The sequence below is a fragment of the Microbacterium sp. Ru50 genome (genome assembly GCF_002920555.1).
GTDB lineage: Bacteria > Actinomycetota > Actinomycetes > Actinomycetales > Microbacteriaceae > Microbacterium > Microbacterium arborescens.
Map to the genome: position 1 here is coordinate 1,760,370 of NZ_PQSV01000001.1, position 114,540 is coordinate 1,874,909.

Here is a 114,540-nt window from a genome sequence, read left to right on the forward strand (position 1 = left end):
GTGGCGGAGCCGTCGAGCGACACGCGACCCTGCACGAGTGCCCCGAGCATTGTGAAGAACCGGCGGCCGGGGCTGGGGATGTCGGAGCTGTAGGTGCCGTCGGGCGCGACGTCGCCGTAGCGATTGAGCAGGTTCGTGCGCGGGATGCGCACGTGGTCGAAGTGCAGCCGGCCGTTGTCGATGCCGTTGAGCCCGCCCTTGACGCCGTCGTCCTCACCACCGACCCCGGGCAGGAAGTTGCCCTCGTCGTCGCGGAGCGGCACGAAGAAGCAGTGGACGCCGTAGTTCACGCCACCCGTGATGAGCTGAGCGAACAGGGTCGCCGCCTTGCCGTGGACGGCGGCGTTGCCCAGGTAGTCCTTCCACGCGCCGCGGAACGGCGTGTGGATCACGAACTCCTCGGTCTCGGGGTCGTACGTGGCCGTCGTGCCGATGGCCGCGACATCCGATCCGTGCCCGGTCTCGGTCATCGCGAACGCGCCCGGCAGGCGCATCTCCATCGCATCGCGCAGCCACGCGTCGTGATGCGGCTTCGTGCCCAGCTGGTGGATGGCGGAGCCGAAGAGACCCCACTGGACACCCGACTTGATCTGCAGGCTGGGGTCGGCCAGGACGAGCTCCTGGAAACCGGCGAGGTTCGCGCCGTTGTCGCCGTCGCCGCCGTACTCCTTCGGGTAGCCACGGCCTGAGGCGCCGCGCTCGACGAGCAGGTGGAGCTGCTTGAGCACGCGTTCACGGTGCTCGGCCATCGGCTCGCCCGGGATCTGCCAGAACACCGGGTCCTTGATCATCTCGCGCGCCTCGCGACGCGTCGCCGCCCACGTTCCGAGCAGCATGTCGGTGACCGCGTCGATGTCGATGCGGGGCTCATGCGCCTCCGCCGCGGTGTGGGGCGCGGTCGGGGCGCCCCCGGCCGGGGTGCGGTCGGCGGTTGCGGGCTTGTGGGGACGAACAGCGGCGTCGGTCATCGCGTGCCTTTCGACGTCGGAAGGATCGGAGTCGATACTCACGGTAGGACTTCCACAACACCTCACCAAGCGGGTTGGTCGATCACCACAACGGGATGCCGGTACGTCGGCGACCCGCATTGTGCGACCGCGACATCCGGTCGTCGGTGGGATGTGCGTCAGTGCGATGCCACGACGGCGAGCACCGCGTCGCCGTAGGCCTCGCGCTTCTTCGCCCCGATGCCGGTGATGCCCTCGAGGTCGGCCGACGTGCGGGGGCGGCGATCGGCGAGAGCGCGCAACGTCGCGTCGCCGAACACGATGTATGCCGGCACGCCCTGCTCGCGAGCCTGCTCGGCCCGCCACGCCCGCAGGGCCTCGAAGAGGTCGCGGTCGCCCTCGGCGACCTGCTCGGCCGCGGCCGCCTTGCGGACGCGAGAGCCGCCGCTGTTCTGCCCCCGTCCGAGCACGTCGCGCCGAAGGGGAACGCCGACCTCGCCCTTGAGCACCGGTGCGCCGGCGTCGCCGACCGCGAGCACGCCGTACTCACCGCGGGCGACGAGGATCCCGCGGGCGAGCAGCTGCCGGATGACGCTGCGCCAGTCCTGGTCGGACAGGTCGGCCCCGAGGCCGTACGTCGCCAGCTCGTCATGACGCTGCTGGCGGATGCGCTCGGTGGAGGCCCCGCGCAGGATGTCGACGAGGTGGCCGGCGCCGAACGACTGGTTGCGCTCGCGCTGCAGCCGCACGATCGTCGAGAGCAGTTTCTGCGCCGGGATCAGTCCGTCCCAGGTGTCGGGCGGGGTGAGGCAGGTGTCGCAGTTGCCGCACGGCTCGGAGTCCTGGCCGAAGTAGCCGAGCAGGTTCTGGCGGCGGCAGGCGACCGTCTCGCACAGGGCGAGCATCGCGTCGAGGTGCTGCCCCATGCGCATCTTGAACGTGCGGTCGCCGGGGCTCTGATCGATGAGGCGCCGCTGCTGCACGACATCCCCCAGGCCGTAGGCCATCCAGGCGATCGACGCTTCGCCGTCGCGTCCCGCGCGTCCGGTCTCCTGGTAGTAGCCCTCGACGGACTTCGGCAGATCGATATGGGCGACGAATCGCACGTCGGGCTTGTCGATGCCCATCCCGAAAGCGATCGTCGCGACCATGACGACACCGTCTTCGCGGAGGAACCGCGACTGGTGCTTCGCCCGCATCTCGGCCGGCAGCCCGGCGTGATACGGCAGCGCGTCGAGCCCCTGCGCGGCGAGGTAGTCGGCGGTCTGCTCGACCGACTTGCGGCTGAGCGCGTACACGATGCCGGCCGACCCCTCGGGCATCGAGCGGATGAACGTGACGAGCTGCCGCCGCGGGTCGACCTTCGGCTCGATGCGGTACTGGATGTTGGGCCGGTCGAAGCTCGCGACGAAGTGACGCGCCTGCGGCAGGCGCAGCCGCTCGGTGAGTTCCTGGTGGGTCGCGCGGGTCGCGGTGGCGGTGAGCGCCATCCGCGGCACCCCGGGGAACCGCTCGTCGAGGTCGCCGAGGGCGAGGTAGTCGGGGCGGAAGTCATGGCCCCACTGCGAGACGCAGTGCGCTTCGTCGATCGCGATGACGCTCAGGGCGCCTCGCTGGAGCAGCTGCGTCGTCTGCGGCACGCTCAGCCGCTCGGGGGCGACGTAGAGCAGGTCGAGCTCGCCCGCGAGATAGGCCTGCTCGACGCCCGCGCGCTCGCCCGGAGACTGCGTGGAGTTCAGATAGGCCGCCCGCACGCCGTTGGCGATCAGGGCATCGACCTGATCGTGCATGAGCGCGATGAGCGGGCTGACGACGAGTCCGGTTCCGGGACGCACGAGCGCGGGAACCTGGTAGGTGATCGACTTGCCGCCGCCGGTGGGCATGAGCACGACGGCATCCCCGCCGCCGGTGACGTGCGAGACGATGTCGCCCTGGTCGCCGCGGAAGTCGTCGTAGCCGAAGACCTCCTTGAGCACGGCGCGGGGGTCGGCGCCGGCGAAGTCGCGGCGCGCGAGGGAGAGGACGGCGGCGGGGGCCGCCGTCGGAGGCGCGGCTGCGGTGCGGGCCGGGCTCACGGTGCTGCGGGCCGAGGTCGCGAAGGCGCTCGACGCCGGGGCGGCGGCGCGGTCGCGGGTGGCGCGGGCGACGGCAGCGCCGTAACCGTCGAACTCGGGCGGCGGCGGTGCGTCGAAATCCTCGGGCGGAGCGAACTCGTCGGGGTTCCAGTCGAGGTCGGCGTAGGGATCGGCATCCCAGGACTGCTGCTCTCGACTCACCCGATTCACGATAGCCGCGGCATCCGACATCCTGCTCCGCGCGTTCACAGGCGGAGTCGTCGCGTCTGTCGTCAGCACCATCGTTCGGCGAGTGTCGCGACGACGTTGAGGTTGCGGTTGGTCGCGACGCCGAGGAGTTTCGCCGCGCCGAGCGGATCGACGGTGCCGTCCTGGTATCCGGGCTCGAGCAGCGCGTGGACGGCGCGGCCGCGCACGAGCATGCGCCCGGCGGCAGTCGCGAGGGACGCGACCCGGGCGGCGGTGTCGGGGTCGAGCTCGTCCTTGAGCAGGTACACGTAATGGCGGGCCAGGCCCGGGTTCGCCTCGCTCACGGCGAGCGCCTCGGCGGCGAGCGCGGCGAACTCGTCGGCTCGGAACGTGATCGTCGGGACGTCGAAGCCCCGATCGGCCGCGTAAGCCCGCTCGAGGGTCTGCTCGAGCTTCGCGCGGGATCGCATGCGCGTGTCGAAGCGGATGTTGCCGGTGTTGATGTGCGTGACGACCTTCTCGAAGCCGGCGGCCTCGGTGACCCGGCGGATGTCGTCCTTCGGGAAGACGCGCGTCGCGCCGAGGTTGATCGCCCGCAGGAACCCGAGATGTGTGGCCACGCCCTCATCATGCCCGGGGCCTGCGACATCCGGTCACGGCGCGGCCGGGCCGAGCTCAGAGGCGGATGACCTCGGCCACGCGCACGACGGCCGTGCCGGCTTCGACGGACTGCTCGAGGTCGACCTCGGCCCGGATGCGCCAATCGTGGTCTCCGGCGGGGTCGTCGATGATCTGCTCGACGCGCCAGATGCCGTCGCGGGCCGCGGACTCGTCGATGACGCAGAGCGACGGCGAGCGCGCGGCACCACCGGTGAGGATCTCGTCGTGCTCGTCGTAGTACCGGTCGAGCACCTCCGGCCAGTCGACTTCGGCGTCGAGGGCTTCGAGCGCTTCATCGTCCTGCAGCGCGGCGAGCTGAACCCGGCGGAACATCTCGTTGCGCACCAGCACCGTGAACGCGCGCCGGTTCGTCAGCACCGAGGGCGGCGCGGGCGGCACGACGGGAGCGTCGGGGTCGTCGGTCGGGTGCGCGAGCGACTCCCACTCGTCGACGAGGCTGGAGTCGACCTGCCGCACGAGCTCCCCCAGCCACTCGATGAGGTCCATCAGGTCGTCGGTCCGCGCCTCGGCCGGCACGGTCTGGCGGATCGCGCGGTACGCGTCGCTGAGGTAGCGCAGCACGAGGCCCTCGCTGCGCCCCAGTTGGTAGAACGACACGAACTCGCCGAACGACATCGCCCGCTCGAACATGTCGCGCACGACCGACTTCGGCGACAGCTCGAAGTCGCGCACCCACGGCTGGCTCGACGCGAAGGTCTCGAACGCCTGGGCGAGGAGGTCGGCGAGGGGCTTGGGCCAGGTGATCTCCTCGAGCAGCGCCATCCGCTCGTCGTACTCGATGCCGTCGCGCTTCATCGCGCCGACCGCCTCGCCGCGCGCCTTGTACTCCTGCTGTGACAGGATCGCGCGCGGGTCGTCGAGCGTCGCCTCGATCACGCTCACGACATCGAGCGCATAGTGGCCGGTGCCGGTCTCGGCGTCATCCGGGGACAGCAGCTCGATCGCCGCGAGCGCGAACGGCGACAGCGGCTGGTTGAGCGCGAAGTTGGGCTGTAGATCGACCGTGAGTCTGATTGTCGACTCGCCAGAAACCGCGGATGCCGCACGCCTCGCATCCGCATTCTGTGGCGAGTCGACGGCAAGAGCCACCGACGCGGGGCGCACGACCTCGACGATGCCGGCGGCCACCAGGGTGCGGAAGATCGCCAGGGCCCGGCGGGCCAGGGCGTACTGCCGGGCGCGGGGTTCGTGGTTGTCGAAGACGAGCGAGCGGACGTTGCCGAACACGTCGCCCCCGCGACCGATGACGTTGAGCAGCATCGCGGCCGACAGCTGCAGCTGCGGCGTGAGCGGCTCGGGCAGCGCCTCGACGAGCCGCTCGAACGAGCCCTCGCCCCAGTTGACGACGCCGGTCGGAGCCTTCTTGCGCACGATCTTCTTGCGCTTGGCGGGGTCGTCTCCGGCCTTCGCGAGGGCGACGGCGTTCTCGATTTCCCACTCCGGCGCCATGACGACGACGTTCCCGTGCGGGTCGAAGCCGGCGCGTCCCGCACGCCCCGCGACCTGATGGAACTCGCGGGCGGTGAGCTGCCGCATCCGGGTCCCGTCGTACTTCGACAGCGCCGTGATCACGACGGTGCGGATCGGGACGTTGATGCCCACCCCGAGCGTGTCGGTGCCGCAGATGACCTTGAGCAGCCCGCGCTGGGCGAGCGTCTCGACGAGACGCCGGTACCGCGGCAGCATCCCGGCGTGGTGCACGCCGATGCCCGCCCGCACGAGGCGCGACAGGGTCTTGCCGAAGCCGGTCGTGAAGCGGAATCCGCCGATCGCCTCGGCGATGGCATCCCGCTGCTCGCGCGTCGTGATCTTCACGCTCGACAGCGCCTGCGCGCGCTCGAGCGCGGCGGCCTGCGAGAAGTGCACGATGTAGACCGGGGTCTCGCGCTCCTCCAGCAGCCGCTCGAGCACGTCGTGCACGGGGCGCCGCTCGTACGAGAAGTGCAGCGGCACCGGACGCTCGACACCGGTGACCAGGGCCGTCCGCCGGCCCGTGCGACGCGAGAGGTCGTCGGCGAGGTCGGTGACGTCGCCGAGCGTGGCCGACATGAGCAGGAACTGCGCGCGCGGCAGGGTCAGCAGCGGCACCTGCCACGCCCAGCCGCGATCGGGGTCGCCGTAGAAGTGGAACTCGTCCATGACCACCTGGTCGACGTCGGCGTCGGCGCCCTCGCGCAACGCGAGGTTGGCGAGGATCTCGGCCGTGCAGCAGATGATCGGCGCCTCGGGGTTGACCGACGAGTCGCCCGTCACCATGCCGACTCGCTCGGCCCCGAAGATCTCGACGAGGGCGAAGAACTTCTCGCTCACGAGCGCCTTGATCGGAGCCGTGTAGTACGTGCGCCCGCCGCGGGAGACGGATGCCGCGTGCGCGGCCACCGCGACGAGCGACTTGCCCGTGCCGGTGGGCGTGGCCAGCACCACGTTGGCCCCCGAGACGAGCTCGATGACCGCCTCGTCCTGTGCCGGATAGAGCGTGAGCCCACGTCCCTCCGCCCAGGAGGTGAAGGCGTCGTAGATCGCGTCGTCGGAGGGATCCGGGCCGATGAGGTCGAGCAGCGGCGCGGAGGTCATCCCTCGAGTCTGCCCTACGCCCGCGGAACGGCGGCCGCCGCGTCGACCTCTCGCACGGATGCCCGGACACGCAGCGGCATCGGCAGAAGCGACGGCGCGACCGCCGCGTCGCCCGCACCGGTGTCATCCTTCGCCGCCTCGACCCGGTCGATGAGAAGCTCGACGGCTCGCTTGCCCATCGCACGGTGGGGCAGCGCGAAGGTCGTGAGCCCCGGACGCAGCCACTGGGCGAACGAGACGTCGTCGAACGAGACGACCGACACGTCGTCGGGCACCGCGAGGCCTCGCTCGCCGAGCGCCTGATACGCGCCCATCGCCAGGCGGTCGTTGAAGCAGATCAGCGCCTGCGGCACGACTCCCCCGTCGAGCAGCTGCGAGGTCAGCCGGAAGCCCTCGGGCGGCAGCCACTGGATGACGGGACTTCCGGATGCCGGCTCGAGTCCGGCATCCCGCAGCGCGTCGAGGATGCCGTGCAGTCGCTGCTGCGCGCCGAGGGAGAACGGCGGCGCGTCGTCTTCTGTCGGCCCGGCACCGATCAGGTGGATGTCGCGGAGCCCGCGCTCGAGCAGGTGACCGACCGCCTCGCGACCGGCGGCGTACTCGTCGGGAAGCACCCGCGGAACATCCGTCGCGCCGTCGACCTCGAGGTTGAGCAGAACGGCGGGAGTGCGTGTCGCCTCGGGAGGCAGCGCCCGGCGGTGGGTGATCATCGAAGCCAGGACCAGGCCGTCGACCTGCCGGTCGAACATGGCGTTGAGCAGCTGCCGCTCGAGCTGGACGTCGCCGCCGGTCTCGCCGACGAACACGAGGAAACCGCGGGCACGGGCGGCGTCGATGGCGCCCTTGATCATCTCTCCGGCCAGTCGCGACGAGGCGACCGAGTCGGAGATGAAGGCGAGGGTGCGGGTGCTGCCCGTGCGGAGCCCGACCGAGACGGCGTTGGGACGGTACCCCAGCCGCTCGGCGGCCTCTCGCACCCGCTCCTGGAGCGCCTGCGAGAGGCGCAGCTCGCTGCCGCGTCCGGCGAGGACGAGGGATGCCGTCGATGCCGCGACCCCGGCCTCCGCGGCGACCTGTGCCAGCGTGACGCGCTTGCGGTTCATCTCTCCCCCTCTCGCTCCGGTGCAGCTTCAGTATGCCGCGATTGCGAAGAACCGCCACTGGCTAGTACGTTTTAGCCCAGGTGCTATTTCGTGTTAGCAGCACCTGCCCCTCCACCACCCACAGAAGGTAGACGATGATGTCGACACGAATGCGACGACGTGTTCTCACCACCGCGGCGACCGGCTTCGCCGTCGCGGTCACCCTTTCGGCCTGTGCTCCGCCGAGCGCCGCCCCCGCCGGCGAAGGCGCGGCATCCGGCGGTCCGATCCAGACGACCTGCGGAACGGAGGACGTCACCCTCGACGCTTACGTCGAGACGGGCTTCCCGGTCTTCAGCGACCTCGCCACCGAGTTCGAGAAGCAGTTCCCGAACGTCACGGTGAACCTGCGCGAAGACCAGTTCGCCGTCATCACACAGAACGCGCCCCGTGTGCTGGTCGACTCCCCGCCGGACATCATGCGTCTCCCCACGATCGTCGACCTGGTCGACAGCGACCTGCTCTACGACCTCGATCCCTACGCCGAGGCCTACGGCTGGGACCAGTGGCCCTCCTCGCAGCTCGAGCAGCTGCGCGTCGACGAGAACGGACAGCGCGGCGACGGGCCGCTGTACGGCATGGGCATCAACTACTCGGTGACGGGTGTCTTCTACAACAAGACCCTCGCTGCGCAGGCCGGCATGACCGAGCCGCCCGCGACCCTCGCCGAGCTCGACGGCTACCTGCAGGCGGCCAAGGATGCCGGGCTCACGCCCGTCGCGCAGTTCAACGGCGGCGCGACCGGCGGCCTCGCCTTCCCGCTGCAGGCGCTCATGGCCTCGTACGGTGAGCCCAGCAAGATCAACGACTGGATCTTCCTCAAGGACGACGCCACGATCGACACCCCCGAGAACCTCGAGGCGGCCGAGCACCTGAAAGGCTGGATCGACGCCGGCTACTTCGCTCCCGACATCAACTCGATGGACTACTCGCAGATGATGAGCCGCTTCATCGGCGGCGAGAGCGTCTTCATCTTCAACGGCGACTGGGAGTCGGGCAACCTCGACGCGCAGATGCCCGACAACGTCGGCTTCTTCCTCATGCCCCCGGTCGAGGCCGGCGGCCAGGTCGGCGCGATGTCGGCGCCGACGACGTACGGCGTCTCGGCCTACGCCGACGAGCCCGACTGCGCGGCTTTCTTCTTCGACTGGGTCGCGACCAACGAGACGGCACGCACCATCGCCGTCGAGTCCGGCGGTTCGCACCCCATGGGCCCGGCCGACGCCTTCATGCCCGAGATCGCCGAGGGCAGCGTCACCGCCGAGACCCTCGCCGCCGGCGCCGACCTCTCGGCGAACAACGGCTCGATGGACTTCATCGCCAACGCGACCGGGTCGATCTACGCCAAGACGCTGACGCCGAACCTCCAGGAGCTGTTCGCCGGGAAGCAGACCGCCGACGGCCTGCTGACCAAGGTGCAGTCCGACTACCTCAGCCAGAAGAAGGAGTAGGCCGTCCCGATGACCGTCACCGGACAGCTCGGCGATCGCCGGGCAAACCGGGACTCGTCGGCCTCTCGGCCGCGCAGGCGCCGCGTCACCACGCGGCGTCTGCGCGAGAGGTCGATCGGTCTCGCCCTGATCGCCCCCGCGCTCATCGCCTACGCGATGTTCGTACTCATCCCCCTCGGCTCGACCGTCCAGTACTCGTTCTACGACTGGGACGGCATCACCACCGCGACGTGGGCGGGCTTCGACAACTACATCCGGATCTTCACCGATTCGACGCTGCTCGTGCCGATCGTCAACGCGCTGAAGCTCATCCTGTACTTCTCGATCGTGCCGGTCATTCTCGGACTCGTCTCGGCCGCCCTGATCCGCAGGCTCGGCGGCAGCCGTCTGGCCGGCATCTCGCGCACCGTCCTGTTCCTGCCGCAGGTGATCCCCCTCGTCGCGGCCGGCATCATGTGGACCTGGCTGCTCGCCGCCGACGGCCTGGTCAACCAGGCCCTGCGCCTGGTGGGATTGGGCGGCGTCACGCGCGCGTGGCTCGGCGACTTCGACACCGCCCTCCCCGCCGTCGGCGTCATCGGAGCGTGGGTCTCGCTCGGGCTCTGCATGCTTCTCATGCTGTCGGGCATGACCAAGATCGACCCGGCGCTCTACGAAGCCGTCCGCATCGACGGTGCGGGTCCGATCCGCGAGTTCTTCACCGTGACGCTGCCCGCGGTGCGCCAGGAGCTCGGCGTCGCGATCCTCATCACGGTGATCAACGCCCTCCGCAGCTTCGACATCATCTACATCTCCACGCAGGGCGGTCCCGGCGGCTCGACCACCGTGCCCGGTCTCGAGATCTACTACCTCGCGTTCTTCCAGCGCGAGGTCGGACAGGCGTCGGCCCTCGCCGTCGTGCTGACGGTGCTCGTCCTGGTGATCGTCCTGCCCCTGAACCGCATCACGCGCGGAAGCGAGAAAGACGCATGAGAACCTCCGCCGTCGAGGCCTGGACGGGCCGCATCGTCCTCATCGTGGTGATGGCGTTCACGATCATCCCGTTCATCACCCTCTTCGTCACCGCACTCCACGAGCCCGGCACCTACCCCAAGGGCCTGTCGTGGCCCGAGACCCCGCACTGGGACAACTTCGCGCTCGCGTTCCAGTCGGCCGACATGCTCAAGATGCTCGGGTCGAGCGCCCTCATCGAGCTCGGCGTCGTGCCGATCTCGCTCGTCATCGCGACGCTGGCCGGGTTCGCCCTGGGCCACCTGCGCGTGCCGTTCGCCCGTGCGATCTTCGTGCTGTTCGTCCTCGGCCTGACGCTGCCCTTCGAGGGCATCATCGTGCCGATCTACTACCAGATGAAGGGATACGGCCTCCTCAACACCCAGCTGGCGATCGTGCTGCCGCTGATCGGCCTGTTCATGCCGTTCGCCGTGATGTGGATGCGGGCGCACTTCGTGAACATGCCGCACGAGCTCACCGAGGCGGCGCGCATCGACGGCGCCACGACGTGGCAGCTGTTCTGGCGCATCCACGTCCCCCTGTCGGGCCCGGCGATCTCATCGCTGGCGATCCTGCTGTTCTTGTGGACCTGGAACCAGTTCCTGCTCGCGATCGTCCTCGTCGACGACCCGACCAAGCGCACGATGGCCGGCGCGCTCGGCGCGTTCCAGGGTCAGTGGGGCACCGACATCCCGCTGCTGTGCGCCGGGTCGATCCTGATCCTGCTGCCGACGCTCCTGGTGTTCCTCATCTTCCAGCGTCAGTTCGTGGCGGCTCTGCTGCAGGGGGCGGTGAAGGGATGACGGATGTCGCACGGCCGCCCTTCGACGACGCCGTCGCCCGCGCTCTCGCCGAGTTCGACGACCTCGTGGTCGTGTCGATGAGCAGCGACGAGATCCCGCGCGTGCGCGCGTCCGGGGTCGCGGCTCCGCTCGCCGAGCTCACCGCGCACGGCGCCTTCGAGCGCGACGAGCTGCTCGTCCCCGGGTGGCGTGAGGACGACCCGCCGGTGGGCGTCGTCGTCTACACGCCCGCCGTCGTGCGCCGTCCGGCGCCCGTCATCCTGCACCTGCACGGAGGCGGGCTGATCGCGGGGAACGCCGACTCGGACATGCCGGCCACGGCCGAGCTCGCCGAGCGCACCGGCTGCGCGATCGTCTCGGTGGAGTACCGGCTCGCCCCCGAGCACCCGTACCCCGCAGCGCTCGAGGATGCCGCTGCCGCTCTCCGCTGGCTGGCCGGGCCAGACGCCCCCGCCGCCCTGGACGGCGACCGCATCATCGTCGCGGGGGTCAGCGCCGGGGGCGGCCTCGCCGCGGCGACGGCCCTGTTCGCTCGCGATCACGGCGGTCCGCGTATCGCGGGGCTCGTGCTGCTGTGCCCCATGCTCGACCACCGCTCCGACTCGGAATCGGCACGGCAGATGGCGGGCCACGGTTCGTGGGACCGCGACGCCAACGCGACCGCCTGGGCCGCCTATCTGGCCGATGTCGAGGGCGGCGTCCCGCCGTACGCGTCGCCGGCCGTGGCCGACTCGCTCGCGGGGCTGCCGCCGACCTTCATCGACGTCGGCTCGGCAGAGACGTTCCGCGACGAGTGCGTCGCCTTCGCGCGACGGATGTGGGCCGACGGCGGCGACGCCGAGCTGCACGTCTGGCCCGGCGGAGCGCACGCGTTCGACTTCCTCGCGCCGTGGACCGTCCTCGCGCGCGACGCCCGACGTGCCCGCGAAGAGTGGCTGCGCCGCCTGCTCCACCGCATCTGACCCCTCGGAAGAACCCCCAGAACCCATGAACCCCGATTCCCCCCAGCTCATCACCTACGTCGACCGTCTCGGCGGCACCGTCACCGGCATCCGCGATCTGCTCGCGACCCGGCTGTCCGGCGCCTTCGGCGGCGTGCACCTGCTGCCCTACTTCACCCCGTTCGACGGTGCAGACGCCGGCTTCGATCCGGTCGACCACGCCTCCATCGATCCGCGTCTGGGCACGTGGGACGACGTCCGCGCGCTGAGCGAGACCCACACGGTCATGAGCGACCTCATCGTCAACCACGTCTCGGCCGACTCGGCGGCCTTCGCCGACGTCCGCCGACGCGGCGACGCATCGCCGTTCGCGCCGATGTTCCTCACGCTCGACTCCGTCTTCCCGGACGGCGTCACCGAGGCCGACCTCACCCGCATCTACCGCCCCCGCCCGGGGCTCCCCTTCACCGCCATCGTCCTCGGCGACCGCTTGCGGCTGGTGTGGACGACGTTCACGTCGGAGCAGATCGACATCGATCTCCGCACCGACGCCGCCTGGGAGTACCTGACGGCGGTCATCGACGCGCTCGTCGCGGGCGGCACCTCGATGCTCCGGCTCGACGCCGTCGGCTACACGGGCAAGGAGGCCGGCACCAGCTGCTTCATGACGGCGGCGACCGAGCGCTACACGCAGCGCATCCTCGAGCTCGCCCACGATCGAGGCGCCCAGGTGCTGCTCGAGATCCACGGCCACCACACGCAGCAGATCGCGATCGCGCGGACGGTCGACTACGTCTACGACTTCGCGCTGCCGCCCCTCGTGCTGCACGCGCTCCACGCGCACGACGCGCGCCCGCTCGCGCGCTGGCTCGAGATCCGTCCCGCGAACTCGATCACGGTCCTCGACACCCACGACGGCATCGGCATCATCGACGTCGGTGTGAGCGACCTCGCCCCCGGCGAACCCGGCCTGCTCGAGCCCGAGCAGATCGACGCCCTCGTCGAGGCGATCCACGACGCGAGCGGCGGCACCAGTCGGCAGGCGACCGGGGCGGCGGCATCGAACCTGGATCTGTACCAGGTCAACTGCACGTTCTACGATGCTCTCGGGCGCGACGACCGGCGCTACGCGCTCGCGCGGCTGCTGCAGATCATGACCCCGGGCATCCCGCAGGTGTATTACGTCGGGCTCCTCGCCGGCGAGAACGACATGGATCTGCTGAAGGCGACCGGCGTCGGCCGCGACGTCAACCGGCACCACTACACCCCCGACGAGATCGATGCCGCGCTCGCGCGACCGGTCGTCGGACTCCAGCTCGACGCGCTTCGCCTGCGCGCGACCCACCCCGCCTTCGCCGGGACGTTCTCGCACGACCTGCGAGACACGCGCGGTGAGCTGCGGTGGGATGCCGCCGACGCGTCGGTCACGCTCGGCTTCGACCTGGGCGACGCGTCGTTCCAGCTGACGGCGGCCGAAGGCTCGGCGACGAGCACCTGGTCGCACGCGCGTCTCACCGGGAACTGAGCCGAGGCGGGTGGGGCGGGCGACCGCCTCACCCGCAGCATCAGCCGGCCGTGCCGGCATCCTTCGCGGCCAGCACTCGGCCGCACGACTCGTCGACGCGCTCGGCGAAGGCCGCGTCGGACTCGGCCCGCGAGAGCACCGCGTCGTACATCGCGGGGAGCACCGTCGGATCGGCCGACGCGAGCACGATGTCGACCCCCGCCGACAGCGCCTCGACGGCCCGATCGCCGGGGGCGACGATCTCCGCGGCGGCCGCGGCCGACAGATCGTCGGTGATGACGACACCGTCGAAGCCGACCCGATCGCGCAGCAGGTCGAGCACCGCCGAAGAGAACGCGGCCGGGTGGTCGGGATCGATGTTCTGGTACCGCGCGGTGCCGACCATCACGATCGACGGACCGGATGCCGTGAGCGCCCGGTACACGTCGACATCCGGCGATTCCGCCGAGACCACCGTGTCGAGAACCTCGGCGGTGTAATCGGTGTTGGCATCCACCCGCCCGAGCCCCGGGAAGTGCTTGAAGGTCGGCAGCACGCCCGATGCGCGCATCCCGTCGGCGAATGCCCCGGCGCCCGCGGCGACGGTCTGCTCGTCGTAGCCGTACTGCCGTCCGAGCGCTCCGATGGGCGGGTTGTCCAATCGGGTGTCGGCGCTCGTGACGATGTCGGCGACGGGGGCGAGATTGACATCGATGCCCGCTGCCGCCAGCTGAGCGCCCCACGTGGTGGCCGCGGCGCGGAGCGCGTCGGGGCCGAGATCGGCCTGCCGGACGGCGTAGGGCATCTCGTCGAATCCGGGTCCGCTCAGCACCTGCACCTCGCCGCCCTCCTGATCGGTCGCGACCCAGAGCTTCGGCGAGCCCTCCGGCGCAAGGTCGCGGAACTGCGCGACGAGAGCCGCCGTGGCCTCGACGCCCGAGCTCGAGCGGCCATGGAGGAACAGTCCGCCGACGCCGCGGTCGCGGATCGCCGCTGCGGCATCCGACGAGACCGTGTCGACGGGCGTCCCCACCATGAGCACCTGCCCGACGCAGCCCTCCAGCCCGAGGGCCGCCGCCCGGCCAGGCGAGGCTGTGGGTGTCGGGGGTGCCGGACCCGTTGCGGTCGGGCTCGGGGCGGACGCCGTCGGGTCGGCCGGTCCGGGCTCGGGGGCGCAGCCGGCGGCGAACGCCAGCACCCCGACCAGGGCGGCGGCGAACGCAGAACGGGCGGCGCGCGAGGAGGAGGGAGTGCGGGTCACCCTTCCATGGTCACCCGGTCAGCAGCAGCGCGCACCGGGGTTGCGGTCCTGGTCGTCCATGCGCTGGCGCCAGAACTGCCGCTCGGTGAGGGGTTGGGTGTCGGGGTGCGTCCGGCGCTGGTGCGCCAGGTACGTCGCGTAGGCGTTGTCGCCCATGAGCGAGGTGACGTACCAGTGCACCGCGCGGGCGACGCGGAGGACGGCCCGACCGGCGCTCTGCACCATCGGTCAGTGCCCCCGGCGCGCGGTCTCGGCCCGCTCCTCGGCGAGCAGCGGCTCCCACTCCTTCTCGAGCTCGCGCTCGGGGCCGGTGGGGATGAAGCCGGCAGGCGCGAAGCGGCGGGACGGGACGGCGGGGTCCTCGGTCTCGTCTCCCCCACCCCGCACGATCGCCCGGACGGCGACGACGACGGCCGAGACGATCACGATGATCGCGAGGACCACGAAGACGATCGACAGCGTGCCCTGCACACCGGTGTTGCGGATGACCGCCTCCACCGTCGCCACCGGCCCCAGGCTCTCGTCTCCTGAGGCGAGGGCGTCGCGGTAGCGGAAGTGGTTCGCCCAGTAGCCGATCGCGGGCACCGGCGAGAAGATCTTGTACGCCGAAGCGGTGATCGTCACGACCGCGGTGAAGGCGAGCGGCACGGCGATGATCCAGATCCACTTCACGTACGAGCGTCCGCGCTTCGCGACGATCGCGAGCACGACGGCGAGCGCGATCGCCGCGAGCAGCTGGTTGGCGATGCCGAACAGCGGGAAGAAGGTGTTGATGCCGCCGAGCGGGTCGGTGACGCCGAGGATCAGGATGGCGCCCCACCCGGCGACCATGATCGCCGTCGTGATCCACACGCCCGGACGCCACGACACGTCGCGGAATCGCGGGATCCAGGCGCCGATGGAGTCCTGCAGCATGAAGCGGGCGACGCGGGTTCCGGCATCCACCGCGGTGAGGATGAACAGCGCCTCGAACATGATCGCGAAGTGGTACCAGAACGACATCATGGCCTGGCCGCCGAGGGCCTGCTGCATGATGTGCGCGAGCCCGAGGGCGAGGGTCGGCGCGCCGCCGGTGCGCGAGACGATCGACTCCTCGCCGACGTCGGCCGCGGTCGAGATCAGCAGATCGGGCGTGATCTCGACCCCGGTGAGACCGAGCGAGTTGACGAAGGCGACCGCGCCCTCGACGGTGCCCCCGGTCGCCGCCGAGGGCGCGTTCATCGCGAAGTAGATGCCCTGGTCGATCGAGATCGCGGCAACGAGCGCCATGATCGCGACGAACGACTCCATGAGCATGCCGCCGTATCCGATGAAGCGCGTCTGGCGCTCCTTCTCGACGAGCTTCGGTGTCGTACCCGAAGCGATGAGCGCGTGGAAGCCCGAGAGCGCGCCGCAGGCGATCGTGACGAACAGGAACGGGAAGAGCGGGCCGGCGAACACCGGGCCGAGTCCGTTCTCACCGAAGATCGTGACCGCCGGCACCGAGATCTCGGGTCGGACGAGCACGATCGCCCCGGCGAGCATGACGATCACGCCGATCTTCATGAAGGTCGACAGGTAGTCGCGGGGAGCGAGCAGCAGCCACACCGGCAGCACCGCGGCGACGAAGCCGTAGATGATGATGCCCCACGCGATGACGGTGCGGTCGAGGTGGAAGATCTCCTGACCCCAGGCCGTGTCGGCGACCCAGCCTCCGGCGATGATCGCGCCCATCAGCAGCACGAACCCGATGATCGAGACCTCGGTGACCTTGCCGGGCCGGAGGTAGCGCAGATAGACGCCCATGAAGAGGGCGATCGGGATCGTCATCGACACCGAGAAGACGCCCCACGGGCTCTCGCCGAGCGCGTTCACGACGACGAGCGCGAGGATCGCGACGATGATCAGCATGATGAGCAGGGATGCCACGATCGCGGCGGTGCCGCCGATGCGCCCGAGCTCCTGCCGGGCCATCTGACCGATCGTCCGGCCACCGCGGCGCATCGAGAAGAAGAGCACGGTGTAGTCCTGCACGGCGCCCGCGACGACGACGCCGACGATGATCCAGATCGTCCCGGGGAGGAACCCCATCTGTGCTGCGAGCACCGGGCCGACGAGCGGACCGGCCCCGGCGATGGCCGCGAAGTGGTGGCCGTAGAGCACACGGCGGTCGGTGGGGACGTAGTCCTTGCCGTCCTGCTTGACCTCGGCCGGGGTCGCGCGCCGGTCGTCGGGGCGCAGCAGGTAGCGCTCGATCACCTTGGAGTAGAAGCGGTACCCGATGAGGTAGGTGCAGACGGCGGCGAACACGAACCAGATCGCATTGACCGTCTCGCCGCGGACGACGGCGAGCATGACCCAGGCGAGTCCGCCGAGCAGGGCGATCGCGATCCAGATCACGACCTTCAACGGCGTCCAGCGCGCGGCGGCGCGGTGCTGCTCGTCGGAGACGGCGACCGGCGGCAGTTTCGGATCGGTGACGATGTCGGACGAGGATCGAGGCATCGGTTCTCCTGGGGGAAGGCGCTTCATTGCGTTTTCCCAGCTTAGGCGGATGCTCCGAGGCATTCCCGGTATTCGGTCGTAATGGTCTCGACCGGCCTTACCGTGGAGGTGATCGAGAGGAGATCACCATGACCGACGAGACCCCCACCGTGATCCGCAACGACGAGCAGGACCGCTACGACCTCCACGTCGGCGACGTGGCCGCCGGTTTCGCCGCTTTCCGGCGCGACGACGAGGGACGCCTGGTGTTCGATCACACCGAGGTCGACAAGGCCTTCGGCGGGCGCGGCCTCGGCAAGGCGCTGGCCGCCGATGCGCTCGCCGACGTCGCGCGACGTGGCGAGACCGTCGTTCCCGAGTGCCCGTTCATCGTGAAGTTCCTTCGTGAGAACGAGGTTCCCGGCCTGAAGATCGCGTGGCGCGACGAGGATGCCGTCGACGCCGCTGCCCCGGCGGAACCGTCGGCGTGACCCGCTTCGACGCCGAGACGGCGCCCGTCGACGAAGACCCGGGGGCGGGATCGCCGGGTCCCCGGCGCGCGCTGCTCGAGGCGCGCGAGGTTCCGCTCGGAGGCGTGCGCGCGATGTCGGTGCACCGCTTCCTGCCGCAGCGCGATCTGCCGCTCGTCGGCGCCTGGTGCTTTCTCGACCGGTTCGGCCCGCAGCGCACGCGCATGCGCGTCGAGCCGCATCCGCACATCGGACTGCAGACCGTCACCTGGCCGCTCGCCGGTGAGGTGCACCACCGCGACACCCTCGGCAGCGACGTCGTCATCGAGCGCGGCGCGCTGAACATCATGACCAGCGGTGCCGGCATCGCCCACTCCGAGTACTCGGTCGGCGACGAGCCGATCCCGCTCGACGCGCTGCAGCTGTGGGTGGCCCTCCCCGAGGAGCGCCGCCACGGCGCTCCCGACTTCGAGCGTCACGACGACCTGCCCGAGCTCGACCTCGGCGGCGGGGCCACGGCGACCGTCGTCGTGGGTGAGCTCGCCGGCGCCGTCTCGCCCGCGACGATGCATACGCCGATCGTCGGCGCGGAGCTCCGACTGCCCGCCGGGGCGATCGTCGACCTGCCCCTCGAGACCGCGTGGGAGTACGCCGTCGTGCCGGTCTTCGGATCGGTTCGTGTGGAGGGGACGGATGAGGCGGCCGAGGCAGGCGCGGACGCCGAGACGCAGGATGCCGTCGCACCCGGCGCCCTGCTCTACCTCGGTGACGGTCGTCGCGGCACCCGCCTGACCGCCGGCGACGAGGATGCGACGGTCTTCCTCCTGGGCGGCGAGCCCTTCGGCGACGAGATCGTCATGTGGTGGAACTTCGTCGGCCGCAGCCACGACGAGATCGAGGCCGCCCGCGAGGAGTGGGAAGCGGCATCCGATCGATTCGGCCACGTCACGGGCCACGGCGACGAGCGCATCCCCGCGCCGCCGCTCCCGCACGTGCGGCTGACGCCCCGCCGCCGCCGGCTCTGACCCATCCGCTGATGGAGGCGTGGCCCGGTTCGAGCCACGCCCCCGACCCGACGTGGCCCGTCAGACGCGTTCGGTGTGAAGGAGCGTCTGCAGCAGCGACCTCGCTCTCGCGTGTCGACTGCGAACCGTGGCGGCATTCATTCCCAGGTGCCGCGCGGCCTCCACCAGCGTGAATCCATCCCAGTAGACGAGGCGGATGATCTCCTGATCGATCACCTGGAGCTGGGTGATCGCAGCGCGCACATCGGCGGCATGATCCTGCTCCTCGGTCCGGGGCAACTCCGCGAGGTGTCGTGCGAGCTTGTTCGCGAGCGCATGCCGACGTGCATGCGACCGCCGGCCTTGAGAAAGAACGCGGCGAGCGATACCGAACATCCACATCCGGGCTTCGACGGCCTCGGAGGGGACCGACCGCGCCTTACGCCACACGACGACGAGGGTTTCTCCCAAGAGGTCTGCGGCATCTTCGCGATCGGGCACACGCCGGACGAAGTAGTCCAGGAGCGCACCGGCGTGATCCTTCACGAGCTGGGCGACGCGCTGGTCGTTCGTCGGCGCGGGCTCAGATGCGCCCGTCAATGCAGCTGTCCCGTGCAGTCGGTGTCTCGGCCGAGCCCGCCGTCGCCCGGAAGGATGTAGTCGTCAACCCCGGCGAAGATCACATCGTCCGCCGCTCCGAACCACGGCGAGAAAAGACCAGCGGCATCGCGCTCCAAAGCCCTCTCGTAGATCTTCTGTCCGACACCATCCCAGTTCTGAGCCGCGATGTACTCGACGGCCTCGGTGTTCGTTTCGACGTAGTCGAGTTCGCCGTTGAAGAGCTCGATCGAGCAAGAGATCTCACGACCGGTGTCGGTGACGTACGAGACGGGAATCTCGAAGTCGGGAATCATTCGCGGATCGGTGCCGGCTGTGGACGCGAGTGCGATTCCCGGCAAGGCGAGCACCGGCAAAGCGACCCACGACAGCCGGCGGACACGCCGCCGGCGCACGGCATGAACGCGCGCTGCGATCCCGACGCGATCTACTTCAGCTGCAACCATTCCGTCCGTTGATACGCGGCGCGGGGCACTTGCCCGCAACAGGTCATCAATCGATGTGTCCATGGAGTCCTCCTCGGTGCTCACCACGTACATGGCCGGACCTCGGCCGAACGTTGCACGACAGCGAGAGGTCGTGAAGGAGCCGCGTGGTCAGCCTCGCTCATCACCCCGTCCGCGGAACATCGCGATAGGCGCGACCTGAGACCATCCGAGGCTCTCGTAAAGCTTGCGTCCGTCGGCGCTCGCCACGAGGATTCCCGTCGTCGCCCGCTGCTCGGCCGCCCAGGCGGCGAGGCCGGTCATGATCAGGCGCCCGAGCCCTCGGCGTTGAAATGCCGACATCGTCCTGATGCGATCGAACACCGCGTCGCTGGCAGCCACGGCGACCTGCCCGTGAGCGGCCAGCTCGCCGTCCATATGGATCCGGGCGTAAGCCACCGGCCCGTCCTGCTCGATTTCGACCTCGGTCGGCACGATGCCCGGCTGGATACGCGCGCTCATCATGCATTCGCTCGTGTTCGCGGGATCGAGAACAGCGACAGCGTCATGCATCGACGCGTCGAGTTCGCCGATGAGAGTCGGCCTCACATCGGGCTCGCTCGTCACGGCGACCAGGCGGTCGATCTCTGTCAGCGACGCCGTCGACGCGACGCGTTCCTGGGAACGGCCGTCTGCCCCGACCTCCACGAGCCAGCTGTCGCCATCGCGGCATCGTTGCATCTGCCGCGAATTGCACCACCCCGTGACCCATCGGTCTACCCAGGCACTCGTCATGATCGTCCTCACTGGCCGCCGTACCCGCCGGCCGCTCACCCTCGAGACACTGACACGAATCCGCCTCTCGTCGCAGGCTACCGATGTCGATGCTCCAGCCCGGGCTCATTCCTCGGGCGACCGACGGACGGAGGCGAGGACCGACCAGCCTCGGTGGGAGGATGAAGAGCATGACGCACCCGCCGAGCACCGATGTCGATTCCACAGCGCCCGCCAACCGCTATGCGTCCGCCCCGGCCTGGCGGGCCGTAGACGATTACTTCACCGACGCGCTCGTACGCGAGGACGACGCACTCGCATCCGCACGCCAATCCGGCGAACGCACGACGATGCCGAACGCCGAGGTCGCCGCCAACCAGGGCGCGCTCCTCGGGCTCATCACCCAGCTCTCCGGCGCTCGACGAGTCCTCGAATTCGGCACCCTCGCTGGCTACTCGACGATCTGGTTCGCCCGTGCTGTCGGCCCGGAAGGGAAGGTCGTCACCTTCGAGCTCGAGCCGGCCAACGCGGAGGTTGCACGAGAGAACTTCGAGCGAGCGGGCCTCGCCGACCGGATCGAGCTCGTCGAGGGCTCGGCCGCGGATTCCGCCGAACGACTCATCAGTGAAGGCACCGAACCATTCGACCTGGTGTTCATCGATGCGGATAAGCCCAGCAACCCTCTGTACTTGCAGGCTGCTCTCGAGCTCACGGGTCCCGGCGCGGTCATCATCATCGACAACGTCGTGCGCGACGGTGCCGTCGCTGACGCGGGCTCGGACGATCCCCGCGTGATCGGTGTGCGAGACGTCGTCGACGCCATCGCCGCACGAGACGATCTGACAGCCACGGCGCTGCAAACCGTCGGCGTGAAAGGCTGGGACGGGCTGATCATCGCCCGTCGGACCTGATCCCTGTCCCGCAGCCGCGGAGCTGGGCGACTAGCGGACCGCGGCGAGGACCTCCTGCTCCTCGTCCCTTGTCAGCCCGGAGCGCCGGGGCCGGTCGAGCCCGCGCGAGATCTCGTCCGTGAGCACACGGGTCAGGGTGTCAGCGAGCGGTCGCGACCGACCTCCTGTGGCAACGAAGGCGCTTCCCGCTCGCTGGGCAAAGCCCGCGGCCTCGATCGGCAGCCATAACGGGAGAGACCGGGGGCCGGCCCAATAATGCACGTCGAGAGCGAGGAGCTCTTCGTCGTCAACCGTGATGAGTTCGCCGTCGAACCCGGCGACCGACCGTGCGCACGAAAGAAGTCCTCCATGGTGTGAACCTCACCGACGGCATTGACGACGCCGGCGATCCCGGCCGCGCCCGCGCTGACGATCCAGTCCGCGAGGTCCTCGACGTCGATGAACTGGACGAATCGCTGACTCATCATCGGAGCGAGCACGTTGCCACCGCGATGCAGCCGCGCCGGCCAGTAGCCGAGGCGGTCGCTCGGATCACCCGGACCCGCGATCAAACCGGGTCGGGCGATGAGCAAGCGGTCACCGAGCTCCGCCGCGGAGGCCCGTTCGGCGGCCACTTTCGCGTCGGGATACTCGGCGAGGTTCTGCGGGTCGACCAGCTGCGCCGTTTCGTCGGCGCCGGGCGTGCTGTTGTCCGCGTATACCGACACGGTCGAGACGAGAGTCCAGTGCGCCGCTCGGGCCGCGAGCGCCTTCAGAGCGGACTCGACGAGCTGCGGCTCGGAGGCGAGCTCGACAACATCATCCCATTCACCCCCGAGACCCTCGTAAGCCCCGGCGAGCGATCGGTCGGCGCGCACGAGTCGCACACCATCCGGCGCCGGTCCCGACTCGCCGCGCGCCAGGCAGACCACCTCGGCTCCGCTCTCGTGCGCCCGTCGCGCGATCTCGCGCCCCAGCCATCCGGTTCCGCCCAGCACGAGGATCCGTCTCATGCCCGCCAGTCAACAGGCACCGACTGACGCGGAGGAGTCACCTTCGCTGTGGGCGCAAACTGCGCCCAGTGCGCCCGGGCGAAGCGCGGTTGTTGAATGGTGCGATGAGCGCTCTCACCGACTACATCGCAGCGTGGAAGACGAACGACACCGAGCGGATCGTCGAGACCGTCACGGAGGATGTCGTGATCACCGAGAGCTTCGGGCCTGTGTACTACGGCCGGGAGCGTGTGCGGGAGTGGTGCGAGAAGTGGAACGAGGAGGGGTCGCGCGTTCTCGACTGGACGATCACGAACGAAGCCCGGGCCGGAGATCTGCTCGTGGCGGAGTGGCGGTTCGAGTACCACCAGGACGGTGAGGACCGGACGCTCCTGGGGGCGACCATCGCAACCGAGCGCGACGGCAAGATCGCGCAGCTTCGCGAGTACGCCGTCACCGACGATCTCTACACCTGGGAAGGCGAGTGGAGATGACCGGCGCCGCGACCGGAGGCCTGGTCCGGATTCGTCGCGCAGGCCGACGTGGTCGACGGCTTGCCGGCAAGGCCCGGGGCGGGGCACGACGCCGCGATGACCGCAGCCGGCGTGCCCCGCATCCGCTGCACAGCACGAGCGAGCAGAGGCACTGCCCAGAACACGGCGAGCGGCACGACGACCGTGATCACCAGAGCTGTCCTCGCGACATCGGGCCAGCCAGCGGTCATCGGAGCGGTGAGAGCCGATACTCCGAGTGAGAGCGGCAGGATCACCGCCCACGTCACGAGTGCCTGAAGGGGGCGCGGAAGCGGTCGCATGAAAACTCCAAACGTTCGGTTGGATTAACGCTAGCAGAATCCAACTGAACGGTTGGCATCTGTCGACATCGGCGGGGACGGCTGCGACATCATCCGCGAGGCTGATGTCGCTCATCCACACGAGCGACGACGCAGACAGCGGGTCTTCGTAGCGTCGATGGCATGACGAAGCCCCGCCTCCCCCACGACATCCCACCCGGCGCCGCCGCCCTCGGCATGGCAGCCATCCTGCTGACGTTGTCGGGCTGCGCCGCCATCGACTCGGTCGCCTACGGTCGAGCGGAGAGCTCTTACGCGACGGCCCAGGAGTTCGCGCAGGCGCGCGGCGAAGCACCCGCGTGGCTGCCGCCCGACGCGCGTGAGATCACGCGGGTCGTGTCGACCCGGGCCGAGGCCGAGTCACTCCTGTTCTCGAGCGAGGACGGACTTGCAGCGTGCGAGGACGTCGAGCGGGTCTCGGCGCCGACCATGGAGATCGCCTCGGCTCCCGATGTCTACGCGATCGACCGTGTCGCCGTCTGTGGCGAGTGGGCAGTGGCGGAGAGCGACGGGACGTTCTACGCATGGACGCCGGCGCAGGAGGCCCAGTGATCCGGATCCGGCCGGTCTTTAGACTCGGTGGGATGGACGTCACTCTGCGCCCCGCGGTCCGAGCCGACATCGAGTGGCTCGTCGACCTGCGCGCCGACGTGCTGCGCGTCGACCTCGAGCGCCTCGGCCGCTTCGACGAGCACCGCGTGCGCGAGCGGATGCGCGCGGGCTTCCGTCCCGAGTGGACCCGCATCATCGTCGTCGCGGGAACGGATGCCGGCTGCATCACGACCCGCCCGGACGGCGCCACCCGCTGGATCGAGCACTTCTACCTACCCGTCTCCGTGCAGGGGCGAGGCATCGGCAGCACCGTTCTACGGTCGGTGATCTCCCAGCCGCACGACGGACCGACGCGCCTGAACGTCCTGCAGGGCAGCGCCGCGCGGCGCTTGTACGAGCGGCACGGCTTCACCCTCGACAGCGAGGACGACGTCGACGTGTGGCTGACCCTGCGGGCAGAGGCCTGATCTCGAACGCCGATATCGTCGCCGTGTGCAGCGATTCGTCCGATTCCAGAGCGCGGTTCCCAACCGGAACGGACGCTTTCCCGGCGTCTTCGCCCTAGCGAACGGCCTGGCGCACGACGGCATGCTCCAACCCGAGGACGAAGTCTGGTGGCGGGCGGCGAACGATCGCGCCAACAGCCTCTACGACGCACCGGCTGAGGCCTATGGCCCGTATGCGCCTCCCGGCGGGCGCTCGTGGTTCAAGACTGAAGCGCACGACATTCTCGCGCTGACGGCGGGATACCTCGACCTGCTCGACCGCTACGACGTTCCCTGGCACGAGGTCCGGACGACTCATCCGGGAACGATCCTCTACGAGGACCCCGTGCAGGTGGTCGCTCTCCCCTTCACGCACGCGCAGAGTTGGCCGTTCACCAGACAGAGCTCGTGACGAATCTCCGTCATCGGGCGCTGGTCGTTGCCGAGGGCACGGCGTACTTGAACCCGACGTGCGAGTCGGCGAACCCGAGCCTGCGGTAGAAGCGGTGCGCGTCGACGCGCGCGGCATCCGATGTGAGCTGCACGAGAGAGGCGCCGAGCTCGACCGCCGCGGCATCCATCACCCACCGCATGAGCGCCGTGCCGATGCCGGATGAGCGTTCGGTGCTCGCGACGCGTACGGCCTCGACGAGGAGACGGGTGCTCCCCCGCCGCGCCATCCCGGGGATGAGGGTCAGCTGCAGGGTCGCCACGACCTGCCCCGTCTCGTCGACCGCGACCAGCAGCTCGTTGGCGGGGTTCGCGACGATCCGTTCGAGCGCGTCTGCGTACGCGCCGCGGTCCTCGTCGCGGGCAAGGTCGCCACGCCCCGCGCTGATCGGGTCGTCCGACAGCAGTAGCACGATCGCATCGAGATCATCCGACGTCGCGCGACGGATGACGACATCCGCCGAGCGGGCGCGGACGGTTGCCGGGAGGTTCAAGCCGTTGATCACGGTCTCTATTCTCGGGCTGTCTCCGGTACGCGCTCAGCGCCGCGTGAGGTTGCCGTCGGCCCATTCGCCCAGCTGGCTGAGGATCGGCACCAGGCGCGAGCCGGCCTCGGTCAGCGCGTAGGTGACCGCGACGGGCGGTCCCGGCTCGACCCGCCGGACGACGAGTCCGACATCCGAGAGCTCGGTGAGCCGGTCGGAGAGCACCGCGTCGCTGATACCGGCGACGGCGCGACGCAGGCCGACGAACGAGAGCTCGCCCTGCCCGAGCACGTCGACGATCATGCCGTTCCACCGCTTGCCGAGCACCGAGAACGCATGCGACACCGCGGCGTCGCACTGTCGCGCGTCGTGGGCATCGGTCATGCCTCCATCGTACGTGTGCTAGCGTTCCCGAAGTCGCTTTGTTTTTCATAGCCCCTCTGATCGGAGAAGCGCATGACCCTGTTCCGCCTTGATGCCAGCATCCTGCCCGCCACCTCTGCCAGCCGCGAGCTGGGCGACCTCGTCGAGGCCGAATGGCTCGCCGCCCACCCCTCGAGCGATGTCGTTCGCCGCGACATCGCCGCCGACCCGGTCCCCGCGACCGCATGGCGGGATGCCGTGACGGCCGGATTCACGCCCGCCGAGCAGCAGACCGATGGCCAGCGCGACGCGATCGCCCTGCGCGAGCAGCTGGCCGACGAGCTGATCGGTGCCGACGCCCTGCTGTTCACCGTGCCGCTGTACAACTACGGCGTCTCGCAGCACGTGAAGACGTGGTTCGACCTGGCCTACACCGACCCGCGCATCGACCCGCAGGGAACCGCTCTGCGCGGCAAGCCGGCGACGCTCGTCACCGTGCTGGGCGGCAACTACGAGCCCGGCAGCCCGAAGGAGGGTTGGGACCACTCCACCGGGTGGCTCCGGCGCGTGTTCGCAGACGTGTGGGGCCTCGACCTCACGGTCGTCCACCGTCCCTTCACGCTCGTCGGCGTGAACCCTGCGCTCGACGCCTTCACCGAAGCCGCGGCCGAGCTGCGCGCCAACGCCGAACGGGATGCCGTCAGCGCCGGGCGTGCGCTCGCAGCATCCCGCACCGCCTGAAACACGACGACGGGGCGCCCGGACCGAAGTCCGAGCGCCCCGCGCATCCGCACAGAAGTGCGTCAGCCGGTCATCACCACAGCACGAGGAATCCGCTGAGCCCCAGCGATCCCTCGACCGTGTCGCTGCCGTTGTAGGTGGCGACGACGACCTTCAGCCCGCGCGACTGCCGGGGCAGTTCGACCCGCGCCGTGCCGTCGACGACATCCGCGCTGTACCGGGTCGAGTTCACCCAGATGTCGACGGTGCCCGTCGCGGGGGCGCCACCGGTCGGAGTGACCTTCACCGAGACGACGTAGGGCTGCGAGGCCGTTCCGACGTAACGGTTGAGAGACACGGTCGTCGCCGAGGCGAATTTGACGAACACCTCGTTCGACACCGCGGTTCCGGTCTGGGGGTTGCCCTCCGCCGTCGCGGTGACCCGCACCGACAGCGCCGTGCCGACATCGGCGCGCGTCACCTTGTACGACGCCGAGGTGGCACCCTCGATGGGCTCGCCGCCGCGAAGCCATTGGTACGCGACGCCGACCTCTGCGGGGTCCCACTCGCCAGCGGTCGCCTTCAGCGTGCCGCCGACCTTCGCCGACCCCGACACCTCGGGAGCGACGACCGCGACCGGCGCACCCTGGCCCGACTCGACCTCGACGATCGTCCGGATCGAGGAGTCGCCGTAGCGAACGACGCCGAGGTACGACGTCTCGGGCTCGAGGCCCGCCCACGACAGGGTGTAGGTCGCCTTCTCGCCCTGCACCGTCGGCAGCGGGTCGGGGGTCGCGGTGAACTCGCCGCCCGTCGCTCCCGCCGCCACGACCGCAGTGGTGAGGTCGTAGGTGAAGGGCTCGCTGAACGAGTACCGGTTGACCTTGACCAGGTAGGTGCCCGCGGTGGGGGCCGTGAGCGAGACGGCCTCGTTGGCCGATGCCGTCGCCGACGACCACTGCTCGTAGTAGCGCAGGTCGTCGGGACTGACCACGCGGTACACCGTCATGTCGAGGTCGGTCGTCTCCGTCGCCTCGGTCTCGACGGCGAAGCGCGCGAACTCGGTGCCCTCGGGGACGTCGACGATCTCGTAGGTGTTGAAGCCGGCCTCGCCCTCGTCGTAGAACGAGTCCTGGTCACCGGAGTGGCCGGGCACCTCGGGGAAGTCCGGGTTCACGCGCAGCTCCTGCGGCACGAGACCCGACAGGCCGAGGTCGATCTCACCCGTCAGCGACGGCGCGACCGTGACGTCGACCGAGCCGGTCGTGCCGGCGCCCGACACGGACTCGGGAGCGTCGACCGGCACCGGGAACACCGCGATCGGCGAGCGCACGTCGTTCGCCCCGCCCGTCCAGGTGAGGAAGCCGGTGGCCCACTCGCCCATCGCAGCATCGACGCGCGACAGCGTGATCTCGACCGTGGCCGACTCGCCGGCGCCGAGGGTCACCGACGACGGCGAGACCTGCACGTCGATGCCGGGAACGGATGCCTGCGCCTCGTACGTCCCGGCCTCGGTGGCCGTGATCGTACGGGTCACCGTCTGCGGCGCGCCGAGCGCGCCGACGCCGATGGAGGGCAGGTTGAGGTCGCTCGGGTCGATCGGGTCGACACCGAAGTCTCGCAGCCCCAGGCCCTGCAGGTAGGCGGCCCAGTCGGCCGGACCGTTCAGGTAGAGCAGGCCCGGCTCGAAGTACTTCGTCGGGTCGGTCTGACCGGCACCCTGCGTGAACGGGTCGGTGACGGCGTCGCCGGCTGCGTCCACGGTGTCGTAGGCGGTCGTCATCATCGCCGACTTCACCTCGGCGGGCGTCGCCTGCGGGTGCTCGCCGAAGTAGAGCGCGGCGAGTCCGGCGACGTGCGGCGACGACATCGAGGTGCCGGAGAGGATGCCGAAGGTCGGGTCCTCGCCGATGCCGTTCTCGGTGGCCGCGAGGATCGCGACGCCAGGAGCGGTGATGTCGGGCTTGATGACGTCGCTGCCGTCGGCGAGCATCGGTCCGCGGCTCGAGAAGCCCGCCACCTGGGGAACCGGGGTCTCGGTGCCGGTGACGTTCTCGCCGATCAGGGTGACGACGCGGTCGGTGCCTCCCTGGACGTACTCGAGCACAGCCGGGCGGGCGGTGTCGGCGACGTGCACGGTGGGAACCGAGTGGAAGTCGTTGTCGAGCGAGGCGGGCGTGACGTTGGTCAGGATCATGCCGATTCCGCCGGCCTCTTCGACCGCCTGCGACTTCTCGACACGAGCGTTCGATCCGCGGTCGCAGACGACGATCTTGCCGGTGACCTTCGCCGGGTCGAGCGAGCCGAGCAGGCAGAGCTCGGGCGTCGTGGCGCCGGCCAGGCCGGCATCGCCGGCGAACACGGACGGGCCCGAGATCGTGTCGCCGAATCCGACCGACACCGACGCGCCGGGGAACTGCGCGGCGGACGTGTCGCCCTCCTCGCCGAGGCGGACGGTGCCCTCCCAGGTCGGAATCGTGGATGCCGCGACCGTGGCGTACCACGGCGACGCGTGGTCGGCCGTGACCGGGTCGGGTCCGGAGTTGCCGGCGCTCGTCGCGACGAAGACACCGGCCGCTGCCGCGTTGAAGAACGAGATGTCTTCCGGCGCGAGCACGGTCGTGGCCGAGCCGCCGCCGATCGAGTAGTTGATCACGTCGACGCCGTCGGCGACGGCCTGGTCGATCGCGGCCAGCAGGTCGCTCAGGGCGCAGATGTCGTCGGTCGTCACGAGCGGGTCGGGACCGACGTAGCAGGCCTTGTACGACGCGACCTTGGCCGCCGGTGCGACGCCGGAGATCGAGCCGAAGTCGATTCCCTCGACGGTGGCCTCGACGCCGTTGTTGCCCGCGGCGGTGCTCGCCGTGTGCGATCCGTGCCCGTCGCCGTCGCGCGGCGACAGGTGGTCGTCGGCGAACGAGAACCCGTTGGCCGCGGCGCCGTCGCCGAAGTAGTGCGCAGCGATGAGCTTGGTGTTCAGGAGCGACGGGTCCCAGGCATCCTTCGTGCCGGCATCCTGATCGACGATCGTGCTGCGGAACTCGCCGCCGTCGGCCTTCGTGAACACGACCTCGTCACCGTCGCGGTAGGGCTGATCGCCCGGCGAGGTGCCGAGCGCGTCGCCGGCGAACGCGGGGTTCTCGGGCGCGATGCCCGTGTCGACGACGCCGACGACGACGCCCTCGCCCGCCGCATCGATGCCGCCGACCTTCTCCCAGACACCGCCGGTGCCTTCGAGCCCGAGGAACTCGGTCGACGGCACGGCGTCGACGTGGCGGATCTCGTCGGGGAAGACGCCGAGCACGCCCTTCTTGGCAGCCAGCTTGCCCGCCTGGTCGGCCGTCAACTGAGCCGCGAACCCGTTGAGGGTGGTCTGGTAGGTCGCGTCGGGAGTCGCGCCGACTTCGCTCGCGACCTCTTCTTGACGCTGCTCGAGGAAGCCCGAGTAGTCGGTCACGGCGCGGGACTGGGCGTCGAGACGCTCGCCCTCGTCAGGCTTGGTCGGCGCGAGGCCGGCCTCGCCGCCCTCGTAGGTCGCGACAGGGGCCTCATCGAGCAGGACGATGTAGCGCCCGCTCTCGCTCTCGATCGGAACCGGGATGTTCACCCCCTCTCCCGTTGCAGCGAAGGATGCCGTTGCGGCAGAGCTCGTGAACAGTGCAGCCAGGGATACAGCCGCGACTGTTCGCAGGGTGGTGCGAACCATGTGCGCTCCAGTGGGGGGATGGATGAGCAGTCCGCGCGGCGTCGGCGGCGCGCGGTGAAGTCAACCTAGCTCACAGTTCCGACACAAGGAACCCTCGGCTTTCATTCAGGTCACGGAAGCGCCACCCCGACCGAGGCATTTCTCACGGCTCACGAGGGAACCGCCCTGCGCGCGTCCCATAGGCTGGGCGGGTGGCCCCGGCATCCCGCCTTTCGACGCGCGTTCTGCTCGTCTGCGCTGCCATCGGCGTCGCCACAGGTCTGCTCGGCGGCATCGAGGGATGGCTCGCCGTCCCCGTCATCACGGGTCTGCCGATCGTCTACGGCTTCCTCCTCGGCATCCACGTGCTGCCGGGAATCGTCGCGCAGGAGACCCTGCGGCTGCCCTGGGTCGCGCTCATCACGCACCTGATCGCGGCGCTCGCATCGTCGGCCGTCGCGCCGCCCTACACGTTCCAGTTCCTGGGGACCGCCGTCCTTTTCGGCGGCCTGCAGGAGGGCGTCGCCGCTCTCGTCCGCTATCGCTCGTGGGCGCCCTGGCGGTTCTTCGTCTCGGGTCTCGTCATCGGCGTCGTCGTCGCCCTCGCGGTGTTCTTCGCCGCTCATCTCAGCGCCCTCCCGCTGTGGGCTCAGGTCACCTACCTGATCCTGGCCGTGCTCGGCCCCGTCGTCTGGACGGCGATCGGCCTGTGGATCGGCGTCGGCCTCCGCCGCGCCGGCGTCGCCCGGCGCTGAGCCCCTGCCGGCCTTTCGAGCCCAAGTTAGGGTCGGCTAAGCTAAGCGCAACCGATCCGATCCGAGGACGCCCGTGACATCCGCCGCATCCGGTGCCGCCACGGCGGGGACGCCGGTCGCTGCGACCGCATCCGCGCCGCTGCTCGCCGTGCGCGATCTCGCCGTGACCTACGAGGGATCGGATGCCGTGGCGACGCGCGGCGCGTCGTTCACCGTCACTCCCGGCGAGGTCGTGCTGCTGCTGGGGCCGAGCGGTTCGGGCAAGTCGACGGTCGCGCTGACGCTCAACGGGCTCATCCCCCAGTCGATCCCGGCGACGACCGAGGGCAGGGTGCTCGTGTCGGGCGAGGATGCCGCGACCACCCCGATTCCGCGCCTGAGCACCCGTGTCGGCATGGTGTTCCAGGACCCCGACGCGCAGCTGGTCACCGGCACCCTGCTCGACGAGGTCGCCTTCGGCCCCGAGAACCTGCGGCTTCCCGTCGACGACGTCCTCGACCGCAGCGAGCGTGCGCTGCGCCGGATGGGTCTCTGGGAGCGGCGGCACGAGAACCCCGACCGCCTCTCCGGCGGGGGACGCCAGCGCCTTGCGATCGCGTGCGCACTGGCGATGGACTCCCCCCTGCTCGTGCTCGACGAGCCCACCGCGAACCTCGACCCCGAGGGCATGGAAGACGTCTACGCCGCTCTGGGCGAGATCGCCGCCGCCGGCGACCGGGCGATCCTGCTCGTCGAGCACAATCTCGACGCGGCGATCGGCTTCACCGACCGCGTCGTCGTCCTCGATCACGGCGGCCGTACGATCGCCGACGGCCCGATCGACGCGGTGCTGCGCGAACGGGCGGCCGAGCTGCACGAGATCGGCGTGTGGCTGCCGATCTCGACCCTCGCGGCCCTGCACCTGCGCGAGGCCGGCTACCCGCTCGACCCGCTCCCCCTGACGCCCGATGAGCTGCGCGCGGGGCTCGAGGCCGCGGCATCCGGGCGCGAGAATCGGACGATTGCACCGTCGTCGGAGACATCCCCCGGTCCGCTCCGAGTTTCGCGCGACTCTCCGAGGCTCGCGACCGCACCCGCCGTCTCGGTGCGCGGTCTGACGCTGCGTCGAGGCCGGACGACGGTGCTGCACGACGTGGACCTCGAGGTCGCGACCGGCGAGTTCGTCGCGATCGTCGGCGCGAACGGGGCGGGGAAGACGAGCCTCGTCCAGGCGATCGCGGGCGTCGTCCGGGGACCGCGCGGGCGCATCGACGTCGGCGGTATCGACCCGAGCCGGGCGGACCCGCGCGCAGTGGCAGAGCGCATCGGGTTCGTCTTCCAGAACCCCGAGCACCAGTTCGTCACGCACACCGTGTTCGACGAGCTCGCCCACGGCCTGCGGCGCCAGCGGGTGCCCGCCGAGGAGATCCGCGAGCGCGTCGATCGGATGCTGCGCCGCTTCGGCCTCGAGGCGCACGCCGGCCGGCATCCGTTCCTGCTGTCCGGCGGTCAGAAGCGTCGGCTCTCGGTCGGCACAGCGCTCATCGCCGGCGCTCCCGTGCTGGCGCTCGACGAGCCGACGTTCGGCCAGGACCGCGCGCGCGCCGATGAGCTGCTGCACCTGCTGCGCGACCTCAACCGCGATGGCACGACGATCCTCGTCGTCACGCACGACATGCAGCTGGTGAGCGAGTACGCCGAGCGCTGCGTCGTCGTCGGAGACGGCCGCATCGTCGCCGACGGTCCGACCGCAGACATCCTCGGCGACGACGAGCTGCTGCGTTCCGCGGCGCTTCGGATGCCGCCGCTGCGGCGCGCCCTGCACGGACTCGACGTGTTCCCGGAGCTGGCGGGCGTCGCGCGTCTCCGCGATCTGCCGCGAGGCCCTCGAGACCCGCGAGGCCGGCGATGAGCGCGACGGCGACCACCGCGATCGATCCCTACGCGGCCGCGCCGGCATCGCGTCGGCTGCTGTTCCGACTCAACCCGCTGGCCAAGCTCGCGGCGCCCGTCCCCGCGATGGTCGCGCTGATCTTCACGCGCGACCTCGTGACGCCGCTCGCGATCCTCGCGCTCGCTTACGCGGTACTGATCGTCGGTGCGCGCTGGACGCTCCGCACCGTTCTGCTGCTCGCGGTCGCCGTGCCGGTCGGCATCCTGCTCGTGGGCGCGGGGATGTCGCTGTGGGTCGACGCTGCGCGGGTGGCCGACACCCCCGTGCTGCTCCAGCTCGGCGCGTGGAGCCTGCACGCCGGGGCGCTGCAGATCGGGATGGCGACCGGGTTGCGGCTCGGAGCGATCGCCGCGCTGGCGTTCATCGCCGGACTCACCACGACGGGGCCGGACCTCGTGCGGGCGACCGTCCAGCAGCTGCGGGTGCCCTACCGCGTCGGCTACACGGCGCTCGCGGCGTTCCGGTTCGTGCCGCGCTTCGGCTACGAGCTGGACCTCATCAGGCAGGCGCACCGGGTGCGCGGTGCCCACGGCGGGCGGGGGCCGTTCGCCGCGATCGCGCGGTGGGGAGGTTACGTCGTCCCCCTGCTCGCAGGAGCCATCCGCCACGCCGAACGCGTCGCGCTCGCGATGGACTCGCGCGCCTTCGGCGCACACCGCGATCGCACCGAGCGCCACCTCGTACCGTTCCGGCGGCGTGACGTCGTCTTCATCGTGGTCTTCTGGATCGCGTCGGCCGCGATCCTCATTCCCCTCTTCCCCTGGACCCCCTGATGCCGGCCACACCCCGTCGAGTCGCCACGTATCGCGGATGCGGGGGCACCCGCATCCGCATTTGCTGGCGAGTCGACGGATTGTGGCGAGCCCGGAAAGGATGCTGCGCATGACCCGCAACCTCGTCAAGCCCACGACGCCCGGCCTGGTGCGTCTGGAGGTGCTGCGCGCCGAGCGGCTCGCTCCGCACTGGATGCGGGTGACGTTCGGCCGCGGCGACATCGACCGGTTCGTGCCGCTCGGCTACGACCAGTGGTTCCGCCTCTTCCTGCCGCTCGGCGGCGATGAGGCCCTCGATCGCATCCCCGCGAAGGCCAACAAGCTGTTCGGGTACCTCAAGTACCTCCGTATCCCCGAGGGCGAGCGGCCGGTCATGCGCAACTACTCGGTGCGTGCGTACCGGCCGTCGGGATCGTCGGGCGGCGCCGAGATCGACGTCGACTTCGTGCTGCACGGCTCGGGACCGACCGCCGGCCCCGCCTCGCGCTGGGCCTCGCAGGCCCACGCGGGAGAGAGCGTCGTCATCATCGACGAGGGACTGCGCTTCAACCCCGAGCGAGGTGTCGACCGGGTGCTGCTCGTCGCAGACGAGACGGGTGCACCGGCCGTGGCCTCCATCTGCGCATCTTTGCCGGGAACGGCATCCGGGATGGCGCTCATCGAGGCCCCGTCGAGCGACGACGTGCTCGAGATCGAAGCGCCTCCGGAGGTCGATGTCCGGTGGCTCGTCCGGGCGCCCGACGCGAAGCCGGGGTCAGCCGCCCTTGCAGCGCTGAGCGCGTTGGCGCCGGGCGCCGTGCCTGCGCAGTCGCTCCATGCCTTCGTCGTCGGTGAGCAGTCGCTGCCGACCACCGCTCGACGGATGCTCATCGCCGACCACGGCATCCCGAAGGAGCAGATCAGTTTCGTCGGCTACTGGCGCGAGGGCGCGGGATCGCCGGCTCCGAGGTCGCAGGCGAGGGAACAGCACGCGCCCTCCGACGCGGCTCCGAGGTCGGCGGAATCGGAGGCAACGGCATGAGCACCTCGGCCCGATCTCGCGCCGCACGCGTCTCGACGGCGTACCTGCTGACCTGCGCAGCGATCGGCGTCGCGGCGAGCGCGTTGCTCGCGCCTGCGTGGGTCGCATCGACGACCTTGTTCCTCACGGTGCCGTTCGCGACGGTGGCGATCGCCGGGCTGTGGGTTCTCCCCGCCGTCATCGCTCTCAGGCTGCTGCAACGCCCGGGAGCGGGGCTGCTCGTGGGGCTGATCTCGGGGCTCGTGCTCGCGCCGTTCTTCACGATCGGATCGGTTGCGACGATGTTGTACTGGTCGTTCTTCCCCGAGCTGCCGTTCCTCGCGACGCTCTACCGGCGCTGGAACACGTGGCTGCACTACGCGGGTGCCGCGATCATCGGTGCGACCTACCCGGTCTTCGCGGCGCAGTCGTTCGACCTGTGGAGCATGGCCACGCCCGTGCTCGTCGGGTTCATCGCCCTGTGCATCGGAAGCTGCCTCGTGGCCACGTGGCTCGGCATCCTGATCGGCGACCGCCTGCGCGCCGCCGGCGTCGCGACCCTAGCCCGCCGCCGGACGCCCGCCTGACCCCCTCTTCCCCCTTCCCCTTCCCCTTCCCTCCTCCGTCGACTCGCCGAAAAATGCGGATGCGGGGGGTGCAGCATCCGCAGAACCTGGCGAGTCGACGGCCCGGCGAGCGCCGCGGCAGGTCAGTCGGCGTAGGTCGGGGCCGGGGGCATCCCGAAGAAGTCTTCGAGGGTGCGGTAGCCGCCGTCTGCGTAGAGCGCCGCCAGCTCGGGACCGATGTAGCGCAGGTGCCAGGGCTCGTACTCGTAGCCGGTCGTGTCAGTGCGGCCGTCGGGGTAACGGATGATGAAGCCGAAGCGATGCGCGTTGGCGGCCACCCAGTCGGACTGCGCCGTGCCGCCGAACTGCTCGATGGCTCCGCATCCCCCGTCGCACGCGACGACATCGACGGCGAGGCCGGTCTGATGCTCGCTGTGGCCGGGGCGGGCGCTGGTGAGGTCGGCGTTGCTCTGTCCGAGCTGACCGACGTAGTTGCGGTACGTCGACACCTGGAAGTCGTACGAGCGGAACCCGCTGTTGACCCCGATCGTGCCCGCACCCTCGTCGCTCGCGGCTGCCGCGAGCTGCGAGAGGGCTGCTGCGACGTCCGCACGCATGTGCCCCCCGCTGGTCCGCTCGACGCCCTCGGCGCGCGCTTGCGGCTCGGGCCAGTAGTCGATCGGATCGAGCGCGTTGAGCTTGTTGACCACGACCCAGGTGCGCCCGGCCTCGTGCAGGTCGATGCACGGGGCCGCCCCGGCGGTGATCGCGGCGCGGAAGGGCTCGGCTCCCCCGGCCGCGGCGATGACGTCGGCGTCCGAGCCGGACGAGAGCGCCTCCGCGAAGCCCGGAGCTGAGCAGATGTCGCCCGCGGCGGCGGCATCCGTCGCGGCATCGTCGACCGGCTGCGCAGCGGAGTCCGCGTCGCCGGACTGCGCGGGCGCCGGGAGGCTCGACGCGGTGGGCGCGTTGCCCGCCGTGTCGCCGAGGAGCGCAGCGACGGGGTCGGCGGCAGCGGCATCCGATCCGCTCAGCGCCGACGTGGTGCCGATGGCACCCGCGACGACGAGCCCGACGAGCGCGAGGGCCGCAGCGCCGGCGACGGCGCGGCGGCGGACATAGACGGATGCCGGCAAACGGACGGACGCCGTCAGGACGCCGGGCTCGGACGAGCCACCACCCTCGCGCGCCGGCGCGGATGCGGCATCCTCCGGCGGACGCGACACGGCAGACCCGGAACCGGCGGCGCGCTCGCGCAGCTCACGGCGCGTCGGAAGGGGTCGCGTCTCCGGCGACCGCTCGCGTCGCGAGCGACGCGTCTCCGGCTCGGTCGGGTGCGCCACGACCCCCATTCTGCCCTGCGAGCCCGCCGGCCGCCGGTTACGCCTCCTTCGTGATTGACATCGCTTCGAATTTCTGTTCGAATCTTCTCATGCGATGGCAGGGGCAGCAGGTGGGCGTGGCGGATGCCGCTGCTCTGCCCGGCCTCGAAACGCTCAATGGCCTCGTGCGCTCGGTGACGACGCCCGAGTTCGCGGGAGTGACCTTCCACGAGGTCATGTCACGCTCGGCGCTCAACCGGGTTCCGGGCCCGTCGGCGATGCCGTTCGACTGGACGGTCAATCCGTACCGGGGATGCACGCATGCCTGCGTCTACTGCTTCGCCCGTGGCACGCACGAGTATCTCGACATGGACGCGGGGGCCGACTTCGACTCGCAGATCGTCGTCAAGCTGAACGTCGCCGACGTGCTGCGTCGGGAGCTCTCAAAGCCGAGCTGGGCACGCGAGCAGGTCGCCCTCGGCACGAACACCGATCCCTACCAGCGCGCCGAGGGCCGCTACCGGTTGATGCCCGGCATCATCACGGCACTCGTCGACAGCGGCACGCCGTTCTCGGTGCTGACGAAAGGCACGCTGCTGCGACGCGATCTGCCGCTGTTGGCCGAGGCGGCGCGTTCCGTGCCGGTCGATCTCGCGATGTCGATCGCGGTGCTCGACGAGCCGTTGCGCCAATTGCTCGAACCCGGCGCGCCGACGTTCGCCGCGCGCCTCGACACGGTGCGAGCGGCCAGCGCCGCGGGGTTTCGGGTGACGGTGTTCCTCATGCCGATCGTGCCGCACCTCACCGATTCGACCGAGGTACTCGACGATGCCCTGAGCCGGATCGCAGATGCCGGCGCCGCCCGCGTCGTCTACGGCGCGATGCACCTGCGACCGGGCGTCAAACCATGGTTCCAGCAGTGGCTCGCGCGTGAACGCCCCGACCTCTTGCCGGTGTACCGCGGCCTGTACCCCGGGGCCGCGGTGCAGGCACCTCAGGGCTACCGGCGCATGCTCGCAGCGCGCGTTCGACCCCTGCTCGCGCGGCATCGACTGCGCGGCGGTCTCGAAGAGGAAGAGGCGCAGCCGAGCACCCGACGGTTCCGGCCGGGACCGGTCGTCACGACCTCGCGCGGCCGCGCCGCTGCAACGGCATCCGTTCCCACCCTCTTCTGAGGCCGGGAGGGCGGCGATGCCGTCAGCGCGGGAGCGCGGAGTGGACCGCAAGGGCGACGTCGCGGGTCGTGTCGGGCGTCGCGAGCTCTCCGCCGCCGACGGTGATCCATGCGGCACCGTCGAACACGTAGGTCACGGCCGTGCTCACATCACCCGCCTCGATGGCGTCGCCGGTGAAGACGGTCGCGGTGCCCGAGCGTTCCTCCGTGAAGGTGTCGGACGCGTCGCGGAGTGCCGCGATCAGGCGGGGAGCCGCCTCCGAAGCGCTGACGACCGCTATCGACACCGCTCGTCCTGATCTGGGCACACCCCACAGGCAGGCCGTCGCATCATCGGACGCGGCGAGCGCGTCTTGGGCCGCGGGTCCGACCGGCTTCCACGTGTCCGTCGTGTCGGCGATCAGCACGACGTCGGCGCCGAAGGCGGCCTGGACGATCGCATCATCGACCTGAGCCGCGCACTCCGGGATGGCGAAGTGCGCCGGTATTCCGGTCCGCTGCGGCTCAGCTGTCGCGGTCGGCGTCGGGGACGAGTGCGCGGCCGACGAGGGGGGAGACGCCGCCGACGAGCCCGGCTCGGTCGCAGCGGGCGCGACCTCCGAGCCGGGGACTGTGCATCCCGACAGCAACAGAACCGCGGCAGCGCAGGCGGTCCCGATCGAAAGTCCTCGTGTGCGATGCATGCTCCTCAGCCCAGCGGCATCCGCCGTGCAGGGGAACCCGGTCGCGCTTTCATGAGAATGTCGCTAATGCGCACCCGCCCCCGCGCACGCGCGCGAGGGCGGGGTGTCGGGTCAGGCGTCGACGTTCGCGAGCTGTCGGCCCGAGACCTCCTCGAGGATGTCGTCGCCGGGGCGCACATCGTCGAAGGGGGCGTCGATCTCGGCACGCTCGAGCATCTCGGTCATGCGGCGGCGGCGCTGACGCGTGATGAGGGTGACGACCGCGCCCGAGCGACCGGCACGGCCGGTGCGGCCCGCACGGTGCAGGTACGTCTTGTACTCATCGGGAGCGTCGGCCTGGATCACCAGATCGATGTCGTCGACGTGGATGCCGCGGGCAGCGACATCCGTTGCGACGAGCACCCGCACCTTGCCGTCGGTCAGACGCTGCAGGTTGCGCGTGCGCTTGCCCTGGTTGAGGTCGCCGTGGAGCGCGACCGCCGCGATCCCGGCATCCTCGAACTGCTCGGCGAGCATCTCGGTGTAGGCACGGGTGCGGGCGAAGACGAGGGTCTTACCGTCGCGATCGACGAGGGAGTTGAGGATCTCGGCCTTGTCGCGGTGGTCGAGGACGAGCACGCGGTGGTCGATGGTCGAGGTGTCCTGGCTCTCGCCCGCGACCTCGTAGACGGCGGGCTCGACGAGGAACTCGTCGACCAGCGCCGCGACCTCGCGGTCGAGCGTCGCGGAGAAGAGCAGTTTCTGCGCGCCGTCCTGCACGAGGCGGAGGATGCGCTGCATGGGCTCGAGGAAGCCGAGCTCGCTCATGTGGTCAGCCTCGTCGAGCACGACGATTCCTACCTCGGAGAGGTCGAGCTTGCCCTGGTTCTGCAGGTCCTCTATGCGCCCCGGGGTGCCGATGATGATGTCGACGCCCTTCTTGAGCGCACCGACCTGACGCGCCTGCGGCACTCCGCCGTAGATCTGCGTCGTGAACAGGCCGACGCTGCGCGCGATCGCCTGCACGGTGCGGTCGATCTGCAGCGCCAGCTCGCGCGTCGGCGCGAGGATCAGGGCCTTCGGCGAACGCCCGAACTCGCGGCGCTTGCCGGCCTGGCTGCGCAGGATCGACTCGACGAGCGGAGCGCCGAACGCGATGGTCTTGCCCGAGCCGGTGCGGCCGCGGGCGAGCACATCCTTGCCCTCGAGGATCGGCGGAATGGTGGCCGCCTGGATCGGGAACGGGGATGCTGCGCCGAGAGCCTCGAGCTGACGGACGATGTTGTCGCCGAGGCCGAGGTCGGCGAACGACGACTGGGCGACGGATGCCGCATCCACGGCCTCCGCCTGCAGGCGCTCGTGGACGGTGTCGACGTGGTCCTGGTGGGCCTTCGACTTGGTCTCGGCATTCCAGTCCGAACGGTTCGGGCGGTCGCCGAAGTCGCGGCGGGGACGGTCGTCGAACGAACGCGCGGGGCGGTCGTCGCGGCGCGGGCGGTCCGAGAAGTCACGACGCGGACGGTCGTCACGGTTCGGACGGTCCGAGAAGTCACGACGCGGACGGTCGTCGAACGAACGCGCCGGTCGGTCGTCGCGACGCGGACGGTCGCCGAAGTCACGACGCGGACGGTCATCCCGGTTCGGGCGGTCACCAACGTCACGACGCGGACGGTCGTCGAACGAACGCGCGGGACGGTCGTCGCGGCGCGGGCGGTCGCCGAAGTCACGACGCGGACGGTCATCCCGGTTCGGGCGGTCGCCGAAATCACGACGGGGGCGATCATCGAACGAACGCGCGGGACGGTCGTCGCGGCGTGGGCGGTCAGCGAAGTCACGACGCGGACGGTCATCGCGATTCGGACGGTCCGAGAAGTCGCGACGGGGACGGTCATCGAACGAACGGGCCGGGCGGTCGCCGAAGTCACGACGCGGACGGTCGTCGCGGAACGAGGGACGCGCGTCGCCGAAGGTCCGGCGGTCGTCGCGAGGCTGCGCTTCGTAGGGGCGTCGGCCACCGGCATCCGATCGGCGGTCGTTTCCGTAGCCGCGCTGCTCGCGAGGCGCTCGGTCATCGCGACCGCCCCGGTCGTCACGGAAGGAGCGCTCGCCACGTCCGCCGCGGTCGTCGCGGGCCTGCGAACGGATGCCGCGGGCTTCGTCACGACCCGCACGGTCCTGTGAAGACCAGCGGTTCTTGCGGCCGGTGTCTTCGCTCTCGGCACGGTAGCCGCGGTGACCGGGGCTCTTGCTGCCGGGGGTTCCGGCCGACGACTGGCCGGGGCGACGCTTCGCGTCCTGGTACGAGGTCTTCTTGCCGTAGCGGGGCTCGAAGTTCTGCGCGCGGCCGCCGGCCGGCTTCTTGTTCTTGGGCATGGGTGTGTCCTTCTGGGTTCTCTGCACGAGAACAGCGCCCGCGCGCACGCGGGCAAACCCGGACATCCGTCGGCCGGGGGCCATTCACATGATGGTCATGCGCGCCGATCGGCGCTCACCATCGGCCCCATGGACTCACAAAACCTGTCGCGATCACGCGCTGCCCAGAGCCGACCCGCCCACCATACGGCATCCGCCTGGGAATCCGCCCGCCGCGGCGTCGGGGCCGACAGCAAGGGCCGGGGTCGGGGGCCGGGGCAATGGATGCTGCGATGCAAGGGTTTCGGCGCAACACCCCGGCGCTCGCTCCCGGCCACGGCGCGCCGCGAGCGATCCCTTGCATCGCGGCAAGCCGGCAAGCCGACGGCCCGGTGCGAGCCCGGTGCGAGTCCGGAGCGTGCCGCGATCAGACCAGGCGGCGGCGACGGGGTCCGCGAGACGGTCCGGGGATGCGCCGAGCCTGCCGACGGGACGACCCAGCACCCGGCTCGCCGGAATCCACCGGCCGTCCAGCACCATCAGCACCAGCACCACCAGCACCAGCACCACCAGCACCACCACCACCGGCACCGGCACCGGCGTGGTCGTGGTCATCCGGCGCGACGGGGATGACGAGATGCGTGGGCGCATCCGGCGAACCGTCGACCGGAACGACGAGGTGGGTCGGCTCGGCCGTCGCCGCCTCCGCGAGGCGCCGCTCGCGCCGGGTCATCGGCGCCGCAGACGCCCCGTCCCCCGCCGAACCAGCACCCGAAACAGAACCAGCACCCGCACCGACATCACCCCGGCGCCGCGCCGCCCGGCGCTCGCGCGCCCCCTCGACGAGGTTGTAGAGGGTCGGCAGCACGAGCAGGGTCAGCAGGGTCGACGAGATGAGCCCGCCGATGACGACGATCGCCAGCGGCTGCGAGATGAAGCCGCCGTGGCCGGTGATCCCGAGGCCCATGGGCGTCAGCGCGAAGATGGTCGCGAGCGCGGTCATGAGGATCGGTCGCAGACGCCGCGACCCTCCCGCGATCGTCGCGTCGTGGGCCGACAGCCCCTTCTCGCGGTACTGGTTCACGAGGTCGATCAGCACGATCGCGTTCGTCACGACGATGCCGATGAGCATCAGCACACCGATGAGCGAGGCGACGCCGAGCGGCACGCCCGTCGCGATCTGCAGCAGGATCGCCCCCGTCGCCGCGAACGGCACCGAGATGAGGAGCAGCAGGGGCTGCCGCAGCGACTTGAAGGTCGCGACCATCACGATGTAGACGATGAGGATGGCGGCGAGCGCGGCGAGCCCGAGCTGTCCGAAGGCGTCCTGCTGCTGCGTGAGCACGCCGCCGATCTCGGCGTCCGCGCCCTGCGGCAGCTCGACGGTGTCGAGCGCGTCCGAGACGATGACGGATGCCGCGTTGAGATCGTCGCCCGAGGGGGTCACGGTGACCGTCGCGGTGCGCTGACCGCGCTGCGTCGTGATCGAGGTCGGTCCCTCGCTCTGCTCGACGGTCGCGACGTCCTGCAGCGGAATGGGACCGCCGGCCGTCGGGATCGTCAGCTGACGCAGCTCGTCGATCGACGCGGGCGCCTGCGACGCCGCGAGGTAGACGGTGAGCGAGGTGTCGTCGATCTCGACGGTGCCGATCGACTGCGGCTGCATCGTGCCCGAGACGATGCCGCCGACCGCGACCTCCGACAGGCCACGGGATGCCGCCGCGTCGCGGTCGACGGTCACGGCGATGTACGGCAGCGAGGCCGAGAGGTTCGATGTGACCTGGCTGACGCCGTCGGCATCCTGCAGCGAGGCGACGACCGCGTCGGTCGCTTCGCGCAGCGCCGTCTGGTCGGGCGCGGTGACGTCGATCTCGATGTCGCTCGAGCCGAATCCGCCGCCGCCCGCGGCGATCTGGATGTCGCCGACGCCTTCGAGGTCGGCGACGGCGCGCTGCACGCGGTCGCGGACGTCGAGCTGGTCGGCCGAGCTGTCGGTCGTGATGGAGTAGGTGACTCCGCCGCCTCCACCCGAAAAGGCGTCGCGCAGCTGAGATCCGGACGAGCCGATCGACACCTGCACGGCGTCGATCCCCTCGAGGCCGGTGATCGCGTCCTCGACGCGCTGGGCGGCGGCATCCTCCGCTTCGAGGGATGCCGCGGGCCCGAGCGTCTGCGTCATCGTGAAGGTGTTCTGACCGGAGTCGCCGAGGAAGTTCGTCTTCATCAGCGGCACGGCGGCGAGCGTGCCACCAAGCACGAGAACCGCGAGCACGAGGGTGACGGCCGAGTGACGCAGGGTCCAGCGGAGGATCGGCAGGTACGCCTTCTGCAGTCGCGACGGCGGCGCTTCGGGGTCTTCGGGGTCGATGCGCCGGCCGTCGGGGGTGACGACGGGCTTGCCGGGGCGCAGGAACCAGTACGCCAGCACCGGCACGATCGTCAGCGAGACGAACAGCGACGCCGACATCGCGATGGTGACGGTCAGCGCGAAGGGCCGGAACAGCTCGCCGGTCAGGTCGCCGACGAAGGCGATCGGCAGGAACACCGCGACGGTCGTGATCGTCGACGCCGTGATGGCGGCGGCCACCTCGCGAACGGCCAGGGTGATGGCCGCGAGCTTGTCGGCTCCCTCGACGTAGTGCCGCTTGATGTTCTCGATGACGACGATCGAGTCGTCGACGACGCGGCCGATCGCGATCGTGAGGGCGCCGAGGGTCAGGATGTTCAGCGAGTAGCCGAATGCCTGGATGCCGACGAAGGTGATGAGCACGCTCGTGGGGATCGAGATCGCGGTGACGATCGTCGAGCGCACCGACAGCAGGAACACGAGGATCACGAGCACCGCGAACACGAGCCCCAGCAGGCCCTCCTGCGCGAGGGCCTCGATCGACTGCTCGATGAACGGCGCCTGATCGAATACGACGGTGAACTGCGCGTCGCCGCCGAGGTCGTCCTCGAGCGCGGGCAGCGCGTCGAGGACGCCGCGGGAGACGTCGACGGTGTTCGCGGCGGGCAGCTTCGTGACCGCGATGGTGAGGGCGGGCTCGCCGTCGACGCGCGAGATCGAGGTGATCGGCGACGGCTCCTGCGCGACGGTCGCGACATCGCCGATCGTCGTCGTGCCGCCGGCGAGCTGCGCGGCATCCGTCGGCACGAGCGGCAGCGCCGACAGCTCGTCGACCGAGGCGATCTTCGCGCCGGTCTGCACGGTCAGCGACTGGTCGCCCTCGGTGATCTCGCCGCCGGGGAACAGCACGCCGTTCTGGTCGAGGGCGTCGCGGATGGCCTGCTGCGTGAAGCCGGCCTCGGCGAGCGCCGCCTGGTCGGGGGTGATCGTGATGCGCTCGACGCGGCCGCCGACGACCTGGGCCGCGTTGACGCCGTCGACGTCTTCGAGATCGGGGATGACGGTGCTCTCGAGCCGGGCCTGCACCGATTCGGCGTCGTCGTAGCCGGTGACGGCCAACTGGATCACGGGCAGGTCATCCAGCGAGAAGCTCAGCACGCTCGGGGTGACCCCGTCGGGCAGCTGGCTGTCGATCCGGTTGATGGCCTGCAGGATCTTCTGCTCGGCCGTCGCCAGGTCGGTGCCGTAGGTGAACGAGGCCTGGATGATCGAGGCGTTCGTCGAGCTGGTCGCCGTCGTCGATTCGAGCCCGGGAACACCCTGGATCGCGGTCTCGATGGGGGTCGAGACATCCGTGTTGACGACTTCGGGCGAGGCGCCGGGGTAGGTCGTGACCACGGAGAGCTGGGGCAGCTCGATCGAGGGGATGAGCTCCTGCTTGAGGTTCGTGAGCGCGAGGCCTCCGAACACCGCGGCGACGATCGTGATGAGTGCGATGAGCGCGCGATTCTTCAGGCTCAGGACGGCGAGTTTCGACACAGGTTTCCTCGGGCGCACCGGACCGGCGCTGTAGGTGTGATGCAGGCGGGCGCGATGCGCTCGTCGATACATGGATGTATCGACTTCAGTATCCCACGCGGTCGCCGACGCAGCGTGGGCTCAGTCTGGGAGCAATCCCCCGATGACGATGCCGATCGCCGCGGCGACGACGGCCACGGCGAAGGTGCCGACCAGGTTCACGATCGCCCAATCGCGCCGGCCGCGCCGCGCGAGCTGGATCGTCTCGACCGACACCGTGCTGAACGTCGTGTATCCGCCGAGCAGCCCGACCCCGAGCACGGCCAGCCAGTCGGGCGCGACGAGCGCGCCGAGTCCCGTCAGCAGCCCCAGGAGTCCCGAGCCGGTGACGTTGACGATCAGGATGCCGACGGGAAAGGCGTCGCGCCGCCCCCGCGTGACCACGACGTCGAGCACGTAGCGGATGCCGGCTCCCGCACCGCCCGCGACGACGAGGGCCACGAGCATCCCGCCGCTGACGCCGTTCATGCGGCATCCCTCTCGCGACGGGTGCCGAGGGCCAGCCCGAGTCCCGCGGCGACGAGTCCTCCCACGAGGCTCACCACGACGACGGCCAGACCGACGACGGGGGCGGCCGTGGCGACCTGTATCGACTGCACGGCGAAGGCACTGTAGGTCGTGAAGCCGCCGAGCACGCCGGTGCCGGCGAACGCCCGGAGCCGCGGCCGGCTCACCGCCCACCGCCCGACGACGACGCCGAGCAGGAACGATCCGAGCAGATTGCAGCCGAGCGTGAGCGCGGGCACCGCGAGCGGGTGAGCCCATCCCGCGAACGGCAGGGTGATCGCGGCGCGCACGGCGACTCCGGCCGCACCGCCGATCACGACGAGGACCAGCGTGAGCGGCGAGATGCGCGCCCGCTCGATCACGTCGCCACCGTAGACCCCGGCATGCGCCGACGGATGCCGCCACTCCGGGTCACACCTCGACTCATTTCCTATAGGATCGACGAAAGGTTCGCTCCCCCATCGCAGAGGAGAACGCAATGACGCGTCTGTTCAACGACCCCGACGAGTTCGTCGAGGATTCCGTCGCCGGCTTCGTCGCGGCATCCGCCCGATGGGTCCGCCCCGTCACGGGAGGCGTCGTCCGCTCGACCCGCGGCGCGGAGCCGACGGTCGCTGTCGTCGTGGGGGGCGGCAGCGGCCACTACCCCGCGTTCGCGGGCCTCGTCGGCCCCGGTCTGGCGCACGGCGCGGTCATGGGCAACGTGTTCGCGTCGCCGTCGGCCCACCAGGTGCGCTCGGTCGCGAAGGCCGCTCATGAGGGCCGCGGCGTGCTGCTCAGCTACGGCAACTACGCCGGCGACGTCCTGCACTTCACCCAGGCCCAAGACCGCCTTCGCGAGGCGGGGGTCGACTGCCGCACTGTGACGGTCACCGACGACATCTCCAGCGCACCCGCGCACGAGCGCGAGAAGCGCCGGGGCATCGCGGGCGATCTCGTCGTCTTCAAGATCGCCGGCGCGGCCGCGGAGGAGGGCCTCGATCTCGACGACGTCGAGCGCCTCGCCCGGCACGCCAACGACCGCACCCGCTCACTGGGGGTCGCCTTCGGCGGCTGCACCCTTCCGGGCGCGACCGAGCCGCTCTTCACGGTGCCCGAGGGACGCATGGCGGTCGGTCTCGGCATCCACGGCGAACCCGGCATCGACGAGGTCGACATCCCCACCGCCGCCGAGCTCGCGAAGCTGCTCGTCGAGCGCCTGCTCGAAGAACGACCGGACGGCGCCGCCCCGACCGGTCGCGTCGTGCCGATCCTCAACGGTCTCGGCTCGGTGAAGTACGAGGAGCTCTACGTCGTGTACGCGGCGGTCGACCGCCTGCTGACCGAAGCCGGGGTCGAGGTCACCTCGCCCGAGGTCGGCGAGTTCTGCACGAGCTTCGACCTGGCCGGCGTCTCGCTCACCCTCCTCTGGCTCGACGACGAGCTCGATCGGCTGTGGCATGCCTCATGCGACACCCCCGCGTTCCGTCGCGGCTCGGTCGAGGGCCGCGTCGCGGTGGCCGCTGCCGCCGATGACGACGACGATGAGACCGAGGCGATCGGGCCTGCATCCGAGGCGTCGCGCCGCGCGTCCGCCGTCGCCGCCCGCGCCCTCGACGCCGTCGCCGCGATGCTCGACGAGCAGGCCGAGGAGCTCGGGCGCATCGACCGCATCGCGGGCGACGGCGACCACGGCATCGGCATGCAGCGCGGCAGTCGCGCGGCCGCGGCCGCCGCCTCGCGCGCCGTCGCGGCCGGCGCGGGCGCACGGACGGCGCTGCAGCACGCCGGCGACGCCTGGGCCGACAAGGGCGGGGGCACGTCGGGTGCGATCTGGGGAGAGATGCTCCTCGACCTCGGTGCGGCCCTCGGCGACGACGATGCGGTCGACGCCGCCCTGCTGTCCGCGGGCGTCGGGCGCATGAAGGATGCCGTGATGTCGTTCGGCAAGGCCACGGTCGGCGACAAGACGATGATCGACGCGATCGTGCCGTTCGCCGACACGCTCCGCGACCGACTCGCCCAGGGAGATGACCTGCTCGACGCGTGGGCCACCGCCGCCGACGCCGCACAGGCCGCCGCCGAGGCGACCGCCCAGCTCACCGCCCGGCTCGGTCGTGCCCGTACGCACGGCGACCGCAGCCTGGGCACCCCCGACCCCGGCGCGGTCTCGTTCGCGCTGGTGACCCGCACGGTTCTCGATGTCCTGAAGGAGGACGCCTGACATGGCACTGCGACTGATCGTCGGCTCGGATGACGCCGGCTACGAGTACAAGGAACGCATCAAGGCCGACCTGGAGGCGAACCCCCTGGTCGCCGAGGTCATCGACGTCGGCGTCGACGCCGACAGCCACACCAACTACCCCGCGGTCGCGACGGCCGCCGCCGAGCGCGTGCGCGACGGCGAGGCCGACCGCGCGATCCTCATCTGCGGCACGGGGCTCGGCGTCGCGATCGCGGCGAACAAGGTCACCGGCATCCGCGCCGTCACGGCGCACGACTCGTACTCGGTCGAGCGGTCGATCCTGTCGAACGACGCCCAGGTGCTCTGCATGGGCCAGCGCGTCGTGGGGATCGAGCTGGCACGGCGCCTCGCGGCGGAATGGCTCACCTACACCTTCGACACCTCGAGCGCCTCGGCCGAGAAGGTGCGCGAGATCTGCGCGTACGAAGAGGGGTGAGGTCCGCCCGATGATCATCGGCGCGAGCCTGAAGACCTACTTCTCGCACGCCCGCACGCTGAGCTGGGTATCGGAGGTGGCGGCGATCCTCGACGAGCACCCCGCACGCGACCGGGTCACGGCGTTCGTGGCGCCCCAGTTCCCCTCGATCCCCGGCGCGCTCGAGCGCGCGGGGCGGCTCGCGGTCGGGGCACAGGACCTCGCCGTGCACGACACCGGCGCCTACACCGGCGAGGTCTCGGGCGCGGTCCTGGCCGAGGTCGGATGCCGCTACGCCGAGGTCGGCCATGCCGAGCGGCGCCGCCTGTTCGGCGAGACCGAGAGCGTGGTGTCGGCGAAGACCCACGCCGCGCTGCGGAACGGCCTCGTCCCGGTCGTCTGCGTCGGCGAGGAGGACGAGGCGGGGCTCGACGCCGCGATCGCGACCTGCACGCAGCAGGTGCGCAGCGCCCTCGCCGAAGCCGACGAGGCGGCCGCGACCGGCGCGGTGGTCATCGCCTACGAACCGCTGTGGGCGATCGGTGCGCCGGCACCCGCGACATCCGATCACATCCGCTCGATCTGCTCGGGATTGCGATCCCGGATCGGCGCCGTCGATCGCGAGATCTCGATCATCTACGGCGGCAGTGCGGGGCCGGGGCTGCTGTCGACGATCTCCGACGCCGTCGACGGCCTGTTCCTCGGCCGGTTCGCGCACGACCCGCGCGCAGTTCGTGACATCCTCGATGAGGTGGACGCCCTCTCGGGGTGAGGTGCGCTCCGTGCGAACCGGAAGAGGGACGATGACCGCATCACGGGACGGCAACCTGCGGGGACTCGATGCCACGATCGAGCGGCGCGGCCTGCGCGATCACGTCTACGAGCGGATCCTCCAGTTGCTTCTCAGCGGCGAGGCGGTTCCCGGCCGCCGATTGTCGATCGACACCATCGCGCGCCAGCTCGACGTATCGCAGACCCCGGTGCGCGAAGCGCTCGTGCAGCTCGAACGCACCGGGCTCGTTACGCGCGAGGCACTGCGCGGCTATCGGGTAGCCCCACCCCTCGGTCTCGACCAGCTGCGCGAGCTCTTCGACGCCCGCATCATGCTCGAGACGCATGCCACGCGCCTCGCGACGCCCGCCTCGCCCGAGATGATCGACGAGCTCCGCGCGGCGGAGGAGGAGCACCGCAGCATCGGCAAGCGCGTCATCGAGGCCCTCAACGCGGGGGCCGCCGACCTGGAGCTGACCGCCGCATACTTCGTCGCGGACGCCGCGTTCCACCGCGTCGTGTTCGACCACTGCGGCAACCGGTATCTCACCGAGATGTCCGAGACCCTCGGCGCGCAGCTGCACCGGATGCGGCAGTCGGTGCGGCACGGCGTGACCGACGTGCGCGAGGCGATCGCCGAGCACGAGGCCCTCGTCGACGCGTTCGCCACGGGCGACCCCGACGCTCCCGAGCGCTCGATGCTCCATCACCTCGAGCAGGTGCGCCAGCGATCGCTCGGGCTCGAGCAGGCCTGAGCCCGCCGCCGCGAACTCCCTCTTGCAGCGTTCTCTATTTCCTATAGGATCTACGGGAGTCCTCAGCCGGACCCGCTCGCCAATGGAGTCGCCATGAATGCACCGTCGCACCCGTCCGCCCCCACGCCCGGCCCGATCGCGGTCTGCATGCACGGCTTCGCCCCGGTCGCCGCAGACGGAACGCGTCTGCACGACGCACCCGCCGAGACCTGGGACGACGTGTTCGCGCAGGTCGAGCGGCTCGGCTTCACCGCGATCGAGATCGCGGACAGCCACATCCGTCCGTCCGAGCTGACCGCGTCCCGTCGCGCCGAGCTGAAGTCCGTCGCGACGAGCCACGGGGTCGAGCTCGTCTCGGTGCACGTGCAGCGCCAGAGCGTCATCCAGCCCGGCAAGGGCGAAGAGAACCTCGCGTACGCGCACCGCGCCATCGACGCGGCGGCCGAGCTCGGCATGCGCGTCTTCTCGACCGGCCTCCACCAGCCCTTCAGCGAGGCGCAGCGCGCGGCCCTGTGGTTCTGGACCGCGCCGGGCCCGGTCGACCCCGATGACGCCGACACCCGCGCGCTCGCGGTCCGCCGCCTGCGCGAACTCGGCGAGCACGCAGCATCCGTCGGTCTGCCGATGTCGCTCGAGATGTACGAGGACACCTACCTCGGCACCGCCGACAGCGCGGTGCGCCTCGTCGAGGAGATCGGGCTCGACAACGTCGGCCTCAACCCCGACATCGGCAACCTCGTGCGCCTGCACCGCCCCATCGAGGACTGGCGCGAGATGCACGAGAAGACCCTCCCCTACGCCAACTACTGGCACATGAAGAACTACGCGCGCGACGAGGCGGCCGACGGCAGCTGGCAGACCTCGACGCCGACGAGCATGGAGCTCGGCCTCATCAACTACCGGGCGATGGTCGCCCGCGCGCTCGAGCTCGGATTCCGCGGCCCGTTCCTCATGGAGCAGTACGGCGGCGACAGCCTCGGCGTCTGCGCCCGCAACCGCGACTACCTGACCTCCCTGCTTCCGGCGACCGCCGGAGCCTGACCGACACCGACGAGGAGAACGTCATGACCGAGAACGAACGCCCCGTGTACGCGGTGGTGGGCAGCGGCTACATGGGCGGCGGCATCGCGCAGTCGCTCGCCCTGTCCGGCGCCGACGTGCGCATCGCCGATGTCGACATCGAAGTCGCCCGCGGCAACCGCGACCGCCTCATCGCCGAGGCCGCGCAGTTCACCGCCGACGGCCTGTTCCCCGCCGACGCCAGCGCCGTCATCGCGGAGCGCATCACGGCGATGACGATCGAGGATGCCGTCGCCGGCGCCTCCTTCATCGAGGAGGCGGTGCCCGAGAAGATCGAGATCAAGCACGCGACCCTCCGCCGCATCTCGGCTGCGGCCGCGCCCGACGCGATCATCGGCAGCAACACCTCGACGATCCTCATCGGCCGTCTCGCCGAAGCCGTGACGAACCCCGGCCGGTTTCTCGGCGTGCACTTCTCCAACCCCGCTCCCTTCATCCCCGGCGTCGAGCTGATCCCGCACGCCGGCACCGACGAGGCGGTCCTCCCCGTCGTCGAGGCCATCGTCGCCGCGACGGGCAAGGAGACCGCCCGGGTGAAGGATGCGACCGGGTTCGTGCTCAATCGCCTGCAGTACGCGCTCTTCCACGAGGCGACGCAGCTGGTGGAGGAGGGCGTCGCCACGCCGGAGGACATCGACACCATCGTGCGCACGACCTTCGGCTTCCGTCTGCCGTTCTTCGGGCCGTTCGCGATCGCCGACATGGCCGGGCTCGACGTCTACGCCTTCTGCTACGCGTCGCTGCAGACGGAGTTCCCCGAGCGGTTCGCGACACCGCCCATCCTCGACCAGCTCGTCTCGGCCGGGAAGCTCGGCACGAAGTCCGGCGCCGGGTTCCTCGACGTCCCCGCCGAGCGCACGCCCGAGCTCATCGCCTACCGCAACAAGGCGTACGTCGCGATGAAGAAGCTCATCGACGAGCTCGGCCCCGCCCCCATCCACCCCGCACAGGACTGAGAGAACACGCCATGGCATCCGTCTTCCCCGCTGAGCGCACCGTCATCCTGACCGGCGCCGCGAGCCCCCGGGGCATCGGCCGCACGACCGCCTTCCACCTGGCAGAGCGCGGCTGGCATGTCGGCATCGTCGACGTCGACGCCGCGGCCGCCGAGCGCACCGCCGCCGAGGTCGCCGAGGCTCACGGCGTGCGGGCCGTCGGCGTCGGCGCCAACGTGGCCGACCGCCAGCAGGCCGTCGCCGCGATCGACACCCTCGAGGCGTCGCTGCCCCAGATCGTCGCCCTCGTGAATTTCGCCGGGGTCTCGTCCCCGATCCCCTACCTCGAGGTCACCCCCGAGGAATGGCACCGCGTCGAGTCGATCAACCTCGACGGCGTGCACTGGGTCACCCAGCGCGTCGCCCGCACGCTCGTCGCGAACGGCGTGGGGCGCCTCGTGGGCATTTCGTCGGTGTCGGCGCAGCGCGGCGGCGGCACCTTCTCGAAGACGCCCTACTCGGCGGCGAAGGCGGGCGTGATCGGCCTGATGCGCTCGGTCGCGCGCGAGCTCGGTCCGCTCGGCATCACGGCGAACGTCATCTCCCCCGGCCCGATCGACACCGACATCATGGGCGGGACGCTGACGGAGGAGCGCAAGGAGGCGATGGCCGCCGACGGCGTGCTGCCGCGCATCGGCACTCCCACCGACATCGCCGCGGCGGTGGCCTACCTGATCAGCGAGGACGCCGGATTCGTGACGGGCCAGACCCTGAACGTCGACGGTGGCCTCTACATGCACTGAGGCTCCCGTGAACCGCAACTGGTCCCGCGGACGCCTCGGGTTCCTGGCCATCGGGGTGATCTGCGTGGTCGTCGGCCTCGTCCTGATCATCCCCTCACTCGGCGGCTGAACCGCCGCCTCGTCACTCCGTCACACCCACACGAACTCGAAGGAGAGTCACTGTGTCCTCATCGGACTACGGTCCCGCCACGCGGGCCAACGTCACGGTCGCGAATGAGCTGCTGAGCAGCCCGCACCTGGCGAGCGGCATCAAGAAGGCCACCTACCGGCTCATGCCGATGCTCATCATCCTGTACTTCGTCGCGTTCCTCGATCGCACGAATGTCGGGTTCGCCGAGTCCGCTCTCGAAGTCGACCGGGGCATCTCGGCCGGGGCCTATGCCCTCGGTGCCGGCATCTTCTTCATCGGCTACGCCCTCTTCGAGATCCCCTCGAACCTGCTGCTCGACAAGTTCGGCGCGCGCTTCTGGCTCGCCCGCATCGCGGTCACCTGGGGAATCGTCGCGTCGCTCTTCGCCTTCGTCAACGGCGAGACGATGTTCATCGTGCTGCGCTTCCTCCTGGGCGTCACGGAGGCCGGCCTCTTCCCCGGCGTCATCATGTTCCTCGCGCAGTGGTTCCCCAACAAGCGCCGCGTGCAGATGTTCGCGCTGTTCTACCTCGCGCAGCCCTTCTCGCAGATGCTGGGAGCCCCGCTGTCGGGCGGCCTGATCAGCATCGGCGACCAGGTCACCCCGTGGGCCGGCTGGCAGGTGATGTTCTTCGTCGAGGGCATGATGGCGGTCGTCGCCGGTATCGCAGCCCTGTTCTTCCTCGTCGACTCGCCGCAGAAGGCGAAGTTCCTCGATGACGACGAGAAGGCCGCGCTGAAGGCTGTGATGGAGCACGAAGACACCGTGAAGGAATCCGATGGGCCCCGCGGCATCGGCGCGGCGCTCATCAGCTGGAAGGTCTGGTACTTCACCGTCATCTACTTCTGCCTGCAGATCGCCGTCTACGGCACGACGTTCTACCTGCCGCAGCAGGTGTCGAACCTCATCGGAGAGTCGGTCGGCTGGCAGGTCGGCCTCGTGTCCGCCATCCCGTGGGCCGTCGGCCTGTTCGCCTGCTACTACGTCGGCAAGCACGCCGACACCGTGCGCCGGCGCCGCGTGTGGGGTGCCCTGTTCTTCCTCGTGACGGGTTCGGCCATCCTCGTGTCGGCGTGGGCCGGAGCCAACGGGCAGGGCCTGCTCGGCATCATCGCGATCACCGTCGCGGTCGCGGCGTTCCTCTCGACGGGCCCCATCACCTGGTCGTTCCCGACCTCGTTCCTCACGGGGGCCGCGGCCGCGGCCGGCATCGGCCTCATCAACTCCCTCGGCAACCTGGGCGGCTTCGTCGCCCCGATCATGCGCACGGGGATCAACGAGGCCGTCCCGACCGAGAGCGGAGCCTGGGGCGTGGTGTCGCTGGGTCTGTTCGCGTTCCTCGCCGCCGTCATGATGTGGGCGACCCGGTTCTTCAGCTCGAAGGCCGACGCCCTCCTGACCTCGGGAGAGCCCCAGCGCCGCTGACGCGTCGCGCGTTTCGAACGGCCCGGTGTCGCCTCGTGCGGCCCGGGCCGTTTCGGCGTCGCGCCGAGGCTGCCCGGTGAGTGCTCGGGCGCTGCGCCGTCGGCGTCAACCGAGGACGAGGGAACGGATGGCGGACTCGGGCGAGACGGTCGTGTCGAGCAGCATCCCCGAGCGATAACGCTCGAACACGCGCGGATCGATGTACGAGCTGCGCGCGACCGCCGGGGTGTTGCCCAGCGCCGTCGCCGCGGCGCGCACCGCTTCGACCTCGGCCTGATGCACGGCCCGGGCGGTCTCGGCGATGCCGATGCGGGCGAGGGCATCCGCCGCGACGACGGTGCCTCGGAGCGTGCGGAAGTCCTTCGCGGTGAACGGGCCGCCGGTCAGCGCACGGACGTACGCGTTGACGTCGTTCGGGGTGAGCGGCACCCGCCGGCGCTGCCGCTGCCACGCGAGCAACGGCGACGAGGGCCGCCCCTCGATCAGCAGCATGATCGCCGTCGCGAGATCGGGGTCGGGGATCTCGAGCGCCTGCCGCTGCCCGCTCTTGCCCGAGAAGGCCAGGCTCACGACGGCGTCGGCCACCGAGGCGTCGCGGCGCCGGAGCGTCGTCAGCCCCCGGCTGCCGTGCTGCAGCAGGTAGCGCTGCGACCCGATGCGCAGCGCCGAGCGGTCGAGCAGCCGGAATGCCGCCGCGAGGACGCGTTCGCGGTCGAGGTCGGCGCGACGCAACGACGCGGTCGCCCGGGACCGGGCGCGCGGCAGGGACTCGGCGAGCTGCAGCGCCCTCGCGTACTTGCCCTTGTCGCGGCTGCGCGTCCAGTCGGGATGGTAGATGTACTGTCGGCGGCCCGCATCGTCGGTTCCGACGACCTGGATGTGCCCCTGGGGATCCGCGCAGATCCAGACGTCCTGCCACGCCGGCGGGATGACGATCGTGCGGATGCGGGCGAGATCGCGCCGCCCGACCACGCCGCCGTCGGCGTCCGTGTACCGGAAGCCCTTGCCCGAGCGGATGCGCCGGATGCCGGCATCCACATCGGGTCGGACCCGGACGAGTCGGGCCACCTCAGTGGTTGCGCAGCATCGAGATGATCTGCGCCTTCTTCTTGCCGGAGTACCCGGAGATGCCGAGTTCCTTGGCGCGCTTCTTCAGCTCGTCGACGGTCCAGTCCTCGTAGTCGCCGGACTGCCCGCCCCGGCTGCCGACCTTCTTGCGGCCGTCACGGGCGGCGGCGTTCGAGATGCGAGCGGCCTTCTCCTTCGAGGCGCCGTCCTCGCGCAGCTCCTCGTAGAGCTCGGGGTCTTTGAGACTGTTCGATCCGCGTCCCTGTGGCATGGCGGTCTCCCCTCTTCGTCAGGCCGAGATTACGACCGCCACGACGGCCGTCGCAGGTGCTTGACAGGCATTCGCGCAAGGGCGTAACCCCACCCCACCCGCTGCCCGCCGCCCGCCGGCCGCCGCCCGACCGCGACCCGACACAAAGGGTGCCTTCCTCGCCGCCGACACGACCATGCGCGTCGGGTCGGCGCGTGATGGGCTACCACCACGGGGAATCGATCGTCAAGGCCTCGGCACTTACGCTCGGCATTCTCTAACGTTGCGGTCAGCCCTTCACGGGGTCGGAACGTCTCGCAGTGGGACGGACATTGGGAGACAGACAAGGAGCCCCCATGAACATCTTCCTCATCATCATCATCGTCGTTGCGATCGTGCTCGCGATCGTCAGTGGCCTGAACAGCGCCCTGAGCTGGCTGCTCTGGGTTGCTCTGATCGTCGGTGTGATCGCGCTCATCGCGTTCCTCTTCCGAGTGATCAGCGGCAACAAGCGCGTCTGACCGCCGCGCTGCGCGAACGCCTCCGCCTCCGGGCGGGGGCGTTCTGCATTTCCGGAGCCGTGCGGCGACCTGCTCCGAGGACCTCTGGACGAGTCGCGATATATCGTGTTACCGTCAGCACACGCGATATATCGCGAATAGTTCGCGGCAACCGTCGCCTGAGAGAGGGAAGCGCCATGACACTGCAGAAATGGATCGTCCACCCCGACGAGACGCGGGTGATCGACGTCGATGACATCCGCAAGCTCAAGGTGAGCATGGTCGGGGGTCAGATCGACATCGTCGCCCACGACGAACCGGGCGTCCGCATCGAGGTGCACGCCGTCACGGGCAAGGATCTCCGTATCGAAGCGACCGGCGACGTCGTCGAGATCGACCACCCGCAGCTGCGCTGGGACAACTTCACGCAGGTCTTCCGCAACTTCGGGTCGTCCGGGCCGAAGGCCGAGATCAGCGTCGCCGTCCCGCGAGGCACCGACCTCACGCTCGGCGTCGTCAGCGCGAGCGCGCTCGTGTCGGGTCTCACGGCCGATGCGCGGGTCAATACCGTCTCGGGCGACATCATCATCGACGGGATCACGGGCGACGTGAACGCCAACGCCGTCTCGGGCGACGTACAGGCTCGCGAGCTGACCGGAGCGCTCACTGCGAAGTCCGTGTCGGGCGACGTGTCGGCGATCGGCACCCTGCGCGCGGCCGACATCGACACCGTGTCGGGCGCCATGCTCGTCGACTCGTCCGGTCCGATCCAGTCGATCACGCTCCACACCGTGGGCGGCGACGCGACGGTGCGCCTCGACGAGAGCCTGCCCGCGAACTATCAGGTGCGAAGCGTCAGCGGACGCGTGCTCATCGACGGGGTCGTGCGATCCGGTCAGGGTGCCGGGCCGCTGACGAGCTTCGCCGGCTCGACCGGTGAACTCAGCGGATCGTTCGTCGATGTCCGCACCAACTCGGTCTCGGGCGACCTGACCGTTCTGCGGCGCTCCGCCCCCGCGGCCACCGACGTCGCCGGCACGAGCACTCCCGAGGTCGCCGGCGAGGCAGCACCCGACGCCGCCCCGGGCGAAGCGGCACCCACCACCCCGGCCGAGGACACCGCCGACCGTCGCGAGGAGCACTGACGATGCCGCCCGTCTTCTCCCACGGTGATCTGCGCCTCTACCTGCTGTCGCTGCTCGACGAGTCTCCGCGTCATGGGTACGACCTCATGCAGGCCCTGACGGAGCGCACCGGCGGCACGTACTCACCGAGCGCCGGCACCATCTATCCGCGGTTGGCCAAGCTCGAGGACGAAGGACTCGTGACCAAGACCGTCGACGGTCGCAAGACGATCTACGAGATCACAGATGCCGGCCGTGACGAGCTCTCGGCCCGCCGCCATGACCTCGACGGCATCCAGGCCGGCCTGGCCGACAGCATCCGCCTCATCGCCGACGAGGTCCGGGGCAGCGTGCGCGCCGCGATGAAGAGCCTCCAGGCCGATCTCGCAGCGGCCGCGAACCTCGATCACGAGACGGCCACGCGTCCGACACCACCCGAGAACCCGCGCGCCGAAGCCCGCGCGCAGGCGCAGCGAGCGGATGCCGCGATCGCCGAGTTCCGGGCGAACGTGAAGGCCGACCTGCGGTCGCACATCGCGCGCGACGGCGACGTCACGGCTTCCACCGTCGACGACCTCGTCGCTGCACTCACCCGGGCCCGCGAAGAGGTGCTGCGGACCCTGCGGGGCTGACGACGCGCGGTGCCACGCCGCACCGATGACCTCTGCTCCGGGCCGCTCAGGGCTCGGGCCAGAGGTCTTCGTCGTCCGCGGCGGTCTCACCCTGCGGTACGACGAGGATGGACCGCCGCTGCCGATGCGCCAGCCGCGCCGCCACCGAGCCCGTGAAGAACTCGCGGATCGACTCGCCGATGCCGCGCCGGCGCGTACCGACCACGAGCAGCTTGGCGTCGAGCCGGTCGGCGAGGTGCTTGATCGCGAGCGCCGGATCTCCGACGAGCTGATGCACGGTCCACTCCACGGGGGACGACCGGAGCGCCTCCGCCGCGGCCGCTCGGATCTGCTCGAGCTGCGCCGCGCTCGAGACCGCCCCGAGGTCGATGGGAGCCGTGTGGACGTAGCCGTCGGGGTCTTCGTAGGTCACGAACCGGGTGACGTCGACGTGCACGATGATGAGCCCGACGCCGAGCATCGACGCGTATCGGGCCGCTTCGACGACGACGCGAGGCGACTGCCCGGGGATGACTCCCGCGATGACGGGCGTCGACGGAAGGCGGCTCTCGTCGCCTGCGGAGTGCTGATCGGCCATGGTCGCCCCCTGTCTCAGCGGCGGCACCGGCGATGGCTCGGGGCCCCCGTGTTATTCTTGATGCTACTCTTCCCCGGCGCAGCGCCGGATCGTGAAATGCTCCGGGCACCGCTGAACAGCCCGTGACTCAGAAATGAGGGGGTCTCGCATGGGGCGTGGCCGTCAAAAGGCGAAGCACACCAAGATCGCGCGTGAGCTGAAGTACGACACCTACAATGTCAACTTCTCCTCGCTCGAGAAGGAGCTCGCTCATTCCGACGACGATCAGTACGTCGACAAGTGGGCTGACCAGTACTCCGACGAGTACGAGGACGAGAAGGCCTGACCGGGCTCATCACCATGCGCCGTGGCGCTGCTCCCACTCGTCCTCGATCGTGTGGGGACGCGTGACGACGATCCCCGCGGGGATCGCAGCGAGCATCAGCACACCGACCATGATGAGCGGGGCCGTCCAGTCGCCCGTCACTTCGTGCAGGAGCGCGAACGAGATGGGGAACACCGCGGCCACGGCATAGCCGATGCTCTGCGCGAATCCGCTCAGAGCGACGGTGCCCTCGTGCGTCCTCGTCTTGCGCTGGATGAACACCAGCGCAGCCGGGAACAGCATCTGCGGCGTGCCCAGCAGCACGACCCACAGCACGACCGCTGATCCCGGCGCGATGAGCAGCCCCGCGACGGCGACGAGCCCGGCCGACGCCGCGACGGCGTAGATCGGGCCGAGCCGCTGCCACCGCGTGATGACCAGCGGCACGAGGATCGACCACGGCAGCCCCATCGCACCGAACAGCGCGAGGAGCGACCCCGCGGCGGCGTGCGATACGCCCGCGAGGTCGACGAGGATGATCGGCAGCCACGCGAAAGACGCGTAGACGCTGGATGCCGACACCGCGAAGGTGACCGCGACGGCCCACGCCATCGGCAGGCGCACGAGCCGGCTGAGCACGTTCGGCGACGGAGTCGGGGCGATCACGGCATCCGCCGACGCTGCCGCGATGCGCGACCGGCGCAGCGTCACGAGCCAGGGGATCACCGCGAGCACGGCGAACACCGACCATAGCCCGAGGGAGAACCGCCAACCCGCCGTGTCGGCGATCGGCACCGCCACCAGCGGCGGCACGAAGGCCGCGACGGCGAGCATCGTCGAGTAGACCGCGGTCATCGTCCCGACCCGGTCGGGGAAGTACGTCTTGATCAGCGGCGGCAGCACGACGTTGCCGATGCTGATCGCGGCGAACAGCACGGTCGTGGCAATGAGCAGGATGCCGGCATCCGGCGCGAGCGCTCGACCCAGCAGGGCGGCCCCGGCGACGACCATCGCGGCGACCGCGAGGCGCTGTAGCCCGAACCGTCGCTCCAGGATCGGAGTGATGACGCCGAAGACGGCGAAGCACACCGGCGGCGCCGCGCCGATGAGGCCGGCCACCCACGACGGCACGCCGAGGTCCGCGTCGATCTCGGTGAGGATCGGCGACAGCGACGCGACGGCCGAACGCAGCGAGAAGGCGACGAGGATGACGCCGAGGAACGCGAGGACGCGTCCCCGCCAGAGCGAAGTCACGACTGCTGGGTGCCCTCGACCCAGCTCAGATACTCCTCGCTGACCGTTCCGGTGACGTAGCGCCCGTCGAAGCAGCTCATGTCGAGGTCGACGATGTCGGTGCCCTCGACGATCGCCGCTTTCAGGTCGTCGATCTCCTGATAGACGAGGTAGTCGCAGCCGAGCTCCTCGGCGATCTCGGGGATGGTCCGGTCGTGCGCGATCAGCTCGTGACGAGAGGGCATGTTGATGCCGTACACGTGCGGGTAACGCACCGGCGGCGCGGCCGACGCGAACGTGACGCTCTTGGCACCGGCATCCCGGGCCATCTGGATGATCTCCTTCGACGTCGTGCCGCGCACGATCGAGTCGTCGATGAGCAGGACGTTCTTGCCCTTGAACTCGCTCGACATCGCGTTGAGCTTCTGGCGCACGCTCTTCTTGCGCACGGCCTGGCCCGGCATGATGAACGTCCGGCCGACGTAGCGGTTCTTGTAGAAGCCCTCGCGGTACTCGATGCCGAGCTTGCGCGCGACCTGCATCGCCGCCGGACGCGATGAGTCGGGGATCGGCATGACGACGTCGATCGCACCCTGAGGGGTGTACTTGGCGATCGTGTCGGCGAGACGCTCGCCCATGCGCAGGCGAGCCTCGTAGACCGAGATGCCGTTCATGATCGAGTCGGGGCGGGCGAGGTAGACGTACTCGAACGAGCACGGCGCGAGCTGCGTCTGCTGCGCGCACTGACGCGTGTGCAGCGTGCCCTCGGCGTCGATGAACACCGCTTCGCCGGGCTCGACGTCGCGCACGACCTCGAAGCCGCCGTTCTCGAGCACGAGCGACTCCGATGCGACGGTCCACTCGTCGCGGCCGTTCTCAGCCCGGCGGGTGCCGAGGATGAGCGGACGGATGCCGAACGGATCGCGGAAGGCCAGCAGGCCGTGGCCGGCGATCAGGGCGATCGCGGCGTACGAGCCCTCGACACGCTCGTGAACGCGCTCGACAGCCTGGAAGACCTGGTCGGGGTCGAGGTCGAGGCCCGAGATGGTGGCCTGCAGCTCGTTGGCGAGCACGTTGACCAAAAGCTCGGTGTCGGAGCTGGTGTTGAGGTGGCGGCGATCCTTGCGGAACAGCTCGTCGGTCAGCTCGCGGGTGTTGGTCAGGTTGCCGTTGTGCACCAGCACGATGCCGTACGGCGCGTTGACGTAGAAGGGCTGCGCCTCTTCTTCGCTCGACGCGGTGCCCTTGGTGGCGTAGCGGACGTGGCCGAGCCCGATGTTGCCGAGCAGCGACCGCATGTCACGCGTGCGGACCGCCTCGCGCACCTGCCCGTTGGCCTTGAAGATGTGGAAGACGCCGCTGTTCTCAGCGGTCGCGATGCCCGTCGAGTCCTGGCCGCGGTGCTGCAGCAGCAGCAGGGCGTCGTAGATCTCCTGGTTCGCCGGGGACTGCCCGACGATTCCGACGATTCCGCACATAGGGGGTCAGTTAACTCCTGCTTCGCGGTACCCGCCGACGAGGCGCACGGCCCCGCCGTCGACGCCCTTGGCGCCCTGCTCGTAGTCGCCCGCGGGACGCGGGCCCGTCGAGACGACACCGACCTGCCAGGTATCGATGCCGTCCGCGCGAAGCGCCGCGATCGCGGCATCCGCTGCGGCCGGCGACACGACGGCGAAGAAGCCGATGCCGAGGTTCCAGGTGCCCTCGGTGCGCTCGAGCTCGAGGCCCCCGAGGTCTGCGAGCACGCGGAAGACCGGCGACGGCGACCATGTCGCACGATCGACGTCGACCCAGGTGTCCTTCGGCAGGACGCGCGCGAGGTTCGCCGCGATACCGCCGCCCGTGACGTGGCTGAGGGAGTGGATGCCGTCGCCGAGCTCGGCGATCAGGCGCAGCAGCGGCGAGGTGTAGAGGCGCGTGGGCTCGAGCAGCTGCTCACCCCAGGTGCGGCCGAAGTCCGCCGCCTGGTCGCCGTAGCCGATGCCCGCACCCGTGATGATGTGGCGGATCAGCGAGTAGCCGTTGGAATGCGGGCCGCTCGAAGCGAGCGCGAGCACGACGTCGCCGTCCCGCACCCGGTCGGCGCCCAGCACCTGCTCGGACTCCACGACACCCGTCGCCGCACCCGCGACGTCGTAGTCGTTCACGCCCAGAAGACCGGGGTGCTCGGCCGTCTCGCCGCCGACGAGCGCGGTGCCCGTCGCAGAGCAGCCGTCGGCGATGCCGCGGACGATGTCGGCGATGCGCTCGGGCACGACCTTGCCGCACGCGATGTAGTCGGTCATGAAGAGCGGCTTCGCGCCGACCACGACGATGTCGTCGACGACCATGCCGACCAGGTCCTGCCCGATCGTGTCGTGCTTGTCGATGGCCTGCGCGATCGCGACCTTCGTGCCGACGCCGTCGGTCGAGGTCGCCAGCAGCGGCTTCGTGTAGCCGAGCAGCGCGCTCGCATCGAAGAGGCCGGCGAAGCCGCCGACACCCCCGAGGACTTCGTCGCCGTGGGTTCGCCGGACCGCCGACTTCATCAGTTCGACGGCGAGGTCTCCCGCCGCGGTGTCGACGCCGGCTTGGGTATAGGGATCAGTGGGACTCGAGGCCACGGCATCCAGAGTACCGGCCCGTGGAGCGGCCGAGCGCCGGGCGTGTCTCGGCGGCCCGAATCGGTGGTGATTCCATCGCGACACGGACCGGGGTCAGATGCCCTGCCAGGCGGGCTTGTTCGCCCACGCGTGCCGGTAGTACGGCGTCTGGTTCAGGGCGCTTGCGGCGGCCTCGTCGACGACGACGGTGACATGCGGATGCAGCTGCACGGCCGAGCCGGGCGCCGAGGTGCTGACCGGGCCCTCGACGGCCGCGGCGACGGCATCCGCCTTGGCTTCGCCGAACGCCAGCAGCACGAGGTGGCGGGCGCGCAGGATGGTGCCGATGCCCTGGGTGACGCAGTGCATCGGCACATCGTCGGGCGAGTCGAAGAAGCGGGCGTTGTCGGCCCGCGTCTCCTCGGTGAGCGTCTTGACCCGCGTCAGCGAGGCGAGCGAGCTGCCCGGCTCGTTGAAGCCGATGTGCCCGGTGCGGCCGATGCCGAGGATCTGCAGGTCGACCCCACCGGCGGCGCGGATCGCGGCCTCGTACTGCTCGCCCGCGGTCTCGATTCCGTCGAGGTCGCCGTGCGGCACCTCGATGCGGGCCGGGTCGAACCCGACGGGCTCGACGACCTCGCGCTCGATGACGCTGCGGTAGCTCTCCGGGTGGCCGGCGGGCAGCCCGACGTACTCGTCGAGCGCGAAGCCGCGCACGCGCGACACGTCGATGTCCTCGCCGCGCACGCGCTCGGCGAGGTGCCGGTAGACCGCGAGTGGGGTCGACCCGGTCGCCAGTCCGAGCACGGCATCGGGGCGCCGCTGGATGAGGTCGACGATCGCGTCGCCGACGAGACGGCCCGCCTCCTGCTCGCTGGGGACGATGACGACTTCGGCCATGACTCTTCCTTCTTTCGGTTCGGTCGGGAGGGCGGATGCCGGGGCTCGCCTCAGGCGAGCCCGAGGGTCTCCGACAGCACGAGGGCTGCGGCTCCCCGCAGTCGGAGGTCGCCGTGGGTCTCGGCGAGGCGCACGGTCAGGTCGTCGAAGAGGATCGGCAGCACGCGAGCTGCGATGGCTTCGCTCGCGGCGTCGATGAGCGCCCCCTCGATCAGCTCGGCCGGTCCGCTCAGCACGACATCCGTCAGCCCGAGCGTCGCGACGAGCGGTGACAGCGCGATGCCGAGGCACCGCCCCGCCTCGCGGCGAACGTGCAGAGCGGCCTCGGCGTCGGGCGCCGCTGCGAGCCGAGCCTCGAGCTTCGGCACCGAGAGCCAGGCCTCGAGGCATCCGGTGCGGCCGCACGCGCAGACGGGGCCCTCGCCCTCCGTCACGACGACGTGGCCGATCTCGCCCGCGGCCCAGTTGCGTCCGTGGACGACCGCGCCGTTCACGATCGCGGCGGCTCCGACGCCGGCGCCGATCCGGACGAGCAACAGGTCGTGGTCGACCTTGCCGAAGCTCAGCTCGCCCATGCCCGCGGCGTTGAGCCCGTTGGTGACCGAGACCGGCAGACCGGTGCGGTCGAACAGGATGCCGCGGAGCGCGACGTCGTGCCAGTCCAGATGCGACGACTCGCGGACGACGCCCGCGCCGTCGACGACGCCCGGTGTCGAGACGCCGATCCCGAGGATCGGGGCCTCAGCCGTGCGGACCAGCCGGTCGATGAGGTCACCGAGCACGGCGAGCGCCTCGGCGCCGGTCGACCCGCCGCGCTCGACGACCTCGCGCGCGATGACGGTTCCCCCGAGGTCGACGACGGCGCCCTCGATCGTGTCGCCGCTCGAGATCGACACGGCGACCACGTTGCGCGACGACCTCGCCAGCGCGAGGGCCCGGGAGGGCGCGCCGGGCCCCGACCGGTGTCCGCGGCCGCTCTCGACGACGAGCTGCTCGTCGACGAGCTCACCGACCAGATCGGAGATCGTCACGCGCGAGAGTCCAGTCGCACGCGCGATGTCGGCGCGCGACAGCCCTTCCTCGCGGTGGAGCGCCTGCAGGACGAGGCGACGGTTGTTGCTGCGCGCGTCCTCGGGACGGATGCCGCGGCCGCGCGCCCTCGGCGAAGCAGCGCCTTCCGCTGACGTCGTAGTCATACGTTCCCCGATCGAGTACAGTTCCCGAGAAATAATTCGGAAACGTTCTTAACCAATACTGCCAGAACCCCGTTCCCCCGCGCACATCGGAGTGACCCGTGAAATTCTTCCAACGACTCGGCCGGTCGATCATGCTGCCGGTCGCCGTGCTACCCGTCGCCGCCATCCTCGTCGGGATCAGCTACTGGATCGCCTCTGCCGCAGGCCCCAACATCATCGCGACGTTCCTCGCCGCCGCAGGCGGTGCACTGATCGACAACATGGCCCTGCTGTTCGCGATCGGCATCTCGATCGGCATGGCCAACAAGTCTGACGGGACCTCAGCGCTGGCCGGGCTCGTGTCGTGGCTCACGATCACGACCCTCCTGAGCCCCGCAACCGTCGCCGGCTTCCTCGGCATCGAGGATGTCGCCGAGGTCGACCCCGCCTTCGGCAAGGTGCAGAACGTCTTCATCGGCATCATCTGCGGCCTCATCGGCGCCTGGGCCTACAACCGGTTCAAGGACGTCAGGCTACCGGACGCGCTGTCCTTCTTCTCGGGCAAGCGCTCCGTGGCGATCGTCACGGCCGGGATCTCGCTCGTCGTCGCCGCGGTGCTGTTCTTCGTCTGGCCCATCGTCTACGCGGGCCTGGTCATCTTCGGCGAGTGGATCTCGACCCTCGGCCCCGTCGGCGCAGGCCTCTACGGCTTCTTCAACCGCCTCCTGATCCCACTCGGGCTGCACCACGCTCTGAACTCGGTCTTCTGGTTCGACGTCGCCGGCATCAACGACCTCAACAACTTCCTCGCCGGCTCCAACGGCGAAGGCGTCTTCGGGGTGACGGGTCAGTACATGACCGGTTTCTTCCCGATCATGATGTTCGGCCTGCCCGGCGCCGCCCTGGCGATGTACGTCACCGCCAAGACCAAGCGCAAGAAGATGGTGTCGGGCATCCTCCTCTCGGCCGCCGTCGCCTCGTTCTTCGTCGGCGTCACCGAACCGCTCGAGTTCACCTTCATGTTCCTCGCGCCGTGGCTGTACCTCGTCCACGCCGTCTTCACGGGCATCTCGGTCTTCATCGCCGCGCTGCTCCCGACCCGCATGGGCTTCGGTTTCTCGGCGGGCTTCATCGACCTGGTGCTCGGCTGGATGAACCCGCTGGCTCAGAACCCCTGGATGATCCCGATCATGGGCGTGTTCTGGTTCGCGGTCTACTTCGTGGTGTTCCGGTTCCTCATCCTGAAGTTCCGACTGAAGACGCCGGGCCGTGAAGACGACGACGAGCTCGCAGCCGACATCGGCCCGGCGATCAACCGCGACGCGGGCTACGGCCCCACCGCGGAGAAGATGATCGCGGGCCTCGGCGGCAAGGACAACATCGTTCAGCTCGACAACTGCGCCACCCGCCTGCGGCTCGAGGTCGCCGACACGTCGCGTGTCGACAGCGACGCGCTCAAGCGCGCCGGCGCGGCGGGCACCATGGTCTCCGGGCCCAAGTCGGTGCAGGTGGTCTACGGGCTCAACGTGCAGTTCGTGAAGGACGCGATGGACGACGTGCTCGCGGGCCGCGAGGTCGAGCCGCCCGCGGCATCGTCGGCACCGCAGGGTGCGGGCACGGTGACGACCACCGCCCCCGCCGTGGTGCGGCTGCGTCAGCCCATCGCCGGCACGGTCGTGCCGCTCGCGCAGGTTCCCGACCCGATGTTCTCGCAGGGGACGATGGGTCCCGGCCTCGCGATCGACCCGTCCGGAGACACGGTCGTCGCGCCCGCGGACGGCACCGTGACCACGGTGTTCCCGACCGGTCACGCCGTGGGCATGACCCTCGACGACGGCACCGAGCTGCTGATCCACGTGGGCATCGACACCGTCGACCTCAAGGGCCGTGGGTTCCAGGCGCTCGTCCAGCAGGGTGAGGGCGTGCACGCGGGGCATCCGTTGCTCCGCATCGACACGGGCGTCATCCGCGGCGCGGGCTACTCCCCCATCACGCCGGTCATCGTGCTGAACAACGAACACGCGTCGATCGAGTTCGAGTGACGCCTCGGCCGGTGCCGAGCGCGATCGTCTCGGCACCGGCCGCACCCCACCACCCCCGCTCTAAACTGGCGCCATGAGCGCGGCGAAGACTCCCGAGTGGGTGGTGCGGGAGGATGCCGCGCCCTCGGTCGTCGTCGCGCTGTACCTGCGCCAGGTGCTCGGCATCCGCACTCCGGATGAGCTGCCTCACCTGCGTGGGATAGAGCCGACACCCGTCGAGCGCGACCCCGAGACGCAGGCGGAGCTCGAACGGCAGTGGCGCGCGTACTGGGAGATGACGGTCGAGCCGCTCGCGCATCCCTCCCCCGTGCCGCTCGATCTCGTCGACGGCTTCGACACTCTCGTCGCGTTGCCCACCGAGGGGTTCGAGCAACTCGAGCGCGAGATCCGCCCGCACGCGGCGGAGGCGGTGGCTTTCGCGCGTGACGTGCACGCCCGGTACACCTCGCGCTCGTCGGGCGCCGGCGCCGTCGCCTACCGCGCGTATGCCGGGGCGCTCGCGCAGCACGAGCGCCGCATCGGGCGGCGGGCGCACTCGTTCGAGCTGAACGTGCAGGTGCTGCCGCTGAGTCAGCGCGGCGTGTGGTGGATCGGCGCGCTCACGATCGCCGTCACCGACGGACTGCGCAGCGACGTCGTGGCCTTCGACGCAGCGATCGCACCGATCATCGCCGAGATCGCCTGACCCGCGAGAACCGGGCCCGCGTCAGGCGTCGTCGACGGCGCGCACGCGCTCGTGGAGGATGCGGACCTCGCGCGTGCGGCGACGTGCGGCGCGGTCGAGCACGAGGGCGATGACGCCCGCGATCGCCATGCAGACCGGGATGGCGCCGAGCGCGATGAACCCGAACACCTGACCCGCAGAGTACTGCAGGCCGGTGTTGGTGCTGACTCCCTCATCCGGGATGCCGAACGTCAGGGCCAGCGCGACGATGATGCCCGCCGCGGCTCCGAGCAGGAGGAACACGCTGTACTTGGGCACGCGACGCACGCGCGCCGACTCGACCCGTTCGGTGATCTCCTCAGCCATGACTCCATTGTCGCACCGCCCGAGCAATGCCCGGGCGGTGCGACGAGAGGGCTCAGCGAGTCGTCAGAGCGCGCTGCGGCGACGACGCGTGAACGACACGGCGAGCGCGCCGATCAGCAGCATCCCGGCACCCAGCCACAGGGTGTCGACGGGAGCCTGTCCACTGGTCGCGGCGAGGGTCGCGTCGGTCGAGGCGTCGCACGGCACCTCGGCGCCGAGCGGGAACGTGATGCTCACGGGATCGAGCGCCTCGCCGGCCGAGTAGAAGCCGGCGAAGGCCTCGGCGCCCGCTGCCGTCAGCGTGGCCGATGCACCCGTCCAGCTGATCCGATTCGCCGTCGTCGTGGCGGCGGGCAGCGAGAGCGTCGCGAAGACGACGCCGTTCGCGTTCACGTCGGGCGAGCCGTTGTACCCCTTGGACTGCACGTTCACGATCAGCGAAGCGGTGTTCGCGCCGGTGATCTGCACGCGCGGGTTCGACAGGGTCATGTCGAGCAGACCGCTGTGGCCGGTGTAGTGCACCGAGCCGCCGAAGCTGACGCGGCCGCGGTCGTTCTCGGGGCTGTACGCTCCCGAACCGCTGCCCCAGCCGCCGGAGATCTCTCCCTTGGCGATCGGGCCCGTGATGTACGAGCGGTACGACTCCTTCACACCCCACTCGATCGTCGCTCCCGAGACCGACCGGGCGACGCACGACGGTGCGGCCGGCGACTCGACGGCTGCGGCGACAGCGGCAGGGGTGACCCGGAAGGGGGCGGATGCCGCGACGACGCCGCCGACGCTGAGCTCGAGCGTGTGGTCGCCCGTCGCGAACCCGGCGGGAACCGCCCACGAGAACGACACGCGTCCGCCGGCATCCGCCGTCGCCGTGCCGATGGTGACCGGCTCGGAGTGCGCGACGGCCGTCACGACGTCACCGGGTGCGAAACCGCCGCCGGTGAACGCGAGCACGCCGCCCTGAGCGACGGTCGCCGAGCCCGCGAACGCGACGAACGGAGCCGTCGGCTGAGCGACGGTGACGTCGGCGAAGGCGTCGAGCGTCCGGTCGGTGATCGACAGCGCGTGCGCCGCGGACGTCGCGACGTGGTAGCTCTTCGTCGGGTCGAGCGAGCCCGCGGGAACCGTCAGCTCAACCGTGAACGCGCCGCCCACGATCGACGTCGGACGGACCCAGGCCAACTGCACCCAGCCCTCGGCGGGGAGCGGTCCGGCCCCGGCCCAGACCGACTTCTCACCGAAGAGGACGTACGCGCCGTTGGCGGCGCTGTCGCCGACGAAACCGGTGCCCGAGACCGTGAGCGTGTGGGCCACGGCCGGGTCGAGGTCGGCGTTCGGTGTCACCGTGATTCTCGGGCTCTTTGTCGGCTCGGGCTGCGGCGCGACCGCGGCCCACGTCACAGGCACGAAGAGCTCGTTGTCGGGCTGCAGGCCCTGCGACGCCTTGTTGCCGAAGGTGAAGACGCCGAGGCGGTAGTCGTCGCCGGGGCGCTTCTCGTTCGCGGACTTCTCATCGACCTGGACTGTCCACGTGAAGTCGACCGTGCCGTCGGCGTTCTCGGTCCACGGGAGGTTGGCGTCGCCGGTCGGCTCGCCCGAGACGCGGACGTACGAGACCGAGGGGCGAGCGGAGTTCGCGGCGCCCTCGGAGGGCTTCCAGGTCTCGGCGACCCAGCCGAAGCGCAGCGCGAAGCCGGCGCCGACCTCGCTCTGGCGGTAGTTGCGTCCCTCGACGGTGAGCGTGGCACCGCTCGGGTCGACATCCGTGTTCGGGGTGACCGTGAGCGTCGGCGCGGGGAGCGGCTCGGTCGGCGTCGTGGCCGCGAACGACACCACGGCCTTCGCGTCCTGCGTGCGGTTGGTCATGCCGGTGTGATCGGCGATCGTGTAGACCGCCGTCGTCTCGCCCTTCGGCGCGACCGTCAGCGTGGTCTCGAACGATCCGTCCTCCGCGAACTTCACCATCGTCGCCGTGGTGGGATTCGAGGTGACGAGCTTCGCGCCTCTCGTGCATCCCGCCGCGATGAAGGCGAAGTCGACCTCAGCGAGCGGGCGGTCGGTGCACGTCGTGAGGTAGATCGGCTGAGCCGGGTCGTAGCCCGTGCCCGTGACGGTGATCTCCTCGCCCGCGGGGTCGAGCCCCGTCGACTTCGAGAGCGTGAGCGTGGGCACCCGCGCCGGAGTCTCGGGCTCGCTCGCCTTCGCGGTGACCGTGTAGCTCAGCGCCGGTGCGGTCGAGGCGGAATAGGCCGTGGCGTCGGCCGGGGTGAACGCGGCCGCGATGCTGTGCGCGCCGACGGCGAGCGACGAGGTGACGATGCTCGCGACGCCCCCGTCGACCGGAGCCGAGCCGAGCGACGCGTCGCCGGCCGTGAACGAGACCGCCCCGGATGCCGCCGGCGAGACCGTCGCCGTCAGGGTGACGTCGGCGCCCTCGACGGCCGTTCCATCGGGTGAGGCCGACAGGGTCGTCGTGGTCGACTCGGCGACGACCGGGAAGAGCGCGGCCCAGTCGATCGAGACGTCGGCGCGGGCGAGGAGGTTCGCCTCGGTGGGGAACGAACGAGACGGCCACGAGATGACCTCGTAGGCTTTCGTGCGATCGAGCTCGCTTGCGATCTGCTCGAGGCTTCCGGTGATCTCGCCCGCGGTGGAGACGTCGAGCGAGGCGTTGGGCGTGGTCGCCTGGTCGACCGTCAGGTCGCCCTTCTCGACGAGGGCGACGTAGGCGTGCCGGCTCGGCTGACCCGGGTACTGGGGAGCGACCTCGAAGCCGGTGCCGGTGATGGCGACCGTGATCTTCTCGTTCGCGACGACGGTGGTCGACGTCGTCAGGGTGGGGCCGGCGGCCGTTGCCGGCGCGGCGACGCCGACGACGGCGGCCATGGCGACGAGCGCGCCGGTCAGCACGCTCGCGAGCGGACGCTGCAGCGCCGCCCTCCTGGTTCTCAGCATGGGAACCCTCCGAATCTCGATGCAGGTGAAGCTCGCGCGTCGGGCACGCGATGATAGTTAGCTTAGCCTTACCTAATCGAAGTTTGTGAAGTCCCTGACAGTCATCGCTCGGCGTGACGGCGCGGCAGGATGACCGGACGGCCGGTGTCGGGGTCGTCGAGCACGCGCACCGGGGTGCCGTAGACGGCCTCGACCCGGTCCGCGGTCAACACGTCGCGCGGGTTCCCCCGAGCGACGAGCCGGCCGCCGTCGATCATCGCGACCTCGTCGGCGTATGCCGCGGCGAGCGACAGGTCGTGCAGCACCACGACCACCGCGCGCCCATCCCGCGCGAGCCGCCGCGCGACGCGGAGGACCTCTTCCTGGTGCCGGAGGTCGAGGGCTGCGGTCGGCTCATCGAGCAGCACGACGGGGGTGTCCTGCGCGAGTACTCGAGCCAGCGAGACACGCGCCTTCTCGCCACCCGAGAGCGACGGGTAGGCGCGATGGAGCAGGTGTGCGACATCCGCTCGCTCGACGGCTTCGGCGATACGAGCGTCGTCGAGGCGGGCGCGCTCGGTTCCGATCCAAGGAGTGCGCCCCATCGCGACCACCTGGCCCGCGGTGAACGAGAAGGCGACCTGGTTCGACTGCAGCAGCACCGACCGTCGCCGCGACAGCTCGCGGGCCGACCACTCGCCCACCGGACGCCCGTCGAGATGCACCGCGCCCGAGGTGGGCGCGCGGTCGCCTGTCAGCAGGGAGAGCAGGCTCGACTTTCCGGCGCCGTTGGGCCCGACGAGAGCGAGCAGCCGGCCGTACCCGACATCCGTCGCCACGTCGTCGAGGATCGTCGCCTCACCCGACCGCAAGCTCGCGTGCCGCACCTCGACGGCCACGCCCGTCACGACCAGCCCCCGGCGGTGCGGCGGGTGCGGCGGATGAGCCAGAAGAAGAACGGTCCGCCCACGAGCGACGTGAGGATGCCGATCGGCAGGTCTGCAGAGACGACGATGGTCCGCGCGAGGAGATCGGCGTAGACGAGCACGACGCCGCCGCCGAGCGCCGAGAGGGCGATGAGCCCCCGGTGCGCGGGCCCGACCAGCATGCGGACGATGTGGGGCACGACGAGGCCGACGAACGCGATGATGCCGACGAACGCGACGGCGACGCCGGTCAGCAGGGCGACGAGGACGATCGATCCGACCCGCAGCGCCTCGACGCGCACACCGAGGTGGGCGGCGGTGCGATCGCCGAGCGCCAGAAGGTCGTAGCGGCGCGCGAGAGCGAGGGATGCCGCGGTGCCGAGCGCTCCGACGAGGGCGACGACCGCGACCTCCGTCCAGCGCGAGCCGTTCATCGAGCCCAGCTGCCAGAACACGATCTGCTCGCGCGACGCCGTGTCTCCCGCGAACATCAGGAGCGCCAGCGCGGCCCCCGCGAACGCATTGACGGCGATGCCCGTCAGGATGAGCGTGATCGACTCGGTCCGGCCCTGCGCGCGGGCAGCGGCATACACGACCAAGGTCGCGACGAGACCGCCCGCGAAGGCGCAGACCGCGATCGACCACGGACCGAGGAACGAGAAGCCGAGCGTGATCGCTGCGGCAGCGCCGACGGCCGCGCCCGACGAGACGCCGACGACGCCCGGCTCGGCGAGCGGGTTCGCGAAGATCGCCTGCATGACGGCACCGGCGACCGCGAGCAGCGCACCGACCAGAAGCGACATCGCGACGCGCGGGAAACGGATCTGCCACAGCGTCTGCTCGATGAGCGGCTCGGTCGGCGCCCACGAGCCGGGCATGCCGAGGGCACGGAGGACGGAGCCCACGACCTCGGCGGGACCGACCGGCAGCTGACCGAGCCCGGCCGAGAGCACGACGCCCACCACGAGCAGCACCGCGCTCACGATCGCGACGAGAACTCCGCGGCGCCCAGCGGCACGCCCGCTCACGAGGCGGGATCGGGCGCGTAGACAGCGCGAGCCAGCGCGTCGAGCACCCCCGCGCTGCGCGGCCCGAACGACAGGATCTGCCCGTCCGCCATGTCGACGAAGCGGCGATGCTGGCCGGCTGCGGTCAGCGCGATCGCGGGCTTGTCGGAGAGCAGACCGTCGACGCCGCCGACCGATTCGAGCCCGGCGGTCATCACGAGGATGAGGTCGGGGTCGGCGGCGACCATGGCTTCGTCGGTGAGCGGCTGCATGCCGTTCCAGCCGAGCTCGCCGGCGACGTCGACGCCGCCGAGCGCGGCGATGAGCTGGTCGGCGCCCGATTCGGAGCCGAAGAGGTAGTACACCCCCGCCGTGCCGCGCAGGTAGAGGAAGACCATGCGCAGCCGGTCCGCCGCGGCCGCCGGCGCAAGCGCGGCGATCTGGGCACGCGTCTGGTCGACCTCGCTCGCGATGCGCTGGGCGAGCTGCTCGCCCGTGTCGGGTACGCCGAGTACGTCGCCGACCGACCGCGCGAGATCGGCGGCGCCCGCGAACGAGGCGGAGCGCTCGACGAAGACCACCGTGATGCCGACATCCCGCAGCTGCTGCACGACGTCGACCGGTCCGATGCTGCCGTCGGTGATGACGAGGGTGGGGGCGAGGCCGATGATCGACTCGGCGTTGACCGTGTGTCCGCTGCCCGTGACGACCGGCAGGTCGGCCGCGCCGGGGAACGTCGTCGAGACGTCGCGGCCGACGAGCTCGCCGCCGAGGCCCAGGCCCCAGACGGTCGCGGCCAGCGAACCGGAGAGGTCCATCGCGATGATGCGCGAGGTGTCCGTCACCGTCACCTCGACGTCGCCGGTGAGATCGTGCGAGCTCACGGTGACGGGCAGGCTCTGGGTGGGATCCGTCACGACCGGCTCGACCGCGGCGTCGGCGAGGACGGCGGTCGAGGGGCCCTCGAGCGAGCGCGGGTCGGTCACCGGCGCCAATTCGCTCAGCGGGGGTCGGTCGATCACGACCTGGCCCGCCGCCTCGCCGTGAGACGTCGCAGCCGGAGCGCAGGCGCTGAGCGACAGGGCAGCAGCGGCGAGCGCCGCGACGAGGAGTCGCCGCATCTTCACGCGGCCGGCCCTTCGTCGGCGTGATCGGCGGGCCCACCGGCGGCACGCGCCTTCCGCTGCTTGCGACGCGAGGCGACGATCGCTGCGGTCGACCCGCCGATCGTCGCGACGAGCGCGCCGCCGATAGCGGCGAAGAGCGCGACCGGCAGCGCGCCGCTCGATCCGCTCTCGTCATCGCCCGCCTCCGCGGCATCCGCGGCGGGTGATGCATCGACGACGGGCGATGGGTCTACCGTCGGGGTGGCAGCCGCGCACACACCGCTCGCGGTGAACGACAGGGGGTCGAAGGCGGTGCCGGTCTCGTAGTTGCCGAAGGCGGCGAACCCCTCCTCGGTGATCGCGGTGGCGGCATCCGCGGCGGCGAGAGTGAGGGCTTCTCCCGAGACCGTGTTCTCCAGACCCGCCAGGTCGACGGTCACGAACGGCACCTGGGGTGTCGTGACGACGGTGTCGTCGCCGGCGAGCGCGCTCTCCATCGAGACTCCGGCGAGGTCGACGAGAACACGCCCCGCCGCCGGCGCGATCTCGAGCGTGACGTTCTGCACCGTCGAGTCGAGCAGGCCGCCGTGCCCGGTGAACCGGATGCCGCCGGGGAAGGCGATCGAGCCGGCGCCGGTCGCGGGGTCGTAGCTGCCCGTGCCACCGGTCCAGGTGAACGCGGGCGTCTCGTAACCCACGCCGCCGAACGGCTCCCACGCACCCTTCGCGATGGAGCCGGAGATGTACGAGCGGAACGACTCCTTGAAGCCCCACGTGATGGTCGCGTCGGTGATGTCGCAGACGGGCGGCGAGGTCGCGGCGGTCCGCTGCTCGACGGGCGCGGCGTCGCCGATCGCGAGGGCGGGGCTCGCGACACCGAGGACGATCGACGCAGCGGAGAGCACCCCGAGGGGCGCGCGGGACAGAAGGGAAGAGCGCACAGCAGACTCCAGAGATAAGGTCAGGCTTGCCTAACCTTATCGGAGCCGGTGTCAGGGTCGCAGTGGCAGCAGCGCCCCGAGATCGGCGCGGGTGCCCGACGCGCGCAGCCGGCCCGCGGCGGCGGCATCCGCCCAGGCGAGGTCGCCGAGGGCGAGGGCGATCCAGGTCGCGGCATCCGTCTCGACGACGTTCGGCGGGGTGCCGCGCGTGTGCCGCGGCCCCTCGACGACCTGGACGGCACCGAACGGCGGCACGCGCATCTCGACCGAGTTGCCGGGCGCCTTCTCGACGAGCAGCTGCAACAGGTAGCGCACGGCGGTCGCCAGGTCGGTTCGAGCGGGCTTCTCGCCGGACGCATCGGCGGCGGCGACGGCGGCGAGCGCGGCGCGGCCATCGGCGGTGAGGATGCTGCGGGCCATGGGTTCCACGCTAGCCCGGTCGGTAGGCTGGCCGGGTGAAGATCCTGGTCCTCGGCTCGGGCGCGCGCGAGCACGCCATCATCCTCGCTCTCGCCGCGGAAGGCGCAGGTCACGACCTGCTCGCGGCGCCCGGCAACGCCGGCATCGCCCGCGATGCCGAGATCGTGCCGGGCCTCGACCAGAACGACCCGGTCGCCGTGACGGAGTTCGCCGGCAGCGCCAACGTCGATCTCGTCATCGTCGGGCCGGAGGCCCCGCTCATCGCCGGTGTCGCCGATGCGCTGCGCGAGCGCGGCATCCCCGTCTTCGGCCCCGGCAAGGTCGCCGCGCAGCTCGAAGGGTCGAAGGCGTTCGCCAAGCGCGTCATGGACGAGGCCGGCGTGCCCACCGGGCGCGCCGTGCGGGCGCGGAGCCGTGCCGAGGTCGAAACGGCGCTCGACGAGCTCGGCGCTCCCCACGTGGTCAAAGCCGACGGCCTCGCCGCCGGCAAGGGCGTCATCGTCACCGACGACCGTGAGGCGGCGCTCGCCCACGCCGACACCTACCTCTCGAGCGGCCCGGTGCTGATCGAGGAGTTCCTCGCCGGCCCCGAGGTGTCGCTCTTCTTCGTCTCGGACGGCGACACCGTCCGAGCCCTGAGCCCGGCGCAGGACTACAAGCGCGCCTACGACGGCGACGCCGGCCCGAACACCGGGGGCATGGGCGCCTACTCGCCGCTCCCCTGGCTCGCCGACCGGTTCGGCAGCGAGGCCGGATTCGTCGCCGAGGTCACGCGCGACGTGGCCGAGCCCGTCATCCGCCACCTCGACGCCGAGGGCACACCGTTCATCGGCCTGCTCTACGCGGGCCTCATCCTCACCGAGTCGGGCATCAAGGTGATCGAGTTCAACGCGCGGTTCGGCGACCCCGAGACGCAGGTGGTGCTCGCGCGGCTGACCTCGCCGCTCTCGGAGCTGCTGATGGCTGCGGCGAGCGGGCGACTGGAGTCCGAGCCCGATCCGACGTTCTCGGACGATGCCGCCGTCACCGTCGTGCTCGCGAGCGAGGGCTACCCCGACAACCCGGTGACCGGCCGGGCGCTGACGGGGCTCGACGCCGCGGCATCCGTCGAAAGCGTGCACCTCGCGCACGCTGCGACCGCCGAGTCGGTCGACGGGCTCGTCGCCACGGGTGGACGCGTGCTCAACGTCGTCGCACGCGGCGCCGACTTCACCGAGGCTCGCGACCGCGCCTACCGCGCCCTCGCGGAGATCAGCCTCGAAGGCTCGCACCACCGCACCGACATCGCCGCCCGCGTCGCGGACTGAATCCACGGCACGGGCGGCCCGACGGAGCGCGACGGGGTCAGCGCTTGGCGAGGTGCGCGGGGCGCTTGAGGAAGATCACGACGATCACGGCGACCCCGATGACGATCGCCGGCAGGATCATGGCCTGCGCCATCGCGGCGGAGAAGCCCTCGGCGATCGCGGGAGGCATCGCGCCGCCGCCACCGCCGAAGTCGCCGCTCGCGGCATCCCCGGCACCCGGCAGGTTCGCCGTCAGCCGCGACTGCATGTAGGCCGCGATGGCCGCCGAGCCGATCACCGAGCCGACCGTTCGGGTCGTGTTGTAGATGCCCGAGCCGGCCCCCGCCTGACGCGGCGGCAGGTTGCGGGTCGCGGTCGTGGCGAGCGGCCCCCACATGCCGGCGTTGGCGACACCGATGATCGCGGCAGGGATGAGCAGCAGCAGCACCGGGGCCTCGGTGTTCATGAGCAGCGCGTAGCCGACGAGACCCACGACCATCAGCGTCAGGCCGGGGACGAGCAGCAGGCGCGGGTCGACCCGGTCGAGGATGCGGCCGGCCAACGGTGCGAGCGCGCCCGACAGCACCGCCATCGGGACGAGCAGCAGCGCCGACTGCGTCGGCGTGAGGCCCCGCGCGAGCTGCGTGAAGAACGCCATCGGCAGCGCCATGCTCGTCACCGTGAAGCCCACCGCGGCGATCGCGAGGTTCGAGATCGCGAAGTTGCGGTCGCGGAAGAGCTCGAGCGGAACGAGGGGCTCGCTCTTGGTCCGGCCCTGTGTCCAGACGAACACCGCCATCACGACGACACCCGCGGCGATCATCGCCCAGATGCCGGCGGCCCACTCGTAGTGCTCGCCCTCCTGCAGACCGAAGACGATGAGGAAGAGCCCTATCGCGCTGAGCACGACCCCCACGACGTCGAAGCGGTGCGGGTGGGTCTCGAGCTGCGGCACCAGGCGCCACGCCAGCACGAACGCCACTACGCCGACGGGGATGTTGACGAAGAAGATCCACTCCCACCCGAAGCCGTCGACGAGCAGGCCGCCCGCAAGCGGTCCGACGAGCGTCGCGACACCGGCGGTCGCACCCCACAGCCCCATGGCCGCGCCGCGGCGCTCGGCGGGGAACGTGCGAGTGATGACGGCCATCGTCTGCGGGGTCATGAGCGCGGCGCCGAGACCCTGCACGGCTCGCGCGACCACGAGCACGGCGAGCGAGCCCGAGAGCCCGCAGGCGAGCGAGGCGATCGTGAAGATCGCGAGCCCGATCAGGTAGATGTTCTTCGGTCCGAACCGGTCGCCCAGGCGGCCGGTGACCAGCAGCGGCACGGCGTACGCGAGCAGGTACGACGAGGTGACCCACACGACGTTGTCGAGGTTGCCGGTCGACGGGTCGAGCGCGGCCTTGATCGCGGGGTTCGCGACCGAGACGATCGTCGTGTCGACGAGGATCATGAAGAATCCGATGACCATCGCCCACAGGGCGGGCCACGGGTTGACGGCGGGTGCGGCGCCTTCGGGGGCGCGGACGGTGCTGGTTCTCTCGCTCATGCGCGGGCGGCTTCTCTCTGTGCCAGGTAGCGGTCGGTCGGGGCGAGGTCGGTGACCCCCCACACGGTGTCGGGACGACGGATGTACTCGACCGCTTCGTCGAGCCAGGCGACATCCGCCGACAGCAGAGCCGTCTCGCGGTGCACCTCGATCCAGAACTGGGGATACGAGCCGCGCTCGATCGCGTGATCGCGCGCCTGACGGTGCGCACCGAGGGATGCCGCCAGGGCGTCCCTCCGCTCGCTGAGAAGCGCGACGACTTCGCCACGGTCGAGGTTGTGCGACTCGGCCAGCGCGACGCGGAATCGGTCGGGGCGGTCGATGGCGGGGAGCTCGCGCCGCACCCACGCGATCATCATGTCGGCGCCGGCCTCCGTGAGCGTGTAGGTCGTCCGTTCGGGACGGTTGCCGTCACGGTCGGTACCGACCTCGGCGATGAGCCCCTGCCGCTCGAGGCGAGCGACCGTGTGATAGATCGTGCCGTGGGTCGGAGCGACGAGCCGGTCGGCCTTGCGCTCGCGCAGCAGACGGACCATCTCGTAGGCGTGCATGTCGTCCTCGTGCAGCAGCGCCAGCAGCATCAGCCCCAGCGGGGTGAGTCGGTCGACGGCATCCGGCATGGCACCCCCCTCTCGATTAGTCCATGTGGACTATACGCCCTTTTTCACGGGTCGTCGCGGCGTTCCCCGCTCCGGGATAATGGCCGGGTGAGCGCCCTCGATCTGCCCGGCTGGAAGCACGTCTACTCCGGCAAGGTCCGCGACCTCTATCGCCCCGCCGACGGCCCGGCCGACCGGATGCTGGTGGTCGCCAGCGACCGCGTCAGCGCGTTCGACCAGGTGCTCGAGCCCGGGATCCCGGGCAAGGGCGAACTGCTGACGCGCCTCAGCCTGTGGTGGTTCGCGCAGCTCGCGGGCGCCGACGGCGGACGCCCGATCCCCAACCACGTGCTCGGGCTCAAGCCCCCGGCAGAGGTCGCGGGCCGGGCGATGGTCGTGCGCGAACTCGACATGCAGCCGATCGAGTGCGTCGTGCGCGGCTACCTCACCGGCTCCGGCTGGGCGGAGTATCAAGACAGCGGCACGGTGTGCGGCATCCCGCTTCCCGCCGGCCTGCAGAACGGCGACCGGCTGCCCGGACCGATCTACACCCCCGCCTACAAGGCACCCCTCGGCGAGCACGACGAGAACATCTCGTTCGAGCGTTCCGTCGAGCTCGTCGGTGCCGAGACCGCGGCCGCGCTGCGCGACGCATCGCTCGAGATCTACCGGCGTGCCGCGACCCTCGCCGAGAGCAAGGGACTCATCCTCGCCGACACGAAGTTCGAGTTCGGCCTCGACGCCGACGGGGTGCTGACCCTCGCCGACGAGGTGCTCACGAGCGACTCGTCGCGCTACTGGGATGCCGAGGCCTGGCGCACCGGCACGACGCCCGCCGAGCGCATGGCGAGCTACGACAAGCAGATCGTGCGCGACTGGCTCGCGGGCGCCTGGGACAAGACCGGCACTCCCCCGGCTCTCCCCGACGACATCGTCGAGCGCACCGCGGCGAAGTACCGCGAGCTGCTCGAGACACTCGCCGGCTGACTCCGGTACCGTCCTTGGCGGCGCGGGTCGCGCGGCTCCGCGGAGCGCCGACCGGGCATCCAGGGATCTCACAGATAGGGTGGGGCCGCTCTCGCGCTCCATCCCGAATCCCTCATCCTTCCCGAGGAGTCCCATGCCCATCTGGTCCCTCCACGGCGACGGCCGCACCGTCGCGCGCGGCGCCGTCGTCAAGCCCGGCGAGCGCCTGAACTGGCCCGGCACCATCGCCATCGGCGCGCAGCACGTCGTCGCCATGTTCGGTGCGACGTTCCTCGTTCCGATCATCACCGGCTTCCCGGTCTCGACGACCCTGCTCTTCTCGGGTCTCGGCACCCTCGTCTTCCTGCTCATCACGCGCAACAAGCTGCCCAGCTACCTCGGCTCGTCGTTCGCGTTCATCGCCCCCATCACGGCACTCAACGGCGGCAACCGCCTCGAGACCGCCGAGCAGATCACGCAGGCGCTCCTCGGCGTCGTCGTCGCGGGCCTCCTGCTCGCGGCGGTCGGCTTCATCGTGCAGGCCTTCGGCACCGGCTGGATCGAGAAGCTCATGCCTCCCGTGGTCGCCGGAGCGATCGTCGCGCTGATCGGCTTCAACCTCGCCCCCGCGGCGTGGAACAACTTCCAGCTGCAGCCCGAGATCGCCACCGTGACCCTGTGCGCCGTCATCCTGTTCAGCGTGCTGTTCCGCGGGTTCCTCGGCCGCATCTCGATCTTCCTCGGCGTGATCGTCGGCTACGTCGTGGCCGCCGTCACCGGGCAGGTCGAGTTCGAGGCCGTCGAGGCCGCCGCCTGGTTCGGTCTGCCCGACTTCCACCTCGTGGCGATCGGGGATGCCGCGGCCTGGTCCATCGTGCCGATGTTCCTGCCGGTCGTGCTCGTGCTGATCGCCGAGAACGTCGGCCACGTGCGCGGCGTCGCGACCATGACCGACGACCCGTCGATCAACAAGCACACCGGTCGCGCCCTCATCGCCGACGGTGTCGCGACGACCCTCGCGGGCGGCTTCGGCGGCTCGGGCACCACGACCTACGGCGAGAACATCGGCGTCATGGCCGCGACCCGCGTCTACTCGACCGCCGCGTACTGGGTGGCCGGCATCGTCGCGATTCTCCTCGCGTTCTCGCCCAAGGTCGGGGCGGTGTTCAACACCATCCCGGCGGGCGTGCTCGGCGGCGTCACGACGGCCCTCTACGGCCTGATCGGCGTCATCGGCATCAAGATCTGGGTCGACAACCGCGTCGACTTCTCGCGCCCCGTCAACCAGTACACCGTCGCGGTGTCGTTCGTCATCGCGATCGCCGGGTTCGCGATGAACTTCGGCTCGCTGCAGTTCGGCGCGATCGTCCTCGGCACCATCGCCGCCCTCGTGATCTATCACGCGGGCAACGCGATCGCCCGCTGGCGCAAGACCGGCGCCGACGACGGCGGCCCCATCCCCGCGGTAGGCCCGCTGGGCGGCGACCCCCAGTAAGCGCAGCGCGCCCGAGTGCACGGCATCCCGTCGAAAGGACGACTTCCACACGCGAGGATGCCGTGCACTCGGCGTTTTGCCGTGCACTCAGCACCACCCGGGCCAGGATGGGCGCCGTCACCCTGCTGGTCGGCGACCTCGACGCGATGACGCGTTACTACCGCGACGTCGTGACCCTGCAGGTGCTTGCCGCCGAGGGCGACACCGTCACGCTCGGGCGTTCCGGTCGACCGATCGTGATCCTGCGCCACGAGCCCTCGCTGCGCCACGCGGCTTCAGGGTCGGCGGGCCTGTTCCACACGGCGATCCTCTTCGAGACGCAGACAGCCCTCGCGGCCGCGCTCTACAGCGTCGCCCGTCACGCGCCTTCGACTTTCAGCGGCAGCGCCGATTACCTCGTCAGCCAGGCGTTCTACTTCACCGACCCCGAGGGCAACGGCATCGAGCTCTACTGGGACCGAGACCGCAGCACCTGGTCGTGGACCCACGGACAGGTCGAGATGGACACCCTCTCCCTCGATCCCAACGCCTTCCTGCGCGAACACCTCGACCCTGCGACGCTCGACGGCGCGGGCAGCGCCGCCTTCACGCCGTCTGATCCCGCCCGCGTCGGACACGTGCACCTCTCGGTCGGCGACGTGGCGACCGCACGGGCGTTCTATGTCGACGCCCTGGGGTTCGACACGACCGCGGCGCTCGGCGATCAGGCCCTCTTCGTCAGCGCGGGCGGCTACCACCACCACATGGCGATGAACGTGTGGAACTCCCGAGGGGCGGGGCCGCGCATGCCGGCGCTCGGGCTCGGCCGCGTCGACCTCGCCCTGCCGACATCCGACGATCTCGGGGCCCTCACCGAGCGTCTGCGTCATCACGGCATCGCGGTGCGCGACGACGGGCGGACGGTCGCGTTCGACGACCCCTGGAACAACACGCTCCACGCCGCCCTGGCCTGAGCGTCAGGCCACGCGTCAGGCCGAGCCGCGGACGATGAGCTCGGTGTCGAGGATCGTCACCTCGGGCGGAGACATCCCCGCGAGCCGGGCGAGCAGGACGTCGGCCATGCACTCGCCCTGCGTGAACGACGGCTGCCGCATCGTGGTCAGCTGGGGCTCGGTCGTCAGTGCGACGGGCGAATCGTCGAAGCCCACGACGGCGACCTCGTCGGGGATCCGGATGCCTTCGGCCGCGAGCACCTGCATCGCGCCGCGCGCCATGAGGTCGCTGGCGACGAAGAGGCCGTCGAGCGGCTCACCCGCCGCGAGGATGGCGCGCATGGCGACGGCGCCGGACTCGGTCGTGAAGTCGCCCTGCACGACGGGAGCCGGAGTGAGTCCCGACTCCGCGAGCGCCACGCGGTAGCCCTCGGCGCGGTCGACGCCGGCGGGCATGGAGGGCGGACCCGTGATCGCGCCGATGTGCCGGCATCCGCGGCCGATGAGGTAGGCCGTGGCATCGCGCGCACCGGCGACGTTGTCGACGTCGATGTAATAGTCGCCGGCCCGCGACCGCACCGGACGGCCGCCGTAGACCACGGGGATCGCGGCTGCGATGCGCTCGATGAACGTGTCGCTCGTGTGGTGCGACACGATGATCGCCCCGTCGACGGCGCCGCTGCGCACGTACTGAGCGGTCTTGTCGCCGGGGTCGGCACTGGCCATGATCAGGTTCAGCACGTAATCGCTGCGGCTGATGCGCGAGTTGATGCCCGAGACGACCGACGCGAAGAACGGATCGCCGAACACGCGGCTGGTGTCTTCTGGGACGACCAGGGCGATCGCCATCGTCGACCGGCTCGCGAGCGAACGCGCCGCGCGGTTGGGAACGTAGTTGAGCTCGGCAATCGCACGGCGCACCGACTCGAGCGCGGCCGGGCTGACGGCGGTCGAGCCGTTGACGACGCGCGACACGGTCGAGCGCGATACACCGGCGACGGCCGCGACCTCTTCGATGGTCGCGGCCGTCCGGTTCTGGTCGGAGATCACAGGTGGGCTACCTCGGGACGGCGGTCCGGGCGGCGTCCGCCGCGGCGGGAACGTCGATCGCACGATCTGCGATGACCCGACGATACTCCTTCGCGCTGTCCTTCAGCGTCCGCTCCTGAGTGTGGTAATCCACGTGCACGATCCCGAAGCGCTTCTCGTAGCCCCACGCCCATTCGAAGTTGTCGAGCAGCGACCAGTAGAAGTAGCCGCGCACATCGACACCGGCCTCCTGCGCATCGAGGATCGCACCGAGATGAACCCGGAGGAACTCGGTGCGCTCGGCGTCGGGAACCGTCTTCTCGCCTTCCACCTCGACGAGCTCGTCGTCGTAGGCGGCGCCGTTCTCGGTGACGTAGAGGATCGTGCCCACGGGCTGGGCGTACTCGGTCCACACGCGCTCGAGCAGCTGGGTCAGCCCCGCGGGCTGCACCTCCCAGTGCATCGACGTCCGCGGCAGGCCCCGCTCGTGCCAGTAGATGTCGTGACCGGCGGGCCAGGGCGACCCGGTCTTGCGATCGGTCGGTGCATCGCCCGGGGTCGGCGGGTGGGGGTCGGGACGACCGCCCACGAACTCGCCGTGGTAGTAGTTCACTCCGAGGGCGTCGAGCGGCTGCGCGATGATCGCCTCGTCGCCCGGGCGCACGGCATTCCGCCAACGCTCGACCGCCGCGGCATCCACCTTCTCGATGTCGGCGACGATGTCGCCCGGGTACGCGGCCCGGAAGATCGGGTCGAGGAACCAGCGGTTGAACTGTCCGTCGATACGTCGCGCGGCGTCGACGTCGGCGGCGTCGGCCGGGTCGGCGGGCTCGGCGACCGTGAGGTTCAGCGTGATGCCGAGCGACAGCGACTCGTCCCGCTCGCGCAGCGCGGCGACGGTCTGCCCGTGGCCGAGCAGCAGGTGGTGCGCCGCGAGCATGCCGTCGCCGATGTCGAACCGTCCGGGAGCGTGGATGCCCGCGGTGTAGCTGAGGAACGACGAGCACCACGGCTCGTTGAGCGTCGTCCAGTGGTGCACACGGTCGCCGAGGGCGTCGTGCATGTCGAGGGCGTACTCCGTGAAGCGGTCGGCCGTCTCGCGCAGGGTCCAGCCGCCCCGCTCCTCGATGGCCTGCGGCAGATCCCAGTGGTAGAGCGTCAGCCACGGGATGATGCCGGCGCCGAGCAGTTCGTCGACGAGCCGCTCGTAGAAGTCGACGCCCTGCGGGTTGAGCGGGCCGCCGTCGGGACGCACGCGCGACCACGAGGTCGAGAACCGGTACGTGTCGAGGCCGAGCTCCTTCATGAGCGCGACGTCGTCACGGTAGCGGTGGTAGTGGTCGCACGCGACGTCGCCGTTGTCGGCGTTGATCACGGCACCGGGAACACGGGCGAACGCATCCCAGATCGACGCGGTACGGCCGTCTTCGAAGGCCGCGCCCTCGATCTGGTACGCCGCGGTGGCTGCTCCGAAGAGGAAGCCGGTCGGGAAGCTGCGCGAAGCGTTCATGTTCTCCTGCTGAGTGCGGTCGAGGTTCAGGGTCATCCCTTCACCGCCCCGGCCATGATGCCACTGACGAGCTGCTTGCCCGCGAAGATGAACAGCAGCAGCAGCGGGATGGTGGCGAGGATGACGCCCGCGAGCACGACCGAGTAGTCGACAAAGTAGTTCGACTGCAGCAGCGACAGCGCCACGGGAAGCGTCGGGTTCTGCCGGTCGAGCACGATGAACGGCCAGAAGAAGTTGTTCCAGGCTCCGACGAAGGTGAAGAGGAACAGCATCGCCGCGGCCGGACGCGCCGCGGTCATGCCGACGGTCCAGAACGTGCGGATCATCGACGCGCCGTCGACGCGCGCGGCCTCGATGAGCTCGTCGGGCACCGCCTGGCGCAGGTACTGCGTCATCCAGAACACCCCGAAGGCGCTCGTGAGGGCGGGGATGATGATCGCGCCGATCTGCCCCGTCCACCCGAGCTCGGAGAACAGGATGTAGAGCGGCACGACGCCGAGCTGCTGCGGCACGGCCATCGTGGCGATGACGAAGACGAGCAGCGCCGGACCGCCGTGGAAGCGCAGCTTCGCGAAGGCCCAGCCGGCGAGTGTCGAGGTGATCACGACGGCGGCGGCGATGAGGAACGAGCTGTAGATCGAGTTCCACAGCGCCGGCCAGAAGTTGACCGCCGGGTTGGAGATGACCGACAGCGCGTTCTCGATGAAGTTGCCGCCGGGGATCCACGGGAAGGGCTTGCGGAGGGTGGTGGAGTCGCCCGAACCGATCACGAAGGACCAGTACAGGGGGAACACCGCCGAGAGGAAGACGGCCCCGAGGATGCCGTAGGTCCAGACCCCGGGCCGGCTGCCGCGGATGCGGCGGGCGCGGGCTCCGCGACGCTGCTCGCGAGCGGTCGGGATCCCTTCTTCCACCGTGGCGAGAGGGGCGGGAGTGCCGATGGTGCTCATGCCTGGTTCTCCTTCAGCGCGCGCTGCGCCTGCTTGGCCTGCTGCTTCTGCTGCCGTTTGCTGAGCTCGCGCCTCAGCCCCTCGTCTCGGACCAGGGTCCGGGTGACCACGAGGTTGACCAGGCCGATCAGCACGATGATGAGGAAGAGGATCCACGCCATGGCGGCGGCGCGACCGAAGTTCCACTGTCCCCAGCCGACGTCGTAGAGGTAGAGCGTGATGGTCAGCCACTGCTGGGCCGAGCCACCGCGGCCCGCCTGATCGAACACGCGCGGCTCGTCGAAGATCTGCAGACCGCCGATCGTGGCGGTGATGATGACGAAGATGAGCGTGGGCTTGAGCGAGGGCAGGGTGATCGAGAAGAACTGGCGCACGGGGCCCGCGCCGTCGACGGTGGCGGCCTCGTAGAAGTCGCGGTTCACCGCCTGCATGGCTGCGAGCAGGATGAGGGTGTTGTAGCCCATCCAGCGGTAGTTCACCATCGTCGCGATGGCGATGTGGCTCCAGAACGGCTCGACGTGCCAGGGGATGGCGCCGATGCCGATCGACTGGAGGATGCCGTTGATGAAGCCCGACTGGTCGGCGAACATCGCGTTGAAGATGAGGCCGACGGCGATGGGAGCGACGACGTAGGGGACGAGCACCGCCATGCGCCAGAAGGTCTTGGCGCGGATGTTGCGGTCGAGCACGGCCGCGATGAAGATCGCGAGCACGAGCTGCGGAACGCTCGAGAGCAGGAAGATGCTGAAGGTGTTGCGCAGGGCCGTCCAGAAGTGGGGCTGCGTCAGGATCCAGATGTACTGGTCGAATCCGATGAACTCGCCCTCACCGCGGATGAGGTCCCAGTCCATGAACGAGATCACTGCGGTGTACGCGATGGGGAAGAGCCCCACGATCGCGAACATGATGAAGAAGGGCGAGATGTAGAGGTACGGCGAGAAGCGGATGTCCCACTTGCTGAGCTTCTGCGAGAAAGAGATGACCCGCGGGGGACGACCGCCGTCGTCGGTTCGGGGGGAGCGCGTCGCCGGGCGCTGCTGTGTCGTGGTCACGATCGTCCTTCGGGTGCGTGGGCGGGGAACGCCGGGGCGCACCGGCGATGCGGTGCGCCCCGGCGGGGCGGGTCAGAAGCTTCCGACCTCGTTCACCCAGGTCTTCCAGGAGGTCTCCTTGTCCTCGATGCCGTCGAAGACACGCGTGATGGCGTTGCCGAGGGCGTCGTGGAACTGGAAGTACTTCGGACCCTTGAAGGTCGTCACGGTGATCGCGTTGGCGCGGTCGATGCCGATCTCACCCGTGGGCGCGTTGTTGAAGTACTCGCTGACGAACCCGGTCAGGTCGGGGCTCGACTGCGCCTCGGGCTGGCTCGGGAAGGTGCCGGCGTTGTTGAAGGCCTTGATCTGCGTCTCGGGCGACGTCAGCCAGTCGGCGAGCTTCTGCGCGTTGGTGAGGTTCTTGCCGTTCGCGGGGACCACGAGGTACGAACCGCCCCAGTTGCCGCCGCCCTCGGGGAACGCGTTGGCGATGTCCCAGCCGGCGATGTCGGGCGCTTCGCCCTCGATGATGCCGTGCATCCACGGCGGGCACAGCATGGCGGCGAACTTGCCGCTCGCCATGGCGGCGTACCAGTCGTCGGTCCACTGTCCCGGGTAGGCGGAGATCGGGATCGCCTTGTCGACGACGGTGTCGTAGGCCTCGCGGATGTCGGGGTTCTCGGTCGCGATGACCGTGCCGTCCGGCTCCTCGTAGGCGACCTCGAGCTGGTTCACGACCCCCTGCAGGACGGAATTGGCCGAGTCGATGAAGGGCTGGCCGGTCTTGGCGACGTAGTCGCTGCCGATCTGGAAGAAGGCGTCCCACGTCGGGAAGAGCTTCGCGACCTCTTCGCGGTCGGTGGGCAGGCCGGCGGCCTCGAACAGGTCGGCGCGGTAGCAGATGGCCTGCGGTCCCACGTCGGTGCCGTAGGCGACGAGGTTGCCCTCGGCATCGGTCGCCGCCTTCTCCTTCCAGTCGAGCCAGCGGCCGGCGAGCTCGTCGGGAACCGGCGCGATCAGGTCGGAGTACTGCATCATCTCGGGGAACCAGTCGACCTCGACGCCCTCGACGTCGGCGAGGCCGGTCTTGCCGAGCTTCTGGAAGAAGTTGGTGCGGGCGTCGTTCGAGGTCGCCGCCTTGGTGTGGACGACCTTGATGCCGGTCTCCTCGGTGAACTCCGCGAGCAGCTCGTCGGTGTAGCCGAAGTCGTTGAACGTCGCGAGGGTCACGGTGTCGGAGTCGCCACCGGATGCGGCCTGGTCACCTCCGCCCGAACATCCGGCGAGGACGATGGCCGAGGTGGTTGCGACGCCGGCCACGAGGCCGATCCGCCGCAGTGCGCGTGAATTCACGTGTCACTCCTTCGTGATTGCGGGTATCTGGTGCGCGGCGGTTCGCACCCGACTTTGGGAGCGCTCTCACCGATTGACCATGACCATACGGGAGCGCTCCCAGGATCACAAGAGAGCGCTCCCAAAGACGATGGTCACGATCCGGTCACGAGACAGGCCGGATGCGGCGAACGAGGCGCGCATCCCACCCGTAGACTGGTCGCGCACCCATCCCGCGACCTCCGGAGCGAGCAATGCCCACCATCGTCGTCGACGTCATGCCCAAGGCCGAGCTGCTGGATCCGCAGGGCAAGGCGGTATCGGGGGCCCTCACCCGCCTCGGCGTCGCCGGTTTCTCCGACGTCCGCATCGGCAAGCGCTTCGAGCTCACCGTCGACCGCGCCGACGACGCGACCCTCGAGACCGCTCGCCGCATCGCCGACGAGATCCTCTCGAACTCGGTTATCGAGGACGTCGTGAACATCGAGGTCGTGGAGTGACCGCGCGCATCGGTGTCATCACCTTCCCGGGCTCGCTCGACGACCGCGACGCGCAGCGCGCCGTCCGGCTCGCCGGTGCCGAGCCCGTCGCGCTCTGGCACGGCTCGCACGACCTCGACGGCGTCGACGCGCTCGTCCTGCCCGGCGGCTTCAGCTACGGCGACTACCTCCGCGCCGGCGCGATCGCGGCGCACGCGCCGATCATGGCCGAGGTGAAGGATGCCGCCGCCAAGGGCATGCCGATCCTCGGCATCTGCAACGGATTCCAGATGCTCGTCGAGGCGCACCTGCTGCCCGGCGGCCTGATCCGCAACGCCCACCAGCAGTTCATCCGCCGCGACCAGCGCCTGGTCGTCGAGAACGCCGACACCGCGTGGACGAGCGGCTTCGAGACCGGCCAGGAGATCGTCATCCCGCTGAAGAACGCCGACGGCGGCTTCACCTGCTCGGCCGAGACGCTCGAGCAGATCGAGGGCGATGGTCTCGTCGCCTTCCGCTACCGCGGCGTGAACCCCAACGGCTCGCTCGACGACATCGCCGGCCTCACGAACGAGCGCGGGAACGTCGTCGGACTCATGCCGCATCCCGAGCACGCCGTCGAGCCGGGCTTCGGCCCGAACACCACCGAGGCGATGCGCTCGGGCACCGACGGACTCACGTTCTTCACGTCGGCCGTCGCCGCGGTGCTCGCCCGCGTCTGAGCGCCGGGTCGGTAGCGTTGGGGGCATGAGCGAATCCCCCCGCACCGTCATCGTCAGCGTTCCCACCGATGAGCTGGCGGCCGACATCGGCCCTCTTCCCGACGGAGTCGAACTGGTCGTCTGGGACCTCCGCTCTCCGGCGCCCCGCGGTGCGTTCGACATGGTGGTCCCGCCCTACATGTCGGGCAAGCGACTGCTCAGTGCACTGGGCGACGTGAAGGTCGGGCTTCTCCAGAGCCAGTCGATCGGGTACGAGGGCATGGGCGCTTACCTGCCCGAGGGCACGAGGCTCGCGAACGCAACGAGTGTCCACGAGACGGCGACCGCCGAGATCGCGGTCGGTCTCACCATCGCCGCGCAGCGCGACCTCGCGGATTACGTCCGCAACCAGGAGTCGGCGCGGTGGGCCCCGCAGTTCAGCCGCAGCGTCGCCGACCGCACCGTGCTGGTGCTCGGCTACGGCGGCGTGGGCAAGGCCGTGGCATCCCGCCTGCTCCCCTTCGAGACCACGATCATCCCGGTCGCGTCCCGCGCGCGCGACGAGGACGGGGTCCACGTCCACGGCATCGACGAGCTCGACGAGCTGCTGCCGCACACCGACATCCTCATGATCACGCTCCCCGGCGGCGAGCCGACGAAGGGGCTCATCGGCGCCCGCGAGCTGGCGCTGCTTCCCGACGGCGCACTCGTCGTCAACGTCGGGCGCGGCACCGTGCTCGACACCGACGCCCTCGTGGCCGAGCTGCAGGCGGAACGTCTGCGCGCCGCGCTCGATGTCGTCGACCCCGAGCCGCTGCCGGAGGACCACCCGCTGTGGCGCGCCCCCGGGGTGATCGTCGTGCCGCACGTGGGCGGGGCGGCCGACGCCATGCGTCCGCGCATCGCGAAGCTCGTCCGGACCCAGATCGAGCGCCTCGCCGCCGCCGAGGAGCCGGTCAACGTCGTCGACGCCTGACGACGCCCGGCGTCAGGCGCCGGGTGCCCGGCCGTCAGGCGCCCGTCCGTCATCCAGCGGATGGTCGATGTCGCGGCCGTGCCACAGGTCGGAGCACTCCACGCCGACAGCACCGATGCGCCTGAGGTAGGCACCCGCCCCCTCATCGCCGGAGACCGCGCGGGCGGCGGCGTCCCAGTGCGCTCGCCCGAGGACGACGGGATGGCCGGGACGCCCGCCGAAGACGGCGCGATGACGCGCGCGAGCGTCACCGGCGGCGGCGGTCAGCAGCCGGGCCACCGCTCGGGCTGGCAGCTCGGGGACGTCGACCGGCACGATGACCGCGACGGCGGCATCGGTGCCGGATGCCGCCGCGAGCGCCGCGCGCACGGTCGCCGACAGACCCTCGCGCCAGTCCTCGACCACGCGCGCGCGTGCCCCCGCGGGGACAGGCGCCTCCGGCGCGGCACCGAGCATCACGAGGATCGGCTCGCACCCGGCCGCAGCGAGCGCCGCCACCACCCCGTCCAGCCAGGCGCGTCCCCCGGGCGCGACCGCCAGCGCCTTCGGCATGCCGTAGCGCGTGCCGGCGCCGGCGGCGAGCACGATTCCGACGGGGGGAGTGCGACGCGGCGCGACGTCGTCCGTCACGTGACCAGGTGGTCGACGCGGCATCCCTCCGACGCCGTGTCTCGATGGATCGGGCCCGATCCGGCGCGCAGCGGCGCACCCGTTCCGCCGCGCCGCGCGGCCACGACCTCGGCCAGGATCGACAGCGCCACCTCGGCGGCGCTCGTACCGCCCAGGTCGAGCCCGATCGGCGAACGCAGCCGGTCGACGAGCGCTGTCGGCACCCCGGCTTCGACGAGCCGACGGACGCGGTCCGCGCACGTCGCGCGGCTGCCCATCGCACCGACGTACGCGGCCGGCGACACGAGCGCGGCGGCGAGCGCGGGAACGTCGAACTTCGGGTCGTGGGTGAGCACGCAGACGGCGGTGTGCACGTCGAGGCCGGCGGCTGCGAGATAGCGACCGGGCTGGTCGACCACGACCTCCGCGCCCGGGAAGCGGTCGGGGCGAGCGAAGACGTCGCGCGGGTCGACGACGACGACGTGGAACCCCGCTGCGGTCCCGAGCGCGACCAGGGCAACCGCGACCTCGACGGCGCCCACCACGATGAGCCGCGGCGGCGCGCCGAACTGCAGATCGACGCCCCCAGCGGGCGCGGGGGTGGGGGTCGTGCCCGCGTCGATGATCGACGCCGACCCCATCCCATCGCCGGCCGTCCGCAGCCGGAGCACCGTGGCGACGCCGTCGCGGTCACGCGCGGCGAGAAGAGCGAGCGTCGCAGCCTCGGGCGACCCGGGTACGAGCGCGCGCACCAGCACCTCGATCGTCCCGCCGCACGAGAGCCCGACCGCGACGGCGTCGTCATCGGCGATGCCGAAGCGGTCGACCACCGCGTCGTCTCCGGCGAGCACCTCGACGCACCGCTCGTAGACGGCTCCGTCGACGCATCCCGCCGACACGTTGCCGAACGCCCGCCCGTCGGCCGCGACCAGCATCGAGGCGCCGATCTCGCGCGGCGAACTGCCGGCTGCGGCCACCACGGTCGCCACGGCGACGGCGCGGCCCGCGGCCAGCTCATCGCGGGCGACGGCGAGGATCTCGCGCATGGGACCTCCTCGGGGCGGCGACGGGACTCCTCCGCACGTTAGGCCTCACGTGTTGCCGGTTCGTTGCGGCTCGTTGCGGCGACGTGAAACACGAGCGAAATGCGGGGCTGATTCACTCATGCGACGTCCGAGCCGAGAGGAGCCCCATGGACATCACGACCGTCACCGGCTTCCGCGCCGCCCGGACACGCGACGATCTCGTGCTCGCGCCGCGCGAGAGGTTCATCGCCGGAGGCACCTGGCTGATGTCGGAGCCGCAGCCGGGGACGACCGGCTTCGTCGACCTCACGACGATGGGCTGGCCCGAGCTCGAGGTCGATGAGAACGGCCTGCGCATCGCCGCGACGTGCACCATCGCACGACTCGTCGCCTTCGCAGCCGGGCGCCTCGAGGTGGCCCCCCGCACCGACTGGACCGCGCTCGACCTCGTGCCGGCCGCGGCGAACGCCCTGCTCGCGAGCTTCAAGATCTGGAACACCGCCACGGTCGGCGGCAACCTCTGCCGCGCCTTCGCCGCGGGGGCCATGATCAGCCTGTGCGCTGCGCTCGACGGCGTCGCGGTGATCTGGCACGCCGACGGCGGGGAGACGCGGATGCCGGTGGCCGAGCTCGTCGTCGACGACGGCGCGACCTGCCTCGGGCCGGGCGACCTGCTGCGGGCGATCGAGCTGCCCGCCGCGACGCTGCGCTCGCGCGCGGTGCTCCACAAGATCGCCCTCGCCGAGCTCGGCCGGTCGGGAGCCGTCGTCACCGGGCGCCTCGACGACGACGGGTCGGCCACATTCACGATCACAGCCGCCGTCCGGCGCCCGGTCGTGCTGCGCTTCTCGGGGATCCCGTCCGACGCGGCGCTGGTCGCGGCCGCCGAGGCGGCACCCGGCTATTACAGCGACCCGCTCGGTGCCGCGGACTGGCGCCGCGGAGTCAGCTCCGTGCTCGCTCGCCGAGCCGCCGCCGACCTGCGGCGCGAGAGGGACCGGATGGAGCCCGCATGACCGCCGACGCCGTCAGGTTCGAGGTCGACGGGGTGGCGGTCGAGGCCGCGCCCCGCGCCGGGCAGTGCCTGCGCACGATGCTCCGCGAGACGGGCCGCCTCGAGGTCAAGAAGGGCTGCGACGCGGGCGACTGCGGTGCCTGCTCGGTGCTGCTCGACGGCGAGGCGGTGCATTCCTGCCTCATCCCGGCGGCGCGGCTCGACGGTCGCAGCGTGACGACTGCGGCCGGTCTCGCACCCGGCGACGAGCTGCATCCGGTGCAGGAGGCCCTCGTCGAGCATTTCGGCTTCCAATGCGGGTTCTGCTCGCCGGGTCTGAGCGTGACGGCTTCGACGCTGTGCGCCGACGACCTCGACGACCTCGACCGTCGGCTCAAGGGCAACCTGTGCCGGTGCACCGGCTACCGCCCGATCCGCGAGGCCGTCCGCGCCTCGGTGCTCGGCCCCGTGCGCGAGACGGGTGCGCCCGCCTCGGCCGAGGGAGCTCCCGCGGCCCCGCGCGGAGTCGGCCGTTCGGTGTCGCCCGAGGCCGCGCGACGCGTGGTGCAGGGCCGTGAGCCGTACACGTTCGACATCGCCGACACCCCGGCCGGTCCGCCGCTCGTGCTGCGCGTGGTCGGATCGCCGCACGCGCACGCCCGCATCCTCGCGATCGACACGGATGCGGCGCGGGCCGTGCCCGGCGTCGTCGCGGTGCTCACCCCGGCCGACGTCCCCCGCATCCGCTATTCGACGGGCCGGCACGAGCACCGCGAGGACGACCCCGACGACACCCTCATGCTCGACGAGGTCGTGCGCCACGTCGGACAGCGGGTCGTCGCGGTGGTCGCCGAGACCGCCGAGGCCGCCGACGCCGCCCGGCGTCTCGTGCGCGTGGAGTACGAGGTGCTGCCGGCGGTCTTCGACCCCGAGGAGGCACGGAGCGCCGGCGCCCCGCTGCTGCATCCCGACCGCACGCCCGCCGACCGCGTCGACGACGCCGGCCGCAACGTGATCGCGGGACTCCACCGCGAGACGGGCGACACCGCGGCCGCTCTCGCGGCGAGCGCCGCCGTCGTCAGCGGCACCTGGTCGACGCAGCGCGTCTCGCACGCGCAGCTCGAGACGCACGGCTCCGTGGGATGGCTCGACGACGCGGGACGCCTCGTCATCCGCTCCTCCACCCAGGTGCCGTTCCTCGCCCGCGACGAGATCGCCCGGCTGTTCGACCTGCCCACCGACCGGGTGCGGGTGTTCACGGCGCGCGTGGGCGGCGGCTTCGGGGGCAAGCAGGAGATCTTCACCGAGGACCTGGTCGCGCTGGCGGTACTGCGCACGGGCCGACCGGTGGCCTACGAGTTCTCGCGGACGGAGCAGTTCCAGCGCGCGTCGCTTCGGCATCCGATGCGCGTGTCGGTGACCCTCGGCGCCGACACCGACGGCCGGCTGACCGCGATGACGGTGGATCTGCTGAGCGACACCGGAGCCTACGGCAACCATTCGCGCGGGGTCATGTTCCACTCGCTCGCCGAGTCGGTCGCGCTGTACCGCTGCGATGCCGTGCGCCTCGACGCCGAGGTCGTCTACACGAACAACGTCCCCTCGGGCGCCTTCCGCGGATACGGGCTCGGCCAGGTCATCCTCGGCGTCGAGTCGGCGATGGACATGCTCGCCGAGCAGCTCGGCATCGACCCGTTCGAGCTGCGCCGTCGCAACGCGGTCGGACCGGCGGATGCGACGCACGAGCACGACCTCGTCTGGGGCAGCTACGGCTTCGACCAGTGCCTCGACCTCGCCGAGGCCGCGCTGCGACGCGGCAACGGCTCCACCGCACCCGACGGCTGGCTCGTCGGCGAAGGCATGGCGGCGGCCATGATCGCGACGATGGCACCGTTCGGCCACATCGCCCACACGACCGCGACGCTGCGTCCCGACGGCTCGTACCTCCTGCGCACCGGCACCGTCGAGTTCGGCAACGGCACGAGCACGGTGCACCGCCAGATCGCGTCGACGGTGCTGGGCAGCGACCGCCTCGAGGTGCGCAGCGCCGACACCGACGCCGTGCATCACGACACGGGCGCGTTCGCCTCGGCCGGCATCACCGTCGCCGGGAAGGCCCTGCACGCCGCCTGCCTCACCCTGGCCGATCGGATGCGACAGGCCGCGGCCGCGCTCACGGAGACCTCCCCGGCCGACGCGGTGCTGCAGCCCGACGGCTCGGTGCGCACCCCGGTGCGGCTCGTCGGCCCCGCTGAGCTGATCGCCGCCGCCGATCCGGCGCACCGCGACGAGCACGGGCTCACCGCCGACGGCAGCGAGCTCGGCGAACAGCGATCGCTCGCCTTCAACGTCCACGCCGTCCGCGTCGCGGTCGACCCCGAGACCGGATCGGTGCGCATCCTCCAGTCCGTCCAGTCGGCGGACGCGGGGGTCGTGCTCAACCCGGCCCAGTGCCGCGGACAGGTCGAGGGCGGAGTCGCGCAGGGCATCGGCAGCGCCCTGTACGAAGAGGTGATGATCGACGACGGCGGGCGGGTGAGGAACCCGGTGTTCCGCACCTACCGCGTGCCGCAGTCGGCCGACATCCCCGACACCGAGGTCTTCTTCGCCGAGACCGACGACGCGCTCGGACCGTTCGGCGCGAAGTCGATGAGCGAGTCGCCCTACAACCCCGTCGCGCCCGCGATCGGCAACGCGATCGCCCGCGCCCTCGGGCGACGACCCTACGAGCAGCCCTTCAGCCGCGACCGGATCTGGCGGCTGGCTCAGCACGACCCCCGCTGAGCCGCGACGCGTCGGAAGCCGTCACAGCATCGAAACACGAGCGCGACGGTGACCGAAATATTCAAGCAATAGCTTCAAGCCAGCACCTCCCCGCAGCGGCATCCGTGCACCCGCCCTGCGTTCCTGCACCCGCACACCCGAAGGAGAACCGATGCCCGCACCGCGCATCCGGAAACACCGCCTCGTCGCGACCCTGGCCACCGCCGCCGTCGCCGCCCTCGCCCTCTCGGCCTGCTCGTCGAGCTCCGCCGAGCCCGGCGCATCGGGCTCCGACGACTCCGCGTCATTCGGCGAGATCAGCGTGCAGTACTCGTGGATCAAGAACGAGGAGTTCGCCGGCGAGTTCTACGCCTACGAGAACGGCTACTACGACGAGGCCGGCTTCGACGAGGTCATCGGCATCTCCGGGCCCGACACGGGCGTGGCGAAGCTGCTGTCGGGCACCGTGCAGGTCGCGCTCTCGGACGCCGCCTCGGTAGGCGCCGCCGTCGCCGAGGAGGATGCGCCGCTGAAGATCATCGGCGCGACCTTCCAGAAGAATCCGTTCACGATCCTCTCGCTCGCGGACGGCGGCAACATCGCGACCCCGCAGGACCTCATCGGCAAGACGATCGGCGTCCAGGACTCCAACGCCTCAGTATTCGCGGCCCTGCTGAACGCCAACGGCATCGACCCGAGCGAGGTCACCGTCGTTCCCGTGGACTTCGACCCGACCCCGCTCATGGACGGCCAGGTCGACGGCTTCATGGCCTACCTCACCAACGAGGCGCTGACCGTCGAGCTCGCGGGCTACGACATCACCAACCTCTCGTACGCCGAGAACGGCGTGCCCTACGTGGCCGAGACGTTCACCGTCACCGACCAGTACCTCGCCGAGAACAAGGAGCTCCTCAAGGAGTTCCTCATCGCCGAGATCAAGGGCTGGACCCAGGTGTTCCAGCAGCCCGTCGACGACACCGTCAGCCTGGTGCAGAAGTACTACAACCAGGCCGCGGAGGAGTCGGAGGACGGCCTCGAGGCCGTGTTCGGCGCCCTCGACCCCGCGAAGACGACCGCCGGCATCGCCGCTCAGAACCTGCTCATCTCGACCGAGGAGACCGAGGCCAACGGCCTCTTCACGATCTCGGACGACCTGAAGCAGCAGACGGTCGACTCGCTCGCCGCCGCAGGCTGGAAGGTCTCGGTCGACGACCTGTTCGACACCACCATCATCGACGAGATCTACGACGAGAACCCGGAGCTGCTGGACTACCTTCCGTAGGTTCGGACGCTTCCCTCCATCACATGCCACACGACGACACCCGGGATGCCGGTGCCCCTCGCGGCACCGGCATCCTGATCGACGGCCTCAGCAAGACCTTCCACACCGGCCGCGGCCGGACCGTGACGGCCCTGCAGGACACCCACCTCCACACCGACAAGGGCTCGTTCCTCGCCCTGCTCGGCCCCTCGGGGTGCGGCAAGTCCACCATCCTGCGCATCCTCGCCGACCTCGAGAACCCGACCGCGGGCGAGGTCCGCGTCGACGGCAAGACCCCCCACGAGCTGCGTCGCGACCACGAGCTGGGCATCGCCTTCCAGGACCACGCCCTGCTCCCCTGGCGCAGCGTGCTGGCCAACATCCGCCTGCCTTTCGAGATCGCGGGTCGCACGCCCGACAAGGCGTACATCGACGAGCTCATCAAGCTCGTCGGGCTCACCGGCTTCGAGAAGTCCAAGCCCGCCCAGCTGTCCGGCGGGATGCGGCAGCGCGTGTCGATCGCCCGCGCGCTCGCGCTCAAGCCGTCGGTGCTGCTGCTCGACGAGCCGTTCGGCGCGCTCGACGACATGACCCGGCAGAACCTCAACCTCGAACTGCTGCGCATCTGGACCGAGAAGCCCGCGACGACGCTGCTCGTCACCCACGGCATCTCCGAGGCGATCTTCCTCTCCGACCGCGTGGCGGTCATGTCGCCGCGCCCCGGCCGCGTGGTCGAGATCATCGACGTCGACCTGCCGCGCCCGCGGACTCCCGAGATGATGCGGACTCCCGAGTTCCACGCGCTGGTCGACCGCGCGTCCGAGCTGCTCTTCGGCAGCGACGGCCGCGCCGACGCGGAGTCGTGATGCGCCGCGCCGGAATGCCGACCTGGCTCGCGGGCGTCATCGGGGCCGTCGTGCTGATCGCGGCGTGGTGGCTGCTATCGGTCACGGCGTTCTCGCCGCCCGAGGGCACGACCTTCACCCCCGTCCCCTCGCCGTTCACCGTGTTCGAGACCATCGTCCGCGACGGTCTGGCGCCGTACTGGACGGTGTTCCAGGTCACGATCGGCGAAGCGATGATCGGCTACGTCTGGGGCAACGCGATCGCGCTCCTCCTCGCGTCGACGGTGCTGCTCCTCCCCCGCCTCGAGGTCGTCGTCACCCAGATCGCCGTCGTCAGCTACTGCCTACCCGTCGTCGCCGTCGGCGGCATCGCGATCGTCGTGCTGGGCGGGGCCAAGCGCGCGGGCGATCCGAGCGCGACCGCGATCTTCCTCGCGGCGCTCGCGGTCTTCTTCACCACGGTCGTCGGCGCGCTGCTCGGGTTCAAGGCGGCCGACAAGGCGTCGCTCGACGTCGTGCGCGTCTACGGCGGGTCGCGGTGGACGCAGCTGCGCAAAGTGCGCCTGATCGCCGCCACCCCCGCCATCCTCAACGCGCTGCAGATCGCCGTGCCGAGCGCCTTCCTCGGTGCCATCCTCGGCGAGTACATGGGCGCGATCGACCGGGGCGTGGGCATCACCCTCATCAAGCTGCAGGGCGACCTCGACTCGCCGCGCGTCTGGGCGGTGTTCCTGCTGTCGGCGATCGTCGCCCTCATCGGATACGCGGCCCTCGGCCTCGTCGCGCGTCTCGTCACGCCGTGGGTCTCGGGGAGGTCGGCCGCATGATCGTCGCCCTCCGCCGCTCCGTCGGCCGCTCGCTGATCAACGCCCTCGCGACCGTGCTCATCGTGCTCGCGCTGTGGTGGGCCGTCGTCAACCTCACGGGCATCTCGACCTACGTCGCCAAGGGCCCCGGCGAAGTGTGGGAATTCTTGTTCACCGCCGACGACGCCGCCGAGAACCGCATGGGCCTGTGGCCGCTCATCGGCCAGACCGTGCAGGACGCCGCCCTCGGGTTCGGCGTCGGCATGCTCGTCGCGCTCCTGCTCGCCGTGGCGTTCTCGCTGTCGAAGGCGATCGAGGCGGGCGTCATGCCGCTCGCGCTGCTGCTGCGCTCGGTGCCGCTCGTGGCCATCGCGCCGGTCATCATCCTGATCACGGGCCGCGGCACCGCGGCATCCGTCGCCGTCATCGGCTCGATCGTCGTGCTCTTCCCCGCCCTCGCCTCGATCCTGTTCGGCCTGAGCCGCGCGACGAAGGAGAGCCTCGACCTCGTGCACGTCTACGGCGGCGGACGCCTCGCGCAGCTGCGCAAGGTCAGCGTGCCGGGCGCGCTGCCCTCGCTCTTCGCCGCCGCCCGCGTCTCGGTGCCGGGCGCCGTCACCGGCGCCCTCCTCGCCGAGTGGCTGTCGACGGGGCAGGGCATCGGCGGCATGATCGTGAAGTTCACCGCGACCGCCCGCTTCGACGACCTGTGGGCGTCGGTGGCGATCATCACGCTGCTGACCCTCGTGCTCTACAACCTCGTGCAGATCGCCGAGACCCTCGTCCTCACCCGCATGGGCATGACGACCTCGGTGGCCTGACGGGTCTGCCGAACCGAACCGCGAGACGACACACGCGCAGCTGTCGTCTCGCGGTTCGGAGGGACGGGCGGGCCGAGGGTCAGTCAGTGAGGGTGCGTGGGGCGGCGACGCGCGACCTCGGCGAGGCTCTCGTGCAGACGCGCAGACGCCTCGGCGGCCAGGGGGTTCGACGACGTGCCGCGATCGTCGACCAGGACGCCGCCGACGTAAACGCGCGTCAGGTTGCGGGGACTCATCGCGAGCACGTAGCTGCGCACCGGATGCCACAGCGGACCCACATCGGGACGCCGGGGGTCGACCACCACGAAATCGGCCAGCTTGCCCACCTCGAGCGAACCGACCCGGTCGGCGACGCCCATGATCTCAGCCGCACCGAGGGTGTGCAGCCGCAGCACCTGCTCGGGCATCATCGCGAGCGGATCCTGCAGGCGCGCCCGCTGCTGGTAGATGCCCATGCGCATGTTCTGCCAGGGATCCGAGACATCCGTGCACGCCTGGTCGTCGAGTCCGATGCCGACCTTCATGCCCTTCGCGAGCATCTCGGGAACCTGCGCGGTCCCCGACGCGAGCCGCCCGTTCGAGGCGGGCTGCCATGACATCGCGGCACCGCCCGCGACGGCTTCGTCGATGATCTCCGGGGTCGTCTGGATGAAGTGGCCGAAGACGAGACCGAGACCGAGGGCCCCGGCATCCCGATACTGCGCGAACTTCGACCGCTGGTGCTCCACCGCCTCGGGCGATTCCAGGAAGTGCGCCTGATTGGTCACGCCGTATCGGCGCATCGCCTCGACCTCGAGCCAGGCGGCCTCCTCACGCGGCGACCACTGCACCTGGCCCATGATCGACGCGCCGAGCGCGAAATCGGGGTCCATCGCGCGGGTGTGCGCGACCGACGCGGCGAACCGGGCGAAGATCTCGTCGTCGGAGCCGACGGTGACATCCATGCCGATCGAATCGACGAACCGGATGCCGGCGTCGCGCGTCGCGTCGGCCTGACGCGTGTGGTACTCGAGCTCGCGCATACGGGCGTCGCCCACGCGCTTGCCGTCGACCATCGACTCCCAGGACTGCAGCGGGTCGGTGAAGTTGTAGGCGGTGGTCACGCCGTTCGAGAGGAAGTCGAGGGCGCCGTGGAGCGTCGACCAGTAGACGTCGTCGGCGGTCATGTGGGCGGTGGTCCCGAGCATCGCGTCGCACCAGCCGTAGAGCGTCTCGGCGACCCCGAGTCCGCGCAGACCCGAGGTGAACAGGTGCGAGTGGCTCGAGACGAACCCGGGGGCGACGAACGAGCCTCCGGCGTCGAGGATCTCGTCGGCGGTGGTGCCCACGGGCGGATCCCCGGCGCCGATGGCGGCGGTGCGCCCGTCGTCGCCGACGAGCATCCATCCCTCCTCGATGTAGCCGGGGTCGTCGGTGCCGGCGGGCACCGTGATGAGGCGGGCGTGGGTCACGAGCAGGCGCATACCCGCACGCTACCGAGCCCATGTTTCGCCCTCGGGTCAGGGGTATTGCGCCCGCGCGGTGCGGATCTGGCGGACCGCCGGCCGGGTCAGGCGGCGGCGCGGCGGTCGGCGGCGAGGTGCAGGACGGATTCGGCGAGGGCGCGGATGCCGCGGGCGACGTCAGCGGTGGAGACGTCCTCGTCGGGGTGGTGGCTGATGCCGTCGGGGTTGCGCAGGAACAGCATCCCGATGCCGGTGAGACCGCCGAGAGCCATGCCGTCGTGCCCCGCCCGGCTGAAGATCGCGGGCGGCTCCTCGGTCACCTCGCCCGCCGCCGCGCGGATGCCCTCGCGGACGACGTCCTGCAGCAGCGGCGCGCAGGCGACCGCCGCGGCGTTGTGGATCTCGCGGTGCTGCCAGCGCAGTCCGCGACGGCCCATGATCTCGTCGAGCTCGGCGGTGAGCCGCTGCCAGACGCGGTCGCGCTCACCGTCGAACTCGCCCCGCAGGTCGAGGGAGAACTGCACCTCGCCGGGCACGATGTTCACGCCGCCCGGGAACGCCTCGAACTGGCCGACCGTCCCGATGATGTGATGCTCGGCCCGGCAGATCCGCTCGACCGCGAGAGCCGCCTCGGATGCGCCCAGCAACGCGTCGCGCCGCATGTCGTAGGGCGTGCCTCCGGCGTGCCGCGCCTCGCCCTCGACCGACAGCAGGAAGCGTCGGGCCGAGGCGATCGACGAGACGACGGCGAGCGATTCGCCGCTCCGGTGCAGTTCCGGACCCTGCTCGATGTGCGCCTCGAGGTAGCCGACGAGCTCGTCCGACCGGCGAGCCGCCTCGCCGACCCGCCCGGGGTCGAGGCCGAACTCCCGGAAGGCCTGGGCCAGGGTCGTCCCCTCGGCGTCGGCGAGGTCCCACCATCCGTCGTCCCAGACGCCGCCGACGGCCGACGACCCGAGCAGCGCCTTGCCGAACCGCGTGCCCTCCTCGTCCCAGAACGCGGCGACCTCGAGGGCGAACGGCAGGGGCGACCGCCACGACGAGCCGTCGTCGTCGGCGGGCTCGCGCAGCATCCGCACGACCTCGATCCCCATCAGGACACCCACGATGCCGTCGTAGCGCCCGGCGTCGGCCACCGTGTCGAGATGCGAGCCGATCATGAGCGCGGGCTCGTCGCCGGCGGTGTCGAGTCGGCCGATCTGATTGCCGGCGGCATCCTGGCGCGTGGTCATGCCGACCTCCCGCATCCATTCGGCGGCGAGACGGTTGACACGGGCGTGCTCGGGCGAGAGGTAGACGCGCTCGATCCGGTCGGGGGCCGCGCTGATGCGCGCGAGATCGTCGCAGCGCGACATCACCCGTCGTGCCGCGTCGGCGATGCGTTCGGGCGATACGGGGAGCAGAGCGGATGCCACGGCTCAATGTCCCCGGTAGACGTCCGCTGCCGCCTCGACCCCTCCGGCGACCGGCACGGCGGCGCCATAGCGGCGCAGCACCGCCTCGAGCGCCGAGAGGGTGGTGAGCACGGCGTCCTGCCGGGCGTTGTAGCCCATCGTCCCGATGCGCCACACGCGTCCGTGAAGCGGACCGAACGACGTGCCGATCTCGATGCCGAAGTCGGTCAGCAGCGCTGCGCGCGCCTCGTCGCCGGGCACTCCGTCGGGGATCTCGACGGCCACGACGTTGTTCATCTTGTGCGCGATGTCGCCGAAGACGGTGAGGCCGAGCGCCTGCACGCCGGCGATCATCGCGGCGCCCGCGAGACGGTGGCGCGCGATCACCTCGTCGCGCCCCTCGAGCAGCAGCACGCGGGCGCATTCGCGCGCCCCGTAGAGCATCGACGTCGCCTCGGTGTGGTGGTTGAGACGGCGCGGCCCCCAGTAGTCGAGGATCATGCCGAGGTCGAAGTAGTTCGACCGCACGAAGTCGCTCGCGTCCGGATCGCCGGGCTCGCGGATGCCGGCTTCGATGCGCGCCCGCGACCGCACGACCTCGACGGCGCGCTCGCTGAGGGTGATGGGCGCCGATCCGCTCGGTCCGCCGAGGCACTTCTGCAGCCCGGCGGTGGCGGCATCCAGGCCCCAGTCGTCGGCGTCGAACTCGTTGCCGCCGAGCGAGGCGGTCGCGTCGGAGTAGAACAGCACCCCGTGCTTCGCGCAGATCGCGCCGATCTCGTCGAGCGGCTGGTTCATGGTCGTCGACGTGTCGCCCTGCACGAGCGCGAGCAGCGTGGGCTTGACCCGCACGACGGCCTCTTCGATCGCGGCGGGCGTGAAGACCTGCCCCCATTCGGTCTCGATCGTGTGCACCTCGGCCAGCGCGCGCTCCGCGATCTCGGCGAGCAGGTGCCCGAAGCGTCCGAAGATCGGCACGAGCACACGGTCGCCGGGCCGGACGAGCGAGACGATCGCCGCCTCGATGCCGGCGCGGCTCGTGCCGTCGACGAGCATCGTGGCGTCGTTGCGCGTGTTCCAGACCGCACGGTAGAGCTCCTGCGTCTCGGTCATCGTCCGCGTCATGAACGGGTCGTACTGGCCGACGAGCGCGGCCGACATCGCGGTGAGCACGCTGGGGTACGCCGAGATCGGCCCGGGGCCCATGAGCAGGCGAGCGGGCGGGTCGATGGGTCCGGGGATCTGAACGGTCGGGTTCGTCATGGCGTGTCCATCCGGGGGTCGAGGAGCGAGAACAGGCGGCGGGCGAGCCGCACGAGGGCGAGGTCGGTGCCGGCGCGCGAGACGAGGCAGACGCCGACGGGCGCCGGTCCCAGCGGCGACGGCACGGTGAGCAGGGGCACCGAGATCGCGGGGAGCCCGGCGACGGCGGCCGGCGTCGTCATCCGCAGTGTGTCACGGCGCAGCAGGTCGAGCGCCTCGCCGCCGGCGGTGCGCGCAGGTGCGGCTCCGGGGACGGTCGGCAGCAGCAGCACCGCGTCGTCGACGACGGCACGCAGGCGGTCGGCGAGAGGGGCGAGGGCGGCGCGCGCCCGCTTCTCGTCGTCGGGTGTCACGGCGGCGGCGGTGCGGAAGCGGTCGGCGACGGCGGCTCCCACCGCGCCGGGATGCTGCACGAGCCAGTCGCCGTTGTTGCGCCAGGCCTCCGCGCCCTGCACGGTGCGGAACGCGTCGAGGTAGGCGTCGAGGTCGCCGATCGACACGCGGCCGACCGAGACCGCGGCTCCCGTGGCCGTGACGCGGTCGAGCAGCTCGGCGAACGCGCGCCGGGTGGCGGGCTCGGCGGCCGCGAGGATCTCGTCGGGCACGAGGAGGCGCGTCGGCAGCTCGTCGTCCGGCTCGCCGTGCACGCTCTCGGTCGACTCCGAGCCGGCGTACCCGAGGCACCACTCGGCGACGCGCTCGAGCGTCGATCCGTCGCGGGTCAGCCATCCGACGGTGTCGAAGCTCTGCGCGAGGGGCAGCATGCCCTGCCGGGGCACGAGGTCGTGCGTGGTCCGCAAGCCCCAGAGCCCCTGGTACGAGGCGGGTACCCGCACCGATCCGGCGGTGTCGGTGGCGAGGGCGACATCGGCATGCCCGGCCGCGACGGCGGATGCCGGCCCGCTCGACGAGCCGCCCGGGAGCGCTCCGGGCAGCGCGGCGTTCGGCGGCGTGCCGTAGTGGGTGTTGTCTCCGGCGACGGAGTAGGCGAACTCGTCGGTGCGCGCGATGCCGCGCAGCGACGCTCCGCCGCGCAACAGGTCGCCGACCGCGGGCGCCGTGGTCGTCTCGGCGCGGGCCGAGGCGAGGAACGTCGGGTTGCCCGCCCCGATGCGGTAGCCGCGGATCGCGAAGAGGTCTTTGACGGCGACGGTCAGCCCGGCCAGCGGACCTTCCCAGGCGCCCTGGTAGAGCGGGTCGCCCACCGTGCGCCAGATCGACCGGTCGAACGCCTGCGGCCGCGGGGTCACGTGTGCGGCGGTGATGAGCCAGCGACCGTCGATGCGCTGCCAGAGCTGGGTCTGCAGGCCGGTGCCACCTGCGGCGTAGCGGGAGACCGAGATCAGCAGAGCGACGTCAGGGGAGAGCGGCCGGTACTCGATCCGTTCAATCTCGCGCGCCGCGACCCCGCCGCGCGCCCCGCGGAATGCGCTGATCGCATCGTGGCCGACGAGCAGGCCCCCGGCATCCGCCCGCATCGTGCCGGGTCCGGGGGCGAACGCGGCGTCGAGCGCCGCGAGGTCGTTCTCGACGATGGCGCGCTCGTAGTCGGCGAACGCCGCCGCGAGATCGGCGGGCATGCCGCCGGCCGGGGCGCCGTCGTTCGGCGCATCGCCGTGGGCGCGACCGGTCACGACGCGTCCTCGCCGACGGCGACGAGAGTGCCGCCGCGCGAGAGCAGCCGCCCGGCCGGAACGCCGACGGCATCGGCAACATCCACGCCGGCCTCGAACACGACCTCGCCTCGGAGCCAGGTGCGGCGCACCCGTCCCGTCAGCACGCGGCCGTCGTAGGCCGAGATCGGGTTGCGGTGACGCAGCTCGCGCGCGTCGATGCGGACGACGTCGTCGGGGGCGAAGACGGCGAGGTGCGCGGGCGCGCCCACGGCGATGCGCCCGACGGCGAGGCCCGCGACGACAGCGGGTCCTGTCGTGAACAGCGGCAGGATCGTCTCGAGCGGGATGCCGCGCTCGCGCGCCTCGGTCCAGACCGCCGGCAGCCCGACCTGCAGTCCGGAGATGCCGCCCCAGGCGAGCCCGAAGTCGCCGTCGCCTGCGCGCTTGAGGTCGACGGTCGAGGGCGAGTGGTCGCTGACGATCGCGTCGATCGTGCCGTCGACGATGCCCTCCCACAGGAGGTCGCGGTTCGAGGCCTCGCGGATGGGCGGGCAGCACTTGAACTCGGACGCGCCGTCGGGGATCTCCTCGGCGATGATCGTGAGGTAGTGCGGGCAGGTCTCGACCGTGAGGTCGACTCCGTCCGCGCGGGCCGCACGGATGGCGGGCAGTGACCGGGCGTCGCTCAGGTGCAGGATGTGCGCCCGGCCGCCGGTCGCGCGCGCGGCCTCGATGACGGCGTCGATCGCCGACGCCTCGCTCGTCGCCGGGCGCGACGCGAGAAAGGCGTCGTATCCGCGGCCGAGCGCGCCGTCGGCACCGAGCAGCTCGGGGTCCTCGGCGTGCACGATGAGCCGCGAGCCGAGCGCCGCGATCTCGCCCATGGCCTGGCGCAGCTGAGCACGGTCGAGGTGTCCGAACTCGTCGACGCCCGACGGCGCGAGGAAGCACTTGAACCCGTAGACGCCGGCCTCGTGCAGGGGGCCGAGCTCCCCCAGGTTCTCGGGCACCGCCCCGCCCCAGAACCCGACGTCGACGTGCGCGGATGCCGCGGCGGCGGCACGCTTGACCTCCAGTGCGCCGGCGGTCGTGGTCGGCGGGATGGAGTTCAGCGGCATGTCGACGATCGTCGTGACACCGCCCGCCGCCGCGGCCCGCGTCGCCGAGCCGAAGCCCTCCCACTCGGTGCGTCCGGGCTCGTTGACGTGCACGTGCGAGTCGACGAGCCCGGGCAGCAGCACAGCGTCGGCGGCGACGCGCACCTCGGCGGCGTCGGCGACGGCGGCGTCCTCGTCGAGCATCGCGACGACGAGGCCGTTCTCGACGACGACGGCTGCGGGGACGAAGGCCGTGCCGTCGAAGACGCGGCCGGCGCGCACGACGAAGCGGGACGGGGACGATGCGGTCACGAGATCTCCGGGCGGGGTCGGGGGCGAGGAACGACGGCGGGCGCGCGATGAGCAGAGCCCGATGTCAATATAAAGCTATGGGTTAACGCAGCCGCGGCGGTTACCCCGATGTAACGCTCTCGTGACGACGCGGCGGGGCGGCGTACTCCTCGCGCTTGCTCGTCCCCACCCGCATCCGCACCATCGCCGACGCGAGCCCGACCGCCGCGCCGACCCCGTCGACCACGGGAACGCCGACGCGCTCCGTCAGGGCGTGGCAGAGATCGGCCATCCCGGCGCAGCCGAGCACGATGACGTCGGCCCCGCCCGCCACCTCGGCGGCGCACAGCGCCGCGATGCGCTCGAAGGCATCCGACCCGGCGTCCTCGAGATCGAGCACCGGGATGCCGGAGGCGACCAGCGAGGCGCAAGCCGACGTCATCCCGTAGCGGGCGAGCAGATCGCGCGCCCGGCCGAGCGTCCGGCCGAGCGTCGTGACCACGGCGAGCCGACGACCGGACAGGGTCGCGACGTGCATCGCAGCCTCGGCGATGCCGATGACGGGAACGTCGACGAGCTCGCGCGCGGCGTCGAGTCCCGGGTCGCCGAAGCACGCGATGACGTACGCGTCGCTTCCGCCGACGGCGAGGTCGGCCTCGATGATGTCGACGACCGAGCGGGCGGCGGTGATCTCGTCGAGATGGCTCTCGATCGCGGCCGCGCCGTCGGTCGGATGCGCGGCGACCACCTCGACCCCGGGCCCGGCGACCTCCCGGGCGGCGACGGCGATCTTGTCCGTCATCGCCCGGGAGGTGTTGGGGTTGATCAGCGTGATCCTCACGCGGCGCCCTCCGGCGCGGACTCGGGCAGGGTGCCGTCCGAGATGCCCTCGGTCTCGCCCGCGAACGTCGGGACCTGCGGGTCGAGCCGCTCGAACACCACGAACGCGGCGAACGCGAGGCCGCATCCGATGAACCAGGTGAAGTTCCCGATCCACGAGACGTCGAACAGCCCCATGTCGGCGAACGTCTTGGGCAGGATCGCGAGCAGGATCGTCGGGATGCCGGCCACGAGGAGCGTCTTCATCGCGTTCGGGTTGTACCCCTTGCGGTACCAGTACGCCCCGCTCTCGCTCATCGTGAACATGTCATCGGTGCGGATCCGCTGCTTGGCCGCGATGTAGTACCCCGCGATCAGCAGGCCGAACAACGGGCCGATGAGGGCCGCGAGGATGCCGAGGGAGTAGTGGATGGCGGTGGCGTCGGAGTACCAGTTCCAGGGCGTGAGGAACACCGATCCGACCGCGGCGATCATGCCGCCCATGCGCCACGAGATCTTCTGGGGCGCGACGTTGGAGAAGTCGAAGGCGGGCGCGATGAAGTTGGCGACGATGTTGATGCCGACCGTCGCGGTGACGAAGGTCAGCCCGCCGAGCAGGATCGCGAAGGGGGTGTCGATCGCCTCGACGGTGTGGATGGGGTCGAGGAGCAGCTCGCCGAACACCGGCACGGTCGCGGCGGCGGTGAGCACGGTCAGGATCGAGAAGAACAGGAAGTTCACCGGAAGGCCCCAGAAGTTGCCCTTCTTGACCTGGCTGAACGAACGGCCGTACCGCGCGAAGTCGCCGAAGTTGAGCATCGGGCCGGCGAAGTATGCCACCACGATGCCGACCGCCATGGCCATGAGGCCGAGCGTGCCCCAGAGGTCGTGCGGCACCGCCGCCGGGTCGGAGAGGTTCAGGTCGATGTTCTCCCAGCCGGCCTGGCTCACGAGGTACACCGCGAGCACGATCATCACGACGTAGACGGCGGGGCCGGCCCAGTCGATGAAGCGGCGGATGACCTCCATGCCGTTCCAGAACAGCGCGACCTGGGCGACCCAGAGGATCGAGAAGGAGATCCACCCGAGCGCCGAAAGCCCCAGGAAGCCCACGTCGAGCAGCGCCGCGGAGCCGGGGATGAACTTCAGGAAGATGATGTTCAGCGACTGCGCCGCCAGGAAGGTCTGCACGCCGTACCAGGCGATCGCGATGATGCCCCGGATGATCGCGGGGATGTTCGCGCCGCGCACCCCGAAGATGGCGCGGTTCACCACGGGATAGGGCACGCCCGTCTTCTGACTGGGCTTGGCGACCATGTTCGCGAAGACCTGCACGATCACGATGCCGACGACGAGAGCCACGAGCACCTGCCACGCGGCGATGCCGAGCGCGAAGAGCGACCCCGCCGTGACATAGCCGCCGACCGAGTGCACGTCCGACATCCAGAAGGCGAAGATGTTGTACCAGGTCCACCTCTGCTTGCGGAGCGGGGCGAGATCCTCGTTCGACAGTCGGGGGTCGTAGCCCCGATCGGGAACCGTCGTCTCGGCGGGCAGGATGTTCGGAGGAGCGGTCATGGCGTCGGAACCTTCCAGGAGGGGATCTGGAAAGTGAAGCTATGGGTTAATCGATCCCGGCGGGTTTCGCTGATGTAACGACGGTGTGAAGTTGGAGCTTCACAGCGGTCGCGCTCGGTCGCCGCCGCAGCCCGTTTAGACTCGGCGGCATGTCAGAGCTCGCACTGGGGACCGGGACCGAGGTGGGCGTCCGGCTGCGCGAGCTTCGGCGGCAGCGAGGGATGTCGGCACGTGCCGTCGCCGCCGCGCTGGGCATCAGCCCCAGCGCGGTGTCGCAGATCGAGCGCGGCGTGCTGCAGCCGAGCGTCTCGCGGCTGCTCGCCATCACCGACGCCCTCGGCGTGCCCCTCGCCGCCGTCTTCGAGAGCGGTGGCGAGGCCCCCGCCGCTGCGCTCGCGGCGGAGATCGACGGATTCTCGCTGGTCCGCGCCGCCCAGGCCACGACGGTCGAGCTCGGCGACGGAGTGACCTTCCGCCGCCTGTCCCCCGGACCGAGCCCGGGAATCGACTACTTCCAGTCGACCTATCCGCCCGGGTCGTCGGCCCACCGCGACACCGACCTCTTCCGGCACGACGGGTACGAGGTCGGCACCATGCTCTCGGGCGAGCTGACGATCGATTTCACCGATGAGCGGGTCGTGCTGCGTCCCGGCGACACGATCAGCTACCCGTGCTCGCGACCGCACCGCATCCACAACGACGGCGACGAGACCGCCGTCGCGACCTGGCTGATCGTCCACGGGCCCGCGTGAGCTCGGTCGGACGCCGGCGCGCGCGAGGCGCCGGGGTCTCAGCGCCCCGTCGCGCCGTCGACCGGCCCCGTCGACCCGACGACCGTGAGCCACGTCGCGACCGCGACGCTGTCGGTGCGGTTCGCGACGCGGTGCGGTCGGGATGCCGCGAACGAGAGCGACTCGCCCGGGCCGAGCTCGACCTCGCCGTCGGCGAACTCGAAGGTGAGCGTCCCCGTCACGACGAGCCCGCTCTCGTAGCCTGCGTGGACGAGGAGGCCGCCGTCGGCGCTCGAGCTCGCGCCCGGCGGGTAGGTCGACTCGAAGTGCTCCACGCCACTGATGGGCACGGGCGTCAGCCGTCGGTAGGTGACGCCGCCGCCGAGGTGCGCCGTGGTCTCGGTGCCGACGCGGGCGACGAAGACGCCGGGGACGGGCTCGTTCAGCTCGCCGGGGGCATCGGCATCGGGGATCACCGCGACGGCGTGATCGTCGAAGATGACCGACACCGGAGCGCCCAGCACCCCGACGAGCTCGACGAGCCGGTGAACCGACGGCTGCATCGCACCCGTCTCGATCTGCGACAGGGCGCTCGCCGAGATGCCCATCTCCTGCGCGACCGAGGCGAGGGAGCGCCCCGTCCGGGTGCGCAGCGCCCGCAGGCGGCGCCCGATCGACGCGGGAAGGTCGGGCTCGGCGCGCTGCGGTTCCACGGCACGATGATATGTAACGCGGGAGAAACGCGGTGACAGTACCGTGACGCGCATGCACCTCGACGAGTTCCACGCCCTCAGCGCGGACGATGCCCGACGCGTCGTCGCCGTCTGGGCCCCCATCCCCCGCTGGGTCGAGACCCTGGTCGCCGGGCGGCCTTACCGCGACGTCGCGGAGCTGGGCGCCCGGGCGCGGGCCGAGGCGGCGCACTGGAACGAAGACGACCTCGATGCCGCGCTCGCGCATCATCCGCGCATCGGCGCCCGCGTCGACGAGCCGGGTGCCGAGGGCGACGCGTCGCGATCCGAGCAGGCCGCGATGCGGTCGGCATCCGATGACGACGCCGCCGCGATCGCGGCGGGGAATCGGCGCTACGAGGAGCGGTTCGACCGTGTCTTCCTCATCCGGGCGGCCGGCCGGACCCCGGGCGAGATGCGCGCCGAGCTCGAGCGGCGCCTCGGCAACGACGACCGCACCGAGACGGCCGAGGCCCTCGGCCAGCTGGCCGAGATCGCGCTGCTCCGCCTGTCGCAGACCGTCACCACGGAGGCGCCGGCATGACCCACCTGACCACTCATGTGCTGGACGCGGCGACCGGCACTCCCGCTGTCGACGTGGCGATCGAGCTCGCCGACGCCCGCGGAACCGTCATCGCGACGGGCTCGACCGATGCCGACGGACGGCTCGCGCTCGGGCCCGACCGGCTCGAGCCGGGAATCTACGCGCTGACGTTCGACACGGGCGGGCACTTCGCCCGGGCCGGCACCGCGACCTTCTACCCGTCGGCGACCGTCAGCTTCACCGTCGGCGACGAGCCCCACCTGCACGTGCCGCTGCTGCTGAGCCCGTTCGCGTACTCGACCTACCGCGGCAGCTGAACCCCGCGCTCACGCACCTTAAGCGCTGGCTTAACAAGGTCGTTACACGGCCTTCACCTCGCGAGCGATCGGAAACCGTTGAATGACGGCAGTCCTCTGCACCGCCGTCCTCCTCCGATCGGAACCCCATGCGCGCACGTTCACCCCGCGTCGTCCTCCTGGCCGCCGTCTCCCTCGCCGCCCTCGTCCTCGCCGGCTGCAGCTCCGCCGGCGACGACGCCGCGGGCGATGACGGCGTCGAGACCGTCAAGGTCGGCACCCTGCGCGGCCAGCCGCACTTCTACCAGCCGTTCCTCTACGCCGACCACGCCGTCGACGGCGTCGAGTTCGAGGTCGTGACGCTCGACACCACCCCGGCACTCTCCGACGCGCTCGTCTCGGGCAGCATCGACTTCGCGATCACCGGCGTCACCCCGACCATCTCGTCGATCTCGCAGAACCGCGACCTGCGCATCGTCGCGAGCGCCGCCGACGGCGGGTCGGGCTTCATCGGCAACGGCGAGACCTCCCTCGCCGAGCTCGCGGGCTCGCAGATCGGCATCGTCCAGGGCTCGGCGCAGGAGGTCGCGCTGCGACTGCTCATCGACGAGGCCGGCATGACACCCGACGACTTCGAGCTCACCCCGATCCCCGTCCCCGAGATGGCTTCGGCCTTCGCGAGCGGCGACATCGACGCCTTCATGGGAGTCGAGATCGGCGTCTCGATCGCGAAGGCCGCCGGCGGCACCGAGGTCGTCGACCCCTACTCCACCCCCATCGGGCGCGTGAACATCGGACTCGTCACGACCGGCGAGCTGATCGAGGAGAACCCCGAGCTGGTGCAGCGAGTCGTCGACACCCACGCCGCGACGACGGCCTACATGGCCGACAACATCGAGGAGTGGCTGCCCAGCATGGTCGAGGAGTTCGGCGGCGACGAGGAGGTTCTCACCTCGGCGCTCGAGAACTTCTGGCTGCGGTCGGACCTCTCGGACGAGTACGTCGGCCAGCTCGAGGCCCTCGCCGGAGCCATGGCCTCGATCGGCCTGATCACCTCGACGCCGACCGCCGACACGATCGTCGACACGAGCTTCGCCGACTGACCCGCGGGGAGAAGCACCATGACCGACACCGTCCCGTCCGGGCGCACCGACGACGCAGCCGTCGTCGCCGGTGCGCCGGCGAGCGCACCCGTCCGGCGCCGCCCGCCGGCACGCCGACCCAACCAGCGGGCAGCTCTCTACCGGTTCCTGCTCGGCCTGCCGGTGCCGTTCCTCTTCGTCGTCCTGTGGCAGATCGGTCGCGACCAGGAGTGGGAGATCCCGCTCATCGGCATCCGGATGGCGTTCCTGCCGACGCCCGCCGAGGTCGTGACGTCGCTGTGGGACTACGGGTTCGGCGGCGTGAACGACGACGCCTTCTCGGGGGACCTCTGGATCAACCTCGGCACGTCGGCGCTGCGCGTGCTGGTCGGCTTCGCGATCGCCGCGGCCATCGCGATCCCCCTCGGGATCGTCATGGGCCGCTCGTACACGATGGACGGCCTCTTCGACCCCTTCATCAACCTCTTCCGCCCCATCCCGGCGACGGCGTGGGTCCCGCTGGTCGGGCTGCTGATCGGCTGGGGCGACCAGGCGACGATCTTCCTCATCGCCCTCTCGGCGTTCTTCCCGATCGTGCTGGGAGCCATCAGCGGGTCGAAGGAGGTGCCGCAGCGGCTGGTCGAAGCCGGCCGGATGCTGGGCGCCCGGCGCAGCGAGATCCTGACGCAGGTGGTCGTCCCCGCATCGGCGCCGTCGATCATGAACGGCCTGCGGGTCGGCCTCGGCATCGCCTGGGTCGTGCTCGTGCTCGGCGAGTCGGTGGGGGTGAACGTCGGCCTCGGATCGGCCATCATCCTCGCCCGCGACGTCGTGCGCACCGACATGGTCGTCGTGGGGATGGTGACGATCGGCGCCGCCGGCTTCCTCTCCGACCGCATCCTCGTCGGGGTCTTCCGTCTCGCGACGCGCGGCCGACCCCTCATCAAGTGACTGGAGCGACGATGACCGACATCATCTCCCCCGCGGCGGATCTCGCCGCCGACACCTCGGCCTCCGTCGAGATCGTGGATCTGGGCAAGCGCTACGGTCCCGAATGGGCGGGCACCCAGGCCGTCGCCGGCGTCGACCTGAGCATCGCCTCGGGCGAGTTCGTCGCGATCGTCGGGGCCTCCGGATGCGGCAAGAGCACGGTGCTGCGCATCCTCGCCGGCTTCGAGGAAGCAAGCAGCGGCTCGGTCTCGGTCGGCGGCGCCCCGGTCACGCGTCCCGGGCCGGATCGCGGAGTGGTCTTCCAGGACTACGGGCTGTTCCCGTGGCTCACCGTGCGCGAGAACATCGCGTACGGCCCCCGGCGCCGGCGCCTCCCCCGTGCGCGGGTGAACGAGCTGGTCGACCGCTTCCTCGCAGCCGTCGGGCTGACCCGGTTCGCGGCCACGTACCCGGGGCAGTTGTCGGGCGGGATGCAGCAGCGCGTCGCGATCGCACGCGTGCTGGCCAACGAGCCCCGCGTGCTGCTCATGGATGAGCCGTTCGGCGCCCTCGACGCGCTGACGCGTTCCGACCTGCAGGCCGAGCTCAAGCGCATCCACCTCGAGACGCGCACGACCGTCGTCTTCATCACCCACTCGATCGAGGAGGCCGTCTTCCTCGCCGACCGGGTCGTCGTGATGACCGGTGGCGCGTCGCACGGGGTGCCGGGGCACATCAGTCGCATCGTCGAGATCGACCTGCCCCCGCAGCGCGACATCCTCTCGCCGGCGTTCACCGAGTACAAGCGCACCATCTCCGACCTCGTGCACGAGCCGGTGGCGGCGGCATGAAGGTCATCGTGATCGGCGCCGGCGTCGGCGGTACGAGCGCCGGCATCGCCCTGCAGCGGCTCGGCCACGACGTCGTCGTCTACGACCGGATGCGCGAGAACCGGCCGGTCGGCGCGGCGCTGTCGCTCTGGTCGAACGGCGTGAAGGTGCTCAACTGGCTGGGAGTGGGGCCGGAGGTCGCGGCGCTCGGCGGTGCGCTCGACCACATGGCCTACCGCGACGGCATCACGGGCGAGGAGCTGTGCCGGTTCTCGCTCGCGCCAATCGAACAGCAGACCGGGCAGCGCGCGTACCCCGTCGCGCGCGCAGACCTGCAGAACCTGCTGATGGAGCGGTTCGGCACCGACCGGATCCGGCTCGGCATGCAGCTCGTCGGCATCGACGACGACGGCACGACCGTCACCGCGACGTTCGCCGACGGCACCACCGATACCGCCGACATGCTCATCGGCGCCGACGGAGCCCGGTCGTTCACGCGCGACTACGTCACCGGCGCCGACGAGCCGCCGATCGAGCGGACGTACGCCGGGTACACGAACTACAACGGACTCGTCGCGTTCGACGGACGCATCGGGCCCGACGACCAGTGGACCACCTACGTCGCCGAGGGCAAGCGGGCGGCCGTCATGCCGATCGCCGGCGACCGCTTCTACTACTGGTTCGACATCCCGCGCCCCTCCGGCGAGGACGGCGACGCCCTCGCCGAGCTGCATGCGGCGTTCGCGCACTGGGCCCCCGGCACGCGGGCGCTGATCGAGGCGATCGAACGCGAGGGCTCGCTGAACCGCGTCGAGATCTGGGACATCGACCCCTTCGACACCTGGACCCGCGGACGCGTCGCGATCCTCGGAGACGCGGCGCACAACACGACGCCCGACATCGGACAGGGCGCATGCTCGGCGCTGGAGGACGCCTTCGCCCTCGGCATCGCGGTCGCGACCGACACCGTGTCGGTCGAAGACACGCTGCGGCGCTATGCCGCGTCGCGCGTCGAGCGGGCCGGTGACCTCGTGCTGCGGGCCCGCGCCCGCGCGGCCGAGACGCACGGCGCCGACCCGGAGGTCACCGCGAATTGGTATCGGGGCCTGCGCGGCACCGACGGGGCCGGCATCATCCGCGGCATCGTGGGCAACATCGCGGGCAGCCCGATCAACCTGGGGGCCGGCGTGCTCTGACGGCGCCCCGCCCGCGAGGGCGCGAGCGAGGTCAGACGCGGAAGATCGTGTGCACCGGACCGCAGACGTCCTGCCCGCCGAGCTCGGTGAGCTCCATCAGCACGGCCGTCCCGACGGTCCGGTGGCCGAGGCCTTCGAGCAGGCGCTGGGCGGCACGCAGGGTTCCCCCCGTGGCCAGCACGTCGTCGACGAGCAGCACGCGGGTGCCGCGGGGCAGGTCGTCCGCCATCTCGATCGTCGCCTGACCGTACTCGAGGTCGTACGAGACGGATGCCGCCGGGCGCGGCAGCTTGCCCGCCTTGCGGATCGGCACCATGCCGACGCCGCTCGCGGCGGCCACCGCACCGGCGATGAGGAATCCGCGTGCCTCGACGCCGGCGACGACGTCGAACTCGCGGGCGAAGGGCGTGATGATCGCGTCGATGACGGTGCGCAACGCGGTCGCGTCGGCGAGCAGCGGCGAGATGTCGCGGAAGAGGATGCCCGGTTCGGGGAAGTCCGGGATGAGCGCGATGAGCGACTCGGCGTGCTCGAGGGGGTCGGAAGTCACCGAACCACCCTAGGCCTGTTTTGAGAGGCCTCCGACGGTGACGACACGACTGCAAGCGCTTGCACTAGAGTGAGCGCCATGACCTCCTCCTCCGTGGACACGGCGGCATCGACCCTCGCCCCGATCGGGATCTCCCGGC

109 protein-coding genes (2 of these 109 running past the window's edge) are annotated in these 114,540 nt (G+C 70.7%); 54 read left to right on the forward strand and 55 right to left on the reverse strand.

The window, feature by feature from the left end:
• The 5 genes from C3481_RS08255 to C3481_RS08275 all read right to left on the reverse strand — a co-directional run.
• Positions 1–968 carry the beginning of an acyl-CoA dehydrogenase gene (locus tag C3481_RS08255; RefSeq protein ID WP_023953010.1) on the reverse strand. Its footprint begins 1,153 nt before the window's first position, so the window shows 968 of its 2,121 coding nt (coding positions 1–968); the start codon lies at positions 966–968; its stop codon lies off the left edge, out of view.
• 158 nt (positions 969–1,126) lie between these two features.
• Positions 1,127–3,223, reverse strand: coding sequence for a DNA helicase RecQ (gene recQ / locus C3481_RS08260; protein WP_258039055.1), 2,097 nt, complete (start codon positions 3,221–3,223; stop codon positions 1,127–1,129).
• 71 nt (positions 3,224–3,294) lie between these two features.
• Positions 3,295–3,831, reverse strand: a complete 537-nt coding sequence (locus tag C3481_RS08265; RefSeq protein ID WP_103841590.1) for a DUF1697 domain-containing protein — start codon at positions 3,829–3,831, stop codon at positions 3,295–3,297.
• A 55-nt stretch (positions 3,832–3,886) separates the two neighbouring features.
• Entirely contained in the window at positions 3,887–6,466 is a 2,580-nt protein-coding gene (locus C3481_RS08270; RefSeq protein ID WP_103841592.1) for an RNA helicase, read from the reverse strand.
• Positions 6,467–6,480: 14 nt separating this feature from the next.
• Positions 6,481–7,569, reverse strand: coding sequence for a LacI family DNA-binding transcriptional regulator (locus C3481_RS08275; protein ID WP_103841594.1), 1,089 nt, complete (start codon positions 7,567–7,569; stop codon positions 6,481–6,483).
• 134 nt (positions 7,570–7,703) lie between these two features.
• On the opposite strand from C3481_RS08275, the gene C3481_RS08280 reads away from it, so the two are divergent.
• Genes C3481_RS08280 through gtfA form a run of 5 tightly spaced genes read left to right on the forward strand, consistent with a single transcriptional unit; the run spans position 7,704 to position 13,318 of the window.
• Entirely contained in the window at positions 7,704–9,059 is a 1,356-nt protein-coding gene (locus C3481_RS08280; RefSeq protein WP_088379628.1) for an ABC transporter substrate-binding protein, read from the forward strand.
• Positions 9,060–9,068: 9 nt separating this feature from the next.
• Entirely contained in the window at positions 9,069–10,031 is a 963-nt protein-coding gene (locus C3481_RS08285) for a carbohydrate ABC transporter permease (RefSeq protein ID WP_103841596.1), read from the forward strand.
• On the forward strand, positions 10,028–10,852 hold the full coding sequence (locus C3481_RS08290) for a carbohydrate ABC transporter permease (RefSeq protein ID WP_064955134.1): 825 nt from the start codon (positions 10,028–10,030) through the stop codon (positions 10,850–10,852). The genes C3481_RS08285 and C3481_RS08290 overlap by 4 nt, the downstream gene beginning before the upstream one ends.
• Positions 10,849–11,814, forward strand: coding sequence for an alpha/beta hydrolase fold domain-containing protein (locus C3481_RS08295; RefSeq protein WP_023953022.1), 966 nt, complete (start codon positions 10,849–10,851; stop codon positions 11,812–11,814). The genes C3481_RS08290 and C3481_RS08295 overlap by 4 nt, the downstream gene beginning before the upstream one ends.
• 25 nt (positions 11,815–11,839) lie before the next feature.
• The gene (gtfA, locus tag C3481_RS08300; protein ID WP_103841598.1) at positions 11,840–13,318 is read left to right on the forward strand and encodes a sucrose phosphorylase; all 1,479 of its coding nucleotides are present in this window, start codon (positions 11,840–11,842) and stop codon (positions 13,316–13,318) included.
• Between the two features lie 40 nt (positions 13,319–13,358).
• On the opposite strand, the gene C3481_RS08305 is transcribed toward gtfA, so the two are convergent.
• From C3481_RS08305 to C3481_RS08315, 3 genes are read right to left on the reverse strand one after another with little or no spacing between them, the layout of a single operon-like run.
• Positions 13,359–14,558, reverse strand: a complete 1,200-nt coding sequence (locus C3481_RS08305) for a glycoside hydrolase family 3 protein (RefSeq protein ID WP_181021894.1) — start codon at positions 14,556–14,558, stop codon at positions 13,359–13,361.
• 18 nt (positions 14,559–14,576) lie between these two features.
• A complete protein-coding gene (locus C3481_RS08310) occupies positions 14,577–14,783 on the reverse strand; it encodes a YbdD/YjiX family protein (RefSeq protein WP_023953025.1) in 207 nt (68 codons plus the stop codon).
• A gap of 3 nt (positions 14,784–14,786) precedes the next feature.
• Entirely contained in the window at positions 14,787–17,042 is a 2,256-nt protein-coding gene (locus tag C3481_RS08315) for a carbon starvation CstA family protein (protein WP_103841600.1), read from the reverse strand.
• Between the two features lie 128 nt (positions 17,043–17,170).
• On the opposite strand from C3481_RS08315, the gene C3481_RS08320 reads away from it, so the two are divergent.
• Together C3481_RS08320 and C3481_RS08325 are read left to right on the forward strand one after the other, a co-directional pair.
• Positions 17,171–17,512, forward strand: coding sequence for a GNAT family N-acetyltransferase (locus tag C3481_RS08320; protein ID WP_023953027.1), 342 nt, complete (start codon positions 17,171–17,173; stop codon positions 17,510–17,512).
• The gene (locus tag C3481_RS08325) at positions 17,509–18,516 is read left to right on the forward strand and encodes a pirin family protein (protein ID WP_258039056.1); all 1,008 of its coding nucleotides are present in this window, start codon (positions 17,509–17,511) and stop codon (positions 18,514–18,516) included. Before C3481_RS08320 ends, C3481_RS08325 begins: the two co-directional genes overlap by 4 nt.
• Before the next feature lie 60 nt (positions 18,517–18,576).
• Here the strand turns inward: C3481_RS08325 and C3481_RS08330 are convergent, their stop codons facing one another.
• From C3481_RS08330 to C3481_RS08340, 3 genes are read right to left on the reverse strand one after another with little or no spacing between them, the layout of a single operon-like run.
• The gene (locus tag C3481_RS08330; protein ID WP_023953031.1) at positions 18,577–19,095 is read right to left on the reverse strand and encodes an RNA polymerase sigma factor; all 519 of its coding nucleotides are present in this window, start codon (positions 19,093–19,095) and stop codon (positions 18,577–18,579) included.
• Positions 19,092–19,652, reverse strand: a complete 561-nt coding sequence (locus C3481_RS16420; RefSeq protein ID WP_146053636.1) for a hypothetical protein — start codon at positions 19,650–19,652, stop codon at positions 19,092–19,094. Before C3481_RS16420 ends, C3481_RS08330 begins: the two co-directional genes overlap by 4 nt.
• A 57-nt stretch (positions 19,653–19,709) precedes the next feature.
• Positions 19,710–20,279, reverse strand: a complete 570-nt coding sequence (locus C3481_RS08340; protein WP_181021895.1) for a GNAT family N-acetyltransferase — start codon at positions 20,277–20,279, stop codon at positions 19,710–19,712.
• 224 nt (positions 20,280–20,503) lie between these two features.
• On the opposite strand from C3481_RS08340, the gene C3481_RS08345 reads away from it, so the two are divergent.
• Complete coding sequence (locus C3481_RS08345) at positions 20,504–21,223, forward strand: O-methyltransferase (RefSeq protein WP_064955142.1); 720 nt, start codon at positions 20,504–20,506, stop codon at positions 21,221–21,223.
• A 131-nt stretch (positions 21,224–21,354) separates the two neighbouring features.
• On the opposite strand, the gene C3481_RS08350 is transcribed toward C3481_RS08345, so the two are convergent.
• Positions 21,355–22,215 (reverse strand): NAD-dependent epimerase/dehydratase family protein, encoded by an 861-nt coding sequence (locus C3481_RS08350; protein WP_308457278.1) that lies wholly within the window; start codon positions 22,213–22,215, stop codon positions 21,355–21,357.
• A gap of 104 nt (positions 22,216–22,319) precedes the next feature.
• Here C3481_RS08350 and C3481_RS08355 point away from each other — a divergent pair, with 104 nt between their 5' ends.
• On the forward strand, positions 22,320–22,688 hold the full coding sequence (locus tag C3481_RS08355) for a nuclear transport factor 2 family protein (protein ID WP_103841606.1): 369 nt from the start codon (positions 22,320–22,322) through the stop codon (positions 22,686–22,688).
• Here C3481_RS08355 and C3481_RS08360 read toward each other — a convergent pair.
• Positions 22,661–23,008: a hypothetical protein gene (locus C3481_RS08360; protein WP_064955145.1), complete on the reverse strand. Its 348-nt coding sequence runs from the start codon at positions 23,006–23,008 to the stop codon at positions 22,661–22,663. The two genes, C3481_RS08355 and C3481_RS08360, sit on opposite strands and share 28 nt — an antisense overlap.
• Positions 23,009–23,170: 162 nt before the next feature.
• Here C3481_RS08360 and C3481_RS08365 point away from each other — a divergent pair, with 162 nt between their 5' ends.
• Genes C3481_RS08365 through C3481_RS08375 form a run of 3 tightly spaced genes read left to right on the forward strand, consistent with a single transcriptional unit; the run spans position 23,171 to position 24,496 of the window.
• Entirely contained in the window at positions 23,171–23,599 is a 429-nt protein-coding gene (locus C3481_RS08365; RefSeq protein WP_064955146.1) for a hypothetical protein, read from the forward strand.
• A 32-nt stretch (positions 23,600–23,631) separates the two neighbouring features.
• Complete coding sequence (locus tag C3481_RS08370; protein WP_064955147.1) at positions 23,632–24,066, forward strand: GNAT family N-acetyltransferase; 435 nt, start codon at positions 23,632–23,634, stop codon at positions 24,064–24,066.
• 25 nt (positions 24,067–24,091) lie between these two features.
• Positions 24,092–24,496 carry a hypothetical protein gene (locus tag C3481_RS08375; RefSeq protein ID WP_103841608.1) on the forward strand — a complete coding sequence of 135 codons (405 nt, stop codon included), beginning with the start codon at positions 24,092–24,094 and terminating at the stop codon, positions 24,494–24,496.
• 10 nt (positions 24,497–24,506) lie between these two features.
• Here C3481_RS08375 and C3481_RS08380 read toward each other — a convergent pair whose 3' ends face one another.
• Complete coding sequence (locus C3481_RS08380; RefSeq protein ID WP_023953045.1) at positions 24,507–25,040, reverse strand: GNAT family N-acetyltransferase; 534 nt, start codon at positions 25,038–25,040, stop codon at positions 24,507–24,509.
• Positions 25,041–25,073: 33 nt separating this feature from the next.
• A complete protein-coding gene (locus tag C3481_RS08385) occupies positions 25,074–25,403 on the reverse strand; it encodes a helix-turn-helix domain-containing protein (protein ID WP_088379639.1) in 330 nt (109 codons plus the stop codon).
• A gap of 72 nt (positions 25,404–25,475) precedes the next feature.
• Between C3481_RS08385 and C3481_RS08390 the strand changes: the two genes are divergently transcribed.
• Entirely contained in the window at positions 25,476–26,123 is a 648-nt protein-coding gene (locus tag C3481_RS08390; RefSeq protein WP_103841610.1) for an FMN-dependent NADH-azoreductase, read from the forward strand.
• A 73-nt stretch (positions 26,124–26,196) separates the two neighbouring features.
• Here the strand turns inward: C3481_RS08390 and C3481_RS08395 are convergent, their stop codons facing one another.
• The gene (locus tag C3481_RS08395; protein WP_103841612.1) at positions 26,197–29,808 is read right to left on the reverse strand and encodes a S8 family serine peptidase; all 3,612 of its coding nucleotides are present in this window, start codon (positions 29,806–29,808) and stop codon (positions 26,197–26,199) included.
• Between the two features lie 191 nt (positions 29,809–29,999).
• Between C3481_RS08395 and C3481_RS08400 the strand changes: the two genes are divergently transcribed.
• The 5 genes from C3481_RS08400 (at position 30,000) to C3481_RS08420 (ending at position 34,835) form a co-directional block, all read left to right on the forward strand.
• A complete protein-coding gene (locus C3481_RS08400) occupies positions 30,000–30,542 on the forward strand; it encodes an ECF transporter S component (RefSeq protein WP_071918705.1) in 543 nt (180 codons plus the stop codon).
• A gap of 73 nt (positions 30,543–30,615) precedes the next feature.
• Positions 30,616–32,433 (forward strand): ABC transporter ATP-binding protein, encoded by a 1,818-nt coding sequence (locus C3481_RS08405; protein ID WP_103841614.1) that lies wholly within the window; start codon positions 30,616–30,618, stop codon positions 32,431–32,433.
• Positions 32,430–33,248: an energy-coupling factor transporter transmembrane component T gene (locus C3481_RS08410; RefSeq protein ID WP_103841616.1), complete on the forward strand. Its 819-nt coding sequence runs from the start codon at positions 32,430–32,432 to the stop codon at positions 33,246–33,248. Before C3481_RS08405 ends, C3481_RS08410 begins: the two co-directional genes overlap by 4 nt.
• A 109-nt stretch (positions 33,249–33,357) precedes the next feature.
• Positions 33,358–34,269: a siderophore-interacting protein gene (locus tag C3481_RS08415; RefSeq protein WP_258039057.1), complete on the forward strand. Its 912-nt coding sequence runs from the start codon at positions 33,358–33,360 to the stop codon at positions 34,267–34,269.
• Positions 34,266–34,835, forward strand: a complete 570-nt coding sequence (locus C3481_RS08420) for an ECF transporter S component (RefSeq protein WP_023953057.1) — start codon at positions 34,266–34,268, stop codon at positions 34,833–34,835. The genes C3481_RS08415 and C3481_RS08420 overlap by 4 nt, the downstream gene beginning before the upstream one ends.
• Positions 34,836–34,957: 122 nt before the next feature.
• On the opposite strand, the gene C3481_RS08425 is transcribed toward C3481_RS08420, so the two are convergent.
• Positions 34,958–36,157: a M15 family metallopeptidase gene (locus C3481_RS08425; RefSeq protein WP_258039058.1), complete on the reverse strand. Its 1,200-nt coding sequence runs from the start codon at positions 36,155–36,157 to the stop codon at positions 34,958–34,960.
• A gap of 89 nt (positions 36,158–36,246) precedes the next feature.
• Here C3481_RS08425 and C3481_RS08430 point away from each other — a divergent pair, with 89 nt between their 5' ends.
• Positions 36,247–37,311, forward strand: coding sequence for an Rv2578c family radical SAM protein (locus C3481_RS08430; protein WP_023953059.1), 1,065 nt, complete (start codon positions 36,247–36,249; stop codon positions 37,309–37,311).
• 22 nt (positions 37,312–37,333) lie between these two features.
• Here C3481_RS08430 and C3481_RS08435 read toward each other — a convergent pair whose 3' ends face one another.
• The 5 genes from C3481_RS08435 to C3481_RS08455 form a co-directional block, all read right to left on the reverse strand.
• Positions 37,334–37,993 carry a hypothetical protein gene (locus C3481_RS08435; RefSeq protein ID WP_088379647.1) on the reverse strand — a complete coding sequence of 220 codons (660 nt, stop codon included), beginning with the start codon at positions 37,991–37,993 and terminating at the stop codon, positions 37,334–37,336.
• Between the two features lie 111 nt (positions 37,994–38,104).
• On the reverse strand, positions 38,105–40,345 hold the full coding sequence (locus C3481_RS08440) for a DEAD/DEAH box helicase (RefSeq protein ID WP_103841622.1): 2,241 nt from the start codon (positions 40,343–40,345) through the stop codon (positions 38,105–38,107).
• Positions 40,346–40,751: 406 nt separating this feature from the next.
• Positions 40,752–44,210 (reverse strand): efflux RND transporter permease subunit, encoded by a 3,459-nt coding sequence (locus C3481_RS08445; RefSeq protein WP_258039059.1) that lies wholly within the window; start codon positions 44,208–44,210, stop codon positions 40,752–40,754.
• Between the two features lie 120 nt (positions 44,211–44,330).
• Complete coding sequence (locus C3481_RS08450; protein WP_103841624.1) at positions 44,331–44,717, reverse strand: CrcB family protein; 387 nt, start codon at positions 44,715–44,717, stop codon at positions 44,331–44,333.
• Positions 44,714–45,118 (reverse strand): CrcB family protein, encoded by a 405-nt coding sequence (locus C3481_RS08455; RefSeq protein WP_258039060.1) that lies wholly within the window; start codon positions 45,116–45,118, stop codon positions 44,714–44,716. Before C3481_RS08455 ends, C3481_RS08450 begins: the two co-directional genes overlap by 4 nt.
• A gap of 116 nt (positions 45,119–45,234) precedes the next feature.
• On the opposite strand from C3481_RS08455, the gene C3481_RS08460 reads away from it, so the two are divergent.
• From C3481_RS08460 to C3481_RS08495, 8 genes are all read left to right on the forward strand, one after another.
• The gene (locus C3481_RS08460) at positions 45,235–46,959 is read left to right on the forward strand and encodes a dihydroxyacetone kinase family protein (RefSeq protein WP_103841626.1); all 1,725 of its coding nucleotides are present in this window, start codon (positions 45,235–45,237) and stop codon (positions 46,957–46,959) included.
• 1 nt (position 46,960) lies between these two features.
• The gene (locus tag C3481_RS08465; RefSeq protein ID WP_023953069.1) at positions 46,961–47,416 is read left to right on the forward strand and encodes a ribose-5-phosphate isomerase; all 456 of its coding nucleotides are present in this window, start codon (positions 46,961–46,963) and stop codon (positions 47,414–47,416) included.
• A 10-nt stretch (positions 47,417–47,426) separates the two neighbouring features.
• Complete coding sequence (locus tag C3481_RS08470) at positions 47,427–48,167, forward strand: triose-phosphate isomerase family protein (RefSeq protein WP_103841628.1); 741 nt, start codon at positions 47,427–47,429, stop codon at positions 48,165–48,167.
• 31 nt (positions 48,168–48,198) lie between these two features.
• A complete protein-coding gene (locus tag C3481_RS08475) occupies positions 48,199–48,921 on the forward strand; it encodes a GntR family transcriptional regulator (RefSeq protein WP_071918717.1) in 723 nt (240 codons plus the stop codon).
• 93 nt (positions 48,922–49,014) lie between these two features.
• Entirely contained in the window at positions 49,015–49,962 is a 948-nt protein-coding gene (locus C3481_RS08480; protein WP_103841630.1) for a sugar phosphate isomerase/epimerase, read from the forward strand.
• A 23-nt stretch (positions 49,963–49,985) separates the two neighbouring features.
• Positions 49,986–50,957 (forward strand): 3-hydroxyacyl-CoA dehydrogenase family protein, encoded by a 972-nt coding sequence (locus C3481_RS08485; protein ID WP_064955164.1) that lies wholly within the window; start codon positions 49,986–49,988, stop codon positions 50,955–50,957.
• 11 nt (positions 50,958–50,968) lie between these two features.
• Complete coding sequence (locus C3481_RS08490; protein WP_023953078.1) at positions 50,969–51,739, forward strand: SDR family NAD(P)-dependent oxidoreductase; 771 nt, start codon at positions 50,969–50,971, stop codon at positions 51,737–51,739.
• Between the two features lie 161 nt (positions 51,740–51,900).
• Complete coding sequence (locus C3481_RS08495; protein WP_023953080.1) at positions 51,901–53,295, forward strand: MFS transporter; 1,395 nt, start codon at positions 51,901–51,903, stop codon at positions 53,293–53,295.
• Positions 53,296–53,400: 105 nt separating this feature from the next.
• Here C3481_RS08495 and C3481_RS08500 read toward each other — a convergent pair whose 3' ends face one another.
• Together C3481_RS08500 and C3481_RS08505 are read right to left on the reverse strand one after the other, a co-directional pair.
• Positions 53,401–54,363 carry a DNA topoisomerase IB gene (locus tag C3481_RS08500; protein ID WP_023953082.1) on the reverse strand — a complete coding sequence of 321 codons (963 nt, stop codon included), beginning with the start codon at positions 54,361–54,363 and terminating at the stop codon, positions 53,401–53,403.
• A gap of 1 nt (position 54,364) precedes the next feature.
• On the reverse strand, positions 54,365–54,634 hold the full coding sequence (locus tag C3481_RS08505) for a Rho termination factor N-terminal domain-containing protein (protein ID WP_023953083.1): 270 nt from the start codon (positions 54,632–54,634) through the stop codon (positions 54,365–54,367).
• Positions 54,635–54,969: 335 nt separating this feature from the next.
• Here C3481_RS08505 and C3481_RS16515 point away from each other — a divergent pair, with 335 nt between their 5' ends.
• The 3 genes from C3481_RS16515 (at position 54,970) to C3481_RS08515 (ending at position 56,869) form a co-directional block, all read left to right on the forward strand.
• Positions 54,970–55,134, forward strand: coding sequence for a hypothetical protein (locus C3481_RS16515; RefSeq protein ID WP_023953086.1), 165 nt, complete (start codon positions 54,970–54,972; stop codon positions 55,132–55,134).
• Positions 55,135–55,310: 176 nt separating this feature from the next.
• Complete coding sequence (locus tag C3481_RS08510; RefSeq protein ID WP_023953088.1) at positions 55,311–56,258, forward strand: DUF4097 family beta strand repeat-containing protein; 948 nt, start codon at positions 55,311–55,313, stop codon at positions 56,256–56,258.
• Between the two features lie 2 nt (positions 56,259–56,260).
• Positions 56,261–56,869, forward strand: coding sequence for a PadR family transcriptional regulator (locus tag C3481_RS08515; RefSeq protein ID WP_064955166.1), 609 nt, complete (start codon positions 56,261–56,263; stop codon positions 56,867–56,869).
• Between the two features lie 46 nt (positions 56,870–56,915).
• On the opposite strand, the gene C3481_RS08520 is transcribed toward C3481_RS08515, so the two are convergent.
• On the reverse strand, positions 56,916–57,446 hold the full coding sequence (locus C3481_RS08520; protein WP_064955167.1) for a universal stress protein: 531 nt from the start codon (positions 57,444–57,446) through the stop codon (positions 56,916–56,918).
• A gap of 148 nt (positions 57,447–57,594) precedes the next feature.
• On the opposite strand from C3481_RS08520, the gene C3481_RS08525 reads away from it, so the two are divergent.
• Entirely contained in the window at positions 57,595–57,771 is a 177-nt protein-coding gene (locus C3481_RS08525; RefSeq protein ID WP_023953093.1) for a DUF3073 family protein, read from the forward strand.
• 9 nt (positions 57,772–57,780) lie between these two features.
• Here the strand turns inward: C3481_RS08525 and C3481_RS08530 are convergent, their stop codons facing one another.
• From C3481_RS08530 to C3481_RS08550, 5 genes are all read right to left on the reverse strand, one after another.
• The gene (locus tag C3481_RS08530) at positions 57,781–59,004 is read right to left on the reverse strand and encodes a CynX/NimT family MFS transporter (protein ID WP_023953095.1); all 1,224 of its coding nucleotides are present in this window, start codon (positions 59,002–59,004) and stop codon (positions 57,781–57,783) included.
• The gene (gene purF / locus C3481_RS08535; protein ID WP_023953097.1) at positions 59,001–60,461 is read right to left on the reverse strand and encodes an amidophosphoribosyltransferase; all 1,461 of its coding nucleotides are present in this window, start codon (positions 60,459–60,461) and stop codon (positions 59,001–59,003) included. The genes C3481_RS08530 and purF overlap by 4 nt, the downstream gene beginning before the upstream one ends.
• 6 nt (positions 60,462–60,467) lie before the next feature.
• A complete protein-coding gene (gene purM / locus C3481_RS08540; RefSeq protein WP_023953099.1) occupies positions 60,468–61,586 on the reverse strand; it encodes a phosphoribosylformylglycinamidine cyclo-ligase in 1,119 nt (372 codons plus the stop codon).
• 93 nt (positions 61,587–61,679) lie between these two features.
• Positions 61,680–62,465: a glucosamine-6-phosphate deaminase gene (nagB, locus tag C3481_RS08545; RefSeq protein WP_103841633.1), complete on the reverse strand. Its 786-nt coding sequence runs from the start codon at positions 62,463–62,465 to the stop codon at positions 61,680–61,682.
• A gap of 50 nt (positions 62,466–62,515) precedes the next feature.
• Complete coding sequence (locus tag C3481_RS08550) at positions 62,516–63,661, reverse strand: ROK family transcriptional regulator (RefSeq protein ID WP_103841635.1); 1,146 nt, start codon at positions 63,659–63,661, stop codon at positions 62,516–62,518.
• 98 nt (positions 63,662–63,759) lie between these two features.
• Between C3481_RS08550 and nagE the strand changes: the two genes are divergently transcribed.
• Both nagE and C3481_RS08560 read left to right on the forward strand, forming a co-directional pair.
• Positions 63,760–65,682 (forward strand): N-acetylglucosamine-specific PTS transporter subunit IIBC, encoded by a 1,923-nt coding sequence (nagE, locus tag C3481_RS08555; RefSeq protein WP_103841637.1) that lies wholly within the window; start codon positions 63,760–63,762, stop codon positions 65,680–65,682.
• A 73-nt stretch (positions 65,683–65,755) separates the two neighbouring features.
• Positions 65,756–66,367, forward strand: a complete 612-nt coding sequence (locus C3481_RS08560) for a zinc-binding alcohol dehydrogenase (protein WP_103841639.1) — start codon at positions 65,756–65,758, stop codon at positions 66,365–66,367.
• Positions 66,368–66,388: 21 nt separating this feature from the next.
• Here the strand turns inward: C3481_RS08560 and C3481_RS08565 are convergent, their stop codons facing one another.
• The 7 genes from C3481_RS08565 to C3481_RS08590 all read right to left on the reverse strand — a co-directional run bounded on the left by C3481_RS08565 (position 66,389) and on the right by C3481_RS08590 (position 74,043).
• A complete protein-coding gene (locus C3481_RS08565) occupies positions 66,389–66,712 on the reverse strand; it encodes a hypothetical protein (RefSeq protein WP_023953106.1) in 324 nt (107 codons plus the stop codon).
• A gap of 63 nt (positions 66,713–66,775) precedes the next feature.
• Positions 66,776–69,664 (reverse strand): HtaA domain-containing protein, encoded by a 2,889-nt coding sequence (locus tag C3481_RS08570; RefSeq protein ID WP_103841641.1) that lies wholly within the window; start codon positions 69,662–69,664, stop codon positions 66,776–66,778.
• 101 nt (positions 69,665–69,765) lie between these two features.
• Entirely contained in the window at positions 69,766–70,557 is a 792-nt protein-coding gene (locus C3481_RS08575; protein WP_374754853.1) for a heme ABC transporter ATP-binding protein, read from the reverse strand.
• Positions 70,548–71,552, reverse strand: coding sequence for an iron ABC transporter permease (locus C3481_RS16765; protein WP_308457279.1), 1,005 nt, complete (start codon positions 71,550–71,552; stop codon positions 70,548–70,550). Before C3481_RS16765 ends, C3481_RS08575 begins: the two co-directional genes overlap by 10 nt.
• Before the next feature lie 41 nt (positions 71,553–71,593).
• A complete protein-coding gene (locus C3481_RS16770) occupies positions 71,594–72,697 on the reverse strand; it encodes a hemin ABC transporter substrate-binding protein (RefSeq protein WP_258039093.1) in 1,104 nt (367 codons plus the stop codon).
• A gap of 2 nt (positions 72,698–72,699) precedes the next feature.
• Positions 72,700–73,623: an HtaA domain-containing protein gene (locus C3481_RS16775; protein WP_258039062.1), complete on the reverse strand. Its 924-nt coding sequence runs from the start codon at positions 73,621–73,623 to the stop codon at positions 72,700–72,702.
• 51 nt (positions 73,624–73,674) lie between these two features.
• On the reverse strand, positions 73,675–74,043 hold the full coding sequence (locus C3481_RS08590) for a sterol carrier family protein (RefSeq protein WP_023953115.1): 369 nt from the start codon (positions 74,041–74,043) through the stop codon (positions 73,675–73,677).
• 35 nt (positions 74,044–74,078) lie between these two features.
• Between C3481_RS08590 and purD the strand changes: the two genes are divergently transcribed.
• Positions 74,079–75,350: a phosphoribosylamine--glycine ligase gene (purD, locus tag C3481_RS08595; protein WP_023953117.1), complete on the forward strand. Its 1,272-nt coding sequence runs from the start codon at positions 74,079–74,081 to the stop codon at positions 75,348–75,350.
• Between the two features lie 37 nt (positions 75,351–75,387).
• Here the strand turns inward: purD and C3481_RS08600 are convergent, their stop codons facing one another.
• On the reverse strand, positions 75,388–76,881 hold the full coding sequence (locus C3481_RS08600) for a DHA2 family efflux MFS transporter permease subunit (RefSeq protein ID WP_103841645.1): 1,494 nt from the start codon (positions 76,879–76,881) through the stop codon (positions 75,388–75,390).
• Positions 76,878–77,501 (reverse strand): PadR family transcriptional regulator, encoded by a 624-nt coding sequence (locus C3481_RS08605; protein ID WP_023953121.1) that lies wholly within the window; start codon positions 77,499–77,501, stop codon positions 76,878–76,880. The genes C3481_RS08600 and C3481_RS08605 overlap by 4 nt, the downstream gene beginning before the upstream one ends.
• An 87-nt stretch (positions 77,502–77,588) precedes the next feature.
• On the opposite strand from C3481_RS08605, the gene C3481_RS08610 reads away from it, so the two are divergent.
• The 3 genes from C3481_RS08610 (at position 77,589) to C3481_RS08620 (ending at position 80,894) form a co-directional block, all read left to right on the forward strand.
• Positions 77,589–78,467 (forward strand): phosphoribosylaminoimidazolesuccinocarboxamide synthase, encoded by an 879-nt coding sequence (locus tag C3481_RS08610; RefSeq protein WP_103841647.1) that lies wholly within the window; start codon positions 77,589–77,591, stop codon positions 78,465–78,467.
• 133 nt (positions 78,468–78,600) lie between these two features.
• Positions 78,601–79,941, forward strand: a complete 1,341-nt coding sequence (locus C3481_RS08615; protein ID WP_064955181.1) for a uracil-xanthine permease family protein — start codon at positions 78,601–78,603, stop codon at positions 79,939–79,941.
• Positions 79,942–80,048: 107 nt separating this feature from the next.
• Positions 80,049–80,894: a VOC family protein gene (locus C3481_RS08620; protein WP_103841649.1), complete on the forward strand. Its 846-nt coding sequence runs from the start codon at positions 80,049–80,051 to the stop codon at positions 80,892–80,894.
• Positions 80,895–80,909: 15 nt separating this feature from the next.
• Here the strand turns inward: C3481_RS08620 and C3481_RS08625 are convergent, their stop codons facing one another.
• The 5 genes from C3481_RS08625 to C3481_RS08645 form a co-directional block, all read right to left on the reverse strand.
• The gene (locus C3481_RS08625; protein ID WP_023953127.1) at positions 80,910–81,923 is read right to left on the reverse strand and encodes a LacI family DNA-binding transcriptional regulator; all 1,014 of its coding nucleotides are present in this window, start codon (positions 81,921–81,923) and stop codon (positions 80,910–80,912) included.
• A 7-nt stretch (positions 81,924–81,930) separates the two neighbouring features.
• Positions 81,931–83,448: a GH1 family beta-glucosidase gene (locus tag C3481_RS08630; RefSeq protein ID WP_237049123.1), complete on the reverse strand. Its 1,518-nt coding sequence runs from the start codon at positions 83,446–83,448 to the stop codon at positions 81,931–81,933.
• On the reverse strand, positions 83,445–84,362 hold the full coding sequence (locus C3481_RS08635) for a carbohydrate ABC transporter permease (protein ID WP_103841651.1): 918 nt from the start codon (positions 84,360–84,362) through the stop codon (positions 83,445–83,447). Before C3481_RS08635 ends, C3481_RS08630 begins: the two co-directional genes overlap by 4 nt.
• Complete coding sequence (locus C3481_RS08640) at positions 84,359–85,414, reverse strand: carbohydrate ABC transporter permease (RefSeq protein WP_023953130.1); 1,056 nt, start codon at positions 85,412–85,414, stop codon at positions 84,359–84,361. Before C3481_RS08640 ends, C3481_RS08635 begins: the two co-directional genes overlap by 4 nt.
• Positions 85,415–85,486: 72 nt before the next feature.
• Positions 85,487–86,749, reverse strand: a complete 1,263-nt coding sequence (locus C3481_RS08645) for an ABC transporter substrate-binding protein (protein WP_023953131.1) — start codon at positions 86,747–86,749, stop codon at positions 85,487–85,489.
• A 233-nt stretch (positions 86,750–86,982) separates the two neighbouring features.
• Between C3481_RS08645 and purS the strand changes: the two genes are divergently transcribed.
• From purS to C3481_RS08660, 3 genes are read left to right on the forward strand one after another with little or no spacing between them, the layout of a single operon-like run.
• Entirely contained in the window at positions 86,983–87,228 is a 246-nt protein-coding gene (purS, locus tag C3481_RS08650) for a phosphoribosylformylglycinamidine synthase subunit PurS (protein ID WP_023953132.1), read from the forward strand.
• A complete protein-coding gene (gene purQ, locus C3481_RS08655) occupies positions 87,225–87,929 on the forward strand; it encodes a phosphoribosylformylglycinamidine synthase subunit PurQ (protein WP_088379663.1) in 705 nt (234 codons plus the stop codon). Before purS ends, purQ begins: the two co-directional genes overlap by 4 nt.
• Positions 87,930–87,954: 25 nt before the next feature.
• Positions 87,955–88,884, forward strand: a complete 930-nt coding sequence (locus tag C3481_RS08660; protein WP_103841653.1) for a 2-hydroxyacid dehydrogenase — start codon at positions 87,955–87,957, stop codon at positions 88,882–88,884.
• Positions 88,885–88,896: 12 nt separating this feature from the next.
• On the opposite strand, the gene C3481_RS08665 is transcribed toward C3481_RS08660, so the two are convergent.
• Complete coding sequence (locus tag C3481_RS08665; protein ID WP_258039063.1) at positions 88,897–89,514, reverse strand: NTP transferase domain-containing protein; 618 nt, start codon at positions 89,512–89,514, stop codon at positions 88,897–88,899.
• Entirely contained in the window at positions 89,511–90,539 is a 1,029-nt protein-coding gene (locus C3481_RS08670; RefSeq protein WP_103841657.1) for an XdhC family protein, read from the reverse strand. The genes C3481_RS08665 and C3481_RS08670 overlap by 4 nt, the downstream gene beginning before the upstream one ends.
• 146 nt (positions 90,540–90,685) lie before the next feature.
• Between C3481_RS08670 and C3481_RS08675 the strand changes: the two genes are divergently transcribed.
• From C3481_RS08675 to C3481_RS08700, 6 genes are all read left to right on the forward strand, one after another.
• On the forward strand, positions 90,686–91,534 hold the full coding sequence (locus tag C3481_RS08675) for an FAD binding domain-containing protein (RefSeq protein WP_103841659.1): 849 nt from the start codon (positions 90,686–90,688) through the stop codon (positions 91,532–91,534).
• Positions 91,531–94,296: a molybdopterin-dependent oxidoreductase gene (locus C3481_RS08680; RefSeq protein WP_103841661.1), complete on the forward strand. Its 2,766-nt coding sequence runs from the start codon at positions 91,531–91,533 to the stop codon at positions 94,294–94,296. The genes C3481_RS08675 and C3481_RS08680 overlap by 4 nt, the downstream gene beginning before the upstream one ends.
• Before the next feature lie 151 nt (positions 94,297–94,447).
• Positions 94,448–95,557, forward strand: coding sequence for an ABC transporter substrate-binding protein (locus C3481_RS08685; protein ID WP_023953145.1), 1,110 nt, complete (start codon positions 94,448–94,450; stop codon positions 95,555–95,557).
• Between the two features lie 23 nt (positions 95,558–95,580).
• Positions 95,581–96,402: an ABC transporter ATP-binding protein gene (locus C3481_RS08690; RefSeq protein ID WP_103841663.1), complete on the forward strand. Its 822-nt coding sequence runs from the start codon at positions 95,581–95,583 to the stop codon at positions 96,400–96,402.
• Positions 96,402–97,208 (forward strand): ABC transporter permease, encoded by an 807-nt coding sequence (locus C3481_RS08695; protein ID WP_103841665.1) that lies wholly within the window; start codon positions 96,402–96,404, stop codon positions 97,206–97,208. Before C3481_RS08690 ends, C3481_RS08695 begins: the two co-directional genes overlap by 1 nt.
• Positions 97,181–98,008: an ABC transporter permease gene (locus tag C3481_RS08700; RefSeq protein ID WP_258039064.1), complete on the forward strand. Its 828-nt coding sequence runs from the start codon at positions 97,181–97,183 to the stop codon at positions 98,006–98,008. Before C3481_RS08695 ends, C3481_RS08700 begins: the two co-directional genes overlap by 28 nt.
• Before the next feature lie 83 nt (positions 98,009–98,091).
• On the opposite strand, the gene C3481_RS08705 is transcribed toward C3481_RS08700, so the two are convergent.
• From C3481_RS08705 to C3481_RS08735, 7 genes are all read right to left on the reverse strand, one after another.
• Positions 98,092–99,471, reverse strand: coding sequence for an amidohydrolase family protein (locus C3481_RS08705; protein ID WP_103841667.1), 1,380 nt, complete (start codon positions 99,469–99,471; stop codon positions 98,092–98,094).
• A gap of 86 nt (positions 99,472–99,557) precedes the next feature.
• Positions 99,558–100,808, reverse strand: coding sequence for a Zn-dependent hydrolase (locus tag C3481_RS08710; protein ID WP_103842107.1), 1,251 nt, complete (start codon positions 100,806–100,808; stop codon positions 99,558–99,560).
• Positions 100,809–100,871: 63 nt separating this feature from the next.
• Entirely contained in the window at positions 100,872–102,110 is a 1,239-nt protein-coding gene (locus C3481_RS08715; protein ID WP_103841669.1) for an alanine--glyoxylate aminotransferase family protein, read from the reverse strand.
• Positions 102,107–103,744 (reverse strand): AtzH-like domain-containing protein, encoded by a 1,638-nt coding sequence (locus C3481_RS08720; RefSeq protein WP_258039066.1) that lies wholly within the window; start codon positions 103,742–103,744, stop codon positions 102,107–102,109. The genes C3481_RS08715 and C3481_RS08720 overlap by 4 nt, the downstream gene beginning before the upstream one ends.
• Positions 103,741–105,135 (reverse strand): allantoinase AllB, encoded by a 1,395-nt coding sequence (allB, locus tag C3481_RS08725; RefSeq protein ID WP_103841671.1) that lies wholly within the window; start codon positions 105,133–105,135, stop codon positions 103,741–103,743. The genes C3481_RS08720 and allB overlap by 4 nt, the downstream gene beginning before the upstream one ends.
• Positions 105,136–105,235: 100 nt before the next feature.
• Positions 105,236–105,955 carry an aspartate/glutamate racemase family protein gene (locus tag C3481_RS08730; protein ID WP_103841673.1) on the reverse strand — a complete coding sequence of 240 codons (720 nt, stop codon included), beginning with the start codon at positions 105,953–105,955 and terminating at the stop codon, positions 105,236–105,238.
• The gene (locus C3481_RS08735; protein WP_103841675.1) at positions 105,952–107,511 is read right to left on the reverse strand and encodes an NCS1 family nucleobase:cation symporter-1; all 1,560 of its coding nucleotides are present in this window, start codon (positions 107,509–107,511) and stop codon (positions 105,952–105,954) included. Before C3481_RS08735 ends, C3481_RS08730 begins: the two co-directional genes overlap by 4 nt.
• Positions 107,512–107,660: 149 nt before the next feature.
• Here C3481_RS08735 and C3481_RS08740 point away from each other — a divergent pair, with 149 nt between their 5' ends.
• Positions 107,661–108,263, forward strand: a complete 603-nt coding sequence (locus C3481_RS08740; protein ID WP_023953167.1) for a helix-turn-helix domain-containing protein — start codon at positions 107,661–107,663, stop codon at positions 108,261–108,263.
• Between the two features lie 38 nt (positions 108,264–108,301).
• Here the strand turns inward: C3481_RS08740 and C3481_RS08745 are convergent, their stop codons facing one another.
• On the reverse strand, positions 108,302–108,955 hold the full coding sequence (locus C3481_RS08745; RefSeq protein WP_023953168.1) for a helix-turn-helix domain-containing protein: 654 nt from the start codon (positions 108,953–108,955) through the stop codon (positions 108,302–108,304).
• A gap of 52 nt (positions 108,956–109,007) precedes the next feature.
• Between C3481_RS08745 and uraD the strand changes: the two genes are divergently transcribed.
• From uraD to hpxO, 6 genes are all read left to right on the forward strand, one after another.
• Positions 109,008–109,517 carry a 2-oxo-4-hydroxy-4-carboxy-5-ureidoimidazoline decarboxylase gene (gene uraD / locus C3481_RS08750; protein WP_071919457.1) on the forward strand — a complete coding sequence of 170 codons (510 nt, stop codon included), beginning with the start codon at positions 109,008–109,010 and terminating at the stop codon, positions 109,515–109,517.
• Positions 109,514–109,834, forward strand: a complete 321-nt coding sequence (gene uraH, locus C3481_RS08755; RefSeq protein ID WP_023953170.1) for a hydroxyisourate hydrolase — start codon at positions 109,514–109,516, stop codon at positions 109,832–109,834. Before uraD ends, uraH begins: the two co-directional genes overlap by 4 nt.
• A 128-nt stretch (positions 109,835–109,962) precedes the next feature.
• Positions 109,963–110,916 (forward strand): ABC transporter substrate-binding protein, encoded by a 954-nt coding sequence (locus tag C3481_RS08760; protein WP_103841677.1) that lies wholly within the window; start codon positions 109,963–109,965, stop codon positions 110,914–110,916.
• Between the two features lie 18 nt (positions 110,917–110,934).
• The gene (locus tag C3481_RS08765) at positions 110,935–111,846 is read left to right on the forward strand and encodes an ABC transporter permease (RefSeq protein WP_103841679.1); all 912 of its coding nucleotides are present in this window, start codon (positions 110,935–110,937) and stop codon (positions 111,844–111,846) included.
• Between the two features lie 11 nt (positions 111,847–111,857).
• Positions 111,858–112,676, forward strand: a complete 819-nt coding sequence (locus C3481_RS08770; protein ID WP_064955203.1) for an ABC transporter ATP-binding protein — start codon at positions 111,858–111,860, stop codon at positions 112,674–112,676.
• Entirely contained in the window at positions 112,673–113,851 is a 1,179-nt protein-coding gene (hpxO, locus tag C3481_RS08775; protein WP_103841681.1) for an FAD-dependent urate hydroxylase HpxO, read from the forward strand. The genes C3481_RS08770 and hpxO overlap by 4 nt, the downstream gene beginning before the upstream one ends.
• Before the next feature lie 31 nt (positions 113,852–113,882).
• Here the strand turns inward: hpxO and C3481_RS08780 are convergent, their stop codons facing one another.
• A complete protein-coding gene (locus C3481_RS08780; protein WP_023953175.1) occupies positions 113,883–114,401 on the reverse strand; it encodes an adenine phosphoribosyltransferase in 519 nt (172 codons plus the stop codon).
• A 78-nt stretch (positions 114,402–114,479) separates the two neighbouring features.
• Here C3481_RS08780 and C3481_RS08785 point away from each other — a divergent pair, with 78 nt between their 5' ends.
• A protein-coding gene (locus C3481_RS08785) for a glycoside hydrolase family 13 protein (protein ID WP_088379677.1) crosses the window boundary here: on the forward strand, positions 114,480–114,540 show its 5' end (the start). It continues 1,655 nt past the right edge of the window; the window shows 61 of its 1,716 coding nt (coding positions 1–61); it begins with the start codon at positions 114,480–114,482; its stop codon lies off the right edge, out of view.

Coding starts and splice junctions, on each gene's coding strand:
- C3481_RS08740 (WP_023953167.1), top strand. CDS start 107,661: ATGTCAGAGCTCGCACTGGGGACCGGGACCGAGGTGGGCGTCCGGCTG.
- C3481_RS08450 (WP_103841624.1), bottom strand. CDS start 44,717: ATGAACGGCGTCAGCGGCGGGATGCTCGTGGCCCTCGTCGTCGCGGGC.
- C3481_RS08620 (WP_103841649.1), top strand. CDS start 80,049: ATGGGCGCCGTCACCCTGCTGGTCGGCGACCTCGACGCGATGACGCGT.
- C3481_RS08390 (WP_103841610.1), top strand. CDS start 25,476: ATGACCCTGTTCCGCCTTGATGCCAGCATCCTGCCCGCCACCTCTGCC.
- C3481_RS16515 (WP_023953086.1), top strand. CDS start 54,970: ATGAACATCTTCCTCATCATCATCATCGTCGTTGCGATCGTGCTCGCG.
- C3481_RS08320 (WP_023953027.1), top strand. CDS start 17,171: ATGACCGACGAGACCCCCACCGTGATCCGCAACGACGAGCAGGACCGC.
- C3481_RS08340 (WP_181021895.1), bottom strand. CDS start 20,279: ATGCAACGATGCCGCGATGGCGACAGCTGGCTCGTGGAGGTCGGGGCA.
- C3481_RS08480 (WP_103841630.1), top strand. CDS start 49,015: ATGAATGCACCGTCGCACCCGTCCGCCCCCACGCCCGGCCCGATCGCG.
- C3481_RS08600 (WP_103841645.1), bottom strand. CDS start 76,881: ATGAGCGAGAGAACCAGCACCGTCCGCGCCCCCGAAGGCGCCGCACCC.
- C3481_RS08670 (WP_103841657.1), bottom strand. CDS start 90,539: ATGCGCGAGATCCTCGCCGTCGCCCGCGATGAGCTGGCCGCGGGCCGC.
- hpxO (WP_103841681.1), top strand. CDS start 112,673: ATGAAGGTCATCGTGATCGGCGCCGGCGTCGGCGGTACGAGCGCCGGC.
- C3481_RS08520 (WP_064955167.1), bottom strand. CDS start 57,446: ATGGCCGATCAGCACTCCGCAGGCGACGAGAGCCGCCTTCCGTCGACG.
- C3481_RS08435 (WP_088379647.1), bottom strand. CDS start 37,993: ATGCATCGCACACGAGGACTTTCGATCGGGACCGCCTGCGCTGCCGCG.
- C3481_RS08430 (WP_023953059.1), top strand. CDS start 36,247: ATGCGATGGCAGGGGCAGCAGGTGGGCGTGGCGGATGCCGCTGCTCTG.
- C3481_RS16770 (WP_258039093.1), bottom strand. CDS start 72,697: ATGCGGCGACTCCTCGTCGCGGCGCTCGCCGCTGCTGCCCTGTCGCTC.
- gtfA (WP_103841598.1), top strand. CDS start 11,840: ATGAACCCCGATTCCCCCCAGCTCATCACCTACGTCGACCGTCTCGGC.
- purF (WP_023953097.1), bottom strand. CDS start 60,461: ATGTGCGGAATCGTCGGAATCGTCGGGCAGTCCCCGGCGAACCAGGAG.
- C3481_RS08630 (WP_237049123.1), bottom strand. CDS start 83,448: ATGACCCTGAACCTCGACCGCACTCAGCAGGAGAACATGAACGCTTCG.
- C3481_RS08615 (WP_064955181.1), top strand. CDS start 78,601: ATGCCCATCTGGTCCCTCCACGGCGACGGCCGCACCGTCGCGCGCGGC.
- C3481_RS08385 (WP_088379639.1), bottom strand. CDS start 25,403: ATGACCGATGCCCACGACGCGCGACAGTGCGACGCCGCGGTGTCGCAT.
- C3481_RS08695 (WP_103841665.1), top strand. CDS start 96,402: ATGCGCCGCGCCGGAATGCCGACCTGGCTCGCGGGCGTCATCGGGGCC.
- uraH (WP_023953170.1), top strand. CDS start 109,514: ATGACCCACCTGACCACTCATGTGCTGGACGCGGCGACCGGCACTCCC.
- C3481_RS08270 (WP_103841592.1), bottom strand. CDS start 6,466: ATGACCTCCGCGCCGCTGCTCGACCTCATCGGCCCGGATCCCTCCGAC.
- C3481_RS08350 (WP_308457278.1), bottom strand. CDS start 22,215: ATGAGACGGATCCTCGTGCTGGGCGGAACCGGATGGCTGGGGCGCGAG.
- C3481_RS08605 (WP_023953121.1), bottom strand. CDS start 77,501: ATGCCGGATGCCGTCGACCGACTCACCCCGCTGGGGCTGATGCTGCTG.
- C3481_RS08570 (WP_103841641.1), bottom strand. CDS start 69,664: ATGCTGAGAACCAGGAGGGCGGCGCTGCAGCGTCCGCTCGCGAGCGTG.
- C3481_RS08705 (WP_103841667.1), bottom strand. CDS start 99,471: ATGCGCCTGCTCGTGACCCACGCCCGCCTCATCACGGTGCCCGCCGGC.
- C3481_RS16420 (WP_146053636.1), bottom strand. CDS start 19,652: ATGTACGTGGTGAGCACCGAGGAGGACTCCATGGACACATCGATTGAT.
- C3481_RS08565 (WP_023953106.1), bottom strand. CDS start 66,712: ATGGCTGAGGAGATCACCGAACGGGTCGAGTCGGCGCGCGTGCGTCGC.
- C3481_RS08560 (WP_103841639.1), top strand. CDS start 65,756: ATGAGCGCGGCGAAGACTCCCGAGTGGGTGGTGCGGGAGGATGCCGCG.
- C3481_RS08315 (WP_103841600.1), bottom strand. CDS start 17,042: ATGCCTCGATCCTCGTCCGACATCGTCACCGATCCGAAACTGCCGCCG.
- C3481_RS08510 (WP_023953088.1), top strand. CDS start 55,311: ATGACACTGCAGAAATGGATCGTCCACCCCGACGAGACGCGGGTGATC.
- C3481_RS08680 (WP_103841661.1), top strand. CDS start 91,531: ATGACCGCCGACGCCGTCAGGTTCGAGGTCGACGGGGTGGCGGTCGAG.
- C3481_RS08395 (WP_103841612.1), bottom strand. CDS start 29,808: ATGGTTCGCACCACCCTGCGAACAGTCGCGGCTGTATCCCTGGCTGCA.
- C3481_RS08675 (WP_103841659.1), top strand. CDS start 90,686: ATGGACATCACGACCGTCACCGGCTTCCGCGCCGCCCGGACACGCGAC.
- C3481_RS08470 (WP_103841628.1), top strand. CDS start 47,427: ATGATCATCGGCGCGAGCCTGAAGACCTACTTCTCGCACGCCCGCACG.
- C3481_RS08285 (WP_103841596.1), top strand. CDS start 9,069: ATGACCGTCACCGGACAGCTCGGCGATCGCCGGGCAAACCGGGACTCG.
- C3481_RS08295 (WP_023953022.1), top strand. CDS start 10,849: ATGACGGATGTCGCACGGCCGCCCTTCGACGACGCCGTCGCCCGCGCT.
- C3481_RS08770 (WP_064955203.1), top strand. CDS start 111,858: ATGACCGACATCATCTCCCCCGCGGCGGATCTCGCCGCCGACACCTCG.
- C3481_RS08410 (WP_103841616.1), top strand. CDS start 32,430: ATGAGCGCGACGGCGACCACCGCGATCGATCCCTACGCGGCCGCGCCG.
- C3481_RS08550 (WP_103841635.1), bottom strand. CDS start 63,661: ATGACTACGACGTCAGCGGAAGGCGCTGCTTCGCCGAGGGCGCGCGGC.
- C3481_RS08715 (WP_103841669.1), bottom strand. CDS start 102,110: ATGACGAACCCGACCGTTCAGATCCCCGGACCCATCGACCCGCCCGCT.
- C3481_RS08310 (WP_023953025.1), bottom strand. CDS start 14,783: ATGGTGCAGAGCGCCGGTCGGGCCGTCCTCCGCGTCGCCCGCGCGGTG.
- C3481_RS08290 (WP_064955134.1), top strand. CDS start 10,028: ATGAGAACCTCCGCCGTCGAGGCCTGGACGGGCCGCATCGTCCTCATC.
- purS (WP_023953132.1), top strand. CDS start 86,983: ATGCCCACCATCGTCGTCGACGTCATGCCCAAGGCCGAGCTGCTGGAT.
- C3481_RS08690 (WP_103841663.1), top strand. CDS start 95,581: ATGCCACACGACGACACCCGGGATGCCGGTGCCCCTCGCGGCACCGGC.
- C3481_RS08685 (WP_023953145.1), top strand. CDS start 94,448: ATGCCCGCACCGCGCATCCGGAAACACCGCCTCGTCGCGACCCTGGCC.
- C3481_RS08525 (WP_023953093.1), top strand. CDS start 57,595: ATGGGGCGTGGCCGTCAAAAGGCGAAGCACACCAAGATCGCGCGTGAG.
- C3481_RS08370 (WP_064955147.1), top strand. CDS start 23,632: ATGGACGTCACTCTGCGCCCCGCGGTCCGAGCCGACATCGAGTGGCTC.
- C3481_RS08465 (WP_023953069.1), top strand. CDS start 46,961: ATGGCACTGCGACTGATCGTCGGCTCGGATGACGCCGGCTACGAGTAC.
- C3481_RS08635 (WP_103841651.1), bottom strand. CDS start 84,362: ATGAGCACCATCGGCACTCCCGCCCCTCTCGCCACGGTGGAAGAAGGG.
- C3481_RS08735 (WP_103841675.1), bottom strand. CDS start 107,511: ATGACCGCTCCTCCGAACATCCTGCCCGCCGAGACGACGGTTCCCGAT.
- C3481_RS08420 (WP_023953057.1), top strand. CDS start 34,266: ATGAGCACCTCGGCCCGATCTCGCGCCGCACGCGTCTCGACGGCGTAC.
- C3481_RS08345 (WP_064955142.1), top strand. CDS start 20,504: ATGACGCACCCGCCGAGCACCGATGTCGATTCCACAGCGCCCGCCAAC.
- C3481_RS08590 (WP_023953115.1), bottom strand. CDS start 74,043: ATGGCCCGCAGCATCCTCACCGCCGATGGCCGCGCCGCGCTCGCCGCC.
- C3481_RS08365 (WP_064955146.1), top strand. CDS start 23,171: ATGACGAAGCCCCGCCTCCCCCACGACATCCCACCCGGCGCCGCCGCC.
- C3481_RS08360 (WP_064955145.1), bottom strand. CDS start 23,008: ATGCGACCGCTTCCGCGCCCCCTTCAGGCACTCGTGACGTGGGCGGTG.
- nagB (WP_103841633.1), bottom strand. CDS start 62,465: ATGGCCGAAGTCGTCATCGTCCCCAGCGAGCAGGAGGCGGGCCGTCTC.
- C3481_RS08765 (WP_103841679.1), top strand. CDS start 110,935: ATGACCGACACCGTCCCGTCCGGGCGCACCGACGACGCAGCCGTCGTC.
- C3481_RS08415 (WP_258039057.1), top strand. CDS start 33,358: ATGACCCGCAACCTCGTCAAGCCCACGACGCCCGGCCTGGTGCGTCTG.
- C3481_RS08515 (WP_064955166.1), top strand. CDS start 56,261: ATGCCGCCCGTCTTCTCCCACGGTGATCTGCGCCTCTACCTGCTGTCG.
- C3481_RS08660 (WP_103841653.1), top strand. CDS start 87,955: ATGAGCGAATCCCCCCGCACCGTCATCGTCAGCGTTCCCACCGATGAG.
- C3481_RS08355 (WP_103841606.1), top strand. CDS start 22,320: ATGAGCGCTCTCACCGACTACATCGCAGCGTGGAAGACGAACGACACC.
- C3481_RS08485 (WP_064955164.1), top strand. CDS start 49,986: ATGACCGAGAACGAACGCCCCGTGTACGCGGTGGTGGGCAGCGGCTAC.
- C3481_RS08460 (WP_103841626.1), top strand. CDS start 45,235: ATGACGCGTCTGTTCAACGACCCCGACGAGTTCGTCGAGGATTCCGTC.
- C3481_RS08275 (WP_103841594.1), bottom strand. CDS start 7,569: ATGAACCGCAAGCGCGTCACGCTGGCACAGGTCGCCGCGGAGGCCGGG.
- C3481_RS08710 (WP_103842107.1), bottom strand. CDS start 100,808: ATGTCGCGCTGCGACGATCTCGCGCGCATCAGCGCGGCCCCCGACCGG.
- C3481_RS08475 (WP_071918717.1), top strand. CDS start 48,199: ATGACCGCATCACGGGACGGCAACCTGCGGGGACTCGATGCCACGATC.
- C3481_RS08280 (WP_088379628.1), top strand. CDS start 7,704: ATGATGTCGACACGAATGCGACGACGTGTTCTCACCACCGCGGCGACC.
- C3481_RS08440 (WP_103841622.1), bottom strand. CDS start 40,345: ATGCCCAAGAACAAGAAGCCGGCCGGCGGCCGCGCGCAGAACTTCGAG.
- uraD (WP_071919457.1), top strand. CDS start 109,008: ATGCACCTCGACGAGTTCCACGCCCTCAGCGCGGACGATGCCCGACGC.
- C3481_RS08505 (WP_023953083.1), bottom strand. CDS start 54,634: ATGCCACAGGGACGCGGATCGAACAGTCTCAAAGACCCCGAGCTCTAC.
- C3481_RS08760 (WP_103841677.1), top strand. CDS start 109,963: ATGCGCGCACGTTCACCCCGCGTCGTCCTCCTGGCCGCCGTCTCCCTC.
- C3481_RS08490 (WP_023953078.1), top strand. CDS start 50,969: ATGGCATCCGTCTTCCCCGCTGAGCGCACCGTCATCCTGACCGGCGCC.